We start from the raw sequence: 115,343 nt of genomic DNA, 5'->3' as shown, positions 1-115,343 counted from the left end.
AGTTACTCGAGAGCTTTGGAGGTCTAGAATGGGTGGAGGAACGTGATTCTAAAGCTCGTGCTAAGCTTTGGGAAGCTCGACACCACTTAGCTTATGCGTTTAAACATGGCTATCCTGGTAGATCGATGATGTTCACAGATGTTTGTCTTCCACTCTCTGAATTGTCCGGAGCCATCGTACACGCGAGAGAAACGATGGATGAAGTCGGTGTACCAGGTGCAGTGCTCGGGCATGTGGGTGACGGTAACTTTCATGCCATCTTGATGTACGATGGCTCGATTTTGGAAGAGCGTGAAAAAGCAGATATGGTCAACGCTCGTATCGTGGATCATGCTCTTCAAAAAGGCGGCACGTGTACAGGAGAGCATGGTGTAGGAATCGGTAAAGCAAAATATTTAGCTAAGGAACATGCTGATACTCTTCCCATCATGTTGACTATAAAAAAACAATTGGATCCAAACGACATTTTAAACCCTGGTAAGATCATATTATAGAAATGAAACGAAGAGCTTGTATGATTCGTATATAGCGTTATCACAAACCAAGGAGGCGTTATTTCATGATTGTCGTTACGACAGAGAACATTAAAGGCTATGATGTGAAGGAAGTAAAAGGTTCTGCTTTTGGAGTCGTTGTACGTGCTCGTGGAATCGGCGGCGACATCATGGCAGGATTGAGAGGCATCCTGGGTGGAGAGATCAAAGAGTATACGAGCATGCTTGAAGATGCCCGAAAGCAAGCCGTTGATCGAATGGTTAAAAATGCGACGGAGATGGGCGGGAATGCAATCATCATGATGCGCTTTGATTCTGGAGAGATGGGCAATAACATGAGCGAGATCGTTGCTTATGGAACGGTTGTCGTCATTGAAAAACAATGAACATCATAAATATTCTTATCGGCTGGCAGGTTTTGTCTGTCCTCTTACTGGTTATCTTAGGCATCATCTCCTGGATGTATTTTGATAAGCGATACAAAAAAAGTGAGACAAAAGTGCCTTCAGGCTATATTTGGACAGATGAGATATCAATCGATCCAACCTCTGGAAAAAGAGAGCGCGTTTATTATAATCCGGATACTGGCGAACGGTTTTATAAAGAAGAATAAAGATAAGCTTGTCTTTTGAGGAATCCCCCTTGGAAGACAAGCTTTTTTGTAGCTCGTTATGTTTTATTGATATTTTTTGGTGCGGTTGCAAGGTTTTATGCACGGCCCCCGCGTTTTATGCTCGGTCCCCAAGTTTTATGCTCGGTCACTGAGTTTTATGCTCGATCCCTGAGTCTTATGCTCGGTATCAGGTTTTATTTTTGCACTACTATCTAGATTCCGTATCAAACTAACAAATAAGCCGCCCATTCAAGCTGGGCGGCTTTCACTAAACTGCTTTTCATTTCTACACTTTAAATTTATTTATCGCTTCATTCATTTCTTCAGCTAATTGAGATAATGCGATCGAGGAAGATGAGATCTCCTCCATGCTTGCTAACTGTTCTTCCGCAGAAGCAGAAACTTCTTGGGTGGACGAAGCGGCTGTTTCTGCCATCGATGAGATCACATCGATCGAGCCAACAACATGCTCGGTACTCGCTGTCATCTGTTCTGTTGCTGCTGAGATATCGCTCACTTGACCAGATACTTCTGCAACTGTATCGTACAGACTTTTAAACGCTTCTCCTGATTGATAGACAAGTTCTCTACCGCCATTCACCTCTATTGCACCATTTTTCATTGCAGCAACGGCTTTTTCAGTTAGTTCCTGTATGCTAGTGATCAGTTGACCGATCTGTGATGCAGATGCTGATGATTGCTCTGCTAATTTCCGTACTTCATCAGCAACTACTGCAAAGCCTCTGCCTTGTTCTCCTGCACGTGCAGCTTCGATCGCTGCATTCAGTGCTAGCAAGTTTGTTTGACCGGCAATATCCGTTATCACATCAACAATATTCGTAATTTCTTGAGACTGCTCACCAAGATTCTTCACAACTTGAGAGGTGTTGTCCATAGAAGTGTGGATCGCATCCATTTGGCCGATCGTCTTTTGTATCGTTTCATTTCCGCCTTCTGCTACCTGCATCGAACGGGCTGAAGCTTCAGACATGTTCTGCATGCTAACTGCGATCTGTTGAATCCCTGCAGAAAGCTGGTTCATCGCTTCTACGATATCGTCTACTGTGCGAACTTGTTCTTGAGAACCTCCAGCTACCTCACCTATCGTTGTTGCGATCTGTTCTGTTGCCATACTCGTTTGCTCAGCTGAAGCGGTTAATTCTTCAGAAGATGCTGCCACTTGTTCAGCTGTGGCTCTTACTTGTCTGATTAAGCCGGCAAGGTTCGTACCCATATGGTTGATGCCATCTGCGAGCATACCAATCTCATCTTTGTTTTTAATAGAGATCGGATCCATCGTCAGATCACCGTCCGCTATATCATTTAGCATGTTGGACATTCTTACAACAGGTCTTGAGATCATGCGGGAAATCGTGTAACCGATTGCAAGTGCAGCCACAACAATAACGATTCCTAGTATCGTGATAAGAGAGACAACAAACTTCTCTTCGTCATGAATGACTACTTTACCCTCATCCAATAGGTTTGCTTGTCGCTTGCCCATCTCTTCTGTTACGGCTCTCATATCTCTGCCTAATGGAAAAAGAGTGCTTTTCGCATATTCATTTGCAGCTTCCATGTTACTCATTGAGTTTTGGAGCACGCGGTCTGATTCCGTTCTGTAATCATTGTTTAAATAATAGATCTTCTCTAGTCTATCTTTATCGGCCTTAGCTTTAACGAGTTTCATCGTTTTAGTAATAAGTGTATTAATTCTTTCATTTGCGTCAGTCAGCTTTTGCTTGCTTTCGGTCGATTGCTCAAGCAAGTATTCCCGAACACTACTGTTTTGAACGGTCGCTTGGAGTTCGATCTCTTTCGCATTGTTATAGATCACTGTTCTTCTGTCTAACAGTTCACTGTATGTTTGTTGCATGTCTTTTATAAAGTAGAAGAAGACCCCGCAAGTTGCCGCAAAAAGAACAGCAATCGTTAAAAAAGATCCTACTAGCTTTTTTCTCAACGTCAATTTCATACTGCACCTCTTATAAATTTCTGTTGCTAAAAATGACAGGACAATTTAGTACAATGACTAGATGAAGATCCTGCTTAGAGACACCTTTTATTAACGAATCTTCTCTTGAACGAAAACTTCCTGGTGATTGTATGGAATCTGCTTCAATATCAATAACATCGGTTGCAGCTTCAGTTAGTAGCCCTAAAAAGTTTGCTTCATTCTGCAAAATAACAATTCTAGTCTGATCGGTGAGCTCTGTTTTCCCTTTACCGATCAGCTGTCCAAAATCTATGATCGGAATAACGTTTCCTCTTAAATGAATGATTCCTAATACATCTGAAGGCATCTCTGGCATCGGTGTTATGTCCAGAACACGCTCGATTGAAGCGACATGTTCGATCGGCAGGCCATATTGTTCAACACCAGCTGTTATTACAACAATCTTTAAACTTTGAGTGCTAAGTGACATCTCACTTGCTCCTTTTCTAGGTATTTCTTCATTAAACGAAAGTCATAAGTTTTCCCTCTTTTTATCGGTTTAGAGTTTCAAATGTTTTAGTCTTAAAATGATATTAAAACGATTAGTCTTTTTTAGAGTTTTTTAGCTTATTTATCATCAATAAAAAAACACCTGAGCAATTTCTGCTCAGGCGTTCTTCTTACTTATCTTTTTAATTCTACATTCTCTACCGTATTCGGTGGAATGGTTACTTGCACCTCTACAAACTGTTTCGAACCATATAATTGTGTTTCAACTACTTTACCGACAGAAGGCGTGTAGCTGCCTTGTTTCATATAGAATGGGATATTTACAGTCAAAGATTTATTTAAACGATTCGTAACTGTAGCTGTTTGGGTAACTTGAGATCCATCGTTCGGCAGTTGAAACTTATTTTCAAATGAAACAACTCCAGCTGACGTGTTCCCATCTTGATATACTGGCATGGATCTATCTGGACCTTCATATACGTATGAATTGAATTTATTATCAGCAGCATTCTTCTCAAACAAACGATAGCCTACCCATGGTTTAGCTGATAATTCAATCGAAGCAGTCGTGGAATACAAAATACCGTCTTGCTCTGTAATGTTATCGATGTGCGTATGTCCATGCAAAGATATATTAACGTTGTTCTGCTTCATTATATCAATAAGTTCATGAGACCCTTCACCATGCCATTGCTGATCGTATTTAATACCGAGCGCCTCACCTTTTATGAGCGTTGTTAAATGCTGAGGATCATGCTTAGCATCGTATTCTTTCCAATACTCGTTTACATGTGGATCTGTTGACGGCCATATGTCACGATCACGCCATAACGGATTGTGGTGAGAAAATAATCCCCTTACTTGTTCAGGTTGTGCACTGGATCTGTTATCTGCTAAATCTTTTTTAATCCACTCCATCTGCTCATCACGTATCTGTCCACCCCAAGTAGGAACAGATACGGATCCGTGGCCTTGTCTATCAAACTTGTGCCAATCAAAAGAGTTGTATCCGATCATGTGAGCATATGGTCCATAATCAAATGAGAAATATTGAGGACCGAAATATTGTTCCCAATACTTAGCACCATCAGTTAGTGTAGCATCTTGTGCATAATAATCATGGTTCCCTGGGACGATATACACAGGAACATCAAACTGCTTCAGCATGCGGTATGTTTCTTCATATTCATAAATATATTCTTTCGGATTCATCTGACCATACATTAAATCACCAGTCATCACCACAAAATCTGGTTTTAACAAATTCACTTGTTTAATCGTTTTTTGGAGATATAACCAACGTTTCGTTCGATCTGGATGCCACAATCCTGCTTCAGTAATATTAGCAGGGTCTGCAATATTCCGTGGAGAGCCAACATGAATATCCGTTAGATGCATAAACTTAAATTCTTTCTTGAACTCTTTAACTACCTTTACCGAGTTTGGTTCATCATCTGTAATACGCGTTCCATTCCCGGTATAAGAAACTTGCAGATCAAATAACTCTTCTGGAACCTCATCAGGAATTTGTACCGTAACTTCATAAATAGAAGAGCTGTCCTTCCAATAAGAAGATCCTTTTTGCACATTTTTTACAGGAAGAGTAAATGTTCCATCAATATTCGCTGCTTCAGTTGGATTTAAAGAAACTTCCCATCCTGCAGGTTCTTTATCTTTTGTATCCACCTTAATCGTCAGATCAGATCCGTTCTTTTTTATTGCCGGAGTTGACATAAGTGGATAAATAATATTATCTACTTTTGGATCAAGTGCCAAATTAGGTACATTATCTAAATAGTTTTCAGTGTTTCCAATTCCACCATCTTGTTTGTCTATACCAGACAAGAAGGCATGTGCTTGGCCGGCAGGTATCGTTAAAGCGCCCGAAATAACAAGTGCTGTTAGCTTCGTTCTCCAATTCATGTGTAACTCTCCCTTCAAAATAACTTGCATCTTGAAAGTAACAGCACAACGTAAATTTCATGTAACAGCACATTAAACATTTTATGAATAAATTATTTTACTATATCTCTTTCAATCTCTTTCTTGCTTCTTTTTCTTCAAAAGAACTATATACCCGATAATCATTTTGATCAAGAATTCGGAAATGCTGACTGATTACATTCTGCTGAAGCCGGTAGCCTTTAAGTGAATCTATCTCTTTCCACCAGACATGTCCACCCCATGTTTTTTCTTTCGGTCTCGCTACATATTCATGAACGACAAGTTCCATGACATCCAAAGGGTTTCCACCAAGCGCATGATTAAGAATGTCAGAATTCCGAAATAATGCACACATAGCAACGATTACAGTCCAGCTCGCTTTGATTCTTTCTTTTTCGATCTGTACTAGCGTTTTCTTAGAAATACCTAATATATCGGCCATCTTGTCTTGTGTATATCCAAGTTCCGTTCGAACCAGTTTAATCTTGCCTGTCAACAAGTCCACAATTTCTTCTTGTGTCATAATAAAGAAATTCTCCTTTTATCCTTTTAGGAACATTTTACACAAAAAAACTCCTTTCAACAAAAATGAAAGGAGCTTCAGCTATACGTATATGGTTCCCAATGAGCGAGATCATAGTGGCCAGAATTAATTCGTGTACTCTCTGCTTCCAACAATGACAACAGTTCATTAGGAAGTTCCCTGTGATGATCCACTAGGTTCATCTCATCGTTCGGAGATGAGATGAGAACGGTGAACAACTTCTTATTTTCCATGTTCATCCCATGCACATGAATATAATTTAAATCTTTCACTCTATACACAAAAAAGATACGGTAATTATTCATCTCTCCCACACTCCCTTATGAACAGTGTGGTCGGATTTTTCATACATTAAACCTTATTTTGATGAAGACGGTGCAGTTGGAAGTTCGATCTCTACTTTCGTCCCTTCGTTCTCAACAGAAGAGAATTGAATAGCACCACCGTGCTCTTCAATGATCTTAAAACACACCATCAATCCTAAGCCCGTTCCCTTTTCCTTTGTGGTATAAAAGGGTTCTCCAAGGGTTTTCAAACGTTCTGCTGGAATACCACAGCCTTGATCTTTCAACTCAAGAAGGACAGAATCGTTTCGTGTTCCGATCTTAATATGAATTTCTCCGTCTTTATCCATACTTTCGATCGCGTTCTTTAATAGATTGATGAAAAGCTGTTTAAGCTGATTCTCGACACCATATACAAGCGGTATGTTATCTGAAATGTTTACCCAGATCTGTATGTTTCTCATGATGGCTTGCGTTTCAAGTAACCTTACAACACTATAGATCAATTCTTGCATATTCGTATATTCAAAGCTAACTGCCTGTGGTTTGGCTACGAGCATAAGCTCTCCAACGATGTCGTTGATCCGGTTCAACTCTGACTCCATGATCCTTAAGTATTCCAATCGAATCACATCGTCTGCATCTGTTAAAAGTTTCGTAAATCCTTTAAGTGAAGTTAATGGATTTCGAATTTCGTGTGCGACTCCTGCAGCAAGCTCACCTAGAACAGAAAGCTTCTCTGATTTTAACATAAGCTCTTCTGTCTGCTTAGCTTTCGTTACATCTCTAGCAAAGGTAACTAAGCTCTCCACATGACCGTCTTTCGTCATAACTGGAACACCGCGTGCTTCTAATAAAATCCAATCACCGTTCTTATGGACCAACCTGAATTCAGTCTGAAACGGCTCTTTTTTCACAAGAGCTCTCATAAAAAGTTCAGAAAGGCTCTGTAAATCATCAGGATGGACCATTTCTAGGATAGCACCTTTAATCTCACCATCTTCATAGCCGAGTACAGGTAGATGTGAAGGAGATACATATTGAATAATGCCAGTCGGATCAATCACAGTAATAAGATCTGTAGAATGTTCTGCGATCAAACGATATTTCGCCTCACTTTCCCGTAGAGCACGCTCTACTTTTTTCTGAGAAGTAATATCACGGTATACGATTACAAACCCCATAATCTTACCGTCCATGTCACATATGTTTGAAAAAGATGCTGATACGTCAAAAACCGTTCCGTCTTTGTGTATACGTTGTGTTTCATGAAGCGGAACGGATTGTCCCTGTTTTAAAAGGTTGATTATTTCCTTCGATTCACCTTGCAAGTGAGCGGGTGTAATAACAGGATAGTCGTCATTATTCTCTGCGAAATCCTCTTCAGCCCAGCCAAACATCTGAATAAAGGCATCGTTCACCTTAATGACTTCTTGTCTTGTATTGATAATGAGAATGGCATCTGTCGTTCCTTTTAGAACCGACTCTAATAAATCTAGAGCTACACTCAGCTCTTCTTCCTTCTGTTTATGAGGTGTTATATCCCTTCCTGTGATAACCAACACTTGCGGTTTACCATCACTCGTAAAGGTCGGTTGCTTGATGAGCTCCAGCATCACTTTACGCCCGCTTTTCATCATAATCTTTTCAGTTGTTTTTATTGGTTTTCTTGTTTCCCATGCTCTCTTATCGGAAAGGCTGCATCTTTCAATTGCTTCATATGAAAGTCTTGTTTCTAGTTCCTCAAGACTTTTCCCTTTATATTCATCGTGGTTGATACCATAAATATTAAGAGCGAACCGGTTCGCTTCTGCCCAAGTTCCATCCGGATACCTTAAACAAACAAATTCGGGCAGGACATCAATCATTTCTTTTAAAGTGGCAACAGCAGGTAATTCGTCCTGACTTAATACTTTCATTCTATCCACCCTTTTTTACTAAAACTTTCTTAACGTCTATAAATTAAATAAAAGGGTCTATTTTCCTTTATTTTTTTCAGAGATTCGCACGTCAAATTCGTTTATTATTCGCCTAAATATGACAAAAAGACGCTTCCCTCGAGGAAAGCGTCTTTCGTATCTGCTGACGATTAAACGGCTTTTACCGCTTCTTTTAGCGATTTACCTGGCTTGAAAGCTGGCACGTTGCTCGCTTGGATCATGATCTCTTCACCAGTAAGAGGATTACGTCCTTTTCTTGCGTTACGGTTTCTTGTTTCAAATGTTCCGAAACCGATAAGTTGAACGCTCTCACCGTTTTTCAAAGCATCTGTAATTGCATCTAGCACTGCATCAACGGCTAGCGCTGATTCTTTTTTGTTCATACTTGTTGCATTTCGAACGGCATCTACTAAATCCATCTTTTTCATTATAAGTTGCTCCCTTCAAACATTGAATGAACTGCTTGTGTAGCAACATTATTAACGAAAAAAAAAGGTTTCATACAGAAAGATACAAAATTCCGAAAAATATTTATATAGTTTAATAATTATTTTTCAAATCAGAACCCTTGGATGGTCATTCCACCATCAACAAATAGAGTTTGTCCGTTCACATAATCAGCGGCTTCACTTGCTAAAAACACCGCTGGTCCTACAAGGTCAGGTAATTCTCCTACTCTTTTTTGCGGAGTTACATCAAGTATATCTTGAAGATATTCTTTGTCGGCTAGTAGTTTCTCTGTTAGAGGTGTCTTAAAATACCACGGTCCGATGCTGTTCACATTTATTCCGTATTGCCCCCACTCAAGTGCTAAGTTCTTCGTCATCTGTATGATCGCCGCTTTAGTAGAAGCATAGACTACGCCGGTACGAAGAGCGACATGTCCAGCAACAGAAGAAATGGTGATGATCTTTCCTCCCCCAGATTGCTTCATTCGTTGACCTGCTTGCTGTGAGAACCAAAAAGCTGAACGAAGGTTCGTGTGCATGATGGTATCCCACTCCTCATCAGAGACATCTAAAGCTTTTGAACGAATATTCATCCCAGCATTGTTCACAAGTATATCGACGCTGAGCTGCTCTGAATCTAGTGTTTCGAAGATCCCTCTCACTTGATCTTTGTTCGTAACATCAGCCTCAAAAAGATAAGCTCTTGCTCCAACACTTTCGATCACCTGTGCTGTCTTTTCCAGATCCGATTGTGTTCTAGACACAATTACCACATCCGCTCCAGCTTCTGCATAACCAATCGCGATCGCCTGTCCGATCCCTCTTCCAGCACCCGTTACGAGTGCTGTTTTTCCTTTAAGTGAAAATGACGGTAAATACACGTATACGACCTCCTCTATTTAGTTAAAAAGTTCAGGGGAAATGATGAAATAACGTTCTTGGTTTGATTCATAAGCATTCATTGTATGAATGCTAATTTGATAGGTAGGTATATCCATGTCCTCTTCTATGTCAGAACCGTCCTCAGGCACAACTACGTCGGTCATTGTTGTAACACCTGATTTCTCTATGTTCCACAAAGAGCTATCTACGCTATCAACCTGTACTTGTTCAGAGTTTGTGAAGCTCAAATAATAGGAATCACCTTTTGGTACCATATTTTTTAAGCCGTGCAGATCGAGGGCTTTAAAATAAATGGTAGGCACAGAAATAAAGTTTTCCTGATTCATATTTTCAAGATCTTCATCCCCAATTTGTGTACTTATTTGATAATTCCCATCATGAAAAGAGATCCATGCATTCATATCTCGATCGTTTCTATAATAAGAGATTTCATAGTTAAACTGCCGAACCTCTCCATCGCTAGTAAAGTTGAGCTCCACGTTGTTGATAGCAAGCTCTCCTTCTGCGTGTAGCGCTTTCTTTACCTTCTCATATTCACTATAGAAATTCATCTCATACACATTCGTTGCTGTTTTAACATGAAGAACTTCTTCATAGAAAGCTGTTACTGAGTGGTTCACAATGATGCTTGATATAAAAGATAACACCCCAAGAGAAGCAGCCCACTTTTTTGCATCTTTATTAACCATAAGCTTAGGAAGAAAAAAGAGTAAAAAAATCGCAATGCCTACAGGCAATACAAGTGATTCAATACGAAACGTAAACGTGCCTAACAAAAAGTAGCCGATCAGTTTCCACCCAATGTTAGATTCTTCACGATTTGCTTTTTTCGTGTAGATAAGGAGTAATAATACAAGAAAAATAGCTGACGTTCCCCAAATTAGAAACGATTCCAGTCGCATCGCTCTCCCCCTATTTTTTGGATAATACTTTAAGTTTATCAAAAATTCGTGAAAAAGACGCTTCATTTGAATAGAAATTGAAACGAACGAGAAGCATATCTCACAAGTTATACCATTCAACGCCGCTATCCACACACTCTGGTAAAGGTCACAAAAAAAACACAGCGCATTCGCTGTGTTTTTTAAGATTCTACCCACTCTTTTCTTAGCGTAAATAGGTCTTTTAATTCGTCTGTTGAAAGTTCCGTAATCCAATTCTCACTCTGAATCACTTTTTCTGAGAGTTCTTTTTTGCTCTCGAGCATCATGTCAATCTTCTCTTCTAATGTACCAAGCGTGATCATCTTGTGCACCGTCACAAATTTTTTCTGTCCGATACGATGGGCACGATCCGTTGCTTGATTTTCAACAGCTGGGTTCCACCATCGATCGTAATGAATAACGTGATTGGCTTCAGTCAAGTTGAGTCCGGTTCCGCCAGCTTTTAAAGATAAGATAAAGATCGGATGTTCTCCGTCTTGAAAACTTTCAATCATCTGGTCACGTTTTTGTTTGCTTAGGCTGCCATGTAAAAAGAGTACGGACCGGCCGAACTTTTTCTCCACATACTTCTTGATTAATTCACCCATAAAGATAAATTGAGTAAAGATCAGACACTTTTCGTCTTTTTCAAGAATGGCATCGATCAATTCTATCGTTTTTGCAAATTTTACAGATTGATCTTCGAGTTTTCCTAGCTTGTCATTCTTCGTATAAAGAGCTGGATGATCGCATATTTGCTTTAATTTACCCAACATCGCGAGTAATAACCCACGTCTTTGCATACCTGTTACCTTTTCTAACTGCTCAAACGTATCTTGAACAAGTCTTTCATACAGAGAAGCTTGTTCTTTTGATAACGGACAATATTCTTTGATCTCTTGTTTCTCGGGTAAATTGAGCTGTACGGCAGGATCCATCTTCGTCCGACGCAGCAAGAATGGTTGAACAAGCTGTTTTAACTGCTGTAAACGCAACGTATCATTATCTTTCTCAACTGGCACCACAAACTTTTTCTGAAACGAAGGTTCGCTCCCTAAATATCCTGGGTTTAAAAAGTCGAAGATTGCCCAAAGTTCAAGAAGTCTGTTTTCAACAGGAGTTCCTGTTAACGCGATCTTATGGCGTCCGTTAAGTCTGCGGATACTTCTTGATTGTTTTGTATAACTGTTCTTAATGTTCTGTGCTTCATCGAGTACGATCGCTTCCCAATACGTTTCACTCATCTCATTAAAATCTAACTGACAAGTTGTATAAGAAGTGATCACGACATCGAATTTTTTGTACCACTCCGTAAATTGATGTCCTTTTTTCCGGTTTCCTCCGTAATGAAGGCCTACGGATAAAGTCGGTGAAAAGTTTTGAAGTTCCTTTTGCCAGTTTCCGATTACAGAAGTAGGACATACAAGCAAAAAAGTACCTTCGTGCTTTTCTTTTTCTTTTACTTTTAAGAAATAGTCAATAGTCTGAACGGTTTTCCCTAATCCCATATCATCTGCTAAGCAACCACCGAGGCCGAATTCCCGGAGAAAATACATCCAAGAACTTCCTGTCTTTTGATAGTCTCTTAACGTTCCCATCAAGTTTTCAGCTTTTGGCTCGATTGGCAGTGTTTTGATCTCAGTAAGCTGATCCATCCACGCGTTCAGTGGTTCATCCCACTCTATGTCGAGCATCGGCCCTTCAGACTCTATTCCCTCAAGACCCTCTTCAGCAGGATTGGTCTCCATGTTTAATAGATGTTGTTCTAATACATCTTTTAATTGAATACCTGTACGATCCACGTTCTTAATCAAGTGACGTACTTGTTTCATCCACTCAGGATCTACTCTATACCATTGACCGTTTCTTCGTACGAGTCTCCTGCTTCCATCAACGAGCTTTCGAAACTCTTCTTCCGTTAGCTCTTCGTCCCCCGTTGACATTCTCCAATCAAATTGCATGATTGCATTCAATCCTAGAAACGATGGAGTTCCACCAGAATGTTGAGATTTTGTTTTGATCTTGGCTTTTACTTTCGGTTGAAGTTCTTGAACGGTCTGCCACCAAACTGGAAGGACAACGTTAAGTCCGATCTGTCTTAACAGATCGCTTTTTTGTGTTAAGAAATCCCATGCCTCTTTTTCGGTGATCTCATTTCGAATTTCTTTACGCGCATTTGGTTTTAACCAAGAAATCAATTTAGTTACAAGCTCTATATCAGATTCTAACATCTCCTTGAAAGGTTTCCACTCTTCTGGAAGAAGTGTACTCTTTCCAAGGTAAGGTACAGCTATCCCATCTTCTTTTTCTTGAAGAATGACATGTAACTTCCAAATATCTTCATTACCTTCACCATCATTTGCAGGTTCAGACAGTTCAAAAATGATATCAAAGGGCTTTGGATCTTTTCTCCAGCCGATTTTAATTAGCCATTCCTCTTCATTTAAATGATTTAAAGCGGATATGATCTGTCGAGGTATCCCCTTCATGCGATCTCTGTTAAAGTTTGGAGGCATGTAAGTACTTCCGTCATGAGGCAATGTAGAGAGTGCTTCATTCAACCAAGCTGATTCTATTCGCTCTCCATCTCTTCTCCATGACCATAAACCCGTTTTCCATGCTTCATAATCAGGAGTAACCTTATCTTGTTTCATCAAACGAAAGACATCGTTCGCCTCGTTTACAAAAGCCCAAGAATCATCTTCCCAGTTTTCTTTCGTCAGAAAAAAATCGGGATAACGATTAAATAGATCAAATGCTTCCCCTGCATCTAAATAGACATTCTGATCATCATCAACATCTAGCATCGTCCCATAGAATGAAGGCTTATGCCATGTAAATAAAAGAGGTTTCCAGTCGTTTACATGCACTCTTTTTGAATGTTTAGTGGCCCATAAAACCATGTTTCCATGTAGCCATTTCGCGTGTAGCAAAAGATTGCTTGTATCGATCATGAAATAAACTTTCCTTTCCTCAGCTCTTCCTGAAAGGCTCTAAGCCGCCCATAAACAGTAACAATCTGATTGATGTACTGTGAAAAACGGTCTTCTTCTCCAAGTTCAAAATATAAAGAGCGAAGCGTTTTTAGATGTTTGATGGCGGATTGATACGATTTTCTAGTCCTCTCATTAATCAGCCTATCAATCGCTTGGTGATAGATCGGTAGTGCGGATTCTTTTTGAAAGGATACGACCTCTTTCAGATCCTTTCTTTGAATCAACTCGGGTGAATATCCCATGATCACTTGAAGTTCTACCCATCTTTCATGCTCGCCGATCACCATCAAATATTCACCATACTCATAGAACGTGATGGGTAAAAATTCAATCAGCATCTCTTCGTATTGATCCTCGTCCCCCGTGTGTTGAGCGTACTTCCAAAAATAACTTAAGTACTCATGAAAAAACTCTCGAGAATCTGAATGGTAATAGTACGTGCCAACACCTTCTAAGAAATAAGGCTTAAGATCGAGTAGCCATAACAGGAGACGTTCCCATTCTTGCTTGTCTACCAATAACTTCATCCAAACAAGATAATGAACCATGTCCACTTTCTTATCACACTGTGCGAGTCGTTTAAAAGCAAGTTCTTCATTTCCACTCGCAAAGGCAAAATGAACGAGGGCTAGTTCAAGCATTTGAGATGTTTTGCCACTCTCTTTTTCTTCTAAAAGCTGCTTTTCATATTTAGATACCCAAGCTTGTTCCATATAAAGTAACGACCAGCTAATCTGAAACAGATAAAATAATAGATGCCCCCACTTAGGAGGGATCTCATAAAGACTCTGAAAGTTTCTTAAACTTTCTTCCACAAGTTTTTTATTTCCATCTAGTAACTTTTCACTGTTGATCTGTTTTAAGGTTATATACATTTGGTCACATAATTTCTCAACCGTAGCATCAAAGTTCGACTGCATATAGGTAGCTACACCATATTGAGCTTCAAACGAAAACAGGCGGAGTAGTGTTTCGATCTGTACGTGATATTTGTATAATAACGCAATATCTTCGTCAAAGAATTGCCCCGCATTTAAGAGCGCAGGGTAATAATCTCTATAAATATGAACAAATGTATAACTCGTATCTTTTCCGTCTACGAGATCTCGAAAGGAGACGGTTTGCAGTTTACGTCTCTCGAATGTTTCAAACCGTTCTGAAAAATACTCTCGCCATAGTTGAACAGAATGTGTATTTTGTACTTTTTGCTCAGGTGTTTCATAATGAACTTGAGTTTCGCTCTTATCATTATGTTCTTCAGTTGGTTTCATTCCGTCTCCCCCCTTTCTTTTTATTACCAATTATAGCAAAATACATCTAGGCTCATTCATGTATATCATATCTATTTTAAAGGAAACCGGTGAAATTGACCAAAGATACACATTAACTTCTTAAACTATTCCATTTTTTACCGATAATATGAATGGAAGAGTCTGATATATAAATTTTAAAAAGCAAGATATAAAAACTTGTACAGAAAGCTATGGATAAGGCTATCTCTCATGATATGCCACTTAGCCGCCATAGAGTCTCCTTCTTTGTTAAAACCCGAAAGGAAGAACTTTTTATGAAAGAAATAAGTATTCAAGAACGAATTCGTATATTAAGAGAAGAATTGTATCGAATTTCATATCAACTAAACTATGAACTAACACACCCTAAATTGGTCACAATAAGTCAACAACTCGACCATCTATTAAACCAGTACTCTAAAATTCAACAAAAAGTGTAGGAAGCGACCTCAATTAGGTCGTTTTTTATTTGAATAGTATTTCTCCTTTTAGCAATTCATCCTTTAAACCTCTTTCGACATTCAACTCCTTCCTTTTGTAGTTTTTTGTAACTTTATCACTTTTTTAGGCGAAACCCTTTTTCTTTTTGTAAAATTATTGCATATTAAGTGAAGACAAAATCTCTCATGAAAGTTGTGAATGAAACATGTTATTACAATTAATTGAGGAAAAACGTGAAGTATTGTTATGTCTTGGCAAAACATATGGGTTAACGGCAAAAGAAACAGTCCTCTGCAGTCAGGAGTTAGATCAATTGTTAAATCGCTTAGGGGATTATAGCAGTGAACCTAGCGACAACTGATAATTTTGTCTATTTCCTGGGGAATTTGTCGTTTAAGAGGCTGATATTCCTCTTCATCCTCTCGCACATCTTGGGTATCTATTAATTTCCATAATTACCTATTATTATATGAAAATAGTATTGTAATCTCTTTGTTACCTTCTCCTAACGAGTTTGTTACATTTGATTAGTATAATTGGCAACCGAGGCGTATTTAACCAATTATACATATTAGGAGGAGTTATCATGATAAAAAAATGGGTAATTACAGGGGCACTAGCATTCGGATTGCTCGTTTCTGCTCCCGTTAGTGGATTTGCAGCAATGGGGGATCACACTCTCCGACCGGGTACTTGGGACAATGACGTATATGAACTTCAAGGAAAATTAAAAGCGTTAGGATTCTACGATTTTGCTGTAACAACAGGGTATTATGGCCCCGTTACTAAACAAGCCGTAACAGACTACCAAAGAGCTAAGAGTTTATCAGTAGACGGTATTGCTGGACCTCAAACGTTCAACAGCATTCAAAATAATATTACAAAAAAGAGTATGACTGTTGCTGCAACTGCCTATACAGCAAGCTGTGAAGGGTGCAGTGGTACTACCTTTAATGGTACAAATTTAAAAGAAATTCCTTATGCGAAAGTAGTCGCTGTTGATCCGAATGTAATTCCGATCGGATCGGTCGTCTATGTTCCAGGTTACGGCTATGCTGTAGCTGACGATACTGGTGGTGGAATTAATGGTAATGAGATTGATATCTTTATGAAGAACTATTCTGATGCCGTTAATTGGGGTAGAAAGAGCGTAAATATTACAATTATTAACTAAAATAAGATGATGTCTTGTACCTCTCTTCATTTCGCTCACAGCAAAAAAATTGCTGTGAGTTTTTTTGTTTACAATAATTTCAAAAATATTACATTTTTTATTTTCTAAATATTATAATAATGATAAAGTTAAATTAATATTTTTGAGAGGATGTACATAGATGAACATAAAGGATCAGATGACGATTATTAAAAATGCTATAGCTGAAGTATTAACAGGAAAAGAAGAGCTTGTTGAATTAACGATGATATCGATCGTCAATAAAGGTCATTTATTATTAGAAGATGTTCCCGGAACAGGAAAAACAGTACTTGCTAAAAGCCTCGCACGATTAATAGGGGGCGAATTTAAGAGAATTCAATTTACACCAGATATCCTTCCTGCTGACATAACAGGTATACAGTTCTTTCATCCTAAACATCAAGAGTTTGAACTGCGACCCGGTCCGGTTATGACTAACATCTTATTAGCGGATGAAATCAACCGAGCAACACCACGAGCACAATCCAGTCTATTAGAAGTGATGGAAGAAAGACAAGTTACGATCGACGGTGAAACTCTCCCCCTTCCATCTCCTTTCTTAGTTTTAGCTACACAGAATCCTATTGAATCTCACGGAACATTTCCGCTTCCTGAGGCTCAGCTTGATCGTTTTTTTATGAAATTACCGTCTGGTTTTCCGAATTACGATCAAGAAAAAGAAATGCTTCATATGTATCGCAAAAATAACCCTCAAGATTCTTTAGAACCTGTCTTCACTTTAGAAGATCTATTAGTCATGCAAGAAGAAGTAAAGCACATTCATGTTAGTGATAGTGTTGAGAATTATTTACTATCCATTGTTCATGCAACCCGCAGTCATGAATTTATTGAGAACGGCGTGTCTCCTCGTGGCACCCTTGCTTTCATGAGAGCTGCTCAAGGTGCTGCTTATGTTCAAGGAAGAACGTTCGTTACTCCAGACGATGTTCAATTCGTAGCACCTTATGTATTAACTCACCGACTCGTATTGACGATGGAAGGAACGATGAGAAAGACGAAAGATCAAGTGTTAAATGAAATTCTTGAAGCTATTATTGTCCCTGTAGAGTCTGAGGCAGGTAGATAACATGCAATGGAACAGCGAGGTATGGATTAAATCCATCTTTCGGGCTTTAGTTATTTTCAGCCCCTTAATCCTTTTGATTGGTTTTTATCGAAATATATCATTCTTATTTTTATTAGGGCTTGCCATCATTTTTTTATATGGAACGGTATTACTGCAATCCCGTTCAGCACTCAACGATATTGTGTTAGATACTACTAAACAAGTTCATCGGTTGTTTCCAGGTGATACAGATCAATTTCACGTAAAACTTCTTCATAATGGTAGGTGGCCTTCTTATAGAGGAGAACTCATCTTTACACACCGAGCACCGATAGAGGTCATTGGAAATGGTGAATCTAACCATACTGCAAAAGGAAGAATTGAAGTTAAACGTCATTTTGCGCTCTACCGTCAAACAGCTTTTACACAAACAGTGCCTTTTACTGCTACAAGAAGAGGAACAACAAGAATTTCTAACCTGACTCTCCAGGTACAAGATCCTCTCTCTCTGAGTGGTCAAGCCTTGGCTTATACGGGTATCTTCCCGACTGAAATTGTTGTTTACCCAAGACCACTCCCTGTTCAACGCATTGAGCATCTGTTTTCTCAAGGCAGCGGTGAAGCTGTAAGACCTTTTGCTTTATTCGAGAATGTATCTCTTCCTGCAGGTAACCGAGATTATTCTCCTGGAGATCCTTTTCATAAAATACATTGGAAAGCTACAGCACGATCAGGCTCGCTTCAAACGAAGGTTTTTGAAAAAACAGTCGTCTTTCATTGGACATTTGTTTATACGATACTTCCTGACCATAAAGAGATGAGATCATCCGAGGATATGGAGAACGAGATCAGTCACTTGGCATTCATGTGTCAGTTTGCAGCTGAAAAAGGTATACCTTTTGAAGTATTCATTAATTTTAAAGTTCCTGGCCCAATGGGAATGTACCATGTGCCAACTGGAAGCGGACCCATCCACCTGAGCAGCATCCTTGAAGGTTTGGCAAGGATAGATCGTTCTAACGTAATCGTAAAACCTCAGATCATGTGGAATAAGATGGACCGCAATTTTGTAGGTACGAGTCCCTTCGTTATCTTTTTAGGCCATATCCCTACCGATCCGAATTCTCAGATCTTAATTAAGAAATGGTCTAAGTCAGGTGGAAGAACCTATTATGTAGAGCATAACGAAGAGCATGCCATTTTGATGCCATATCTTTCATCGGAGGTCGCTTCATGCTAAAGAAAAATCACCAGTTTTCTCTTTATGGATTGAACCTAACCTTTGATGCTATGCTAGTTTTTATAATCATGACCATTTTTACAGCGGGGGCAACTTGGCTAGAATTCGTATGGTTCGTTGTAAATCTAATACCCCTGATCGCAATTAGCGGGTCTCTGTTTATATTCAAACCTAGGCTATTTAAGATAACACTTGTTGGTTTTTTGATTCTTTCTTCAATCCTGTTTTGGTACATGACGTCTTCAATCCTATTATCCATTCTTGTCTCAATCGTACTTATGTGGAGAAGTGCAGAAAATTGGAATGATCCCTTTAAGACAGATCTTGAATTAATTTTTGGTCTTGGGGTAGTTTTAACATTCATCCTCTCGCTCTTTTTTAAAGATGGTTACACCGTCATATATGGAGCTATCTGGACACAATTCCTGCTCTTGTTGCTCATTAAAATGACTCTACATTATTTTAGAAATATTTCTATGCGTATCGTTATGAAGGATTTTGCTGTTCCTTTAACCTTAGTTGGATTAAGCGGAGTGATCCTTGCTATATTAGGACCCTTAAAGCTTCTACTTTATTGGATTTTAGACGGTGTATTCTTTATCCTGTATTATATTTTGGCGGTTCCTCTTTGGAAGTTAGTTTCCCTTCTGCCGCCGTTGATCCAATCGCTTAAACAATTGTTCAACATAGAAGATGGCGGAAAGGTGAAGTTGGATAATAAGACAGAGGATATATTAGAACAACGTCCTGAAACAATGGCGGAATCTCCGATGTTTTTTTATGCAACAATCGCAATTCTTATCATCATTATTCTGTTCTTTCTTTGGAAAAAGAAGAATGTATTCAACAATCAGTCGAGCTTATTGCTTAACGGAAACATTTCAGTTCTCGACGATTCTTTTACAAACCAACAATGGCTCGGAAAAAAAAGATGGCTTCAATCAAAAGACAGAACGAGAAAGAAATTTTTACAATTTGAAAAAGCAATGGATAAAAAGGGATTTGGAAGAGAACCCGGTGAATCCGCTTCGAATTGGTTTATTAGACTTGATCTATCCGGAAAAGAGGCAGATTCTGTTTTAGACGCTTATGAAAAAGTGCGTTACGGTGAAGAGAGTATTTCTGATCCTGAGTACAAACAGTATGTAGATGCATTAAAAAAATTCGAGAAGTCAGACCACTTCAAGAAGCCAAAGTAAAACGGCTTCTTTTTTCTGTTCAGAACTCTCAATTTAATATAGACTAAGAATATATAATTAGTCGGAATTTTTGCATACAAGGAGGATATTATGACAAAGAAAATATATGTGATTCACGAAAATAGCGAATGGACTGCCCCGTTATTCAAACGTTTTGAAGAGCTTGGTCTCCCTTATGAAGATTGGCACATGAAAAAAGGACATATTGACCTGACTGAGGCTCCACCACAAGGTATCTTCTATAACAGAATGAGTGCCTCTTCTCATACAAGAGGACACAGATATGCGCCTGAATATACGTCAGCAGTACTGTCCTGGCTTGAGAGTTATGATCGTAAAGTATTTAACGACTCAAGAGCCCTTCAGCTCGAGATCAGTAAAGTGAAACAATACAGCGCATTAAAAGCATTTCATATACCTGTTCCCCGAACGATTGCCGCTTACGGAAAAGATGAATTGCTACACGCTGCAACGAAATTCAACGGCCCTTTCATCACGAAACACAACCGTGCTGGTAAAGGTCTTGGGGTTCAATTGTTTCAAACTCAGACTGCACTAGAATCTTATGTACATTCGGAGAATTTTGATGAATCCATTGACGGAATCACGCTTCTACAAGATTATATCGAAGCTCCAGAACCTTATATCGTGCGTTGCGAATTTATTGGTGGCAAGTTTCTATATGCCGTTCAAGTGAATACTTCTGATGGATTTGAACTTTGTCCGGCTGATGCTTGTCAGATTGGTGATCAGTTCTGTCCGATTACAGATCAACCAGAGACTCAGACTCAAACACCAAAGTTTAAGATTCTTAAAGACTTTATTCTCCCTCACCAAGAAAGTTATGAAGCATTCTTAGACGCAAACGGGATTACGTTTGCCGGCATTGAGATCATTACGGATAAGAGCGGAAACGTATATGCCTATGATGTAAATACGAATACGAACTACAACCGTGATGCTGAAGCAGAAGCCAATATATATGGCATGAAGGCGATCGCAGAGTTTCTTGGTAAAGAACTATAAATAAAAAAGGTGAGGGTCACTTTCAAAGTGCCCCTCACCTTTTTATTAAGTATGATCCACGACAGCGGGAGTCTGATTTAAACTCTCCCATAGATAATACGTGATATATGTACGCCATGGTGTCCAATCCATAGCAAGCAACCTTACTTCTTCTTCTGATGGTTGATCAGCTAACTTCCATACTTGACGGATGGCATTTCTTAATCCAATATCTGCAGCAGGGAGTACATCTGTTCTTCCCATACCAAAGATTAAGAGGCATTCAATCGTCCATTTCCCTATTCCTCTTATTGGTAACAGCGTTTGCATCACTTCTTCATCTGACATCTCCCATAAGCTTTCAAAATCAATGGTTCCTTCTGAGATCAGCCTTGCAAGATCGATGATATATTCTGCTTTTCTCTGACTGAATTGAAGCTCGCGAAGGTCTTCGTATTTAAGCTTTGCAACAGCTGCTGGAGTTGGAAAAACTTGAAATGCACTTCCCTCTACTTCCACTTTATCGCCAGCAAGCTCAATTAGGCGTTCGGTCAAAGTTCCAGCAAAAGTGAGATTTACTTGTTGGCCAATTATAATTTTTACAATAGATTCAAACAGGTCCGTGTCTGTCAGAAGCTTTAATCCTTCAAATCGTTGTAGGACGTGAACCAATTTGTCGTGTTCTTCAAAGTGGTGATAAAGAGGTGACAGATCGACTTCTGTCGAGAACAATTGTTGTATTTTTTTCTTAACGGCATCTTCAGATACTTGCCCATTTAAAGGTATAGCCTGACAGTTTAGAATAGGGGCTGTAACCGTTCCACTCGATACTACTTTTACAAAGCAAGAAACTCCTTCTATCCTAATAATTTTTTCATATTCTGTGAATTGTTCATTGAGTTTCAAGACATGCGTTTTTCCTGTGACTGTGAGTCGTTGCATCATCTTTTGAAAATCGAACGGTGGTTTCGGTTTTATATCAAACTTCATCCTGACACATCCCTTTCTATGACGGCTCCTTACCTTCTGCTCGTTCTTCATCTTTGTCTTCATTTTTTAAGTATGGATTGTCGTCCAACTGATCGATTGTATGTTTATAAGAATACCCTTTTGTAATGGCGGCGGCGAATATAATTACGACAAAGAGAATGATGACGAGTGTAATTAAAATGGAAATGGTTAATGTGCTCATACTGACTCCTGACCAAAACTAATTTTACTTGTATGATAGCACATTTTTCCATGAAGCAAACTTAGTACTCTTCGTGTTAGTAAGATGAAAAATGCAGCTATGCCGATAGTAGGCATAACTGCTTAAAAAGTAATATCTATTTTTCTTCAAATTTTTCATGCATGACAATGCGATTAACATCAAAACGTTCAGTAGGCTTTGCAGGTCCATCTGCATACCCCAATGTAATCATCATAACAGGAATGAATCGTTCTGGAATTCCCAGAGCAGGCACAATGGCTGCATGATCGAATCCAGTCATAGGGCATGAATCAATTCCGACAGCTTTAGCAGCAAGCATGAGCTGCATCGCACCGAGTGACGCATTCCTAAGCGCTTCTCTCTCACCCATCGCACGACCTTGTGAATAAGCAGAGTTAATATTTTTTAATAACGTATTTCTTGCTTCTTCTGGCGCTTTTTCAAATACTTCTGCAGCTACTTTATCTGCTTCGGTATCTCCTAAGACTACAACAACAGCAGATGCATCTAGCACATGCTTTTGATTATAAGCAATCGGGAAAAGTTTTTCTTTTTGTTCTTGAGAAGTTACTACGATAAAACGCCAGTGCTGCAGATTCCAAGCTGATGGAGCTTTCCCTGCCATCTCAAAAATTTGGTGAAGTGTTTCGGTTGGAATTTCTTTATCTTTCTGATACAAACGGACAGAAGATCGTTCTTCCATGACTTTAAATGTTTCGTTCATTCTCTTCCACTCCCTATTCCGCAATCTTATGATTTCTCTATAAATAACGAGGTGCCATTTTTGGTTGACACCTCGTTACTATGCCACCAATTATAGTGGGTTATCAGTTGAAGTCAAAAATTATGCATTGCGCTTCGCTGATACTATTTCTTTAGCTAATTCTGTCGCTCTTTCTCTTGCATCAGCCAAAATTTCTTCTGCGCGGTCTGGAGCTGCTGCCATTCCTTCTGTAAATACATGATGGTAATCAGTAATTCCGATGAATGCCATCACACCTTGAAGGTATCCGTTCGTGAATTCAAAAGCTTGAGCAGGACCTTCAGAATATACACCACCACGAGATTGAACGTGTACAGCAGTCTTACCGCCGAGTAATCCAGCTGGACCGTTTTCTGTGTATTTAAACGTCTTACCAGCCATCACGACATTATCGATATACGCTTTGAGCATTGGAGGGTAGCTCAAGTTCCACATTGGTGTGTTAAAGACATACATATCTGCTGAAAGAAATTGTTCTAAAATTTCGCCCATACGGCTCGTTTTTTCAACTTGCGATGGGGAAAGCTCTTGTCCTGCAGCTAATTTGCCCCAAGCATCTAGAACATCTGCATCAATGAACGGAATGTTTTCTTCATAAAGATTTACCGTTTCGATTTCTACGTTCTCGTTTTGATTAGAAAGTTCGTTTAAAAAGTGACGTCCTAGGCGAAGTCCGAACGATTGATCCATTGGTTTTGGGTTAGAGTTAATGTAAAGTACTTTCATTTTTGTTTCTCTCCTTTAAATGTCTGTTGTAATTAGTGATTAACTTCTCTTTAGTAAGTTGATTCCTTTACATCATAATTCCATAACTTACTTTTGTCAAGCACTAAACTTTTAATAATTATCATGATTTACTTTAGTGTTTTTTTTCATTAAAAAACGCTTTCTAGCTAATAGCTAGAAAGCGATAAGGGGGAGTAAAATCAGTGTTCCGTTAAAAGGAACTTGTACCTTTATAGAAATTATATTCTTCAAGGCCGTCAAAACATTGCAAACGGTCCCCGATTGTTAAACCAAAATCAATATAGGCATGGCTTTTTGCTGTTAACAGGTTCTTATCTTCGACGATCTGTTTTGATTGATACGTTCCGTTCAACCAACTGTTTGTTTTAGCAAACTCATCTTCACGCAAAGAAACAGTATATGATCTACCATTCAATATTCCCGCTCGTCCTAATATAACGGCTCCGTTTCCAATAGCTGCAATCTTAATATTCTCTCTGTTGAACACTTGCAACAGATGCAGAAGCCTCGGATTTCCTTGTGTAAAAGCTTGTTTTCCACCAGGAATAATGAGCATCTCGTAATCAATAGGACTAATATTCTTCATCTTGATCGTAGGCTGCATCAATAAGCCACATTCACTAGTAACAGTTCCTGGCAACAGCGAGAAAGGCAGCACTTCATACTTTTTACCGATAATAGATAAAGTTGTCATTACTTCAACTTCTCTAAATTGTGGATACAAATAGACAAGTACTTTCTTTTTCAATGGTATTCACCCGTTCCTGTTACTTTTCTACCCATCTTGCAGGGAAGAGGGTGTATAATTATTGTAACAGGATGACGACTTGCTTTGTATTGGGAAAATTGAAGGAGAACATGTGCTTTCTTTTTAGTAAAATACAAGCAGTTTTCCCAACTTATTAGATAGAAATGATAGGTTATCTATACAAGATCTTGTTCTAAAGAGACTCTTGTCTGGTCAGAATGTAGGACTTTACGATTCATAAAGGCGATAGAAAAAGAAACCAGAAATAAAAAACTCACTAAAACATACGTCTCCCTGACTCCGAATTCTTCTGCGAACCAACCAAGTAATAATGTCGCTATTCCAAAGGTCCCATACACGAGTGTTCCATGAGATGCATACACTTTAGCCAGCTGTTTATCTCTATAGGATTCTTGAATCAACGTATTTTGGGAAACATCTCTCGCCATCTGTGGAAACCCAAAGGTGAATGACACAAATAAGGCTATCCAGGCTGATGAAGTCAAACCGAACCAAATGTTAAGCAACATCAAACAGACGGTCGATGCCATAATGACAAAGCCCAGATGAGATTCCATTTTTTTAGAAAACCGATATACTACGAGGCCAGCTATCATCATTCCTGCAAAGAAAGACGCATTGATGTAACCCCACCAAGCTTCTCCTTTTCCTATCGCCGTTTCAACATAGACGTAAAGGATTGCTGCAATCCAAACCCCATGACCGAAGTTTTCAAGCACATCCATAACCGTTAAAGTGGTTAGTTTTTTCGATGAAAAGATCAGTTGCCATCCTTCTTTCATCGCTTTCCATTTTGAGTCTTGCGGTTGAACTTTCTCAGTTTCGTTAACCTTTATTTGTGCTGTAAGAATTGTTGCAACGACAAATAAGCCAAATGTAACCCATAGCATGTTTTGTTCACCCCATAATACTAAAAACACACTACCAAGCGGCCAGGATAAGAGCATAGAAGTCTGGTTGGCAATACTAATGAAACTGTTTGCTTTTACAAGCTCAGAGCTTTCTACAAGATCAGGAACCATTGATCTTCTTGCAGGGTTTCCGAGACCTTCAAGAAGAGAAATGATTACGACCAAAATATATAATAGAGTAAATGTTGTAGGCGTATGTATACCAAATAAACCGAGTAAACATAAACAGAATAACAATGCTGTTTTAAGAATAAGTGTGTGGATCAATAAACTCGTTCGTTTGTACGTTTCAATGAATAGAGGAGCTAGAAAACCTGAAACAAGCAAGGACATCGTCTTCGCAAATGGAATAAGAGCCATATGCAGGACAGATCCCGTTTCATTGTAAACAAGTGTAATCAAACAAATGATATAGAGAATATCTCCTAAGTTTGCGAGCGTCTGTCCGCTCCATAAAAAATGAAAATAACGATTTGCTTTGATCATAAAAATGTTTCATCCTTTTTATGGTAATATAAGCCAAACAAAGTGTACCACATGACAGGTGATTACGTCTTTGACGGTGTTTGAGTGGATAATGAGGTTATTGATTTAGGGTTTTTGGGATGGGTGAAATTTTCGGGAAACGATCATAAATTCCGAGAATCGATCATAAATCTCGAGAATCGATCATAAATCCCGTGAATCGATCATAAATCTCGAGAATCGATCATAATTCCCGAGAATCGATCATAAATTCCGAGAATCGATCATAAATCTCGAGAATCGATCATAAATCTCGAGAATCGATCATAAATCCCGAGAATCGATCATAAATCTCGAGAATCGATAATAAATCCCGTGAATCGATCATAAATTCCGAGAATCGATCATAATTCCCTAAATCATAGAGATTTCTCATTGCCGTAGCTAGAAATTTTCTTTAAAGCCCTCTCTTCACTTCTCTACCTATAAAAAAGCTGGCCTAGAAATAGGCCAGCGAACACGATCACATTATTTATGCCCTCTTCCTTTTGTAAGATGGCATGGTACTCCTTTACCCATAGCTCCTGGCTGTGACATTCGCTCCATGTAAGCCAATCCCCTTACGCATTGGGTTTTACAGGCGATGCAAGTTTCACTCGTAACCATCTTTTGTGTATGCTGATATTTATTAACCTGACTGTCATATTTATTTTTTGTTGTTTTCTTTGCATTTTTTTTAGCCATGTATGTGCCCTCCCCCTGAATCCTAAACCCAGTGTATGTAGGAAGAGCGGCTTTTGACATACATAAAAATAAAAAAACTACCCAATGTACAGGTAGTCTTCATCATGTTCAATTTCATATTGAATGCTTTGCCCTTTAGCAAGTGACATAATGTAGTCACTGTCTGATTTGTCATACGCTAATAAAAATTCCTGCAATGGCATGTTGTATTTGTTCCAGACCACTTCCATCAGCCACTTTTGGCTGATCATAAAATACTCACCATTATAGCGATCAACTTTTATGGTATTGCCTACATACATCCATAACACTCCCTTTCAAAGAGGTTAATTATGCATTAGGTCTTACGGTTGTACCTCCATTATATTCCTTTTATCAGAAAAGTCAAAAAAAGAATAGTCTGCATATATCATTTACGGGTACATTTACTACTTGACGCAAATAGTGGCAAAGAAATTGTAACCGCTCTTGGGAAGACTAGACATAACCATAAATTAAGATAAAATTTAGAGTAGAATACGCCTCATGACCTATGACAAATAAACCATAATATGGTAACCTCAATAAGGTGTATTTAAAACGTGTAAAACCATTAAAATCGGGAATATGTTATAAAGCTGATGATATAGATAAAGGAGTAGTTCATATTGCGTATAATAAAAGAGAATATTCTAGCTTTATGTCTTCTCCTCTCTATCCCTTTACTGAATATTATTTATCAAGTATTAAATCATGGGGAACGCGGGGCGAGGCAACTTATTACAGCAGTGGATCACCAAATCCCATTTGCGGAGATTTTCATTGTACCTTATATCCTTTGGTATGCTTTTATTTTTCTAATGTTCGTTTACTTTTGTGTTTATGACAGAGCCATTTATTATCGGACCTTATTAAGTTTTTGTGTCGGAATGCTGGTGTGTTACGTGATTTATTTCTTCTTTCAAACAACTGTTCCTCGTCCAGAACTAGTTGAAGGCGGTATACTCACTAAGATGGTTCAGTATGTTTATGGGGCTGACCAACCTTTCAACTGTTTTCCAAGTATTCATGTTTTGAGTAGTTATCTAATGATATTAGGAATTCGTCATAGTAAGATGTGGACGATAAAAAAAGATATTATTGTATCAACGATCGCTTACAGTATTATCTTGTCGACACTTTTCGTTAAGCAACATGTTGTATTAGATGTAGTTGCTGGAATTTTATTAAGCAGTCTGCTTTTCAAATTGTTTTATTATCTTGAGGCGGAAACGGTATTTGGATTGTTCAAACGAATGTTCAAGACAAAACTTCAAAGCACAGAAAAAAGTTAAAGAGAAAGAGCTGCTTTTATAAGCGGTTCTTTTTTTGTCCCCTAAAACGAATGGAAAAATTTTTATATGTACAGACATAACTTCGATTAGATTGAAATATGAATATCATGGGAAGGAGTGAAAATATGAGCGACGACCAATTGAATGCGAAGAACCAGATTCGTGCTGATAATATGCATCAGATGTGCAAGCAACACATGTATTATCATGTAACGATCAAAACCCGAGACGGGCAAGAAGTTGAAGGAATTATTACGGATCTAGACAAGAAAAATGTCTATATGATGGTTCCGCAGAACATGATGCCTGTAGAAGAAGAACAAGAAAGTCCACAATCTCCACAACAATCTGCAAATCCTCAACAACAGTCTCAGCAAGTTCAACAAAGTTCTCAAAGAAATCAGCGACAATGGTATGGTAACCCTTATTATCGAAGGTTTTATCGTCAAATCTTCCCGTTAGCATCCTTTGGGTAAAAACGGGAAGTGTACATAAGTCATATCAATTAAGGAGGTAGTTAAATGGCTAACATTTTGGTTGTTTATTATAGTTCTTATGGGCATATCCATGAGATGGCACTAGCAGCTGCAGAAGGTGTAAAGCAAGTGGATGGTACAGAAGTTAAAGTGGTTAAGGTTCCAGAATTTGAAGTCACAAAAAAATATATGTCTCAACAAGATGCCTATGTAAAAGCTCAAGAGGCCCAGGCTGATATTCCTGAAGTTACACTTGATGATTTAAAATGGGCAGATGGTATCCTCTGGGGGATTCCAACTCGATATGGGATGATGCCAGCACAAATCAAACAATTGCTTGATTCCGCCGGCAGTCTTTGGGCGAATGGTGATCTAGAAGGTAAACCAACGGCGGTAATCACAAGTTCAAATACAATTCATGGTGGACAAGAATCTACTGCGATCACTTCTTTCGTTCCACTCATGCACTTCGGGATGATCTATGTAGGTCTTCCATATGGAGAAAATCCAGAACAGATGACATCAGAAGGTATCGGTGGTTCACCGTACGCGGCGTCGACCGTTGCAGGAGCAGATGGTAGTCAACAGCCTCAGGATGCAGAAAAAACAATGGCTACTCGTTTAGGAAAACGCGTGGCAAAAGTGGCAAAAGCACTTAAAGGGAATTTATAGTACCTATTTAAAAAGCTCCTCCACCAAGGAGATGTTACTGTAAAACTGGTTGATCTTTACCGGTTTATCCTTTTTCTCAATAAAAAAACATGGGCTTGCATAAATCACATGCGAAACTCATGTTTTTTTACATTGACTTATTTTTTTAATTAATTTCTTCATGGTTCTCTTTAAATTTACCGGTATCATGTAACTGTATTTTTCATTTTCATGCTAACCAGTCCTACAAAAAGTCATTGTCTGAAGAAAAACCATAAAGTGCCCTACATAGACTCTACAAACATGTAGTGATTGGAGCGGAAGGGTACTGACTCCTGCGGGACGAGTGGGACAGTCCGAAATGCGAAAGTGGTTCGCTCAGCCCCGACAAGCAAAAGGTGAATGGGCGAGGAAGGCTCTCTTTGCCTTCTGACCATTTAACTTTTGACCTCGAGGGGCTAACCACTGTAGCCAGACAGGTGAGACCACTAAAGGCGCAAAGCGGCAGGGGGGTCACCGCCCGCCCCGCGGAAAGCATGTACCGTGGAGCGGAGATCACCGCCCAGAATCTAAGAGGCTTTTACATTACTTCACGTCATATCCTTGCTCTTCAATCGCTTCACGCATGTCTGCATCTGTAACTTTCGAGGAATCCACTTCAACTTCCACTTTTCCTGTTTCTAAGTGAACCACAACGTTTTTCACTCCATCTAGTTCATTCAGTGCATTCGTTACTGCTGCTTTACAATGTCCACATGTCATACCTTCTACATTTAGTGTTTTTGTTTCCATCATCTTTTCCTCCTACATTTTATTTAAGTTTAAACGTTTTAAACGAAGTGCGTTCGTTACAACCGATACCGAGCTAAAAGCCATAGCCGCTCCAGCAACCCAAGGTTCAAGAAGGCCGAATGCAGCGATCGGAATACCGGCTGTATTGTAAAACAATGCCCAAAATAAGTTTTGTCTAATATTCCGCATTGTCTTTCGGCTTAACTCGATCGCTTTTGGAATATGATTAAGATCCCCACCAACAAGCGTAACATCAGCAGCTTCAATCGCTATATCAGTACCTGTTCCGATCGCCATCCCAATATTCGCAGTCGCTAGTGCTGGGGCATCATTTATTCCGTCACCCACCATCGCAACTGTTTTTCCCTTATCTTGAAGCTCTTTCACGATTCGTGCTTTATCTTCTGGCAATACCTCAGCAAATACCTCTTTAATACCTACTTCGTGTGCGATTGCAAGGGCTGTTCTTTTGTTATCACCTGTGATCATATACACATCAATACCCTGATCGGTTAACGAGTTAATCGCATTTTTTGATGTTTCTTTTACCGTATCAGCTACAGCTACAAGCAGAACAAGCTCTCCATCTACCGCTCCAAGCATGGCTGTTTTTCCTTCGTTCTCATATGCTTCAAGTTGTGATTCGTGCTCTGTGTATTCTACTGCTTTTTCTTTCATGAGCTTTCTTGTTCCGACGAGTACAGTTTTTCCACTCACAACAGCTTCAATTCCATGACCCGGAATAGCATGAAAGGACTCCGGTTCATTGAGTGGTATATTCTGCTTTTTACCGTACTCAACTATCGCTTCCGCTAATGGGTGTTCAGAGCTTTTTTCTGCGGAAATCACATGAGATAAGAAACCCTCTTGTAACTCTGTGAGATCTGTCACTTCTGGTTTTCCTTTTGTAACCGTTCCTGTTTTATCAAGAAGTACCGCATCAATTCTTTGTGCGCCTTCTAGATACTCTCCACCTTTAAACAAGATTCCCTGCTCTGCTCCTTTACCCGTTCCAACCATAATGGATGTCGGTGTTGCAAGACCCAGTGCGCACGGGCAGGCAATCACTAAAATGGCTATACTGACTTCAAGAGCTTGAGGCAGGTTTCCTGAATCAATAAGGAAATACCAAGCCATAAAGGCAAGTAGTGCAATCCCTACTACAATCGGCACGAAAATCCCAGAGATATAATCAGCCATTCGTTGTATGGGTGCTTTTGATCCTTGAGCGTCTTCCACAATCTTTATGATTCCTGCAAGAGCCGTTTCTTTCCCTACTTTTTTTGCTTCCATCCGAAGAGTACCATTCTTGTTGAGTGTAGCTCCAATAACCAAATCACCTTCTGCTTTTTCAACAGGAATCGCTTCGCCTGTGATCATACTTTCATCGATAGACGAATTTCCAGAGAGCACGGTACCATCGACCGGTATTTTTTCACCCGGTTTAATAAGAAGGGTATCTCCCACCTTCACTTCATCGATGGAAATCTTCTCTTCCTGTCCTTCTCGAATGACAGTAGCTTCCTTCGCTTGCAGATTTAATAGTTTAGAAATAGCTTCTGTTGTTCTACCTTTTGCAAGCGTCTCAAAATATTTTCCCACTAAGATCAGTGTAATGAGTACAGCACTCGTCTCGAAATAAAGTTGTGGCATATATGCTGGATTGCTGATCGTTTTTATGGTTTCAAACACGCTGTAAAAGAAGGCAGCAGAGGTTCCTAGTGCAACAAGAACATCCATGTTCGCACTCTTATTTCGAAGAGCTCGATATGCCCCTACATAAAACGGACCTCCAATATAAAATTGAACAACTGAAGCGAAAAGAAGTTGAAACCAAGGGTTCATGAACAATGATGGCATCGGCAAACCAAAATCCCAAGGCATATGAGCAAGCATGGTATATAACAGTGGAAGAGACAGGACGATAGAAAGAACTAACTTTCTCTTCTTAGCAGTAATCACTTCTTCCTTTTTCGTCTTTTTCGTTTCACGATCTTGTTGAGTAGACGCATGATACCCGAGTTTTTGTATCTTGTTTAAAACATCGTCTACAGAAACAATAGACGGATTATATTCTATGGACCCCGTTTCGCCCGTTAAGTTAACGGTAGCACTAGAGATTCCTTCCATACGGTTTAAACTTTTTTCGATGCGTGTAGAACATGCTGCACACGTCATACCTGAAATATCAAGATCTACCTTTTCTTTAGCGACTCCGTATCCTAGCTTTTCGATTCTTTGTTCAATCTCTTGAAGGCTGATCGTCTCAGGATCAAACGTTACAGAAGCTTTTTCCATGGCTAAGTTGACGTTAACATCGACATGTTCGATTTTGTTCAACACTTTTTCAATGCGTGTTGCACAAGCGGAGCATGTCATGCCCGTGATTCCAAGGTTCACTTTCTTTTGGCTCATGGTCTTCACCTTCTTTTAAGATTTAGAGAACTGTTTAATGACTCGCATCAACTCTTCTATAGAGTCTTCCCCATCACCCGATTTAATCGCATCAGCAACACAATGCTGAGTGTGGCTTTCCATCAATTGAAAACCTACTCTTTTTAAACCGGCTGTTACCGCTGAAATCTGAACAAGAACATCTATGCAATAACGATCATCTTCAATCATTTTTTGAAGGCCGCGTACTTGACCCTCGATCTTTTTTAATCGGTTGTTTAAATCTTGTTTATCACTCTCACAGCGATGTGTTTTTTGTTCCATCTTATTTCACCCCTTCTTTTTGGATGTTATAAAACGATTATATACTATACCCCCCTATAGTATCAAATGTTATGTTCATTTTTTTCGCTTTGATACAAAAATGTAGAGCCCTACTACCGCAGCAATTCCTAAGATAACTTTCCCTTCTGTATTCCATTCCGTTACGTTATAAACAGAATAAGCCTCTAAAACCAATGCTGGTAATTTTCCGATAGAGCTCGCTATAATAAACGTTCCCGCAGAGACAGCCCCGATCGCACTAGCAAACGTCACAAATCCTGACGGTACAAATGGTAGCAATCGAAGTGACAAGATGAGGAGAAACGCTTCTTTCCCTCTTGCTTCTAACAACCTTACCACCCTGGGGTAACCTTTAAGCTTATCTCTAGAAATTTGTTTAAATCCTCTTCTATATAAAAGAAAAGCAGCTATCGCTCCAAGTGCCTCTCCGATAAATGAAAGAATGGTTCCATTCCAGAATCCAAAGAACATGATATTTGCAGCTGTTATAAAAACCGTAGGAACAACTCCTAAAATACCAACCACGATATTGAGAACGAGTGAAATGATAATCGCCCATTCCCTATACTCTTTAAAAAAGTGAATAACTGTTTCTGACATGAGGTGACTTCCTCCTTAATCCTCCTACATTCTTCCCTTTCCATCGTACTAAAAAAGCCATGCAGCTGCATGGCTTTTTACGTTCATTATTTTCTATTATGAAGCAATACCGTTAGACTGATCAATGTGACAAGTATGGTAGCACCCATGTCAGAAAGAATGGCAATCCATAGTGTGAGCCATCCAGGAATCGTAAGGAGAAGGGCTAAAAGCTTCAATCCAAGAGATAATCCGATGTTCCATTTGATGATTCTATTTACTTTTCTAGAAACTTGCACAGCATCCGGAAGTTTCCCTAAGTGATCTTGCATGAGTACAATATCTGCTGTTTCGATGGCACTATCCGTTCCTTTTCCCATTGCAATACCGAGATCCGCCGTAGCCAGTGCAGGAGCGTCATTGATTCCGTCGCCAATCATAGCCACTTTCCCATGCCTCTTCAGGGATTTAACTTGATTTACTTTATCCTCAGGCAACAAGCCACCGAAGAATGATGAAACTCCCGTCATCTTAGCCACTTTCTCTGCAACCGTTGGGTGATCTCCAGTCAGCATGACGGTTTCTCTTATTCCTTTTTTATGAAGCATAGAGATGATATCAGTGCTTTCTTTTCTAATTTCATCAGCAATTGCAAACACACCGAGAATTTCTGTTTCACTTGCAACGAGAACGATCGTATTGCCTTCTTCTTTAAAACGATCGATAACCCCTTTTACATCCTCACTTATATGTGTGTTCCCAATGATCTTCTCGTTTCCTAGTCTAAACACTTTCTGATCGACTGCAGCTGTAATACCTTGACCACTAACGGTAGTGATTTCATCCGCTTCAATTTCTTCCGTTCCCATCTCGCGGCATCTTGCGACTACTGCTTTTGCTAGTGGATGAGATGATGACTTCTCGATTGCATAAGCTATCCTGTAAAAGTCAGGATGAAACGCTTGATCTGCCACAACATGCGGTTCTCCGAGTGTTAGTGTGCCTGTTTTATCAAACGCGATAACTTCAATCTTGCCGAGTTGTTCAAGATACGCTCCACCTTTAATCAGAATTCCGTTTCTTGCGTTGACTGTAATACCAGATAGGATTGCAATCGGTGAAGATAGAATTAGAGCACAAGGACAACCTACGATCAACACCGCAAGTCCTTGGTAGAACCATTCACCCCACGGACCATTGAACAAAAGTGGTGGTACGAACATAACAAGTGCAGATACAATCATGATAATTGGAGTGTAATAGTTTGCAAAACGATTAATGAAAAGCTCGGTTGGCGTTTTGGATTCTTGGGCTTCCTGTACGAGAGCCAAAATCTTAGAAAGTGCTGATTGGTTATAGGTCTTCGTTATTTTCACATGAAGTACACCTTCATTGTTGATGCTTCCACCAAATACGGTCTCTCCATCCTCTTTTTCCACAGGAAGTGATTCACCCGTGATCGCTGCTTCGTTCACAGAACTCTTTCCATAAACGACGACACCGTCTGATGGAATCTTTTGACCTGTTTTAACGAGTACGACATCATCTTCTGCAAGTTCTTCGATCGAGATGACTTCTGTTGTCCCGTCTCTTAACAGAAGCGCTTCTTTCGGTGCTACCTTTAAAAGAGATTCCATCGAACGACGTGCTTTTTCCATTCCGTAAGATTCAAGCAGTTCATTAATACCAAAAAGAATTGCTACCAGTGCAGCTTCTTTCCATTCTCCGATGGCTACTGCACCGACTAAGGCAACTGTCATTAAAGTGTTTATATCAAATTTCAACTTCGTTAGATTTCGGAGACCTTTTAAAAACGTTGAGTACCCAGAAGCAATCGTCGCAACCGCATAGAATGCTATGGAGACATACGTTGAGTTCAGCATACGTTCTGTAAACAGCGCGGCAATAAAGGATGCAACTGATACGTATAAACCGATCATAAGCCAATTTGGTCCTGTAGGCTCTCCATCTGATTCAAGTCGCACATTTTCCGTTGAAAGAATAGAACGTACGCTGTCCATATCCATTTGTTCATCTAATACAATTTTACTTGAGTTAAACTGTACTTTCGCTCGCTCTCCACCTGGAAGCTGTTGAATCTGTTCTTCCAGCTTTAATGCACAATGGCCACACGATAATCCGGTGATCTTATGCTCTTTCATTTGCTCCCTCCTTTCTAGTCGTGTCTCGCATGATGGATGGATTGATGCAGAAGGGTCATCACATGCTCGTCGTCTATAGAGTAGAATAGTGTTGTTCCTGCGCGTCTAAATTTAACAAGTCTTAAATTTTTTAAAAAGCGTAACTGATGGGATACCGTTGATTGCATGAGTGATAGTTCTTCAGCAATTTCAGAAACATTGCATTCTCTCTCACCTAATAGATGCAGAATTCGAATTCGAGTCGGATCGGAAAGTGCTTTAAATGTTTGAGATACGATAAATAGTGTTTCCTCATCGAGGTGTTCATATTTGTTTTGTTGATCAGACATGAATAACAGCTCCCCAGGCTTTGGCTTTATTTATTATATGAACATATGCTCATATATGTTACTTAGAGTGTACCTAATAATAAAAAAATGTGCAAAACAAAAAGAAGCGAGAATTCTCAGCTTCTTTAACCATTGCTTATTTCGTTTCTCTTAAATCGCTGTTTTCGGCCATATGTTAGTGAGCGCCACACCCACTCAAGTGGCCCCATGTAATATCTTTCCATCCACCACTTTGAAAAAATAACTTGGATAGAAAAAATAAGGCACGCCAAGATCACACCAACGAGTGGACCAAATTCACCATATAGACCCCCTCCATAACTGTAGAAGATTGTTGTCGCAATGATCGATTGAGATAAGTAATTCGTAAAGGCCATGCGACCTGTAAATTGGAAGTAGTTAAACAAACGTTTACATACTCCACTTCGATATAAAAGAACGATACTGCAGATGTAGAAGATGCTCATCATTGCGCCACCAAATTCGTATCCCCATGACATCGCAGTTTCATAACGCCAATCTTCTCCTTTAAAAGGAAAGAAAATAACAGCGAATATTTTACTGCCAGGCCCTAGGATCAATGTTAACCACCATAGTTTCCATAAGCCTCGGTTCGTGAGCGTTCTTTTTTTAGCAGCATAGGCACCGAATAAAAACATCGGCAAAAGTCCGGCTATAAAAAAGAGAAAGTAACGGTTCAGATCTGCCCATTCGTGAATTCTTTCCTTCATGATTTCTACGTAAGTACCCTTGCTGTATATTTGTATGGATCGAGCGATCTCTTGTTCATAAAGCTTATCTTGAGTGCTCTGATAGGTTATCGCAGCGCCACTACTCCAATAATCGTACGTTAATGTTGTCATAAATAAACTGTAGACCGTTATTAACAGAAATCCCGTTATGATTAACACTTTCTTATCTAAACGATAAAAGATCAACATGAACAGACCTACGATCGCGTACATGATCAAAATATCACCGTACCAAAAAAACAGAACATGAAGGATTCCAAAGAATAGCAGAACAAACTGACGTCTTAGAAATACAGGAACAAACCTCGTATTTTTGCTTTTTGCTCTTTCTGCCATCAACACGATACCAAACCCAAATAAAAAGGAAAACATCGTTATAAAGTTACCTTGAACAAAAAACTCTAATAGCACGTTTGTCCAAACGTTATACGGCTCATCAAAATATTCGTAACTTAACGCACGAATTGGTGAATCAGGTCCTGAAAACGACTTCATATTTACAAGTAATATGCCAAAGATGGCTATGCCGCGCATAATATCTAACGATTGAATCCGCTCTTGATCTCCTACTGGCTTCAATTTCATGACAAACCCCACTTAACATTTTTTTGCATGATTCCACTCCCTTTGGTTTATTTTACCGCAAATAGGCAAAAAAGTTAGAATATGAATCATTATTTGCTATTCTATAAAGAACAGATCAAGGAATTGGGAAGGATGAAAGCGGTTTTGAAAAAATATACCTTAACGGTCGTTTCAATTGTATCTATCGCAGCTACATGTTTATGGCTCTTTGGTCTTGGCTGGACGTTACAAGACCAATTTTCCGCTAACGAAAAAGTTTCACAGCTCAAAGAAAAAACCGAATCAACTTCAACAAAAAAGCAAGATGACACCCTTACGATTTTTGCATTGGGGGATTCCCTTACTCGCGGAACAGGTGACGCTGACGGAAAGGGTTATACGGGCTACCTAACAGAGCGCTTAAAAGAAAAAACAGATCAAGATATAAGCCTCTTTAATACGGCTATTAAAGGAGAAACATCCAGAGGTCTTCTAAAGCAGCTTCAACAAAGTGAGATCCAGCGTCAAGCCAAACAAGCAGATGTGATCGTCATGACGATTGGCGGCAATGATCTTTTTCAACAAGGAGCAGCACTTGAGAATCTAGATACTAATGCGATTAACGGTAAAAAGCAGATCTATTTGAGTAATGTTAAAAAAATCTATACCCAACTCAGAGAACTGAATCCAGAGGCAGTCATCTATCATGTCGGATTATACAACCCTTTTAGCAATATGCCTGATTCAAAAACGACTTCTTCCATCGTTAGAGACTGGAACTTTCAGTCTGCTGAAACAGCAGCTGGGTTTGATAACATCGTATATGTACCTACCTTTGATCTCTTTCAGCTTCAAGTAGAAAACTATCTATATACCGATCAATTTCATCCTAACACGGAAGGTTACAAGCTGATTGCAGAACGTGTAGCCTCACTGATCAACTTTGAACAGGAGGAGAAGGAATCATGAGTCAAACACCTGCATTAGAAGTAGAAAATTTAACAAAGAAAATTAAAGGCAAGCAGATCATCAAGGGTGTATCTTTTACACTTGTTCCAGGAGAAGTCTTTGGTTTTCTTGGGCCAAACGGTGCTGGGAAAACGACAACGATTCGAATGATCGTTGGTTTGATCTCTCCCACTTCTGGAACGATAAAAATCGGCGGTAAGAATGTAAGAACGGAATTTACAGAAGCGATGAAACATCTCGGCTGTATCGTTGAAAACCCTGAATTATATCCGTACTTAACAGGATGGGAAAATCTTGTACACTTTCAAAAAATGGATTCTTCCATTCCTAAGACGAGATTGAATGAAGTAATTGAACTCGTCGGATTACAAAATCGGATTCACGATCGTGTAAGTACCTATTCACTCGGCATGAGACAGCGTTTAGGAATTGCTCAAGCTTTATTAGGAAAACCAAAAGTACTCATTTTGGACGAACCGACAAACGGACTAGATCCTGCAGGTATTCGCGAGATGCGTGAATTCATAAGACAATTAGCAAGAGAAGAGAATTTAAGTGTTCTTGTATCTTCACACTTGTTGAGTGAAATTCAACTGATGTGTGATCGTGTGGCGATCATATCAAAAGGAACCGTATTACGCACAGATTCTGTTGATAACCTATTGGCTGAGCAGGAACGTGTAATCTGGCGTGCTGAACCTATCCCACTCGCAAAAGAGATTCTTTCTATGGAAACAGAAGTTACAGAAGGTCCAGACGGTACGTTAATCACGTTGTATAATGAACCTCTGCTGCCAGATTGGAACGAAAAACTCGTAAAAGCTGGCGTGAAGGTAAAAGAAATGAGAACTCAGCTTCCTTCTTTAGAAGATCTGTTCTTAGAAGTAACAGGAGGCGAAAGCATTGATTAATCTTGTCCGGAATGAAATGTTAAAGCTTCTAAGAAAAAAACGTTTGTATGTCATCATCTTGATCATCGCGTTCTTGGTCCCTCTCTTTACATATGCTCAGTTTAAAGAGATTCAAGATCAACGTGAAAAGCTGGGTAACCAAGATTGGCGAACGACATTGCAGCAAGAGATCACTGACACACAAAACCGATTAAGCTCAAGCCGCATTCAAGATGAATGGCGGAAATTTCTAAAGATCAGACTTTCACAACAACAATATTATTTAGAGAACGATATTGATCCGCGCGCTCCAGGTGCACCGACGTTCATGCGTATTTTCGTCGAGAATTCGATCGATCTACTTCTTCCGTTGCTCGTCATGGTAATCGTGGCAGACCTTGTTTCTTCTGAATCAAGCGGAGGAACGATCAAACTCTTACTTACCCGGCCTGTTAAACGATGGCGCATCCTTCTCAGCAAATATTTAGCGATGTTGCTCTCGATTTCCTTTATCGTTTTATCAGTAGCCGTTCTATCATATGGAATATCTGGCGTAGTCTTCGGATATGGTGGATGGAACATGCCTCTATTAACAGGCTTTACAGTCTCTGGAGAAGAACTTTTAACTGAAAATGTTCATATCGTTCCACAGTGGCAATACATCCTGATGGAGTTTGGACTCGTATGGTATGTTTGTATGATCGTAGGAACACTCACCTTCATGCTATCCGTACTGTTAAGAAGTACGGCCGCTGTAATGGGAATCATGCTCGCATCACTCATTGCAGGAGCCATTCTAGCAAACATGGTATCTTCTTGGGAAAGCGCGAAGTATTTCTTTATGGTAAACCTAAACCTTACGAATTATGTGAGTGGAATGGCAACCCCGATAGAAGGAATGTCATTAGGCTTTTCGATGAGCGTACTAGCCGTCTGGGGAATTGCTGGATTCATCATCGCTTTCGTTACGTTTTCTAAGCGAGATATCTATTAAAATAGAAAAAGAGAAAGGAAACCGAAGTCGGTTTCCTTTTTTATGTGACTAAGTTTCTAGTTTTTTAAGGTAATCTGTCCGTTCTCGCAGTTAATCTGTCGAATTCGGAAGATAATCTGTCCAGTTGAGCCGATAATTTAGCCATTCGACAACATTATCTGTCCAATTGCAACCTCTACTAGATTTTAAAGTGTTTAATCATTTCAGTAAGTGCTTCAGAAGCACTGTTCAATTCTTCGGCAGACTGAGAAACCGTAGATAGTGCACGCACTTGCTCTTCAGAAGACGCGCTTACTTCTTCACTTGCCGCTGCCGATTGTTCGGCTACTGCTGCGATACTTTGGATGGAAGCTACTACTTCCTCTTTGTAGTTATTGATCATCTCTACTTCACTCGTAATCTTTTCAATAGACCTCACCATATCAGCCATAGTTCCTGAGATATCATTAAATGCTGATTCGGTATCCGTTACGGTCACATTTTGATCGTGAGCGATTTTTTTTGTGTATGCCATCTCTTTTACAGCACGCTCGGACTCTTCACCAATTCCGGAAATCGTCTTACGCACTTTATCTGCAGCAACAGCTGATTGTTCCGCTAACTTTCGAACTTCATCGGCAACGACGGCAAAGCCACGACCGCTCTCACCTGCTCTAGCCGCTTCAATGCTTGCGTTCAGTGCGAGTAGATTCGTCTGATTTGAGATCTCTGTAATAGATTGAATCACTTGTTCGATCTCTTCTACTTTAACAGCAAGTCCTGAAATAACAGATTCTATGTTTTTTAGAACTTGGTTACTTTCTCCCGTTTTTTCACGCAAAACATCCATTTGCGAGATCCCTTTTTTATTTGCAGCTTCAGCTAATAAAGACAATCGGGTCATCTCTTCTGCTTGTTCAGTTACTTTTTCAATCTGAAGTGATAAGTCCATCGTTCGACGGTTTGTTTCATCGGCATCTTCCGCTTGTGTGGTCGCTCCAGATGCAATCTCTCTGACAGCTCTAGAAACTTCTTCACTTGCAGCGATCGTTTCTTCTGACACGGCACTCAAGTTAGAGGTAGATTCATTAACTGTTACCACAGAATGACTGACAGATGTTATTAATCCCCGCATATTTTCCACCATAGCGTTAAAATGATGAGTGAGCGTTCCCACTTCGTCTTTGAATTTTGCTTCAACTGATACGGTAAGGTCGCCATCTGCTACTTTTTGTACTTGTGCTTGTAATCTAGTAATCGGATTGGAAATACTCTTCGCCAATAAGTAGGTTACACCTAGAGCAACGATAACTGCGACCGACGTAAAGATGAGTATCATGTTTAAGAGCTCTTCTGCATCTTTTAGCAACTCTTTCTGATCATAGACAAACCCAAGCTTCCAGTTCGTGCCGGCAATCGTCGTATAATAAAGCTGACGGTCTTTATTCTGTTCGGTGTAGGAAACATTTCCTTTTTCATTTTTGTACATCTCTTTAATAAACGTCTCTTTACTTAGATCTTTTCCTTGTTGTTTCGGATGAACGAGCGCCATTCCTTTCGGGTCGAGAAGCACTGGATATCCTTTGTACCCAACTTTCGTTTTGTTGATCATGCTCGTTAGTCCAGCTAGATTTAAGTCAAGACCCACTACTCCAAGTACTTCGTCTGTTGCAGGATCTAAGACCGGTTTTGTAACCGTTACAACATATTCACCAGAACTCGCATCTTCGTAAGGTTCTGTCCATATGATTTTTTCTGGTGTTTGTTTAGCCGTTTGATACCAAGGGCGTTCAGTTGGATCAAATCCATCTGGAAGATCTAGTTTTGGAGTCGTTTTAAACTGTTTGGACTCTGCACCTATGTAAACGACCGCAACGTTTTTATTAAGACCCAAAAAGTGCTTGAAGTCTTGATCAACAACTGGCCAAATTTCATTCAAACCTTTTGCTTCTTCTGTTTTTACTGTTTTTAAATAATTGATTAGCCTGCTGTCCTGGCTGTATCGATCGATCGTATCTCCATATGATTTAAGATACAATTCTGTTGAGGCTTTCACCTCGCTCGAAAGACTCGTTGCTTGTTCATTGCTGTTACTTTCAAGTTGCTGTTTAGTTAGAAAATAAGAAAATAGCGATACTGATAAAAGTGTAATGGCAACTAGAATACTTACTGAAAGCATGATTTTTGTTTGAATTCTTTTGAACATCTGTTTAACCCCCATTTATTATCTAAAACCCCTTATCTACATATCGACATTTAGTTATAAATGATTTATGAAATAGGTCTAAACAGGTACAAAAGATTCATTTCCATATTAACACCATTCAATACAAGTACTTTATACCTAATCCGAGTTATGACATTGCAAATGGAACCACACAAAAAAACCGCACGAGGCGGTTTTTTAAGCTTTTTTTCTGGCAAGCACCTTTTCTGATGCTCTCTCTTGAGCGATTTTTCTTTTCTTCCATGTACCTAAGCCTAGAACAAGAAGAACCACGAGACCTTCAAATCCATACTTCACAAATCCATTCTCAAAATAAGGAGCCATGAATTTTTCTCCGACGATCATCTTAGAAGCCGTCCAAGCCAGAACACCTGCTCCAATTGTGATGATGAACGGGTATTTATCAATAACCTTTAAGAACAATGTACTTCCCCAAACAACAATCGGCACTGAGATTAATAAACCGATTACTACCAGTAAGAAATCACCATGTGCAGCACCTGCAACAGCAAGAACGTTATCAAGCCCCATTACCGCGTCCGCAATAATAATCGTTCTAATGGCTGCCCACACACTATTCTGAGCTTCAATATCATGATCTTTTTCTTCGATCATCAGCTTATAAGCGATAACGACAAGAATTAATCCACCTGCAAGTAGTAAGCCTGGAATCTTTAGTAACCAGACAACCGCAAGCGTAGCTGCTGCTCGAATCACGATCGCTCCTACTGTTCCCCAGATGATTACTTTCTTCTGATTCTCTTTCGGCAAGTTTCTAGCTGCCAAGCCGATTACAATTGCGTTATCACCAGCTAATACTAAGTCGATAACAACGATCGCCAATAAGGCCGACCAAAAATCTGGTGTTAAAAAATCCATTCAAAAAATCCTCCCTGTTAAACATCTGTTGTTTTTGAAAGCAGTTGATTTTCCGTTTCAGATAATCGCTTTCAGCGGGGCAGGCGGTGAGCCACATTCGCACGTTTCACTCTTAAGTCTTACCTGTCTAGTTCCAATGGCTAGCCCCTCAAGGTCAAAACTAAATGAACCGGAAGGCAAAGAGCGCCTTCATTGCTCATTCACCTTTTGCTTGTCGGTGCTGGACGAGCCACTTCCACTTTTGGGACTGCCCACCTGTCCTAGCCAAGAGTCTCGCATCTTCCACTCCAATCAACTACCAAATAGACCAAGTGCACGAAAGAACAATCCTTTAAAAAAGAATGATAAAAATAAAAATTTGAGTAATTACGCACACTTTATGCCCTGCCAGGCTTATCCATTTCTACATATAATAAGAGCAAAGGGGGTGTTTTTTATGCGTTCATGTTCATGCGGAAGTATAGTTAGATGTCAATCCTGTGTAAATTTTTGTGGTGTTCCTTTATTTTGTCGAGACATTCATCCCTGCTGTTTTCCTTTTATCCAGCCTCAACCTACACCAGTAACCTCTCCTTTAATTGTTGTTTGTAGATGCCCTCGTTGCTCAACAAGACATCGGTAACTAGCTTTAAACGTCATTACCTTGTAACTTCACATCACTGATACGATTGAGTGAACGTTTTGTTTCAGAAAAAGCGTTCTTTTTTTTTATTAAGGGAATAATGCAGGATAGAATGACTATGATCCATTTTGGGGGTGTCCTCGTGCGTTGGTTTATGAAACAGTGGTTTCACCGTTTCTTTCAAGATAAAGTGTTTGACCTTTCTGCACAACTTGCTTATTACTTCCTAGTTTCTCTGTTTCCTTTTATTTTTCTCATCTTTACGATCCTAAGCTTTTTGCCTATTTCTTCTGCTTATGTACTGTCACTTTTTCAGTCTATTGCACCAGAAGAAGCATATGCTTTACTAGAGTATAATCTAGTGGCTGTTCTGGACGAGCATAGAGGAGATGTATTATCTGTTTCATTGATTATCATGATTTGGTTAGCGACCATCGGAACGCATGCGATCATTCGCGTTTTCAACCAAGCTTATCAAGTGGAAGAGAGCCGCCCCTTTATAAAAGAGCTCATCTTAGGTATGTTCCTTACGTTCGGCCTTGTGATCGCAGTGATCACTGCTCTTCTTCTGCCGGTATTTGGCAGAAACATCGGAAGCTACATATTTGAACGAACTGGATACTCTCACCCTGTTTGGCACATTTGGGAAACAGCACGCTATCTTATAGGGTTCTCTGTGCTTCTCTCCATTTTCTCGGCTCTTTATCGTTTTGCTCCAAATGTTAGATTAACGTTCAGAAACGTGTGGCCAGGGGCCATTTTCTCGACTGCAGGCTGGCATCTTTTCTCTTATTTATTTTCTTCATACGTTCTTATTTTTGACTACGGACAGATATATGGAAATTTGGGCGCAATATTAACATTGATGGTGTGGTTCTATCTTTCTGCCATGATCTTAATCGCTGGTGGACAGCTGAATGCGATACTCGCATTAAAGAGGGAATTAAGAAAATAAGAAGATTTTTGAAAACTTCCGTTTCTGTGATTGACTTTTTCACATTATCGTAACATCATTGTGTATATATGAAGAATTAACATCTTTTTTCCGGTCATAATGGATAGTAACGAAAAATTTGCTGACCGGCTAAAATTACGGAGATCGGGGCTGGAAAATGACTGTAAAAAACTTAATCTTATTACTCATTTTGCTTGCCGGAATCGTCATCTTTGTCTTTTACAGTATACCTCTCCTTCTCGCATTGCTAACTGCTATAATGCTAGAACCAGTAGTGAAATTGTTTATTAGACTATTTAAGGGTAGACGATTATTGGCCGTCACTGCTACTTTCATTCTTTATCTTGCGGGACTTGGTATCTTCTCTTACTGGCTTACAACAACACTTGTTATTCAAGTCATCGAGTTTATTACTGTTCTCCCATCCTATTCGGTTCATCTATTCGAAGTAGCAGAGAATACGTTTTATGAAATGGAAAACTTTTATGCTAGCTTACCTCCTGAAGTAGTAAGGACGCTTGAAGAGGGATTAGTAGGTTTAAAAGATTATGGCGTTGAAACAGCAAAGAACTTAACATCCGGTATATTAGGACTGATCACAGCGATACCAGGATTGTTGATCTACTTTATTATCTATGTAGTAGCCGTTTTCTTATTTTCACTGGATCTTCCGCGTTTATACGCTGAGTTTCTTAACCTGTTTACGACAGCAGCCCGCGAAAAGGTTGAATTGGTTTTTAATCAACTGTCTAGAGCAACAGTAGGGTTCTTTAGAGCTCAGATCATCTTAAGCGTTATTACATATGCATTGGCTTTAATCGGACTCATGATTTTAGATGTTGAGTACGCCGTAATTCTCGCTCTGTTAATCGTCATTGTTGATATCCTTCCAATTCTCGGAACTGGATCATTCCTTGTTCCATGGGCCGCTTATTCTTTCTTTATCAACAACAATGATCATCTCGCATTCGGACTTCTAATCATGTTCGGAGTCATCACGATTGTTCGTAGAATCATAGAACCTAAAATACTTGGGTCAAGTCTTGGCATTTCTGCACTAGCAGCTCTTGTATCACTATATATTGGGTTCCAGCTATTAGGGTTTATCGGACTGATCGTCGGTCCTGCGATCGTCATCATCTATGAAGCATTAAGAAGCGCAGGGTTTATTAAAATTAAGATTGATTTCTAGTGAAAACGTGTTTCCTGTAATAGGAAGCACGTTTTTTTCTATTTATAGGTTAGAAACACCTGCAATGTTGGGAATTATAGAGTATAAGTAAAAAAAATGAGAAAATCATCCGAATACTTTATAAGGTGAATAATTATTGGAGGAATATCGATGAGTACTGCAACAAAAGAACGCGATTATTATTTCGACAACGCCAAGTTTATTTTAATCTTCCTCGTCGTGTTCGGGCACTTTATTTCCCCGATAAAAAGTCAAAACGAGTGGCTTTACACGATTTATAACTTTATATATACCTTTCATATGCCTGCATTTATCTTAATAGCAGGATTCTTTACAAAAGGGGTCTGGCGTGATGGGTATCTTCCAAAAATCTTTAAAAAAGTGCTGATTCCCTATTTGGTTTTTCAATTAATCTACAGTTTTTTCTATTATGATTTGTACGGTAAGAGTGAAGTGAAACTAGATTTCTTTTCACCGCACTGGACACTTTGGTTCTTATTAAGTTTAGTTTTCTGGAATATTCTTTTAAAAGTCTTTGTGAAAATGAAGTATCCCCTCGTTCTCGCCATTGGTATAGGAGTGGCAGTGGGCTACATTCATGATATTGGTACATTTTTGAGTCTTCTTCGAACGTTTGTCTTCTTCCCTGTATTCTTGCTAGGACATCTGCTTGAAAAGAGAGACTTCAAAAAGATTTTACGTCCGAGAGCTAAGGCCGTCTCTTCAGCCTTCTTAATCGTACTATTTGTGACCTACCATTTCGTATTTCCAAACGGTACAAAAGAGTGGCTATTATCGTCATCTTCTTACTCAGAAATTCTAGGATACAACGATTGGTATGGAGGTCTTGTGCGACTTGCCATGTACGGTGTTATGTTTGCGGCAACCTTCAGCTTTTTAGCACTTCTTCCACGCAGAAAAATGTTCTTCACTGAATTTGGAGAACGCACCTTATATATTTATCTGCTGCATGGATTCGTGCTGAAATACTTGTTTACCACAGATCTATTTGCATCTATTGAGGAAAACGGCGCGTACTTTATGCTCCTCTTCCTAGCTGTTATCGTAACGCTATTTCTAGCAAGCAAGCCCGTTATCGCACTAGCACAGCCATTTATTGAATTGCGCTGGTCTAAACTTAAAAAAATGTTAAAACCAAAGTCCTCTCAGCCTAGAGAAAGCTGATGTTCATAATAAGAAACACCGCTAAGCCAAAAATGGCTCGCGGTGTTTTTTTTGTGTCGAGAAGAATGTAATAAATAGTAAGAGTGCGTATTAAAATAAAATTCTAGGAACCTTGTTTATAATAATGTTGTTTTGCCTCTGCTAATACTCGTAACGGAAGTTTGTCAGCTAATTTAAATGCTTCTTTTTCGTTTAACTCTAATGTCTTTACTAATTTTTCGATCTTTTCTTCAGATGGAATCATTCTACCTTTTTCAATATCTGCCATGTATTGAGGAGTGATGCTTAATCGTCGTGCAAGCTCTGATTTGCTTAAGCCTTTTTGATTTCTGGACAATTCAATAAACTTTCCGAACTCACTCATTGCTAAAACCTCCCTTTCTTCCTGAATAAAACAGTGTGAATTGTATGATGATGTACGCTGCTAATCGGCTCGTCATGTTACGAAAATCTAACGTTGGATCAATCTCTACGATGTCCATGCCTTTAACAGATGGCTCTTGTGCGAGATATTGTATTCCCTCAATTAATGAGTCACTGTCTAATCCACCCGGACCGATCGCAGGACAACCTGGTGCAAATGCCTGATCCAAGACATCCATGTCGAGAGAAATATATATGTTTTCTGTTGTCTGTTTTAACTGGTCAACTGATTTTTGTAACAAAGAAAGCAATCCGTTTCTTTTCACATCACCCATCGTGTGAACGGTCACTCCGTGGTCCTTGGCATAATCATGATAAAGTTTCCCATTTGAGAAATCTCGAATACCGATCTGGACGAGTTGGTCGCCTGTAATCACTCCCTTTTCTATAAGCTGGCGAAACGGCGTACCGTTTGATGGTCCTCCGTCCTCCGTATTACGAAGATCAAAATGTGCATCAAACTGGATGATGCCTACCCGTCCCTTCGTTTCTTGAAAAGCTTTAATCGCTCCAGCAGAAACAGAATGATCTCCACCAAGCGTAATCAAACATGCTTCACTATGATGAGATCCAATGTCTTTTAAGACCTCATAAATACGGGATTGTGAAGTAAAGAGATCTGTAACATGCATCTCAATATCTCCAAAATCGGTAATGCAGTAATCCCACAGATCCTTTTGTTCTTCGATGCTATACGTGGAAAATGAATGCATCATCGCACGGATGGTCTGCGGTGTGAGATGTGCACCTGAATGTGAAATAGAAGTCTTAGAGAGAGGAGCACCCGCTATGGCTACACCTCTCACTTCATCTCCTGACCAAGGTTTTAACAGTTGTCCTGCCTTCTTGATCCCTCTGTCAGTAAACGGCGCAGCGCCCGATTTACTTAGAAAGGGTATAGTTTGCATGAATATCTCCCTTTCCAACCACTAACTTACCGTTCTTCCAAACTTTATTAACGTGGTTCACACCATAGTGATACGAAATATACTTGTAGTTTGGTACATCCCACAGAACAAGATCTGCTTTTCTTCCTATTTCTAAACTACCTGCAACATCACCGCGTCCAATCGCGAAAGCGGCGTTGACCGTTACGGCATTCCAAATTTCTTCTGGCGTCATCTTCAGCTTTAATGCAGCGAGTGTCATAATAAACTGCAGATTTTCCGTAGGTGAACTTCCAGGGTTAAAATCAGTCGAAAGGGCAACTGCTGCACCGCTTGAGATCATTTCTCGTGCTGGAGCAAAGTGATCTTTTCCTAAATAAAACGTTGTTCCTGGAAGAAGGACTGCGATCGTATCTGATTCTCCTAGCATACGAACGCCTTCTTTACTCGCTCCAACTAAGTGATCAGCAGAAACCGCACCGATCTCACAAGCCATCTCCGTTCCACCGAGAGGATCGATTTCATCCGCATGAATCTTCATACCAAATCCTGCTGTTTTTGCTTTTTGAAGAAAGACTTTAGACTGTTCTACCGTAAACACACCAGTTTCACAGAAAATATCTACAAACTCTGCCAGACCCTCTTTTGAGATTATGCTTAACAAGGAAAGCATCTCTTCTAAAAAGGCATCTGGTCTTCCTTTATAATTTTCAGGAATAGCATGAGCTCCTAAAAAAGTTGAAACAAGATCGATCGGGTGGGTTTCATTCAGCTGTTTTGCTACTCTCAGCTGTTTTAATTCAGTCTCTTTATCCAAACCGTATCCACTCTTTGCTTCCATAGTCGTAACACCATACGTTAAACATCTGTTTAAATGAAACATTCCCTTTTCATAGAGGTCATCTTCAGATGTTTCACGTGTTGCTTTGACCGTTGAATGAATTCCTCCGCCTTGAGCTAAAATTTCTAAATAAGGAACGCCTTGTTGCTTTAAAGCGAGTTCATGCTCTCGTGACCCCCCGAACACAAGATGTGTATGAGGGTCCACTAAGCCTGGTGATAGCAGTTTTCCTTCTGCTTCAATCGTTTCTTTTGCTTGTAACTGAGCGGCTTCTTCCGCTGTTCCAATAAAAGTGACCACACCATCCTTTATACCAACCGCTCCGTTATCGATGATGGAGAGTTCATTCATCTGTGTTCCTCGAAGCGCTTCTCCATTACTTTTTGGAACGACCACCTGTCCTGCTAAAATCAATGTATCTAGCATTCGTCACACTCCTTTTTATTTCTCGATCATCGGTAGATCTATGCCTTTTTCTTTTGCCGTTTCAATCGCAAGGTCATAACCTGCATCAGCATGCCTTACAATCCCCATTCCAGGATCACTCGTTAATACACGCTCTAACCGACGAGCTGCTTCTTCTGTTCCATCTGCTACAACGACCATTCCAGCATGAAGAGAATACCCCATCCCAACACCGCCGCCATGGTGCACAGATACCCAGCTTGCACCATTTACTGCATTGATCATCGCGTTTAGAATCGGCCAGTCAGCAACCGCATCACTGCCATCAAGCATTCCTTCTGTTTCGCGATTAGGCGAAGCCACTGAACCACAATCTAAGTGATCACGCCCGATCACGATTGGTGCTGACAATTCGCCGCTAGCTACCATTTCATTAATAATTTTTCCAAACTTCGCACGTTCCCCGTAGCCTAACCAACAGATACGGGAAGGCAGACCTTGAAACTGTACTTTTTCCTGAGCCATCTTGATCCATTTGCAGAGGTGCTCGTTATCACTAAACTCTCGTAAAATTACTTCATCCGTTTTTCTGATATCTTCAGGATCGCCCGATAACGCTACCCATCTAAAAGGTCCTTTCCCTTCACAGAACAATGGGCGGATAAAAGCTGGTACGAATCCAGGGAAATCGAAAGCGTTTTTTATTCCTTCATCGAAAGCGACTTGTCTGATGTTGTTCCCATAATCAAAAACAACAGCACCCTTTTTTTGCATCTCTAGCATAGCCTGAACGTGAACCGCCATAGATTTCTTTGATTTTTCAATGTATTGCTCTGGATGGCGTTTACGAAGTTCTGCTCCTTCTTCCATAGAGAAACCTACTGGTAAATAGCCATGCAACGGGTCATGGGCAGATGTCTGATCCGTAACAAGATCCGGAATCTCTCCCATTTCAATCATCTTCGGTAAAAGTTCAGCAGCATTTCCTAAGAGACCGATGGATAAAGGCTCACCTTTTGCCGCATATTCTTTAGCCATGCTTAAAGCTTCGTCTAAACTCTTTGTCATCTTATCTAAGTATCTTGTGTCTAAGCGGCGTTGAATTCTTGTTTCGTCTACATCAATGGCGATCACAACCCCATCATTCATCGTTACGGCTAGAGATTGCGCTCCGCCCATACCTCCAAGACCTGCAGTGAGTGTAATCGTGCCTTTCAAAGATCCGTTAAAATGTTTGCGTGCAGCCTCCGCAAACGTCTCATACGTACCTTGAAGAATGCCTTGAGTCCCGATGTAGATCCAGCTTCCTGCAGTCATCTGCCCATACATCATCAGCCCTCTTTTTTCGAGATCACGGAATGTCTCCCAGTTTGCCCATGCAGGAACAAGATTGGAGTTCGCAAGTAGAACACGTGGAGCATCCGTATGCGATTTAAATACAGCGACCGGTTTTCCAGATTGTACGAGAAGCGTTTCGTCATTCTCTAAACGTTCTAACGTCTCTATGATCTTATGATAAGAGTCCCAGTTGCGGGCAGCTTTACCAATACCACCATAAACGACTAATTCATCGGGATTCTCGGCTACTTCCCCATCTAGGTTGTTCATCAGCATACGGATAGCCGCTTCTTGAACCCATCCTTTAGCGGATAATTTTGTACCTCTTGCAGCTGATATAGAATGTTTTACGTTTGACATGTAAAAATACCTCCTTTTAATGTGCTAACTTTTGAATTTTTGACCCGATTAGGATGTCATTCCATGATGTATCGAGGATCCATGAAGCAACAGCTTCCATATCCCGGTGGAACATGCGGTCACATTGTATCGTTGGACAAACGATTCTTCCCTGCTCGTATACTTTCTTTGTTTTAGGTGCTAATTTTTCTGGACCTCTAAAATCTGCTGCTTGCATCGCACAGATTAACTCGACTGCAAGTACACGCCTTGCATTCGCAATAATTTGAGCCGCATGCCTAGAAGCGATCGTTCCCATACTCACATGATCTTCTTGATTCGCTGATGAAGGAATTGAATCAACACTTGCAGGATGTGCCAATGTTTTATTTTCTGAAACGAGTGATGCTGCTGCATACTGCATGATCATCGCACCAGACTCTAGCCCTGGATTTGGACTTAAGAAACCAGGTAAATCACTCAACTGAGGATTGACCATCCGTTCGATGCGTCGCTCTGAAATATTTGCCCATTCTGCAGCAGCGAGCTTTAAGAAGTCCATGGCAAAAGCGATCGGCTGACCATGAAAGTTCCCACCTGATATGATCTTGTTTCCTCCTTCAAAAATCAGTGGGTTATCCGTTGCAGCATTCATCTCAATCTCAAGCTTTTCTTTTACATAACCAAGAACTTGCCATGAGGCACCATGAACTTGAGGGATACACCTTAAGGAGTAAGCATCCTGGACCCGAATCTCTCCTTGTTTCGTTGTAAGCTGGCTGCCTTCTAAATATTCTCTCAATCGACGAGCGACATCTACCTGCTCTTGGTAACCTCTAGCAAGATGTACATCTTCGTCAAACGCATCTGTTATCCCCCGTAAACTTTCTGTTGTGAGTGCTGCAATCGCATCTGCCATGAGTCCGATTCGTTCGGCTTCTATATAGGCAGCAATTCCTTGTGCCGTCATGGCTTGTGTTCCATTAATTAAAGCTAGACCCTCTTTTGCCGTTAACACAACGGGTTCAATGCCCGCTCTCTTTAAAGCTTCTTGACCCGGCATACGTTCCCCTTTGTAAAAAGCCTCTCCCTCACCTACTAATACAAGTGCTAAGTGAGAGAGCGGTGCAAGGTCTCCGCTTGCCCCAAGGGATCCTTGTTGAGGAACAACAGGATGGACACTTTTTTCGACCAACTCTAGTAGCCTTTCGATTACGACTGGACGGATACCCGATAACCCTTTTAGAAGTGCATTGGCACGCAAGATCAGCATCAAGCGGGAGATCGTCTCTGGGAAAGGATCTCCTATGCCGCACGCATGACTGCGGATCAGATTGATCTGAAGCGTTTCTACATCGTCTCTAGAAATAAAAACATCGCTAAATTTTCCGAAGCCGGTAGTAATTCCGTATACGACTTTACCTGCAGCTACGATCTCCTCAACCGCTTTCCGACTATCTGCTACTTTCTTCATGCTAAGCGGGCAAGCTTCTACGGGTTCGTTATGATGCAGAATCCGCTTGATCTCTTCCATGGAAAGCGTATTACCTGTTAATGTAATCATCTTCATCCCTCTTTTATTAACGTTCTTTTTATTAAGGCGTTCTACATATAAGTGGTGACTTTGGGTTATTTTTTTATCTTCTTTGACAAGTTGATTGGAGTGCAAGGTGTGAGACTCCTGGGGATCAGCGGGACAGGTGAGACTCTTAACAGCGCAGAGCGCTAAGAGGCTCACCGCACGCCCCCCGGAAAGCGAGCATCCTGGAACGGAAATCAACTACTTTCAAAGACAACTAGTCTCACTAAAAAATGCATTTTTCACATACAAAAAGAGCGCACCCGAAAGAAAACTCTTTCGAATACGCCCCCTCATCACTAGTTACTATGGGCATTATTTAAATATGATTGATTCCTAGACCGATCGCCTCATGCTCTAATCCTTTTACAGGAGCACCTATCGTTCCATAGAGAGCGACTGCGATCCAGTCACCTTCTTCTTTCTTCTCATACGGATTACCGCGGACAACGATGAAACGTAACCCTACAGTCCTAAGAACAGTGCCAAGCTGAACCTGCCCTCTTGTCACCCCATGAAAAGCTTCCATGATTGCATGATATAACGAATGTGTTTCACGATAAATTCCGGTTTGAATGATATTTTCACTTTTGGCCGCTGTTTCAATGGCAGCTACTACCTTTTGTGAATCCATGGAACCAGCTTTGCCTACGCAATACTTCCAGCCCAATTTCTCAATTTCAGGCAGATAACTTTCATCTAATACCCCTAACATGGCCATCTTTCCGATCAAACGTTCAATTGATAATGCCATTGCATGAATCACTCTTTCTCTAACGGCTAATAACTACTTCTAGTGTATGCGTTTACAATTTGTCCGTCAATTCCCTTTCAACAACTTATCACAGCAGTTTAGTAAAGAAAATGACACGTATAATCTAGCAAACTAGCGGTAAGAATGATAGTAAGAAATATAACGGAATGAGGGTTGTTACATGTTAAACGTACAAAAAGAAATTGCACTAGCTTCAATGTCACGCACACCACAGTTTGAGGAAGATGTGAATGACTTTTTTATCGCTTATGACAAAGGACATAATCCGTTACTGCTCTTACCTACTACGAAAGGTTTTCTTCCAGAAGGACAGGTATACGCGATCGCATTCATTAAAAAAGAAAACAATTCTTATCAATTTACCCTTTCAGATAAAATCATGCCCTTCTCGATGGATGAGGCTACACTCATTCATGATCAGCTCGGTTTCTTCTTCGGGCCTGATAATAATATGCTCTCTTCCTTTTTCAAAGGGGATACGTATGGCGCTTATGTAGTTTGGACAAAGCATATGGTCACCCAATTAATCAACGAGACTCTGCAGAATTGGCACAATACATCAGATGATTCTCAGCGTGAAAAACATAAAACGCGCCTTACTATGCTTCTTCAAGCTTAATAAAAAACTGACTGTTAATTCCTTTATCTCTTGAACAGATGAAGGAAGTTAACGGTCAGTTTTTTCTTGTGTCATGTAGTGGGTGATGCCTGTTCTTTTTTATTTTTCTTAAAGTGTTTTTTTATAAAAGTCATTATAAAAAGAAGTGGAATATAACTGATAGCTAAGTAAAAACCAACCTTGTTTGTGTAATTGTTTAGCATATTAATTTTAAGCCGCGTGTCCAAATAGTAACAAGCTGCTAATACTAAGACTAGCATCACAATGAGTGTGATGTGGTGACGAATGTTCAACATCAATTTGGCTACTCGGCTCGAACACCAAATCGCCAATGCAATATTAGGGAGAATCACTAAACACCACATGGAGACGAATACGAAATCAAAGCGTTCTACAAATGAAACTTGAACGATTTTTACCATAGATAATGTTGCCCAAATATTTCTAGACAATTGTTCCTCGCTAAAAAAGGCAAATGAAAACAAAGTGACTAGCAAGTACATCATAAATGTAAAAAGATTGGCATGATGAGCAAATTTCTGCGATCGCTTAGCATTTTTGATAAACGGATAAAAGACAAGTAGCGTTTCAAAACCAAGATAACTCAGCATCATATTTTTTGTTGCTGACAAGTAATCCTTCATACTTTCATCGAATACAGGCAAAAGGTTAGAAAAATGAGTGAATTCCAGTGGATACACCAGCAAAACGATCAGACCTAATGGAATAACCACTCCTAGAAAACAAATACCTGCCACCGTTCGAAAACCAGAAGAAACAACATAGTACGTTAATAAAAGGAATACAGCTGCAATTTTCCAAGTACTTAAAGTCGGAAACATCCATACTTGTATAACTTCAATATAAGTTCTTAGTACAGTAATCGACCAGAGCAGAAAATAGAGAAGTAAAGAGAGGTTAAATAGATTTCCTATAAAACCGCCAAACAACGTTTTATGTGTGGTCACAATATCTCCATCACCATTATCAAGCACGTAATAGATCATCCAGATTAGAAGATGTACCAAAACAGCTGCTATGATAACCGATATCCAAGAATCATACCCTGCGTATTTAGCGATGATTCGCTGATACCCTAAAACCCCTACCCCTACTTGTTCAGAATGGACGAGAAAAAAGACAAGAAAGGGAGAAACGAGAAAAGCTTCTTTAATTTTTTGCATGATAATCTCTCTTCCTCTCTTTAAAATCTTGTTTTAGCTTTCCCAAGAGGAAGTCAATTAACCCATAAAGAACCAAAAAAGCTAACGCAGTATGAAGGAGCTTTCCCTCAGTGCATTAGCTTTTTTTATCCCGTTATCCCGTGAACACTTCACCGTCTGGATATCTAATATTATCTTTTGTTTGTTTAGCCAGACTAAATGCCAACGTTAAAGGTCCTAATTTACCGAAAACCATTACTATACAGATCACAATCTTTCCGATGATTGTGAGATCTGGCGTTAGCCCCATACTTAATCCAACTGTCCCGAATGCTGAAACCACTTCAAAAACGATAACCATAAACGAGGTATCCTTTTGAACATATGTGATTACAAATAGCGCTGCAAATATAAATAGAATTGAAATGGTTGTAATAGCAAGAGCTCTGTAAACCACCGCGTTTCTAATCGTTCTTCTCATCACGACTGTATCTTCATTACCTTTCAAGAAGGCTGCAACAGTAAATATAATAACGACAAACGTTGTCAGCTTGATCCCTCCACCTGTTGAAGTACTTCCTGCTCCAACAAACATCAAAAGGACCATTAATAGAGATGTATCAGGGTTGATTGCTGTCATATCAATCGAGTTAAAACCTGCTGTTCTTGGTGAAATACCTTGAAAATAGGAAGCCCAAAATTGTTCAGCGCCTGTTAGCATCCCGATCGTCTTAGGGTTGTTGAACTCAAAAAGATAAAAAAACAAGATTGCTACAACATTTAATATCAAAGTGGACAACAACATTACTTTAGAATGTAGTGAGAGTGTTTTCCAGCGGCGGCTTACCCAAATATCAACTAAAACGGTAAATCCAATTCCACCCGTTATAATTAAGAATGATATGACAAGATTCATCATTGGATCTCCTACATAACCCATCAAACCATCAGACCAGAGTGAAAAACCAGCATTATTGTATGCGGATATGACGTGAAATATGCTGTAGTATATCCCTTTGCGCACACCTAAATCTGGCACAAGTCTCAATGATAATAAGAAGGTAGCAATGATTTGAATTCCGATTGAAAACACAAATAAATTTCGAACTAAACGGATCACACCGCCGATAGAAGGCTGGTTGAGTGCTTCTTGCATCAATACACGTTGTTTGATGGAAATTTTTCTTCCCATCATAATAACAACGAGTGATGCAAAGGACATGACCCCGAGTCCTCCGACTTGGATTAAAAATAAAATGACGATCTCCCCAAACAAGGTAAACGTTGAACCTGGATCAACGGTAGCTAAGCCTGTTACGGTTGCTGCTGAAGTGGCAATAAAAAAAGCATCTACCCAAGATAACGTTTCTTCATGAGCGACAGGTAGCTTTAACAAACACATGCCAACAAAAATAAGAAATAAAAATAGCAACGCTAAAAATTGAGGAGGATTCAATTTAATTGGGTTATGCAAAAAACGTTTATGCTTTCTGACATGTAGTGCCAATGTTTACACTTCCTCATCCTCAAATCGATTTAGATCTTCGTTTCGACCGATTACGACGAGTATATCTCCATATTGAAGAGATACGTCAGCAATAGGAGATACGAGAATCTCGTCTCCACGTTTGATTGCTACAATATTACAGCCATAACGTGCTCGAACATCAAGATCTGTTAACGTTTTGTTAACAAGTTTATCCGTTACACCTATCTCTACAATACTGTGTTCATGCGATAGCTCGATAAAATCAATAATTTTTTCAGAAGAAATGAGTTGAGCAACCCGAAGCGCCATATCGCGCTCTGGGTGGATAATACGGTCTGCTCCTAGCTTCTCCAACACTTTGTGATGATAGTCATTCTGTGCTTTAACCCATACCTTTTGAACTCCTGATTCCTTTAGGAGTAGAGTGGTTAAGATACTTGATTGAATGTCTTCTCCGATTGATACGATGACGTGGTTAAAATTTCGAATTCCTAAAGACTTCATCACGTTCTCATCCGTAGAGTTTGCTTGAACAGCTTGAGTAGCTATTGTTGCAAACTCATTTACTCTTTCCATATCTTTATCTATAGCTAGAACATCATAGCCCATCGTCGCAAATTCTCGACAGATGCTTCCTCCAAAACGTCCTAATCCAATTACTGCAAACTGTTTTTTCATTATGGTCTCCCCTTAAAATCCATGAAGTTTTTGCTTTGTTATTTCTCTAGTTTTGCTGGTTAAGAGGTATACAAATTTAAGTAAAAAAACGCAAAAAAAAGACCACACAAAAAAGCGGGTCCGGTTTTCCACCAAATTGACCTCTCCAGTGACATGACGCTTACGGGGTTAGCTGTCGGATTAGGGATTGGAGTATCCCTTTTTGCTAATAGAGCAAAATTCACCCCAAAAGATTGGTTCCCCCGTTTTACAGTAGTTTCACCATAAAATAACTGTAAATTCAGCGATCTAAAGCCTGCTAAATTTTGAATTACATATACTGTAATCCTCTATCTTTTAAATGTCAATCCATTTTTGTAGGGTTAACAAATACTTTACATTTTACCTGAAAATTGAAGAATCAATACAACGATTCCAATCAACCAAACATAAATAGCAAACCCTTTTAACGTACCGGTTTGAAGAAGTTTAATCATCCACTTTACCGCCACATATCCAAAAAGAGCCGACGCTAGAGTACCGACCAATAATGCTGAATAAGAGATAGGAGGATGTGCTCCTACAAATAGATCCTTAGACTGCAATACTACTCCCCCAGCAATAGATGGGATAGATAGTAAAAACGAAAAATAAGCAGCTGCTTTTTTGTCGATCTTACAGAAGAGCGCGGCTGCGATTGTCAGTCCAGAACGTGAAATAGCAGGAAGAATCGCTGCACCTTGAAACGTGCCGATCACAAGTGCATCACGTATAGAAATATCATCAATTCCTTTGTATCCATTCCGTTTATAAGAGTCAGCCCACCAAAGCAAGAAACCTGTAATCAGAAACTCCCAACCTACAGTAATTCCAGTTTTTGAGATCTCCTCAAAAAAATCTTTAAATGCCAGTCCTATTATAGCGGTCGGTATCGTACCAGCTATCAGCAGAATGCCCGTTTTGCTGAAGGGGCTTTTTATCACTTTTAGAATTTCTCTCCAATACACCGTCATCACGGCAATAAGTGTTCCGACATGAAGCATGCTATCCAAAAATAAACCCGCTTCCTCTAGCTGAAACATTTGCCTGCCAAGAAGCAGGTGTCCTGTCGAACTTACGGGTAAAAATTCAGTCACACCTTGTACAATGCCCAATATTAAGGCCTCGAGCCAATCCATAAAAAATCCCCCTCAAGTTACACGGTCTCGTACAACCTATTCCTGAGGAGGATTTTCTATTCTTGTTTTTTTGTGTCACAGTAGGAGCTTTACAGAACCCCTGAGAATAAACGAGCAAATGATTCTTTTGTACGTTCCCATAAACCTCTTTTGTAAAACTCAACGGGCTTAACTCTAACAGATTCGACCATGTCTTCTTCGTATTGTTCTACGAGATCACGGACAGATCCTGTATTTAGCAAGAACACGTTCACTTCAAAATTAAGATGAAAACTTCGCATATCCATATTAGCAGTACCGATCGAAGCTGTATCACCATCGATAATGATAACCTTTTGATGAAGAAATCCTTTTTTGTAGGAATAGATTTCTATTCCCGAACGCAGAAGTTCTGGGAAATAGGAACGCGTTGCATATTGTGTTAAAAAGCCATCATTGATTTCAGGAACTAATAATCGAACCTGAACTCCTTTTTTAGCAGCCACTCTTAAAGCTGTTCGAATCGCTTCATTAGGTACGAAGTATGGCGTTGCAATCCAGATTGATTTCTCTGCACATGAGATCAGTGAATAGAAAAGATCACTCATGATTCCTAGCTGGGTGTCTGGACCACTAGCAACAACATGAACGGTTCCGTCTCCTTCAGCAGGGTATGAGGTAGTAAGGTGATTATCTTCTAACAGATCTTCTCCACAAACATATTCCCAATCCATTAAAAAAATCGCATGAAGAACTTGAACACCTTCTCCTTCCATTACCATGTGAGTATCGCGCCAGAAACCAATTTCAGGATCCTCTCCTAAATATTCGACACCTACATTCAATCCTCCAACAAATCCAACCTTACCATCGATAATGATAATCTTACGATGGTTTCTGAAATTGAGTTTTTGATTAAAGAAGCCATATCGTACTGGTAAGAAAGCTTCAACTAAGATTCCTGCTTTTTTCATTCTGTCAATGTCATATTGCTGAAGAGAAAGACTTCCTATTCCATCATATAGAAACCTAACTTTTACACCTTCATTGGCTTTTCTAATTAACAAATCAATAATATCTTTACCAAGTCGATCTGAGCGGAAAATATAATACTGAATATGTATATACTCCTTGGCTTCTTCCAACCTTGCAAAAATTTCTGGAAATGTCTCTTTGCCATTTTTTAATATTTTTGAACTTGTTTTTCTGTTCAAACGCGTAAGGGTAATATGATGAGCGTGGGTTGCAAAGCACTGTTGATGCCTTTTTAAATCACTAAAATCAGGCTTTTCTTCCTGTTTAGATACTCTGATCCATTCGTCCCTGTCTTTTTTTCTTTTAGATTTAAAAAGATGACCTTTCAAATAAAGTTGGCCAGAATAAAGATAGAACATATATCCGATAAATGGAAACAATATCAATACATAAATCCATAGAAGTGTATGTTGAGCTGTTCTGTTCTCGAGCATTAACGAATAGATCGTATACAGAATCACTGCGATGTAAAGGAGCCCAAATACTGTTTTGATGATTACATATCCTTCTGCAAAGAAAACGATGTATAAACAGACGAGTAACAATAGTGTGAGAAAAAATTCCCATATTCGTTTCATGCACGTGCTCCTTTTTACCAATCTTCTCTTTCTCTCTTTTATTCCCTTCCCTTTGTAATTAAAACAAGTGACTTCTCTCTTTTTATACCATTTTTTTATAGGATTTGCAGATATGACGACTGTTATGAAATTAGGAATTGTTTCAATCATTCGAAACGGTTTTTTTGTGTACGCAGACGCTTCGGAATTTGCAGGGTTTGAATTGGACAGATGATGTGACCAATCCGACAGATTAATCTTCAAATCGGACAGATTCACTAGTCAATTGGACAAATTACCGCCAATAACAAAAAAAGGCGCCCATACACAGACTCCTCTATAGCGCTTACTGTCGACTTTTAAGAAAATACTGTCCACTTTTTGAGTTTTACTGTCCACTTTCGCTAATTTACTGTCCACTTTTGTAAATTTACTGTCCACTTTAATTTCCGCAAAATAGAAACACATAAAAAAGCTCCAGAGGTTATCACCACCTCTAGAGCCTTTCAACATTATTCTTTTTTCGCTCCATTTTCTTTCCAATAGTACTCTGCAACTGCTTCAGCCACTGCTTCTGCACTTCTGTACAGCTCATCCATGTTGTTATCCACACCGCCAAACTCGATAAGGAGAGCGTGGTCAGAAAGGTCTTGATTATAAACACCATTTCCCTGTGTTTTGTTTTTTCCGATAACCCCACGACTTAAGCCAGGGTATTTTTTATCTAAGATCGCATTGATCTCTTGCGCTGCTTTTTGGTTGTTTTCAAAATTAGGGTTCGCTTTACCGATAACGAACAAAGTACGTGCGTAAGACTTCCCATTAATTTCTGTAGTTGTAGACTTCCCTCTCATCGAGTCTCGATGCAGGTCAAAAATTAAATCAATATCTTGGTTGCTCGACATCGCACTTTGGACGAGTGTACGTGACATCGGGTAACTCTTACGGTAATCCGTGTTATTCTTTCTTAAAAGCTCCGTCATGTTAGTCATGTCAACGGTTGTACCAATTCCTCTCGCCTCTAATTCCTCTCCAAGCTTTTTCCCTACCATCGTGATGTTTACCTTAGAATGGATGGCATGGTCAGGGTTTGTTACACCTTTTAAATGCGGTAAGAATGATTCCCAACTGTGCGAATGATAGATATAAGCGATCTTCTTTCCGCTTGTTGTTTGACCTGGTGGTTTTTCTGAATCAGAAGGATCTGGATCTTCCAATCGCTCAATATCTTGAACTTCTGCTTCTTCACCACTTAGAAGGAGCTCCATAGGCGGCGGCGACTCGTACGCTAGGTTTGTGTAATCCGTTCCTTCCCCAGCAACAATGATCGTTGAATCATAGAGCGCAAATCCAGGAAGTTCGTTTCCTAATAGACTTCGGATATCTCCTGGCTTAATGCTTGTCGTTAATTCAAACAGAACACTTGATAACGCTGGCGGCTTACTTGCTTTTGGAAGCTCTTGCGTAAAATATCGATTTTCCCACCCTATAAAATAAACAAGTGCTTCACCAGAAAATTCCGTTAACCACTTATGCATGGTTGATGAACTCAATCGATATTTGTGCTCAAAGGATGTGATAAAACTAGTGGCAACGACGATAAATAGCATGGCTCCGGCAAGTAATAAAGGTAAACGCTTCATATTCAATTGCGGGGTGAACATGTATAGCCCTCCACTTCTGTTAACGTTTCTATCACATCCTATGCAGTGAAGAAATTAAATAGAATCGAATCTATGAAAAAATAATAGAGAGACTTCTATTCGCTTGCTCCCTGATCTTTTCGTTTGGTTAGATAATGAGTGAAGTCTTTTGAAAGAAAACAGAGTTATATGCACAAAAAAAACCAGTTCCTCAACTGGTTTGTGATGTAAGGACGATCTCGTCTGAGTTTGAATGATTTCCGCTAGCAAGCTTTTCATAAATATCAATAAAAATACCTAATTCCTCTTGAGACAAATGATTAAGATAACTACTTATAGAATTAACTCTCTCATTTTCAGCTTCTCGTAAGATTTCGTGTCCTTCGTCAGTAATCTCCAAATAGACAATACGACGGTCTAAATCACTACGGTAACGACTCACAAATCCACGCTTGTACAAACGATCCGCACCAACAGTTATCGCACTTGGTTTTACACCCATATAGTCAGCCAATTTTGAAACGGTCCATTTATTTCTAATACACAACGTCTTCAAAAGTACAAACTGTGTTTTCGTTAACTCCTTTTCTATAGCAATTTCCGGGTGTAAACGCTTTGACACAATGTAATGCACTTTCTCCAATCTCTCCACATAGGACTTCAAATCCTTATTCCCCATACTATGAACCTCCAGCCTCTAAGTTGTAATGCGAGTATTATACTAACATTATACAAGAATTTTCATAACATTTGAACTATTATTTACAAATAATGTGTAAAAGAGTTGACGACTAGCATATATTTAAGATATATTACATTCAAATATATTTGAACGTTTTAGGAGTGTTGAACATGAAGGAGATTTATAACATACGAGAAGTTGAGCAGTTAAAGGTTATCTCTGACCCACTTCGCATCAAAATCCTATGGGAGATATTAGAGGAAGCTAAGACAGGAAAGATCTTATCAGACCTATTAGAAGTTCCAGCACCAAAGATTCATTACCACCTTAAGGAACTTGAACGTGTAGGATTAATTAACGTCGAGAGAACAGAAGAAAAGAATGGCATTATACAAAAGTTCTACAGACCTGTGGCTCACTCATTTTCGATTGCCGATATATTGCCTGATCAACGGCATGCAGTGAAAGATGAACTCTCTGATGCACTAAAGGAGAATATATTGGTTTCACTCGAAAAAACAAAGTCTATGGTTCGTAAATTAGATCCTGAAATACTAGCTTATTCAGATTCTCCTCTTAAATTTGGTTATAGACATGTAAAACTTTCTTCTGAACAAGTAAAACTGTTACATGACAAAGCAAAAGAAATATCAGAATTGATCTCAGAATTTAAAAAGAATGAGACTGACGATGGTGAGATCTATCACTACTTTATGCTCTCATTTCCATTGAAAGAGACACCTTATCCGGAAGAGGAGCTAGAGTAAGATGACCGAAACGATAGCTGTACACCAAAAAAGTGAAACAGAGTCCCTGTTCAGAAAGCGTTCTTTTTTATTCATATGGGCGATCACGATTTGTTCTTCTTTTTCAATCGCGATTTTTCAATTCTCACAGAGTTGGTACGTCGTAAAAACTTTAGACAAAGAGGCTTCGCTAGGCATTGTATTTATTGCAGCAAACGTTCCTCGTATTTTATTCATGGCCATCGGTGGTGTTCTAGCTGATCGAGTCAGTCGGACGAAAATATTGTTTTTCGCTAACTTCTTAAGAACTTTTTTGTTAGTTGGATTGTTGATCATGCTTGCAACAGGACATCTCTCCCTCCTATCTTTTATCATTTTTGGCTTGTTTTTTGGAGCACTTGATGCTTTCGTATGGCCAGCAAACGGATCGCTTCTGCCTAATGTTGTCGACCAATCTCAATTAACACGTGCAAATTCAGTCATTCAGACCACCCAACAAAGCTCGTTAATACTTGGACCGATGATTGGAGGTCTTCTTGTTGCAAGTAGCGGAGGATACATGCTCTCGTTTGGTGTACCCGCTGTGATGCTGCTGCTCTCTGCCATTCTTGCTTATATGTTAAATATCCCAGCTACCATGAGTTCAAGCACAGCAAAGCCTGGCATGTGGCTATCTATAAAAGAGGGCATTGATGTAGTAAGACAATCCGCTTTTTTAAAAGCACTCTTTCTTAGTACGATCTTCCTTAATGTTTTCGTAATCGGACCGTTGATGATGGGCTTACCAATCTTCGTAAAAAACGTGCTTAATGGAAGCGCACTTGATTTTAGTTTTATTGAAGGTGCTATGGCTATAGGCATGCTGATCAGCTCCGTTATCATAGGGATTTTAAATATTAAGAAAAGACGTGGACTGATGGTAACCGTTTCTTTATTCGCCATGAACATATTCTTTTTCTTATTTAGTCAAAGTTCCACCCTTTATGCTTGTATGTTGACGATTTTCTTTATTGGCATTACGTTTCCCGCAACCAATATTCCGCTTATCTCAGCGGTACAATCTTCCGTTGATAAGAAACTTCTAGGAAGGTTGATGGGTTTGCTAACTATGGCAAGCATGGGACTCGCACCTTTATCACTTGCAGCAACGTCCATGTTAATCTCTTATGGCTTTTCTATTGAAAACATCATGTCTGGAGGTGCACTCTCTTTAATTGTTGTTAATCTTTTGATCATGTGGAAACTTCCTGCTTTAAGAAAAATGGAATAGGTGGTGTAGATGATGAAGGTACTTCTTATTGGCGGCACTCGTTTTTTAGGTAAACACGTAGCAGATTCTTTTAACAACAATCATCATGAAGTGACTTTGTTTCATAGAGGGAAAACATCAAAGAAAGGGTTAACAGAAAACGTTCATGAGATTATTGGTGACAGAGATCTTGATCTGTCTTCAATTAAGAGTGAATCTTGGGACGTTGTAGTGGATACGTGTGGCTATTTTCCTAAGCAAGTCCGAAAATCGGCTGAAGCACTCCAGAAAGAAGGAACTTTCTATATCTTTATTTCTTCCGTATCTGTTTATGAAGATCAGTCCGTTCGAAACATTACGGAGGAAGCGCAAACCGCTGACCTTATCGATCCTACCATTACTGAAATCGGTGAACATTACGGTGCCCTTAAAGCCGCTTGTGAACAAGAGGTCTTAGAGATATTCGGTGACAATGCTTTAATCGTGCGTCCAGGTTTGATTGTTGGTCCACATGATTACACCGATCGTTTTACTTATTGGCCAGACAGAGGTACTCGAGGCGGAGAAATTTTAATTCCTGACATGAAGGATCCGACTGTGCGCTTCATTGATGTTCGTGATCTTGCAAATTGGATCGTACGGATGGCTGAAAATAGGGAGAACGGAGTCTATCAAGCTGTTGGTGGCGTGTATGACTTCAACGAGGTTGTTCAAAAATGTATGCGGAGTCAAGAACATTCAACAATCGTACCTGTTGCCGAATCTTTCTTATTAAAAGAAAACGTCGGCGAATGGGTAGAGTTGCCACTCTGGATCTCCAGTGAAGATTATCGTGGTCTTGATTATGCGGATGATACAAAAGCGATAAATAAAGGTTTGAAATTCCGGCCGATAGAAGAAACGATAAGTGATACTGCAGATTGGTCTCTAAGTCGAAACTTAAAACCAGATGATTGGAAAGCAGGCTTACATCCTGATAAAGAAAGGACGCTTCTAAAAAAATGGAACGAAATTGTAAAGTTGGGGTAAAAAAAGAAAAATTTCTTCTGTAAAAATCAAAAATACATGAATGCCCATGGCACTTGTCCATACCAACTGTCTTCTTAGGACATATAGTATGATTGTGAGATACAAAATCTCTCCTGTTGGCAAGAGGCCGGCAGAGCAATTCCCTACCCCCCATTTCTTCATCATGCGTTCGGTTTTCTTTACCATAATCCTTTCTTAAGGATTATGGCTTTTTTTATGAATAAAAGGGAGTATCCTTTACTCACTCCCTTTTTAAAACGTGGATTTTTTATCTTGGAAACCGTTTCGGGTAATCATTGAAATGGATATATTTTTTTAAATGATCAGGCAGTTCACCTTTTTGAAAAACATATTGAATGTCAGATAGCGGAATCTCTAAACGGGCCAATGAAGGATACAACGGTAGAATTTCTTTAGGTTCATACGATTGTTGATAACTCGTGATCGCTTCATTCGTTTCTTTTTCAACAGATTGACGATAAGCATGAATCTCTTGAATCTGTTTGACCATCATCAAATACTCGGCTTTTAAACGTTCAAGTTGATGTATCTTCTTCTCCATACTATTCTTAGCCGTTTCTAACTCTCTGTCACGTGAAGAATATACAGTTTTTAAATACTCGGATAATCGATCATCACGGTTTTCTTTTAATTCATCCAACTGTTCCATAGCGTTACGTTCTTTTTCCATCGCTAGCAAGTATTTATTCTTTATCTCGGTTAGATCTTCCATCGTGATTTTTGAGTTTCTACCTCCGTAAGCATTAAGTAGCTCTTCATATTCATTTGAAGACCATTCTTTTTGTTTATGTAGTTGCTGCCACTTTTCATGTGCGGAAGCAATATTTTTATCGTATTCTTTTTTCATTTGCTTAAAATGGTTTAATTCAGGATACATAACAATCTCCCTTCGTTTTTCAACAATCATAGTATTCGGGAGGGTTTTGGGTTTAACGTCTCGAAAGTTTAAACAACTGTTTAAATCGGATGCTTGTTTAGGCGGTCTGTGGGTTCTTGACAGTGGTTGATTTCCGTTCCAGGTAGCTCGCTTTCCGGGGGCGGGCGGTGAGCCACTCGCCGCTACGCGCCATGGAGGGTCTCACCTGTCCCACTCGTCCCGCAGGAGTCTCGCACCTTACACTCCAATAAACTTATCAATGAAGCCTAAGAGACTTAACATCAACACCTTTTTTAGTATTACCTAATAGAAAGAAGGATGAATTCATGAAGATTACGGCGATTAGGCATTGTAAAGCGGAAGGTCAAGAAAGTATTGCCCCTTTAACTATTGAAGGAGAACAGCAAGCCATAGAACTGGCTGCCTATTTAGAGGGGCAGCATTTTGATTGTGTGATCTCGAGCCCATTCAAAAGAGCCATCGACACCCATTAAACCTTTTGCAGAATTAAATAATTGTTCCATATTGGTAGATGATCGATTAGCTGAACGAATTCTTTCTGCTGAAGACGACCCGAATTGGAGAGATAATCTAGAACGTACATATATAGAAGAACATTTAAAGTTTCCTGGTGGCGAGTCTACATTTGAAGCAAAGCAAAGAATCATTTCCTTCATTAATGACCTGCATACTGAATCCTATAAATCCGTTTTGATTGTTACGCATGGAAATCTGCTTAGCTTGATGATCAATTTGTACGATCCCTCATTTGGCTTCAAGGAATGGGAGGTTCTCTCTAATCCTGATGTCTTTCTAATTGATGTTTCTTTAAAAGATGTTTCCAAGCTGTGGGTGTCTTAAACTGGTACATAATGCCAGACCCCCAACCCTCCTCATAAAAACCCGAAACCTGTACACGTAAGATAAATTATTAGGAGGGAAACATCTTATGAAAAAATTAGTAGTAGCATCAGTATTAGGCGCTTCCCTATTCGGCGCAAACGCAGGAATCTCAGAAGCAGCATCTTCATGCCCGTTCGCTTCTTTAAATAATAATCAAACTCAACAAGCTCAGGCAGCGCCTCAACAGCAACAACAAGCTGCTCCAGCACCAGCTCCTCAACAAGAGCAAGCAAAAGCTCCAGCTGAAGCCGCACCAAAAGCTGAAGCAGGTGCAGAACTAACTGCACAAGAGCAACAAATGTTAAACCTTGTGAACCAAGAGCGTGAAAAACAAGGATTACCAGCACTAAAAGCTGATCCTGAGCTGACAAAAGTGGCTCGCGTTAAAGCAAAAGATATGATCGACAACAACTATTTTGACCACAATTCACCAACTTATGGTTCACCATTTGATATGATGAAGAAATTTGGTGTTGATTATAATACAGCTGGTGAAAACCTTGCAGGTAACTCTTCTGTAGAAGGTGCTCACACTAGCCTTATGAACTCTCAAGGTCACCGTGAAAACATCCTTAAGTCTGAATACACTAGCGTTGGTATCGGTGTAGTAGACGGTGGACAATATGGTAAAATGTTCGTTCAAATGTTTAAAGGATAATGAAACATCAAAAAGCTTTCCCGCTCTGGGAAAGCTTTTTTCGTTCCACATTTTATTGTATAGGAATCGTGATGGTAAACATAGTGCCTTTCCCTTTTTTACTTTTCACATCTAACCTTCCATTATGTTGTTTAATGATGTTTGTACTTACCATCAATCCTAAGCCAGTACCTTCATCTTTTGTGGTAAAAAAGGGTTTGCCGATCTTCTTCATAACTGTCTCATCCATACCGCATCCATAATCTCGAATCTGAACGTGAAGAAAATCCTTTTTCCTGGATAACTTCATGTTAATTTCTACACAATCACCTACAGCAGAAGCTTCGATCGCGTTCTTCAAAAAGTTGATAAACACTTGTTTAAGTTGCAACGGATCACAAAAGATTAGGGGTATGTGATCATCTAAGTCTTTTTTGATCTCGATATTTTTCATAATCGCTTGTGTGTTTAATAAGTCTACTGTGTCGTTAATAATGTCGGTCACACAAGACATCATAAAATTTTGCGAGCTGCTTTTTGATAGAACCAAAAATTCTTTGATGATATGTTCGATTCGATCTACTTCAGTAAGAATAATCGTAAGATATTGGTCAAATTCATCGGTTTGATTCTGAATCAGTTGAACAAATCCTTTTAATGATGTTAATGGATTGCGTATTTCATGGGCTACACCTGCTGCAAGTTCTCCTACCACGTTTAACGCTTCTGCTTTTAACAATTTTTGTTCGGTAAGCTTTTGATCCGTTACATCTCTCAAAACCGTAACATGTAAATCATCTACAATATCTTTTTCACACGAGTATTGAATCTCTTTCACTAGTCCATCTGGAGTCTTGTAGCGAAACTCTCCTTCGATCTTTTTTCCATTTAAGACTTCTTGCCACTTCTTAAGGATTCGTTCTTTCCCGTTCCCCACAAAAAATTGGTCTGCACTGATTCCTATTAGCGCGTCTCTACGTAGGTCTAATAATTCGCACGCACGGTCGTTCACTTCAGCAATCTCCATATTTGAACGGCATAGAACAATAGCCTCAAGTGCATGGTTAAACAACTGTTTAAATTTATTCAGGTTTTTGATGTTTGTTTGTTCTTCGTCTCTATTGGATGTAATATAAGAGGCACCCACAACTTCTAAAACACCTTGATGGTTTCTAGTTACCGGATACAAGGTGGTACGGATCCGTCTAACACCTAAATGAATATCTACGGTTTGAATCAAACCCGAAAATGCTCTTTCTAATGGTTTGCTCCATTCTGCGATTAACTCTTTGTTATAAAGGTCATGAAGGTTGGTTCCTGAAGAAGGTTTTATAGATACTCCTAGTTCATCTAGCATAGAACCTACAGAATAGGTAAACTTATATTCACCCTCAGCATCTCTTCGTAAACCGAAAAGATGAATAGGACAATGGTTAAGAGAATGGTGAAAATCGGCAATACGTTTAATTTCGACTTCTTCATATTGCTTGTTCATTAATTAGTCCCCTTCTTATTTACAGAATTTCCAGATCTGTTGCTCGGGCTATTATGAGATTTAACCACTTCATCTTACTTTCACTAAATTTTTTAATTCGACAAATTTATCATTTTCCCTATTGGACAACTTTCCCATTTTTTACAATCGGTTATACAGGTCTTTAGAAGTGTTTTCACAAATAAATGATTTCAATCTAAAAGAAAAATAACAAAAAAGCCCTTGATCAAATCGATCAAAGGCTTTAATTCATTACTTACCTATTCATCTTGTCAATTTCACTCTTCATAAAATCATAATCCATTGGACCTATATGCGAATTATTAATTATCCCTTTTTCATCTATAAAATAGCTAGTAGGAATCGATACGGCTCTAAACTGTTTTCCGATCGTGTTCTTTTCATCAAGAGGAATGGGAAAAGACAGCTTGTATTCTTGAACAAACTTGCTTACTTTCTCTGTATTTGCTTCAGAGTATTCAAGGTTTACTGCTAATATTTCTATATCTTTGTTTTTATAATCATCATAGAACCTCTCCATCTCGGGCATCTCCTCCCTACATGGAGGACACCATGTAGCCCAAAAGTTTATAATTACTTTTTTTCCACGAAAGTCTTTTAAGTCAACTTGCTTTCCATCTAACGTTCGTAATGAAAAGGTGGGTGCTTTACTTCCACGTTTCAATCCCGTATTCTCTTCTTCCTTAACTTCCGTTTGTTGCTCTTCCTTCTCATCCATAGCTGTATAAAATGCTAGACCGATCAAGCCAGCAAATAGTAGAAGGATAACGATTGGTTTTATTCTCATTACCATTCCTCTTTTCAAGTTGTTTCACTGCATTCATTATAGAGGATTTCGTCTTGAAACTGCAAAGTTCCGCCTATTCGTCTTACCAGTAAAGAATGGTGTATGTTAGGAATAGATCTAATGTCCTAAAAAATAGAAAAGACAACAACTAATGTTTAAGCTGTTGTCTCCCGGGTACCTATAGATTAGAGGCCATAACAATCGTGCCAACTGGCTTTTTACTGTTTGGTGTAGGTTCATGCGAGATCGCAACAGCATCCCATTCGTGATCCCCTTCAAATTTAACGGGGAAAACCACTGCACCATTTCCATTTTCGTCTGGAGTAAATGTGCCCGCTCGGTAAGGTTTGTCTCCTTCGATCAACCAAACCTGGTAAGTCTCTGTTCCTTTAACCTGAGTTAAATTATTCGTTTGAACAACAAGGTTCATCGTATCATTTTCTTGTACCATTGATGCTACACCTGTTGATTCTGTCTCTTCTGAAGCAAGTTGGACCGTCTTGAACGTTTTGTTGATCTGTTCTTGGATCACCTGTTCATTTTTGTTGTTTTCATTAAATAGGTATGCGTTCGTAACTAGAGATAACAACAGGCCAGCTGCAAGTAATCCTTGCACCCATGACTTTGATTTACGTTGCGAGATAGGAGAAACGTTTGTCGTGATTTCGTCTGTTTTATTAACAGGCTGTGTTTTGTGATGCGCAACACTTGAATCAGAAGCCGTTACATTCGTTAAGATACGTTCTTTCATTCCAACCGGAGGTTCTGCCTCTTCTGATAAATATGGAAGATCAGCTGTAAGGTCTTGCCATTCTGCCCATTCTTCTTGGCAGGCGTCGCATTGCTTTAAATGTTTTTCGAAAGCATCTTTTTCTTTGCCCTCTAGCAAGCCATTATAATATTCAAGCAAATTATCGCAAGTTTTCGGCTCCATACTTATCCCCCCTCTCTCGATAGATCTTTTTTAAATGTTTCAGAGCTAGACGTATCCTTCCTTTTACCGTACCGAGAGGAATTTTCTTTCGCTCTGCGATGTCTGATTGGGAGTAGCCTTTAAAATAAAACATCTCTACGATATCCTGCTGTTCTTCTGTTAGAGAAGAAACAGCCTCCTTCAGACTCTCTCTTTCCTCGTTCCACGTAACTGTCTCTTCAACACTTTCAGTTCGTTCATAATCTATATCTTTTTCAAGAATCTCAACTTCATTCTTTTGTTGCTTTCGTATTAAATCAATACACGCATTTCGTGTAACGGTTAAAAGCCATGAAGAAAATTTCCCTTTATCCTCTGAATAGAGTCCCTTTTTTCGCCACAGTTTCATAAAAACGTCTTGAACTGCCTCTTCAGCCAACTCTTTTTGCCTCAACATTTTAAATGAAAAAGAAAACAATAGCTTCTCATAACGATCATACAGCATTTCAAGGGCTTCTTTATTTTCTTCTTGAACTTTTTGATAAAGTTCGTAATCAGAAGTTCTACCCATCTTTTGTCTCCTTTACTGCACACAGAATAAATCTATCATATCAAAATGAGGCAGTATTTGTCTTTTTTTACGATGGATGTATAAAGATAACGTTAAATAAAGCATTTTGGATCACATTTTTTCCAACTTTTATCATTAAGTTTCCTTTTATCTTTCCGATATAAAAGAAAATATAGCTCATGAAATAGATACAGAATTTAAAGATAAAGTGAGGAACATCATTATGGATCGCACAACATTAATTGGAGTCATTCTCGGCATACTGGCTGTTGGTGTCGGAATGTTTTTAAAAGGCGCAAGTCCAACTGCCTTATTGAACCCAGCAGCATTGCTTATTATATTTGCCGGAACGGGTGCAGCTATCCTTATCGCCTTTCCACTGAACGAAATTAAAAAGATCCCTGCTCTTTTCAAAATCTTATTTAAAGAACAAAAACTCATTGATATGAAAGAGCTTGTGACGATTTTTATTGACTGGGCAACGGTCGCTCGTAAAGAAGGATTGCTTGCGCTAGAACCCAAAGCAGAAGAAGTAGACGATCCCTTCCTTCAACAAGGGATCAAGATGATCGTAGACGGTCAGCCTCCTGAATTTATTAAAGATGTCTTATTGAAAGATTTAGAAACGATGGAAGAACGTCATGCAAGCAACGCTACGATCTTTACTCAAGCTGGTACATATGCGCCGACTCTTGGTGTTTTAGGCGCAGTAGTAGGATTAGTCGCAGCACTAGGAAATATGGCAGATATCACCGCTTTAGGGAAAGCGATATCTGCAGCCTTTATTGCTACGTTGTTTGGTATTTTTTCTGGTTATGTATTGTGGCATCCTTTCGCTAACAAGTTAAAGCGTAAATCAAAAAAAGAAATCATGATCAAAGAGATCATGATCGAAGGACTTTTATCTATTCAAGACGGAACTTCACCAAAAATATTAGAAGAAAAACTGTTAACGTATATTCCAACTAGCGAACGCGATCAATACAAAGCAGGTGGTTCTGTTGGCTAAAAAGAAAAAGCATCATGACGAACATGTGGATGAATCCTGGCTCATTCCTTATGCAGACATGCTCACGCTTTTGTTAGCTTTGTTCATCGTCTTATTTGCTATGAGTGAGATCGATGCTCAAAAATTCAAACAGATGGCCAGTGCCTTTCGAAACGAATTCACAGGCGGAACAGGTGTCATGGAAGAACAGGTTCCTATTCCTTCTCCCGACTCCACTCCAATTCCTGATGCGCAAAAAGAAGTCATCTCTAAGGAAGAGAAAGAACAGCTAGAAGCAGCAAAGAAAGAACTTGAACAATTAGAAGAGATGGAAAAAAAGATCAATGCCTATATCCAAACCAACAAACTTGATTCTAGTCTGCAAACAAAGCTGACAGAGAACGGCTTATTGATCACGATCTTAGATAATGCTTTATTCGACTCTGGAAGTGCTACCGTTAAACCAGGTTCTGTGGAGATCGGCAAAAAACTATCTGACCTACTTGTTACTACGCCACCACGAAATATTGTCATCGCCGGTCATACGGATAACGTACCAATCAGCACGGCAAACTTTCAATCAAACTGGGAACTGAGCGCGTTAAGAGGCATTAACTTTATGCGTGTTCTGCTTGAGAACCCAGAATTGAAACCGAATCAGGTCAGCGCAAGCGGCTATGGAGAGTACCGTCCTAAATCAGATAATAAAACACCGGAAGGACGCGCCAAAAACCGTCGGGTTGAAGTACTCGTTCTGCCGAATGTGAGTTTGAAAGCTGTGCAGTGATGGGTTAAGTCTGAAGGTGGTGTAAGCTGGAGTGATGAATGGTGAATCAAGGGGATCGATCATAAATCTCGAGAATCGATCATAAGTCTCAAGAATCGATCATAAATTTCGATTCTCGATCATAAATCTCGAGAATCGATCATAAATCTCAAGAATCGATCATAAATCTCGAGAATCGATCATAAGTCTCGAGAATCGATCATAAATCTCGAGAATCGCTCACAAACCTTGAGAATCGCTCACAAACCTTGAGAATCGCTCACAAATCTCGAGAATCGCTCATAAGTCCCGAAAATCGCTCATAAATCCCGAGAATAGCTCACATACACAACTCACACAACACTTTCTTCACACCTCATCTAATACTTCCACAAAAAACTGGCTCTTGAAGTGGTATTTCCACGATCAATGAGCCAGTTTTTATTATTATTCCATCTTTTTACTCGTTTTATAGCTATCTAAGAAATGAATGCGCTCAAGCATGGTCGGATGTCCGTATAAAAACCATTTTACAAGCTTTGGCGGGTTCACTTCACTTAAAGAGACGGTCGCGAGTTCTTGGAATGCTCCTACTGCAGCTTTTGGGTTGTTTGTCATTTGAATCGCATACAGATCAGCGTCACGTTCTGCTTTTCTCGAAACTGCATTTTCGACTGGAGATACAGCGAAACTTAATAGAGAAAAGATCAATAGCAGTGCGGGAAGTGCTGCTAAGTCTCCTATTCCCTTTATACCCCATGACTTTCCGTACTTCTCGACCCATTTTCGATAGATGATATTTCCGAGCCATAATCCTAAGAACGATAGGACAACAGATGAAATCAAGTTCCAATATAGATGGTTCATCACATAATGACCAATCTCATGAGCCATTACGAACAAGACCTGATTATCACTCAATTTATTTAATGTGGTATCCCATAAAACGATTCGTAGGTTCGAACCGATCCCGTTTACATAAGCATTTAATGCATTTGTTTTTTTAGACATGTTCACTTCATACACATTTTCAGCCGGAATGTCCGCTCTTTCTGCTATATCTAAAATCTTGCCCTTAAGCACCTCATCCTGCAGCGGATAAAACTTGTTATACAATGGATCGATCACAACGGGCTGAATAAAGTATAAAAACAATGTAAATGGTACGGAAAGCAGCCACGCGTAGAGCCACCATCTTTTTTCGTATTTCTTGATCAACCAATACATAACAGCGACCATCACTGTTGTTAACAGCCAATTGATCCAGAAATCCACTAGTCCATCTCTCATCCAGCTGTGGAAGGTTTGAACTGAGATATTGTAACTTTTCGATACGGTAAAGCTGTAGTAGCGGAGTGGAAATGTTAACACCCAGCTAGCAAAGGAAAGCAATAGTACGTATAGTCCGGTGTGTACAATAGAGAACTTTGTTAAGCCACTAGATGCTCTTCGAAACCATTTAGATAGCCCGAATCCTAGAACAAACAGGTAGATCAACCATTCGAGCGGCACAGAAATGAAGTAGATAAAATCTTTAATCCTTGAAAAATCAGTGCTAAGTTCTAGTTCACGGTCAGTCATAAAGACTTTGGGATCCGCAGCTGAGCCTTTTAGATCAACAGGCAAGTTTGCGTCCGCTCCCTGAAACAAATAAAACCACATCAAACCCGCGTATATCGCAAAACCGATAACAAACCATAACGATTTTTTCAAAAGCTTTGCCCCCCTTTATTACCTACTATAAAGTGTAAGGCGATTTGTCCAAATTAGAACAAGCTTTCATAAAATACTTTGTAAAATCCTAAAGTGCATTTGCAAGTGTGGAAACGACATGAAGGTTTTCATGCTCTACTTCTACAGAATTAGGTTGGATGTATACAGCTCTTAATCCCATAAGAAGTGCCGGTGCGATTTCATTTATAAAATTATCACCAATCGAAACTGCTTCATGAGGCTTGATTCTATATTCATTCAATATTGTTTGTAGTTTTTCTTTTGTTTTTAACGGCTTTTCACTCTCGGTATAAAGAGAGTCAAACAGATCACGGAGCTCCAACTCATGTAATAATCGTTTTACGTCTTCTCTTTCACTGTTCGTTAAAAGGACCACCTTTTTCTTCTCCTTAAAACGTTGTAAAGCCTGTTTAAGACCTGGTGTTTTTGTTAGCTGAAACTGATCGGTAACCATATACTCTTTTGTAGCGTTGTAGCATTCCCACGTATCCGCTTGCTTCACACCGAAATGCATAGCTGTAGCATATGGTAGCCACCATCCATCACCGATTGCGATCAATCGTTCAAAATCATAAACAAGTTCACCCGAGAATTCTGCTCTTACTCTATCTTGTGACCACTCTTCTCCATCAAAGTCTATTACTTTTGTTACTTGCAGGGACATCGGATCAACTGTAACACTTGCATCATTCTTAATGTCGTACACTTTACCGATAGCCACGGGATGTGTTCCTTTCTTCATACTTTCATATGTATTCCAAAAAGCTTGCTGTTTCTCATCAGACACTCTTTTTTGTAACAAGCGGCAGTAATAATCAAAGTGGTCAGTATCTTCATATAGCGTTCCGTCCAAATCAAAAATAAGTAACTTCGCATCATCAATAATCGATTTCACGTTTCATCCCTCCTACTTTTATTGTAGTTATCCTACTCAAACAAAGTAAAGAAAAGTACATTGACATAAATTTACTAATCTTGTATGTTATAAGTGTACTATACATAGTAATACACACATATAGTATATAAAGGTGGGATAACATGATATTGAATTTAGATCCCCGAAGCAATACACCGATATGGGAACAAGTTGTTCATCAGATCAAGGAACTGATCTTGAAGGAAATTCTGTTGCCAGAGGACAAATTGCCTTCGGTACGTGAGCTATCAGCGACCTTGCTGATCAATCCAAATACAGTGAGTAAAGCCTATCAAGAATTAGAGCGGCAAGGAATCATCGAAACCCTAAGAGGAAAAGGAACGTTCGTGTCCGCTTCTATCATTCCAAAAGCAGATGATCAGAAGATTACGGAACTTAAACAACAGCTGAAAAAGCTTATTATTGAAGCTTCCTATCTTGGTATCGATCACCAAACCATATCAATATGGTTGAATAACTATTCAGAAGAGCTTGGGGGTAAGAACAGTCATGCTGAGAGTGAATAATATCAGTAAAACAATTGAAGGATCTCAAGTATTAGACCATGTGAACATCACACTGGAACCAGGTATGATTGCGGGTTTGGTCGGAAGAAACGGTGTCGGAAAGTCCACGTTGCTCCGCGTAATCGCTGGTATTTTAGACCCTGATGAAGGCCAAGTGTTATTTAATGATACAGATATTCATCAAGATCCTTTGGTTAAGCAAAAAATTACGTATGTGCCTGACTCGACTGAGATGTTAAAGAGCTATAGCGTTAAAGAGATCGTAAAGCTTTATGATGCGATCTATGAAGATTTTGATGTTGTGTACTTCTACTCTCTTCTGGATCGGTTTAAACTTCCTAAGAATAAAAAGATCAGAACATACTCTAAAGGAATGAAGGCTCTTTTCTTAATGATTCTTTCTTTTTCAACGAAATCGGATCTCATTATTTTAGATGAACCTACAAACGGACTTGATCCGATCGTGAAGAGAAATATTTTACAATTTATCATTGAGGAAGTGAGCGAACGACAGTTATGTGTTCTCATCTCTACTCATCATCTAGAGGAAGTCGAGAAGATGGCAGACGTGCTCATCATGATCAAAGAAGGACGAATTGACTCTACAACCTCTATCGAGGATGCCAAATCATCGTTCCGTAAAGTACAGGTTGTATACAAACATTCGCTGCCTGAGAAGATCGCGCAACTAAGTAATGTGAACATTTTAAATCAGACCGGACGGGTCTATACATTGATCATTAAAGGAAACATTGGTGTGACACTTGAGAAGCTGAATCAGGAGAACCCATTATTACTAGAAGAGCTACCTATGACACTCGAAGATATTTTCATTTCATCACTTGGAGGTGAATCCCATGTTTCATAAAGCATTGTGGATGAGAAACCAAAAACTTGGAAGCCCTGCCGTGTGGGGAATCTATATCGCCTTATTCTTGTTTTTACCTTACTCATTCTTTGGAAAAGCCCAAAGTATGTTAACAGAAAAAAATAATCCATATACCGATGCACCTGAAAACTATTACTTGAACTTTCATTTTTCTGGTGCAGATATCGTATTTTTCTTATTTTTGATCGTTGGGTTGGCTGCCTTATTAGTAGGAAGTGAACGAACGGCTCATGCGACTGATTTAACTTTCTCACTTCCTTTTAAACGGAAGGATATCTTTCTCTCAAAATGGATCTTTGGCGTTAGTCATATTACAACGGGTCTTCTATTAAACTTGCTTTTATGCATGTTGATTGTAAAGTTTACGATTCTTTCAGAAGTAACAGATGCCACATTTCTTTTTGATTTCATGATCATTGTTATTCCGTTCTCTATCGCTATTTTTTCTTTTAGTTTATTTATTGGTACGATTGCAGGAAGTTTAATTTCTCAATTGGTTTTGAGTGGTATCTTTCTACTTTTCCCGCTTGGTTTTTTATCTCTAATAGTGTCATTTTTAGAGTACCATGGAATTTCTATTAATCGTGGTGTGCATGCCACTCAAGTATTTAGCGATCTAATCAATAGTTTCACACTGCCTATACCTATTATTGATTTTCAATATTATGTAGATCTTTCGGAAAATTCTATTACTGATATCTCACATATACCATATGTCATGTTACTCATTCCACTTGCTTATACGATACTATCCGTAGTTTTTGGAACCCTACTCTTTCACAGAACAAAGAACGAGAATAATGGTAGGTTACTTGTTTTTGAAAAAGGAAGAGGATTCTTTACCTTTGGCGTTATATTGTGCTTTGCTCTAACGTTCGGAATGTTAGGTGGAGGTATATTTGGTGACTATGATTCTAGATCGCTTATCGGCTATTACCTATCTGCAACAATAGGTGGCGTATTAGCATTCTTCATGTTAAAAAAATTGATTCATCTCCGTATGCAGTTCGGAAAATAAAGAGAAGAGCGGACAACAGGTTCGCTCTTTTTTGTTTGCCTTATTTTTGTTTGGGCATCCTGATAACAGCAAATGTAAATGAGGGATGACGATGGATGGAATCTTAATCACGATCTATAGAACGGTTCTAGGCTTTGCCTTTTTGTTGTTGCTCATGAGGTTGCTCGGAAAAAAACAACTTGGTGAACTGACTTTTTTTAATTATGCAACAGGTATCGCAATGGGTAATATCATCGGAGACATGGTCGTTCATAAAGAGATAACGGTTTGGGAGAGCTTGGCTTCTCTGACCTTCTGGGCACTGGCCGTGTTTGGCATAGAATTTCTTAATCGCCACTCTCCCCTGCTCACAAAACTAACGAAGAGCCAACCGACGATCGTTATAAAAAAGGGACAGATCATGCAAAAAGAGCTTAAGCGGATGCAGATGTCGATGGATGACCTTTTAATGCTGCTCAGGATCGGTGCTGTATTTGATATTACAGAAGTAGAATATGCGGTCATGGAGCCGAATGGACAACTCAGTGTATTAAAGAAACCACTCAAAGATTCTGTCACAAAAGAAGATTTAAACCTTCCCCCAGAAGCACCTCAATATTTACCAACCATGTTGATCTCGAACGGAGAAAAAATGGATCAGCCATTTAAGGAGTATAACTTGTCAGACGAATGGTTGGATCAGCAATTAAGGAGTGCAGGCTATCAAGATGTTAAAGAAGTCTTTTTTGCACAGCTGCAAGATGATGGCGAAGTATTTTTTGTAAAAAAAGAAAAAAGCAGCTGAGACTCATGTCAGCTGCTTTTCTTACTTATTTCCCTTTTTTTACTTCATGAAGCAGATCTGGGAAGTTGGTGAAAATACCTGTAACACCCCAGTCGATCAGTTTCTGCATCTCTTCTTTTTCGTTTACCGTATACGGATGGATTTCAAGACCGTTCTGCACCGCTTTTTGTACATACTCGCGGTCGATCATATCGCTGTTCGGCCCGATTCCCATCGCATATTCTTTGATGGTTTGCACTTCTCTATCCGTTAACTCAGCAGGAGTTGTATACTCTAAAAGCTGAACAAGTTTCACGGACGGATCGAGCTCATTCATCTTTAAAAGACTTTCAGAGCTGAACGATTGAACCAACAGCTTATCTTTATTAATTCCATATTCATTTACTTCATCAAGAAGCTTTTGTTCCATTCCCGGATAAACTTCAGGTGATTTTGTTTCAATATAATAGTTCGCATTCTTACCAAATGTCTCGAATACTTCTTTCAATGTTGGTACTTGAAGACCTTCATAATCAGCTTGTGCACGTTCTGGATATTTCTCATTAAACCAGCTTCCTGCATCAAGCTGTTTGATCTCTTCCAGTGTATAATCTTTTACTTGCCCTGTTCCATTCGTTGTACGGTCTAGGGTCTCGTCGTGCATAGCGATCAACTCGCCATCTTTTGTCATCTGAAGATCGACTTCAATGTAATCTCCATGCATTTTTTCACCCATCTTATAAGAAGTGATCGTGTGTTCTGGCGCATAACCAGAAGCTCCTCGATGCGCAACATTTAAGATGTCTTTATGTTTTTCTTTTGCATCAACCACTGAACTATCAGCCCCCATCAATGTAAGACTTAGTGCTAAAGCTCCTATACCCGTTTTTAATAATTTCTTCATCCTGTTGCACTCTCCCTTTGTTGTAAGTGAACTACTTTGTCACTGTAACAAGGGAATGTGAACCTGCTTTTGCATTTATGTAAATCACATGTGAAGTTTATGTATACAAAAAAAGCTAGTCCGAAATGTTCGAACCAGCTTTTGTAAGTGCTTATTTTTGTTCTAAGAATTTTTTGATCGCAAACGAGACACCGCTCTCGTCGTTCTCTTTTGTAACAAATGCGGCCATCTCTTTTACCTCATCCACTGCATTTCCCATCGCTACAGGAAAACCAGCCACTTCTAACATGGAAATATCGTTGTAGTTATCACCAATTGCCATCGTATCTTGTAAAGAGATTCCTTTCAGTTCAGCATATCGCTGAACCGCTACCCCTTTTTGTGCTTCACTGTTCGTGATCTCTAAGTTGTTATCAGCAGAAGCACTGACCGCTAGAGATTCAACACCTTTTAAATGTTGAAAGGCACGTTTGAGCTTTTCAGTATCACTAGAAAAAGCAAGAAATTTATAAACTTCGATTCCTTTCTCACTTAGAAGTTTGTCAAAATCGCCTACAACGCTTACTAATCCTAGGCGAAAACGACGAAGAGCCGCTTTTTGTACATCGTCATCTGTTGCTTCTGGATTGGAAGTTAATACGATATCTTTCATTACTTCGTATGCTTTTTCACGATTGTCTGTAAACGTTCCTTTGCTCGTGTAGAGCTCATAATAAATATCTTCTTCGTCCAGTATTTTTTTAATATCTTCGTATTGCTGAAACGTTAAAGGTGTTGAAGAAAGAATCTCCCATCCTTCTGATCTTATCTCTGCACCATTCACGCAAATAAGCGGAAGATGAAGGTCAGCATCTTCTAGCGTATGTTTGGCTTCATCATAAGATCGACCTGTAGCGATGACAACATGATGGCCATCGTTTACAGCATCTTTGATGGTCTCACTATTTTCTTTTGTGACTTTTAACTGTCGATTAACTAAAGTCCCATCCATATCAATTGCGATTAATTTCATCTAAATCATCCTTTATTGCTTAGTCCATTAGTAAGTGTACCCATAATTGAAAGCTTGTTAATCATTATTTGAAGCTTATCAGGTAACAAAAAAAAGAGCTATAGATAGCTCTCCGATTTTACAAATTATTAATCTTTATAGATAAAAGATTGAACAACGTCAGTTACAGCATGAAAAATCTCAACGGCTTGAAAAGAGAGTACAGATAAAGCTGAAACGGAAAACAAACCAATTAGTACAAAACGAACTAAATGAGGCATCTTGTATCTCCTCCTTTTAATTGTGATTATACGCCCACCTTTTCAACAAATCAATTCATAAGGTGTATTATTTACAAAGTAAATTATGACAATATCCTACAGAAGCGTATAACCATACAAAACAAAGATAGAAGATAGCACCACTACAATCACATTTAAGTTCAACCAAGCTGCGATGAATGCTGCTGCTGCACCAATTCCCCCATATAGATAATTTTCCGGATTAATGGTTAACACACCCGGAAAGATGAGTGCTCCTAATATAGCAAAAGGAACGTTCTTCAAGATCCCTTGTATCCTTGGATGGAGATGATTCGTATGAAAGAGAACGAGCGGCAACATCCTAGGAATATAGGTTACGATTCCCATCCCAACAATGACCCATATTAAATGATCACTCATCTCTCTCATCCCCCCTCATAAAAAACTCGATCGTAACTGCCGCGATTAAAGTGGATAGAATGATTCCCCAGCCGCCTTTTAAGGTTGGGACCAAAGAGAATATTGAATTTAATACTCCTGCACTTGTGGCAAGAGCGATTACCTTCTTGCTTTTTTTTGCAGCAGGGACGAGCAGTGCAATAAACATCGCATATAGCGCGATTCCCATACTATCTTGAAGTGATTGCGGAAGTCCTGCTCCCATCAGATAACCCACGCCTGAAAAGATCACCCAGCAGCTGTATGCAACAACTCCTAAACCAAGCAAGTAGCTTCCCGTGATCTTTTTTTCGGGTGAGGTCGCAGCCACAGAAAAAGTCTCATCCGTAATGAAAAAAGCGTAGATCGCTCGTAACCACTTAGGATCATCTTCTGCACGTTCTTTGAGAGAAGCACTCATGAGAAGATGCCTAATGTTCATGATAAAAGTAGTCAGAATCAATTCTGCGGCACCACTCATTGCCACAATCATCGATAAGGCGATATATTGTGAGGCACCTGCAAACACGATAACACTCATCCCAATCGCTTCAAAAAGACTTAACTCTGCCGCTTTAGCTAGCAGACCAAATGTAAATGCAACAGGCATATAGCCAATCGCGATCGGCAGTCCAGCTTGAACACCTTTCTTCCAGTCTGCAGGAGTTTCTTCTCTATGTAAGGCAGGGCTTGGCATCATCTCTTTTTCATCTCCGTTTTTGTAAGATGTGATGTTGATTAAATGGTAAGGGGTCTGTCCCCGGGACAGACCCCTTATCATTACTTCTGTCCTGTGATCGTGCGCAGAATAAGGTCTACACTATCAGAAGCTTTAAATGTGTCCATGTTTTTCTTCATCTGGTCTTGATCTGCTTTCAGATCTTTTAGAGAAGTAATCAACGTTACTTTTGTTAGTTCTTCTTCATATAGAACGTGGCAATAACCTTGTTTTTCAAAGGATTGCGCATTAAGGATCTGATCCCCCCTGCTCGCGGCTCTTGAAAGCGGGATAAGCAGCATCGGAATCTTAAGCGTCAGCCACTCAAAGATACTATTCGATCCAGCACGAGAAATGACAAAGTCCGTTGCTGCAACCACATCTGGAAGTTCACTTTGAATATACTCGAACTGTCTGTAGCCTTCTGTATTTATTAAACTTTCGTCTAAATTGCCTTTTCCACAGATGTGAACGATCTGATAAGAACGTAACAATTCAGGCAGTGCTTCACGAAGCGCTTCATTGATTTTACGCGCACCTAAGCTACCGCCCATGATCGTGAGTACCGGTAGATGGCTTCGAAAACCTAAGAAGGACAAACCCTTTTCTCTTGTCCCCTGAAGCAGTTCATCTCGAATCGGTGAACCCGTTACGATCGCTTGCCCTGCAGCAAAATGTTTCTTCGCTTCATCAAACGTAACAAAGATTTTAGAAGCAAATTTAGATGAAATCTTATTAGCCAAACCTGGCGTAATATCTGATTCATGGATGTAAACAGGAATCTTACGCATCCATGCAGCGATAACCACAGGTACAGCCACGAAACCTCCTTTTGAGAAAACAGCATCTGGCTTTATTTTCCCGAGCTTAAAATAAGCTTGTGCAACACCAGCTGCCACTTTAAAAGGATCTTTTATATTTTTCAAGTCAAAATAACGACGAAGTTTCCCACTCGAAATTCCATGATAAGGGACGTTCGTTCCATCTTGTATCAAACTTTTTTCTATACCATCAACAGAACCGATGTAATTCAAGTCCCATCCCATCTTCTCCAATTTAGGTATTAACGCCAGATGCGGTGTTACGTGTCCAGCTGAACCACCGCCAGTTAAAACTAACTTCTTCAAACAGCATTCCTCACTTCTTTTATATCCGTTATAAGTGCTAAAAACGAATGTTATCTTATCGCCATTTTAATATATGTAGCCCGAAAAAGAAAATGGCATGTGAGTGATAATTGTTTGTTAATTCTGATTGATTTTCACGTTTCATAAGGTTTTGAGTGAAAGTTTTAGAAATTTTGGTCGCTGTGATTCCTTTTGTAGCCTAAATAAACGTCTTTAGGTCATCGAAAGAAGTTCCCACTGATACCAATGGGGGTATAAGCACACCTAATGCTAGAAATTCAGCCATTAATCCTAGAAATTTTGGACTTTTTCCAGCGAGTTTTAGCAATAATCCGGCGAGTTTTGATCATATATCGGCGAGATGACATAACTCGACAGATTCTAAGTGCCATATACCCTCAACCCCAACAAAAAAACGGCCGATAAGACCGTTTTTTAACATCATCATTACTCATACAGAACTTTTCTCTTTTTTACGAGCTGGTGGTACATGAATCGCTTTTCCGCTCGTGCTCTCGATCGCTTCAAGCCATGCTTCGTTCAAAGCTGGATGCGCGTAAACGGGGTAGGACAAGTCTTCTTCGCGTGCAACCATCTCAAGTGCAAATGTCCCTGCTTGAATCATCTCAACAGCGCCTGCTCCCATCATGTGAATGCCAAGCACCACATCACTCTTTGAGTTCATCACCATCTTAGACAGACCTTCTTTTTGGCCAAGAATAGAAGCAAACCCATTGCCACTCATGGAAAACTGTCCCGTCTTTACTTCGTAGCCTTCAGCTAAAGCTTGTTCTTCAGTCAAGCCTACAGAAGCAATAGGTGGATTGGTATGAATGACATACGGAACAAGACTTAGATTGAACGCGGACTGCATTCCTGCCATATGTTCAGCAGCCGTCTTTCCTTGCTTGATCGCTTTTGAAGCTAACTTCATCCCGATCGTACAGTCACCCGCTGCATAAATGTTAGAAACAGAACTTTGGCTATGTTCATTTACAATAATAAAACCACTCTCATCTCGTTCTAACGAAATGACATCAAGACCAAGTCCATCTACATTCGGTAAATACCCAGCTGCATACAGTACGTGGGAAACTTCAACAGATACTTTTTCAGAACCATCTTTGTTCAGCGTAACGGTGATGGTATCATCCGTTTCCTCAGCGCTATCCCATGTATGATTCTTGAAAACTCTTATCTTATTTTTCTTTAAAACACGCTGTAATTCTTTTTCAATACTAGCGTCTAAACCAAAGCCTTCAGCCGGAACGACTATATTCACTTCACTACCGAGCTGTCTGAATGCCATTGCTGCCTCTAGAGCGAAATAGTCTTCACCATAGATTAACAAAGATTTCGGAACCTCGTTCAACTCCCACAACGTATGTGGTGTCATCACTCGCTTTGATAGAGTTGCCTGTTTCGGCAATAATGGTGAACTTCCTGTAGCGATAAGAGCGTGCTCAAATTCGTACATCTCAAAATGATGGCCAGAGTCGATCCCTATTCTCTCACTGGACATGAAAGAGGCTGTACCCTTTAGATGCTCAATCTTATTCGCTTTTATCAGGGCTTCTACTCCCTTTTGCAGTCCATCTACAACCGAAGAATAGTAGTTTGTGAACGTGTCATACTCAAAACTCGCCCCTGAAACCGAGATCCCCATGTTCTTAAAATGAGAAAGGCTGGCAAAGTTAGCCGCAGACTGCGTTAGACTCTTTGAAGGAATACACCCTTTATGAAGGCAAACGCCGCCCAGCTTTTCTTTTTCGATCAGCGTAACTTCTATTCCAAGCTGAGCGGCACGGATTGCAGCATGATATCCTCCTGGTCCGCCTCCGATAATAACGAGTTGTCGTTTTGTTGCAAAATCACCTACAACCATCTATATCAGCTCCAGTGTCATGAAGTAAGGTTTCTCGATGAGTTCTTTTACCCGGTTCGTAAACATGACAGCCGTTGCACCATCTGCAACGCGGTGGTCAAACGACATCGATACGTTCATCATAGAACGAATCACGATCTCATCTCCAAGCACAACAGGCGTTTTCTTTGTTTTATGAAAAGCCATAAGCGCAACTTCAGGATGATTGATGATCGGAGTGGCCGCGATCGAGCCGAGCGGACCAACATTTGAAATGGTAAACGTACTTCCAGTTAAGTCAGGACCTTTCAGTTTGTTCGTCTTAGCACGTGTGATCTTGTCTTTCATGTCAACCGCGATGTCTCGTATTGTTCTCTGTTCGACATTTTGGATTACCGGTACGATCAAGCCTTCATCCGAGTCTGTGGCGATTCCGATATTCACGTTCTTCTCGAGGCGAATGACTTCTTTTTCTTCATCCAACTTCGCGTTGAAGATCGGAAAATCTTTCAGTGCGATCTGAATCGCTTTTACAAAAAACGCTGCAACGGACACGTTCATGCCGCGTTTATTTTCAGGATCCATGGCTTTCAGCTGTTTCTTCAGATCCATAACAGCTGTCACATCGATCTCTTCAAAATGGGTAACGTGCGGAATCGTCGCAAGAGATTGAACCATTTTCTTCGCGATCTGCTTTCTGCGTCCTTTAAAAGGAATCTCTTCGGATTCACTTGTTGAATACACTTGAGTCGAAGTAGTCGCTTTTTCTTGCACAGAACGATCTGAAGTTACCTCTGTAACTGATTCTGATGGCTGTTCAATAAAGTTATAAACGTCTTGATCTGTCACTCGTCCCCCTGGGCCTGTGCCTAAGATCTGTTCAATATCTACACCGTTGTCACGGGCAATTTTTCTCGTGTAAGGAGCAGCTAAGACACGTTTGTTCAATGTTGCGATGCCGCCCGATGAGGCAGTGTGACTTGGTGCTTTAACGATTTTTTCAACGACAGGCTGATCTTTATTTTCTGGAGCTTCTTCTCCTTTTTGAGCAGACGGCGCAGATGCAGCATCAATCGTTAAGATAACAGATCCGACAGTTACGACATCCCCCTCTTTTACCTTGATGTCTTTAATCGTTCCGGCTGCTGGGGAAGGAAGTTCGGCCGTTACTTTGTCCGTTTGAACCTCTACTAATGGTTGATCGACTTTAACAGAGTCACCAGCTTTTACAAAAAAGTGTATGACTTCTCCTTCGTGCATTCCTTCACCGATATCATGTAATTTAACTTCTACCACTCACACTCACCTCCTAGAATTGCGTTACTTTCTCGATTGCTTGAACAACACGGTCTGCGCTTGGCAAGTAATGATCTTCTAGAGCAAACATTGGAACCGGAGTATCAAAACCTGTTACGCGTTCGATCGGAGCTTTCATATAAAGGAAAGATGTATCATTGATCAACGACATAATCGTTTCTCCAAGACCACCTGTTCCCGGTGCTTCGTGAACAATGACGGCACGACCCGTTTTTTGTACACTTTCAGCGATCATTTCCTTATCTAGTGGATATAGAGTACGAAGGTCGATCACATCACACTTGATCCCTTTTTCTTCTGCAGTCTTTGCAGCTTTCATAACCACTTCGATCATCGCGCCATAAGCAAAAATCGTTACGTCGCTTCCTTCTTGAAGTCGAGCGGCTTTACCTAGTGGAACATTGTACTTTCCTTCAGGTACATCCATCTTTGTACTTCTATAACAGCGCATCGGCTCTAGGAATAAAACCGGATCAGGATCTTCAATCGCTGAAACAAGCATTCCCTTTGCGTCATACGGATTAGATGGAACGACAACTTTCATTCCTGGCATCCCTGTAAATAATGCCTCAACAGAATCAGAATGGATCTCAGGTGCTCGCACGCCTGCTCCAAACGGGGCACGAATGACCATCGGTACTGTAAAATGTCCTAGTGTTCTCGCACGTATTCGAGAAGCATGAGTCATGATTTGATTGAAGGCGGGATAGATGAATCCAAGGAATTGCATCTCTGCGATCGGTTTGAAGCCGTTCATCGCAAGTCCGATCGACGTTCCGATGATGCCAGACTCTGCAAGTGGTGTATCAATTACTCGGTTCTCTCCGAACTCAGTAACAAGCCCATCTGTTGCACGGAACACTCCACCATTCTGCCCGACATCTTCACCAAGAACGATTACGTTTTCGTGCTCTTTCATCATCACTCTCATACCGTCTGTTACAGCTTGAACCATCGTTAGTTTTTTCGTATCTACTAGCGTTGTCATTAGCGATCACCTCTTGAATGAGCGTATGCTTCTTTTTGGCTTTCAATCGGCCACGGATTTTCTGCAAACACATGATCGAACATGTCGTTATAATGCGGCGCTTGTATTTCTTCCATCTCTTTAACTGCTGCTTCGATCTCAAGCGTTAGTGATTCTTGAAGGTCAGCTGCCCATTTTTCATCCCACATGTTTTCGTTCTTCATGAATCGCTCAAGTCTAAGAATTGGATCTGTCGTTTCACGACGATTCACAGATTCTTCTTGGTTTCTATATTTCGAAGGATCATCTGCTGTTGTATGAGCTCCATAACGCCACGTTACTGCTTCAATCAACGTTGGTCCTTCCCCTTTTCTTGCACGCTCGACTGCTGTACGTGTGTGGAAATAGACGGCAAATACATCATTACCATCTAATCGAACGCCTTCCATTTCATACGCTACTGCTTTTTGAGCGATCGTTTTACTTTTCATCTGTTTTTCAATCGGTACAGAAATCGCGAATCCGTTATTTTGATTAAAGAAAACAACAGGAGCATTAAACACGCTCGCGAAGTTTAATCCTTCGTGAAAATCACCTTCTGATGTTGCCCCGTCTCCAAAGTAAACGATCGAAGCACGATCTGTGCCTTTTAACTTTTCAGCCCAAGCTGCCCCAGTCGCATGAAGAAGTTGTGATGCGATCGGAACGGCTGGAGGAAAGATGTTCTTCCCTTCTGGAGGGATACATCCTTCTTGGCGACCTTTCCAATAAAGAAAAAGTGTTTTTAGCGAATGCCCAAATGTCATCGTTGCCGCATGATCACGATAGGTCGGGAACATCCAATCGCCTTCACCCATCGCCATTGCGCTTCCGATTTGTGACGCTTCTTGCCCTTCAAAAGGGACGTACGTACCGATCCGTCCTTGACGCTGAAGGTTTACCCCTTTACGATCAAAAAGTCTAGAACGAAGCATCTTCGTGTAAAGCTCTTTCGTTAATTCCTCTGTGATCTCACCGCGGTATGTTTCGTCTTTCCACTCACCGTTCTCGTTAATGATCTGCATCTTTGGAAATAACTTTTCCATGGATAGAATCCCTCCTTAGTTTCGAACTTGCCATTTTGGTCTTCGGTTGTGAGCGAAAAAGCTGTTTCGTTTCGAACGAGCTGCAAGTTTTTCCTCGCAGAAAAGATTTGCTGCTTCCATCGTAGATATCTGGTTCTTCGTGCTCTCACTATAGATCTGCATCAGGCTGTCATAGATCGCTCTTGTTTTTGTTAATACACGAGCTTTGTTCGGTCCGTAAAGCTCATCAGCTACTTGGATGAGCCCGCCAGCGTTTACAATATAATCAGGGCCGTATAGAATTCCTTTTTGTTGCAGATAAAGCCCATGTTTATCTTCTAAAAGCTGATTGTTGGCACTTCCTACTATCGCTTTTACTTTCAATTGTTCGATCGTCTCGTCGTGAATGATTCCTCCTAGTGCACAAGGTATGAAGATGTCAGCATCCACCCCGTAGATGTCACTTCCTTCCACAACTTCCACATTTCCAGGTAGCAATTCTGCTCGTTCTTGAATCATCTTTAACGCTTTTTCGTTAATATCCGTAACATAGATCTGTGCACCGGCAGCGAGCAGTTGCTCTGCGACCTTAAAACCTACTTTTCCTAACCCTTGTATCGAGTAGGACTTCCCTGCTAGATCATCTGTCCCTTCAAGCGTTTGAATGGTAGCTTGAAGGCCGTATATAACTCCTTGTGCAGTTGGAACAGAAGAATCGCCGCTACCGCCATATTCCTCAGGTACACCGACGATACAATTCGTTTCCTTTAACGCGTGCACAAAATCATCAGGCGTCGTACCCATATCCGTTCCTGTATAAAAGCGACCGTTTAAAGAATCTACAAACTGTCCGAACGCTCGAAACAACTCTGGTGTACGATCCGTCGTGGGGTCTCCGATAATGACCGATTTACCCCCACCGAAGTCAACATCGGCACCTGCACATTTGTATGTCATACCTTTTGACAGTCTCAGAACGTCTTCAAGTGCTTCATCAACCGATCCATACGGTCTCATTCTGCATCCGCCGAGTGCTGGGCCTAATGTTGTGTTATGTATAGCGATAATCGCCTTGAGACCTGTTGATGGATCGTTACAAAAAACAACTTGCTCATGCTGTGATATTTTTTCAAACATGTGTAAATCCCCCTAGTATGTCTCTTGTTACTCTATTTCTTCTTCACTTTGCTGCTTTAAAGTGTAAGCGCTTTCATAATTAGGTAAAAAAATTTAAATCTTCATTTCTTTAATTTTTTGCGAGATTGCTTCTCTTGGCAGGATATACTGTGTAACTTCTCCTTCACCTGCAATTGCTTTCCCGTTATAGACGGTCACATCACATATGACTGCTTTCCCTTTTACTTCTCTTAAGGTTGCCGTTACAGTAAGCTCAGCGCCTTCTGGTGTCGGAGCCATATGTTTGGCTGCAACTCCACCGCCGATTCCTTCTTCATGCTCTTCAAGATATGGCAATATGATCTGTCTCGCTGCCCATTCCATATGATAGACCATGCTAACCGTTGAATAGGCTGGATGGACAAGCTTTCCTTCAAATTGAGCAAACATATCGGGTGTAACGGTAGCTTTGATGGTCGCACTATGGCCGACCTTCATGCCTGATTTCATGCACACACCTCATATCTTTCATCTAATTTATATAACGTTTTCTTAACGTAATCATAACATTTTGTGTGATATCTGGTCAATGAATCCCCAGAATTGTTTGATTTGTGGGAAATATGAAAAATGTGTAAAAATAGGATTGGAGGTGTTCACACTGATGGATACATGTTTATTTTGTAACCCAATGAGTTTTCCTAACCAAAAAATAGTGTTAGAGAATGAAAGTTGTTACTTTCTGCAAAGTCCGAGTGCTCAGGACATTTTAGAAGGTGCAGGATTGATCATTCCTAAAGCTCATAAAGAAACTGTTTTTGATTTAAGTCAAAAAGAGTGGAGCGATACATATGAGTTGATGCAAAAAGCAAAAAGTTTGCTAGACTCGGAGTTTACACCTGATGGCTACACGACGGGATGGAACGTAAATCAAGTAGGTGGACAGAGCATTCCACACGCTCATTTTCATATCATTCCTCGCTTTAATGACGAGCCTTATGCAGGCAGAGGCATTCGTTCGTGGATCAAGTCTGAGGATAACCGCAGACCTAACAGGGTAAGTAAGGTTTAATTTAAAGGCCATCTACAAAAAAAGCAGATACAGCACATGCTGGATCTGCTTTATCCTTATCATTTCCGCAACTGCTTCAATACTTCGTCAACTGTCGCATGATCTTCAGGAGTGTCATCCACATGTTTCCATAAAACATCTTCATCCTGATCGAACAGCCATGAACTTCCTTGAATGTTCACATCTTGATTTTTCACTGCGCTTAAAAAATGCTTTCTTTCCTTCTTATCTTTAGGCACAATGTCGCTGATCTTAACTTCACCTTTTAAGAGATCCGCACCTACAGATAACATGCTTTTCACAGTCGTCATATGATGGTTCCCCATCTCCTCGTATAGGTCTAGCTTCGGATCACCATAGATTTCAAACGGAAATGGACCATGTACGTTCATAAATTCTCTAATCTGCTCACGATTTGCTGGAGCTACGACAACAACTTTAACATCTAAACGTTCAAACTCCTCAAATGACTTACGCAACTGCGCAAGGAACTCTTGATAATATGGTCAGCCAAGATGTCTGACTAACACGACGAATGTTTTGTCTTCACCGAACAACTCATCTAACTTTATAGATTTTGAACTTTCAATGGATAGCACTTCCTGATCTAGCTTCATCGTGATCGCCTCCTCGTATTATACGTTCGGATATTCCTGAGAAAGAGGGTGAAGCATGATTTCATCAACCACCATGTGTTTTGGTGCGCTTGCCATATATGCTACAGCTTCTGCGATATCTTCTACTTTTAGCCAGTCTTCTTTAAAATCAAGACCTTGTTCAGAATCAGCAAAGTACGTATCGATCGCTCCAGGATTAACTGTACCTACACGAACGCCAAATTCTCTAAGTTCTTGTGCAAGAGAACCAGAAAATCCTTGAACCGCATACTTTGAAGCTGTATAAACAGAGCCGTTAGCAATCGTTCTGCGCCCTACATCTGATGAGATCGTGATAATCGTTCCCTCTTTTCGCTCTTTCATATGTGGAACAACCGCTGTACTACATAAGAATACACCTTGTACGTTGACTTCAAACATTTTTTGAAAGTCTACTAATGAATGCTCTTCAGCCAATTTAAACTGACCGATACCCGCATTGTTTACTAGAATATCAATGTTTCCAAACGCTTCAAACGTTTGTTTAAACAGATCTGCTACGTCCGCTTCATTCGTCACATCTGCTTTTATGGCAAGAACAGCGAATCCTTTAGCTTTTAACTCTTCTCCCGTTTTGAAGATACCATCAGACGAGCCAACGATCGCTAATTTTGCTCCTAATGTTCCTAGCTTTTCTGCTATAGCTTTACCGCACCCGCGAGTTGCTCCTGTCACTACTGCTGTTTTATCTTTTAGCATTTATAAAACTTCCCTTCACTTCTGTATTTCACAAATTCTATTATTAACACAAAAAAGGCGCTAAACCAATTCTGGTAAGCGCCTTTCTTTCTAAAAAAGTCCAAGCATGTTAATAAATACGATAATGATTACGACAGGAACGACGTAACGGATCAGCATAAGCCATAGCGCAAAGCCTTTTACCGAAACAGAAGAACCTGCTCTAAACTCTTGAAGAAGCATCTCTCTAGGATAACGATAGCCTACAAACAACGCGATGAATAACGCACCCAAAGGAAGCAGGATGTTACTTACTAAGTAGTCGAGCTGATCAAAGATAATCTTGTCAAACAACGTGAAATCTGACCATACGCCATAAGACAAAGTAGAAGGTACTCCGAATGCAAAGATAAGAATACCGATGATCCATGACCATTTAGCACGGTTCTCTAGTTCACCCTTCGTGATGGAAGCGACGATGATCTCTAACATCGAGAAAGCTGATGTAAGGGTCGCAAACAAGAACAGCGCTAAAAACACGATAAAGAATAACTGTCCAAAAACGATTTGATCAAACACAGCAGGAAGTACAACGAACAACAATCCAGGTCCTTCTGTTGGTTCTAGACCTAAAGAAAATACACCTGGGAAGATGGCTAATCCTGCTAATAAGGAAATCAGTACGTTCAGTAATACGATCGTAGTTGCTGATTTTGTAAGACTTTCTTTTTTACTCAAATAAGAGCTGTACGTTACCATTACAGAGATACCAACACTCAACGAGAAGAAAGACTGACCTAATGCAAATAGGATATCGTCTCCACCGATCTTAGAAAAGTCAGGAAACAAGAAGAACTTTACGCCTTCCATCGCGTTATCAAGTGTAAGTGAACGAATGATCAATACAGCAAACAAAACAAAAAGAGCTGGCATCATAATTTGGTTTGCTTTTTCAATTCCATTCTTAATACCGCGACTTACAACAAAAATCGTGATCATCATAAAGATGAACTGAGAGATCAAAACCGGCCATGTACTAGAGATCGACTGGCCAAACATCTGACTGAAGTCATGGTTAAAGAAATCCCCGGAAAAACTTTTTCCTAGGTAGAGAACAATCCATCCTCCGATTACACTGTAAAATGATAATAAGATAAATGCTGTCGCTACACCCATTCTACCTAGCCATGGCCACGCAGAACCTGGCGCTATCTTTCGATAAGCGGAAACCGCCTCTTTTTGTGCACCTCGACCGATAACAAACTCAGCCATCAATAGTGGAAAACCGATTAGAAACGTAAACAATAAAAAGAGGATAAAAAAGGCTCCTCCGCCACTAGTACCAGCGACATAAGGGAATTTCCAAATGGCACCGAGTCCGATTGCTGATCCTGCTGCAGCTAGAATAAAGGCTAACTTTGACGTCCACTGGTCTTGCTGATTCATAATTACATACGACCTCCTGTTACTGTTACAACTAAATTATATTAAACGGTTGTTTAACATACTTACTGCTTCTCTTGCTTCTTTCATCATGGTCTCTAGCAGATTTTTTACGCTCGGTACATCTGAAATCAAACCAGCGATCTGTCCGCTATTGATAAAACCGTTTTCCAAGTCCCCTTTTACAGCTCCTAAAATATGATGATCTTCTGAGGTGTGTCTTAAAAACGCTTCAGATGAGACGCCATTTTTTTCAAGTTGAATCAACTTTTGAGCATAAGGTGTATCGTAAATTCTTCTGATCTTTCCTGATGAGCGGCCAACGATTAACGTTTTTGTATCATCTGCCTCTACTAAGGAAGTTTTGTATCTCTCATGAAAAGGGGCTTCCTTTGTTGCGATGAATCGAGTTCCCATTTGAACCCCTTGTGCACCTAGTGCAAAGGCTGCTGCCATACCGCTACCATCAGCAATACCTCCAGCGGCAATGACCGGGATCTGTACGCTTTTGGATACCTGGGGCAACAGAACCATGGTCGTTGTTTCGTAGGGTGAGTTAAGTCCCGCAGCTTCATAGCCCTCAGCTACTAACAGATCTGCACCTGCTGCTTCTGCCTTTTTTGCATGATAGACAGAAGCCACTACACAAATAACCTTTAAGCCGTGTTCCTTTAGTTTTGGTATGTATGGAGCTGGATTGCCTGCAGATAAGGAAACAACTTCCACTTTATACTTGATCAGAAGTCGAAGAATCTCTTTTACATTTGATGCAACGGTTAAAGGTACATTAACAGCAAATGGCTTGTCTGTCATCCCCTTTGTTGCAATTATTAAATTTTCTACCTCTTCAGGTGACATCGTACCAACACCGATCGTACCTAATCCACCTGCATTCGATATCGCCGAAGCTAATTCTGCATTACTAACATTTCCCATCCCGCCTTGAAGGATCGGATACTGAATGTTTAACATTTCACAGATGAGATTCAATTTCTCCACTTCCTATTCTAACCTTTGTTATACTGAACCTATAACCTGTTTCAAGGGAGGCTCATTATGAAATACACGTTCAATGGCAAAACACCAGATGTTCATGAAAGCGCTTTTATAGCACCTGGGGTTCACTTAATTGGTGATGTAACAATAGATGAAGGAGCAAGTGTCTGGTTTAACTCCGTTCTTCGGGGTGATGAAGGGCCAATCTCTATCGGTAAAAAGACAAACGTTCAAGACAACTGCACCCTTCATTTGTATGAAGGATACCCGCTGATCTTAGAAGATGAGGTATCAATCGGGCACAACGTCATCCTGCACGGATGTACGGTAAAAAAAGGTGCACTCGTTGGCATGGGTTCTACCATATTAGATGGTGTAGAAATTGGTGAACAAGCCTTCATCGGCGCAAATACACTAATTCCTCCCGGCAAAAAAATACCGCCGCGTGTTATGGTCATGGGTTCACCCGGTAAGATCATACGCGAACTGAACGACGATGATCTAAAGCTGATTCAGCTTACGATTGACACATATTATGAAAAAGGGAAACAGTTCCGTGATGAATTAAAAGAATAGTAGAAAAGCACTTTCGTACAATAGCTTGCGAAAGTGCTTTTTAATTTTTAGATTTTCAGATTTGTTTTATCACCGGTTCTCTTGAATAAGAGGATGATCAAGAGCATCAAACTCTGAATCTTTCTTTAGATCGTTTCCATAAGAATAGATGCTTTCAAAGAAACGACTTGCAGGTCCTGCTAGTGCACGATAATAATCACTAAAGAGCGAAGCTGCATGATCACCTAGCCATTCTGCATGAAGAAGCTCCTTCGGAAGACCTGGATCGATGAACAGAAACTTACGGTATTCATGAACAAGCTTTGTACGCTCTACAAAGCACTCTCCGTCAGTCATCTCGCCTTTTTCAATCTTATTCTTATCGATCACATACTTTTGAGAATACGTTACGATAAACTGATTGTATTTTTCGTTGATATCATTCAGATCCCAACACTCAGAAACGAGCTTTTCATTCTCATTTGGCCCATTGTATACGGCTGTAAAAGAATGAACATAGTCTTTGATCTCGTATTTATCGATCATCGATTGAATCTGATCAGAGTATGCGTGCGGGGAGATCCAAAAGCTGTTTGCCAGCAGACCGAACCCACTCCATACCAGTTCTTTTCGAAGCTCATCTCGAATGCTTCTTTTGTCTTCAGGAATCGTATAAGTGAACATCATCCATTCGCCGTTCCACGGTTCTTGTTGTGCATTAAATATTCTCTTTGCGGCTTCATCCATACGCTTCTTTCCGCGTTCGGTCAAGAAATAATAACTTTTATTCCCTTGTTTTCTTGCTGCGATCCAGCCTTGCTTATTCATTCTGGAAATCGCTGCTCTTACGGCCTGTTCGTTGTGACCAAACTCTTCTAACAATCGAATCAAGCTGCCGATCCATATTTCACTGCCATAATGCCGGATATAGTCTCCGTATAAAGTAAATATCATCGAGCGTGTGTTTAAACTATTCTGCATGTTCATACCCTCATTTGTACCTGTTATTGTCTGTACAATCGTATCATAAAGAAAAATTCGCTGGCGTCAAGTTTTCTTTATGATAGAGACAGAAACAAGTTACTCTCCCTTAAATACAGGGGGTCTTTTTTCTCCGAATGCAACAAGTGCTTCCATTCGATCTTTTGTAGGAATCGTCACTTCATACGCTTTCGCTTCAATCGCAAGTCCTGTTTGAAGATCCACTTCCGTTCCATGCTTAATCGCATACTTGGCTTGCTGAACAGCTACTGGTCCGTTCTTCATGATAAGTCCAGCATAGTTTTCACAAACAGCCATCAATTCTTCTCTCGATGTCACTTGGTTTAAGATGCCATACGAAAAAGCTTCTTCAGCCATCATCTTTTTTGCTGTTAAAATAAGTTCCATCGCTTTCGCTTGACCGATCAGTCTAGGAAGACGCTGAGTTCCTCCTGCACCTGGGATGATCGCCCAACTAAGTTCTGTCAGACCCATCGACGCTTCTCTTACAGAAACCCGAAGATCACAAGCTAGAGCCAACTCGAAGCCTCCTCCGAAAGCATGACCATTGATCGCACAGATCGTAGGCTGCGGCAACGCTTCAACAGCAGAGAACACATCGCGGATCTTGCGCACATTTCTTCTTACTTCTGGTTCACTAAGCGTACGACGCTCTTTTAGATCAGCTCCAGCACTGAACGCTTTTTCCCCTGCTCCTGTAAAGATCACAACACGAACGTCATTGTTGTGATGAATGTCTTCTACTACTTCTTCAAGCTCTTTTAACGTTGAAAAATTAAAACAGTTCAAAACTTCGGGACGGTTTAAGGTTACATAAGCAACATAATCTTTTACTTCGTATAAAATAGCACTCACTTTAGATGACCCTCCTATTCATTGATCGCTTCAACGATGGAAGCAATACCTTGACCAACACCGATACACATTGTTGCTAGACCGTAGCGCGATCCTTGCTTTTTCATTTCATGAATAAGCGTTGTTAAAATACGCGCGCCACTTGCTCCGAGCGGATGGCCGAACGCTATCGCACCGCCGTTTACGTTGACTTTGCCAGAATCTAGTCCCAGCTCTCTCATACAGGCAATTGATTGTGAGGCAAAAGCTTCATTCAACTCCACCAAATCTAGATCTGCTATAGAGAGACCTGCCCGCTTCAGTGCTTTTTTGGAAGCTTCGATCGGGCCTACACCCATTATAGCGGGTTCAAGACCTGCCACACCGGATGATACATATCGAGCCAAAGGTTTTAATCCTAACTGATCCGCTTTTTCACGGCTCATCAAAAGTAAAGCAGAAGCGCCATCGTTGACCCCTGACGCATTTCCCGCTGTGACGCTTCCGTTTTTAAACAGCGGTTTAAGTGTACCAAGCTTTTCAAGAGACGTTTCAGGACGAGGGTGTTCATCTTCTGTAACCCACGTTTCGTTTCCTTTTCGGTCTACTATTCTTACAGGAACAATCTCCTCTTTAAATCGGTTCTTGAGGATAGCTTCTTTTGCTTTCTGCTGAGAATCAAAAGCGAACTGATCTTGTTCTTCTCTTGTAATTCCATATTTTTTTGCTACGTTCTCTGCGGTTTCCGGCATAGAATCTGTACCGAATTTTTCATGCAGAAGCGGATTAATAAAGCGCCATCCGATCGTCGTATCAAACATTTTCATATCCCCACGAGGGTAGTCGACTTCAGGCTTCCCCATCACGAGCGGTGCGCGTGTCATGCTCTCCGTTCCACCCGCGATGAAGATATCTCCTTCACCTGCCAAGATTGCTCTTGCGCCGTAGATGACCGCATCCATACCAGATCCGCATAAACGGTTGATCGTCGTTCCACCTACTTCAACAGGAAGTCCAGCGAGTAAAGCAGACATTCTTGCCACGTTACGATTATCTTCTCCTGCTCCGTTTGCGTTTCCGAATATCACTTCTTCGATCTCGTGAACGGGAAGTTTAGGGTTTCTTTCAACAAGCGCTTTGATCACCACTGCACCAAGATCATCCGGACGAACCGTTTTTAGTCCACCTTTATATCGTCCTATAGGCGTACGAACAGCATCAACGATGACGACCTCTCTCATCACTTTTTCACCCCGTTATCTTCCGTGGTATAGTCGTATACCCCTTTACCTGACTTTCGGCCAAGTCTTCCCGCTTTTACATACTTCACCAAAAGTGGTGCCGGACGATACTTTTCACCTAACGTTTTATGAAGGTAGTTCAAATTGTTCAATCTTGTATCAAGACCTACTAAATCGCCAAGTTCAAAAGGTCCCATCGGAAAGTTCAAACCAAGTTTAATCGCTTTGTCGATGTCTTCTGGCGTTCCTACGCCTTCTTGCAGCATATAGAATGCTTCATTTCCAATCATGGCTGAAATCCGGCTTGTAACGAATCCTGGGAACTCGTTAACGGTTACGGTTTCTTTCCCCATCTTCACAGCTGCTTCCTTGGCGAGTTCAACCGTTTCATCATTTGTCTCATGACCGCGAACGATCTCAACAAGCGGCATCCTATGGACCGGGTTAAAGAAATGCATCGCGATTACTTTTTCCGGACGTTTCGTAAAAGATCCTATCTCAGTTGGACTCATCGTAGAAGTGTTTGTCGCAAGCACACAATGTTCAGGTGCAGAACGGTCTAGTTCTTCAAAAACAGCACGCTTGATCTCTATGTTTTCTGGAACAGCTTCAATCACTAGGTCTGCACCGCTAACGGCTGCTGAGAGATTCGTAGCATACGAAAGCCTCGCTTGCGCTTCTTCAGCCACACTTTGTGATAACTTTCCGCGAGATACTGCTTTTGAAAAAATAGAATCGATCTCTTTTTTTGCATTTTCGAGTTGTTCTTCTTTTACATCAACGAGCTGAACATCAAAACCGCCGACTGCGCTCACATAGGCGATTCCTCTTCCCATAACACCAGATCCGATGACTACAGCATTTTGTAACAATAGTCTCTCCTGCCTTTCTTTTAAACAAGTGTTTAACGTTTTGTATGCGTAGATGCTTTTGTAAGTAGTTGGTTTCCGTTCCAGGATGCTCGCTTTCCGCGGGGCAGGCGGTGAGCCCCTTGCCACTTCGCGCCCTTAAGGGTCTCACCTGACCGCCAGTCCCGCAGGAGTCTCGCACCTTGCACTCCAACCAACATTGAAGCTAAAGATAAAACCTTTTCAAATAAAACATTGTATAAAAAGCGAGCACGATGGCCCGCTTTTTCAAGTTTGTTACTAGATCTCTCAACGCAAGTTAACAGAGCTAGACACAAACTAAATTACAGATTAAAAGGATTCAACGGACGTGATCCTGTGTAGGACACGACGCTCTTTGTTTCTGAATAAAGATCAAGTGTCTCGATGCATAGCTCGCGGCCAAAACCTGATTGCTTGTAGCCACCGAACGGTGTTCCTGGGAATGCTGAGAACGGTGAGTTAATCATGATTGTTCCCGCTTGAATCATGCCCGCAACGCGTGTTGCTTTTGCATGGTCTTTCGTCCAGATCGCTGCTGCTAAACCAAAGTCTGTGTTGTTTGCTAGTTTCACAGCTTCTTTTTCGTCCTTAAACGTCGATACAACGACAACCGGTCCGAAGATTTCTTCTTTAACCACTTTCATGTCTTCGTTTACATCCGTAATGATCGTCGGAAGATACCAATGACCGCTTTCATAACCGTCCACTTTTGCACGTCCTCCGCCTAGAAGGATTGTTGCTCCTTCTTCTTCAGCAGATTTCACGTAGCCGTCGATTACTTCAAGCTGGCGCTCTGAAATGATCGCACCAACATGTGTACCTTGATCAAGCGGATTACCTAGTACAAGCTTCTTCGCTTTTTCAACGAACTTTTCCATGAACGCGTCATATATACTTTCCTCGATGTAAAGACGAGAACGCGCTTCACAAGATTGCCCCGTGTTATAGAAAATACCGAATAGTGAACCGTCGACTGCTGCATCAAGATCTGTATCGGCAAAAACTAAGTTAGGAGATTTCCCACCAAGTTCAAGTGTTACACGTTTTAACGTTTGAGAGGCTTTTGCCATGATGTCTTTTCCTGTTCCTGTTTCACCCGTAAACGCGACTTTATCTACACCTTCATGTTCAGCGAGGTAAGAGCCTACTGTAGCTCCGTCACCTGTAATGATGTTTACAACACCTTCAGGAACACCCGCTTCGTGGCAGATCTCCGTCATTACGATTGCGGTTAAAGGCGTTAAACTAGCAGGCTTTAAGATTACAGAACAACCTGTTGCGATAGCTGGTGCGATCTTCCACGCCGCCATCATCATCGGGTAATTCCAAGGAATGATCTGTGCGCACACGCCTAGAGGCTCTTTTAGCGTGTAGTTCATGAATGGTCCTGGCATAGGGTTCACAGCACCGCGGTGGCTAACAATCGCACCTGCGTAGAACTCAAAGTCTTCAATCGCTTGCATGACTTGCCCTTGTGCAGCGCTTAATGATTTTCCGCTGTTCAAAATTTCTAGCTCAACAAGTTCGTTGAAGCGAGAACGCATGATGCTAGCAATCTTGTTCATCGTGCGAGAACGCTTATTTACAGGAGAGCGCTTCCATTTTCCCGTTTCAAAAGCTGTTCTTGCAGCCTTTACTGCAGAATCCACATCAGCTTTTGTTGCTTTTGCAACTTTCGCTAACGGTTCGCCTGTTGCTGGGTTATATGTAACAAAGTATTCTCCCTCAGATCCACCAACACTTTGTCCGCCAATCACCATTTCATATACGTCACGTTTTACCGCTTTAACTTCTGTCTTTGTACTCATGTTCTCCACTCCTTTTGATCTAGATGCCTATTTTCCTGTGAAAGCTGGTTTTCTCTTTTCTATAAATGCATGCAGGCCTTCTTGATGATCCGCTGACTCTCCAGCAATTTTTTGCGCTTGTGCTTCATATTCCAGCACTTCGTTCAGATCGCTTTCCCAGCTTTTATTCATATAGCGTTTGATGAGTCCGATTGCTTTTGTTGGCATGTTTGCTAGTTTCTCAGCGAACGTTTCCACTTCAAGCATGAACGCTTCTTCACTTACCGTTTTCGTTACAAGACCAAACTCTTTCGCTTGTTGAGCTGTGATTTTCTCACCTAGTACCGCAAGCTCCATCGCTTTTGCGTGGCCCACTAGACGCGGCAAGAAGTACAGATTTCCAGAGTCCGGTACGAGTCCAACATGAATGAACGCTTCTATAAAACTCGCTTTCTCACTTGCGATACGGAAGTCACATGCTAGAGCAAGACTCATTCCTGCACCAGCTGCAACACCGTTCACGGCTGCGATTACTGGCTTCTCCATGGCAACTAATGCTTGCACCATCGGATTGTATCCTTTTCGCAGAACATCGCCATAATCAGCGCCCTCTGGAGAACCTGTTAGATCTTGACCGGAACAGAACGCACGTCCAGCACCTGTAATAACAACCGCTCTCACATTGCTGTCTTTGTTGGCTTCTTTTATCGCTGAAACCATTTCTTTATGCATGAGTGAAGTAAAAGCATTCAGTTTATCCGGACGATTTAATGTAATCCAAGCTGTTTTTCCTCTTGTTTCGTAGCTGATCGTTTCAAACATGTTCATATCCCTCTACTTCCCTTTAAATTCGGCTGGACGCTTTTCAACGAAAGCTTTCATGCCTTCTTTTTGATCTTGAGACGAGAATAATAGATAAAAGTTTTTACGTTCAAACTGCATGCCTTCGTATGTTGAATAGTCGATTGATTTGTAGACGGTCTCTTTTATTAATCGGGTCGATAAAGGTGCTCTAGAAGCTACGATTTTGGCATATTTCTTTGCCTCGTCTACTACAAGTTCTGGTGCGATGACACGGTTGATCACTCCGTATTGAAGTGCTTCATCCGCTGTCATCGGGTCACCGAGCCATAGCCACTCAAGCGCTTTTTTTTGACCCATCAGCTTTGTAAGTTTCACCGTGCCACCAGCACCTGGCATCACGCCAAGCTTGATTTCAGGAAATCCAAACTGTGCGTTTTCTGCAGCAAAAAGAATATCTGCGCATAACGCCAGTTCAAAGCCTCCCCCAAAGCAATAGCCGTTGACGGCACCGATGATTGGCTTTTTAATCGTTGCGAGGCGGTCCCACTCTTTAAACTGGTTTAATAGTTCAAGAGAGACCGCTGTATCTTCTTTCATCTCATCAATGTCGGCACCGGCTGCAAAAGCACGCTCACTGCCTGTTAAAACAATTGCTTTTACCTCGTCATTACGGTCGAAGCTTTCAAAAGCATCTAATAGTTCCGTAACCATCGGCCGATTGATCGCGTTTAACACGCGCGGCCTGTTTAATTGAATGGAGGCGATCCCTTCTTCAATAGAGGTTAGAATTGTTTCGTAATTACTCATTGATTTCCTCACCGATCATAAGCGTTACGAGTTCAGCCGCAAAGCTCATCAAGTCTTTTCCAGAAGCTTTACCTTCATCAGACTTCATCGCCGCTTTCAACGCATCATGATCGTCATAGTACATTTCACAAAGAATGTGGTAGTCGCTTTTCCCCATCGGAGAACCTACGATCTTCGTTACTTCCATTTTGCGAAGTCCAGGAATCTTCTTCGTGATCTCCGTATGATGTCCAAAATAGTGATCGTCGAACTGCTCCAAGTTTTCAGGTGTTTTGTAAAGTGCGATTAGTTTTACCATGTGTGTTTCCTCCCTATTTTTAAACTCATCATTTGTCTTATCCCATATCAGCAACAGGTTTCATCGCTTCAAACGGGTTCTTGCACGACTTGCAATATAGGATACTTCTGCAGGCTGTTGGTCCAAAGATGTTTTCCATCGTTACATATGTTGATCCACAATACGGACAATCGATCTCCCATGGCTCACCCATCACATGGTTCGCTGGTGGAGGTGAGATACCGAACTCTTTTAATCTCTCTCGTCCCTCGGGTGTAATGCGGTCTGTTGTCCACGATGGTGTAAATACAAATTTCACTTCTGCTGAAGTAATTCCTTCTACATTTTCAACCGCTTTTTTAATATCTCGTTCGATGATGTGCAGCGCTGGGCAGCCAGAGAACGTAGGTAGAACAGAAATCCTTACCTTATCATCTGTCACGTCAACTTCGTGCACCATCCCGAGATCCAATATACTGACAGAGGCGATTTCAGGATCTTTTACATCCCCAAGCGCGTCCATCACACTTTCAGTCATGCTGCTTTTCAATTCGGACACGTGGTTCATCTCCTTTCTAAATCGTCTTACCAGCCAGTTGCAGGATTTGTTGCATAAACTTCAGACAGTGTTGAAGTGGCTTGTTTCAAGTCTTCGGTGTGGACACCGTTTCGACCGTTGCCTCTTTCCATGCGAGGTTCACCCGGATAAGATGCACCTACTTCTTTTAAGACAGCCTCAATCTTGTTGTTCCATCTCTTTTTCATAACATTTTCGTCATCAATAAAGTTCGCTTTTACGATGTCTTCATAATACGGTCCGAGCGTAAGAACGCCGCCAAAGTCTTTCCAAACCTTTTGGATGGCTGCTGTCATTCGCAGGGTTGCTTCATCTGTACTCGTCATAAGCTGCTTGAACCAGATCTCCCAATGCATCAGATGGTAATACTGCTCTGTCATGATTTTACGGGCCGCTTCTGCCAATGGTTCATAAGAAGAATGTCGTAGTGAATCTAGACGTATATGTTTGTGTACAGCGTAAAAGTAGTTGCGTACGACAGTGAATGCCCAGTCATAATCTGGTTCTTTTAAATACGTTCCAGGTCCGTTCACTTCTTCTAGAATGATGGCATTTCGAAACTGATTAGGCGAACGAAGGTGAGCAATTCTGTCAGCTTCTCCTTCTCCAAGGATCTCAAGCAAGTTATAGTACAAATTCGCGTGCCCCATCATGTCTTGTGAGATCGATGAGAACGCTACATCCTCTTCAATATGCGGTGCCAGACCAAGCCATTCCGAACCGCGAAACGCAAGAAGAAAATCATCGTCTGCAAGCTGATAGAGAAGCTCGATCAACGCTTTCTTTTCTTGTGGTTTTAACGTTTCTTGTGTCATGAGTTGTCTCCCCTTCCGCCAAGGATGTGCTGTTCAGTAAATTGCTCTTGATTGTAGTCACGCCACTTCTTCTTTAGGTAGCCGTATCCTTTTGTTTCTCTATATTGTTTATCGAGGCGTTTTAGCATCTCTCTTTCGTCCTGGTTAAGACCCCTGATGTTCTCTCTTTTTACAACCCAGATGTCAGCAACCGTTTCTCTTCTGAAGAAATTCTCTTTTGCCATGATGAGCGCCATATCTGCGTTTGGTGCTAAAAGGCTAAAGCTATGCTGAAACGGAGATTTATCTGTTTTTTTGCTAAAAACTTCATACACGTTGTAGAACTCATTTGTTGATTCGTTCACCTTTGTTTCTCTCCCTTCCGCTGTTAGATCGCCTTTTTAGCAGCGAGCGCCGCGCGCACCCACTCATTATTTTTATAGGAACGACGTCGTAGATCTAAACGGTTCTGTGATTGTGGCCCGTTACCAGAAACAATCTGTTTGAACTTGCTCCAGTCAGCATCCTTATAGATCCACATCTGGCTGTCTTCATCAAATCGGATCGTATCATCTGGAATCGTAAGCCCAAGCGACCAAATACGCGGAATGTATTTCGTGAAGAACTCTTGGCGGAGATCCTCGTTTGTTTTTGTACGGATTTTGTACATGATGTTCTTATCAGCGTTTGAATTTCCGGTTTCTTTTGCTGACTTTGGTCCAAAGAACATGATGAGTGATTCCCACCAGCGGTTTAACGAATCCTGCAGCATTTCACGCTGTTCAGGTGTTCCTTCTGCCATCGCTAAAATGATGCTCTCACCGTGTTGCGCGTGGAAAACTTCTTCTGCACAAATACGCTTTAACGCCCTAGCGTATGGACCGTAAGAAGAATCAAGCATCATACTTTGAGAGATGATTGCCGCTCCGTCTACAAGCCAAGCGATGATTCCCGCATCTCCCCAAGTAGGAGCATCCATATGAAACACATTATGAAACTTTAATTTACCTGAAAAAAGATCTTCCATGATGTCGTGGCGATTCTTACCTAGAGGAGCCATCAAATCTTCTGCCACACGAAGCAAAAGCTGTCCATGCCCCATCTCATCCTGAACTTTAGCCATAATCGCGAGTTTGCGGTGTAGAGAAGGTGCTTTAGGTACCCACTCTTTCTCTGGAAGCGCTCCCATAATTTCCGAAATGCCATGCATTGAAATCAAACGAATCAGCTGCAGCCGGTAATCTTCCGGCATCCAATCGTCCGGTTCGATCTTCTCACCGGCATTGATCCGATCAAGAAAATGAGTCATCTTCTCGTCTTCACTAAGCTGATTAAAACTCATTCCAACTGTCATGTTGTTTCCCTCCTGTTATATTACGTTTATTTACCGTAATTATAAAATAACGTCATATGATTGAAAAGTATTTATACGCCCATTTTTTTCTGTGTTTTCCTGACGACTCGAATCGCCTTACCTTCAGAACGTGGAATACCTTTTGGTGGATACACTTTAATATTCATCGATACGAGGCATGTGTCTTTAATTTTTTTTGTGATCGTCTTCTTTAACAGGTGCGTCGCCTCATGATCTTCGTCACCGTTTGTTACAGCATAAAGTTGTTCTGTCATCTCAACATGAAGTTCGATATGCTCTTTTAAGCCTTCTGTTAAAATATGAACTTGATAGTGTGGAACGATGTCCTCTATCGAAAGAAGACAATTCTCAATTTCAGACGGAAACACGTTAACTCCACGAACGATGATCATGTCATCGATTCGCCCTTTCACACGACTCATACGTATAGATGTCCTTCCGCAGCTGCAAGGGATTCTATTGAGGGATGCGATATCTCCCGTACGATATCGGATGATCGGAAAAGCTTCCTTGGTTAAACTCGTAAACACGAGTTCGCCATAATGACCGTCAGGCATAGGTTCGAGCGTATCAGGGTTAATGATCTCAGCTAAAAAATGATCATCCATAATATGAAGGCCATCCTGCGCTTCATGGCATTCCATCGCAACGCCTGGACCCATCACTTCGCTCAATCCATAGATATCCATCGCTTTGATACTAAGCTTCTCTTCAAGCGTTGCACGCATCTCTTCCGACCACGGCTCGGCTCCAAATATTCCAAATTCAATGGAAGTGGCTTTAGGATCTTTTCCCATCTCCTCCATCTTTTCAGCGATAGTCAAGATATAGGAAGGAGTTCCACAGATCACCTGTGGTTTAAAGTCTTCGATTAAAAGGATCTGCCGCTCTGTGTTTCCTCCCGAAACAGGAACGGTAATCATGCCAAGTCTCTCTGATCCGTTATGAAGCCCGAGTCCCCCTGTAAAAAGCCCGTAGCCATAAGCATTATGAAGCACATGACCAGGCTCACCCCCGGCAATCGCAATAGACCGCGCAACCATGTTACTCCACCTGTCGATGTCTCCTTCTGTATAGCCCACCACTGTTGGTTTACCGCTCGTTCCAGAAGAGGCATGCAGTCGGACGAGATGATCTTGCGGAACTGCAAAAAGTCCAAAAGGATAATGATCTCGAAGATCTTTTTTTACGGTAAAAGGAAGTCTTTGAAGATCTTCTAATGTCTTGATCGATGAGGGAAGGATTCCTTTTTCATCAAATGCAAGTTTATAAAAAGGAACATTCTCATAAACACTCTGTACCGTCTGCTTTAGCCGATGAAGCTGCAACTCTTCTTTTTCGTCACGACTCATACATTCCACTTGTGGATGGAGGATCATTCTTTCATCTCCCTTTATAATATGTAAGCGATTACAATTGAGATTAAAAAAATATGACGTTTTTGTACCGTTATCTAATTATTGTGTGATGTATTTGGTTTCAGCTTATCATTTATAATAATTTTCTGTCAAATGATTTTGAGTGCTGAAACAGTCGTTTAGACACACAACTTTGGATGAAATGGTGAAGACTTATAAATTTTTTTGAGGACTTATAAAAAAAATTGAAGACTTATAAATTTTTTTGAAGACTTATAAATGAAACTGAGGACTTATAAACGATCTAAACAAACAAAAACCGCCCATGAAAAGGCGGTTTTCTTCCTAATATAATAGATCCAGAAACTCTTGGCGTGATACGTTGCCAAAATAATGGCTCAAATCAATATCTTCTAACACACTTTCAATCGCTTCACGGTCGTAACGTACTCCGTTCAGCTTGTTTTCGATATCTGATACGTCACCTACACCAAAGAAATCTCCAAAGATCTTACTTTCCTGAATAATTCCTTTAACGATGTGCAGACGGATGTCAACAGAGCCTGCAGCAAAACGGTTTGAGAGTTCTACGTTAAACTTCGGTGATTTTCCGTAGTTCCAATCCCAGTTTGCATAACGTTCTCTTGAGATTTTGCGAATTTCTTCCCAATCGCTTTCCGTCAGTTCATACTTTGGAATAGAATCGAACTCTTCAAACAGATACGTTAATAGCGTCTGTTTGAATTCTTCCATCGTCATATCTTCATCCAAGTGCTCGCGGATATTGGTTACTCGGCTGCGGATGGACTTGATACCTTTTGACTCGATCTTATCCATTCGTACGTTTAGGGCAGAAACTACATTTTCGATCTCGGAATCAAAAAGTAATGTTCCATGGCTAAACATACGGCCTTTTGTAGAAAACTGTGCGTTTCCGGAAATTTTCTTTCCGTCAGCCAAAATATCATTTCGTCCGCTTAATTCAGCGTTCACACCGAGTTTTTTCAGTGCTTTTACAACAGGATCGGTAAACTTCTTGAAATCATGAAACGAATTACCGTCATCTTTCGTGATGAAACTGAAGTTTAAGTTTCCGAGGTCATGATATACAGCACCGCCACCAGATAAACGACGAACCACATGAATTCCTTCATCACGAACATAGTCCGCGTTGATCTCTTCGACGGTATTCTGGTTCTTACCGATGATGATCGATGGTTCATTTATATAAAAAAGCAAATACGTTTCATTGATGTCTAAATGTTTTAAAGCGAACTCTTCTATAGCTAGATTCACTCTTGGGTCTGTAATATTTTCATTATCAATAAAAAGCATATTTCTCTCCTCTTTCAGTCCCTATCTTTAAGCTCCCCACGTCCAACCGGAAGAGGCAAGCTCCACTTTATTGTTATACACCTCTTTTGCCTCTGTGACAAGCTGTGATAACTGACCAAAATGAGGAAGGTGTGTGAGAAGCAGTTCACGAGCTTCAGACTCATGTGCTAGCTTGCCACAATCCTCTGATGTCATGTGGCCTGGGCCGCTTCCATCCATGCCTTTGTAAAAGTTACATTCTGCGATTAACAAGTCTGCATATCGACTGAACGGAACGAGTTCAGGGATGAGCGCGGTATCTGCGGTATATACGATCGTATGCTTTCCATCTGTAATCCGCATCGCATAGCAAACCGCAGCATGCTTCGTCAGTTGAAACGTAATCGTAAATGGCCCGACCTTCAACACCTCATCAGGCTGATATGAAATTCCCTTTGTGCTAGTGCCGTGCGTGAGTGAACGAAAACCATCTTGATCCTTATCATGGCCATAGATCGGAAGTGTCTGTATTCCTTTTTGTAAAAACGACTGAATGAGACGACTGTATTGAAGAACTCCGACATCAGCCACATGATCTGCGTGATAATGTGATAAAACAACTGCATCTAGTTTTTCTGGCTGAATATACTTTTGCAATTGTGAGAGCACTCCGCTTCCACAATCGATAAGTAGATTGAATCCTCCACTCTGAAGAAGGTATCCCGATGTGGCTTCTCCCGCTCCTGGATAACCACCCCAATATCCGATGACCGTTAGTTTCATAACCTTAGCCCTCCGCCTTTTTATTTACTAGTTTACACAATAGCCTACTCTTTACACTAGCTTTTGCGATTGAGAGCCTCAAGTACTTTTACTAAAACGGGGTTGTTTTTATGTTCTACTTTATATGCCACATAGATGGTGTTTTCTGTGGTTAACTCAGGAAACAGTACCTTCACACGATTTTCATGCAATGATTTTTCAACTAGATAAGTGGGAAGTATGCTCATACCCAACCCATTTTCAATGCCCTCTAACACAGATCTTAGATCAGGTATCACGTGACAAGGTTGAAAGTCTGGCCGCTTTTTAAAATGGTCACGCCAATACCTTCTTATGATAGGAAGTTCCAATCCATAGCTCAGCCAGTTCTGTTTGTTCAGCCATCGTTCAATTTCAACAGCATCATTCCCGGCACTCGTTTCATAGGTTGGTGGTACCACAGCAACAAACACTTCATCTTCGAGTTTTTGAAACTCAATTCCTTGCTGTTGCATTTTTTGAGTCGTCAGAATAAGATCTACTTCATCCTTCTCTAGCTTTTCGAGTAATGTACCCGCCACTCCAAACTGAGATAAAAAACGAATATTCAAATCTCGTATTTTAGGAAGAGTTCGTATCGTAAAATATTCTACAGGCGAACCGATTCGGATAACTGGTGCACGTCCATTGCCAGATGAACTATGAAGCATTTGAAGTGTCGTATTTTCCAAGTTCTCTATCAGTGGAACGATCTTTGTATACAGCTCTTTTCCTTTGTCAGTAGGTATCATCTTCCGGGGAGCGCGAATAAATAGAGGCTCTCCTATTTCTGCTTCTAATGCTGCTAGATGCTGGCTCATGGCAGGCTGTGTCAAGATTCTAGCTTTTGCAGCAGCAGAAACTGAACGGTGTTTGTAGATACTGATAAAACTTCGGTACCATTCAAAATCGATCAAAAAATTTCCTCCCTTCTAAAAAGCATCAAAAAAACTGCATCGATCTGGATGAGAAACGATGCAGCGTTTGTTCTAAAGATCAATAATGTTTAAGCGGTATACTTCTCTTGTATGAACAAGCAACTCTATGTTTTTCCGATACCTTTTATAATGATCGGATTCCATATGCCTGTTTAGAGCATCTTCATCAAGCCAGTTTTCATAAAACACAAAAGTCTCAGGATTCTCAGTAGATTCGTGCAGTGTATAGCTGATACATCCTTCTTCTTTCCTTGATGCCTGTACAACCTGAATCAATTCTTCGCGCAAACTTTCCTCTTTACCTGGTTTTGCTTTTAGTATTGCGTTAATGGTAATTGACAAAAAATCATCTCCTTAAACAATCTTACAAACAATCTTGCCTTTAACATGTCTTTCTGAAAGTTTCTCTAGAGTCTTAGGAACTTCTTCAAGGGAGATAACTTGTTCAATAAGTGGAGAAACCTTCTTTTCTGCAACCAGTGCCAATAATTCATCACCCATTTTGGCTAAGTCGCGTTCTGCCACTTCGTCTTGGTTATGATGAATGGCGTTTAATGCTACCTCATGAAATGAGATTACACGTGTGAATGGTTTTACCTTTGTATAATCAGGTGCACCGGCAATATGTGCGATGTGCCCGTTGTATGCGATCAAGTCGAGTGATGCAGTTGCATTGTCTCTAGAAACTGTATCTAGAACTGCATCAACACCTCTACCGTTAGTAAAAGCCATCACTTTTTCCTTAACGTCGTCTTCTTTATAGTCGATCACAAGATCTGCTCCTAACGAACGAACATACTCATGGTTGTGTTTGGATGCTGTGGAGATAACTGTTTTCCCTGCATTTTTAGCAAGTTGTACCGCAAATCCACCTACACCACCCGCACCTGCATGGATTAAAATCGTATCGATTGAAGACATAGGTAATTTTCTAAACAAAGCCTGATAAGCAGTATAGCCAGCTGTTGGAAGAGCAGCTGCTTCTTCAAATGATAGAGAATCTGGAATACGTGAGATGGTATGTGCTGTTGTTACTCCATATTCAGCGTATGCCCCTTTTTTGTTAAAATCTCCGTGATACACTACACGATCACCGATCTTCCAATCCGTTACACCTTCTCCAACTTCATGTATGGTACCTGCAGCATCGAGTCCTAAAATGTGAGGATACGTCCAGTTCGGATTTCCTCCAGTTGCCGTTTTATAATCTACAGGATTTAGGCCAGCCGCATGAATTTTTACTACAACCTCTCCATTTCCTGCAATTGGCATGTCTATTTCTTCTACCTTCATTTCTTTCCATTGATTGAGATCTTTCAAAAGTAATGCTTTCATCCTATATTCTCCTCTCCATTATTCCTTTTCAATGTTCACAAAAAATAAAGCCTGCAAACCTTTTATTATAAAGGTCTGCAGGTTCACCTATTATTATGCTAACTTTTTTAGAACTTCTTTAGCTACCGAAATTGTAGATTGTGGATTTTGACCGGTAATGAGTTGTCCATCTGTTTGTACATGATCTGACCAATTTTCAGCAGCAACAAATTGTGCGCCTAGTTCACGCATGCGTGTTTCTAACAAGAACGGCATATATTGATCAAGCGTTGTTGCTACCTCTTCAGCATCGGTGAAAGCAGTCACTTTTTTCCCAGCTACTAACGGTGTACCGTCAGAAAGTTTCACACCTACTAGACCCGCAGGTCCATGACATACCGCTGCAATTACTTTATTTTGCTCATATAGGTCGCGAATGACCTCTTGCAGTTTTGTGTTTTCTGGAAGGTCAAACATAGTTCCGTGGCCTCCTGGCAAGAAGATCGCATCAAAACCATCAAGCTCATTGATCTCTTCCAATCTTAATGTGTTCTCAAGATATTTAGCTGTGTCTAGAATCTCTTGAGGCACTTCACCTTCTAAGCTGCGGTCATCTACAGGCGCTTTTCCACCTTTAGGACTTGCAACAGTAATAGTATGCCCTGCTTTGGCGAACTCGACATACGCTTCACCAAATTCAGAAAGCCATAATCCTGTTGAATGTTCATTATTCATGTGATCAGCCGTAGTTACGACCATTAATATATGTTTAGACATCGTCTAATTCCTCCTAATAAAAAGTAAGTTGTTTACCTAACAAAATTTATTGTAGACCCTATCCACCTATAATACAAATTAGAAATTAACTCACTTGGTATAAATATATTTATGTATATACACCCTAATAAAAACGTTCATCCAAGAACGAAAATCAATGACTTTCTAAAAGCCATATAGATAGAGAAATGCAAAAACCCCCGCTTTTTAGCGAGGGTTTACATTACAAACTATTCTTTTACTGCACCTGAAGTTAGTCCTGATACGATTCGGCGTTGGAAAAGCAGAACCATAATTACAAGCGGCACCGTTACGATAACCGTTGCGGCTGTTACTTCTCCCCAAGGAATCGTGAACTGTCCTTCAAACATTGCGATTCCGACCGGAACGGTTTTGAACTCATCATCTGTATTGATCGTTAACGCGAACAGAAACTCGTTCCACGCCGATATGAATACAAGAATCGCGGTTGTGAAAATTCCTGGTATCGCTAGCGGCAAGATCACACGCCAGTACGTTTGCATAGGTGATGCCCCGTCCATTTTTGCTGCCTCTTCAAGATCGAACGGGATCTTTCGGAAGAACGTGACGAGAAGCCAGATGGATAATGGCAACGTAAATGTTGTATAAGGAATGATCAAACCTAGATAGCTATTCGTTAATCCAAGGTTTTTCAATACGATATAAATCGGTGAAATGGTTGCGATCTGCGGAAACATGGAAACCGATAACACCAATCCAAGGATGACTGTCTTCCCTTTAAAGTTTAATCGCGCGATCGCGTAAGCCGCAAAGCTCGCTACAAGAACTGCATAGACAGTAGTGATCGTTGAAACGACTAGGCTGTTCCATAAATATTTTAAAAATGGATAGTTAACAAATACAGATTCATAGTTCTCACCTGTCATGTTGTTTGTAAACGGTATGAACGCACGGTCGCCAAACAGTTCTGCAACCGGTTTGACCGAGCTTGCCAGTACCCATAAAAACGGAAACATGACAAGGAAGACAAACACTATTAAGAATACATAAAACATTGGGCCTGCTTTTTTGTTCATTTCCTATTCACTCCTTTATCTGTTCCGTTTTTATCTATCATTTAAAAGGTCTCGTCCAAGGAATTTAATGTAGATCATAGATATAATTGCTACACAAATAAAGACGATAACCGACAGCGCCGAGCCTTCACCAAAATTGGTCTGTGCAAACATGACTTTGTAAGCTAGGATGGATATCGTTTCTGTAGAGTTTGCTGGACCTCCACCTGTGAGTACATAAATTAAATCGAACACACGGAAAGCATCTAATGTACGGAACAACAAGGCAACGAGGATGCTAGATTTTAACAAGGGTAGTGTGATCTTTAAGAACTGCTTCCACTTGCTTGCTCCGTCAATCGCTGCTGCTTCATACAGTGAGCTCGGAATCGTTTGAAGTCCCGCTAATAATAACAGTGCCATATAAGGCGTCGTTTTCCATACGTCTGCGAAAATGACAGCAAACATAGCGCCCGTGCTTGTTGTCAGCATATCCGTCATCTGATCAAACAATCCGATCTCTGCAAAGGCTTTGGCTACGATTCCGTTTTGACCATCATAGAGATACTTCCACATGAATGCTGAAACAGCGGTTGGGATCGCCCATGGGATGAGGATGGTTGCTCTGACGAGTCCTCTACCAAAGAAAGCTTTGTTGATAAGGAGTGCGATCGCGAGTCCGATGACGAGCTCTGCAAAAACAGAGATTACCGTAAAGACAGTCGTATTCTGAATCGCCTTCCACATGCGGCTATCTGTTAGATTTTCTTTATAGTGCTTCAATCCAATAAAGTTTGGTGTGATGACGGAATCTTTTAATGATGATGAAAGTCCGATCACGTCTTCTGGATTTTTCAGTTCACTCTTTAACTCTCTTATTCGTTCAGAGGAGTTTATAACAGCTTTCTCTAGATCAAGCGCAACCTCTTTGTCCAAATCAGAAACAGCAAGCTCTTCACTAATCGGCTCCATCACCGTTAGCTTCTCATCTACTTCATCATACTTGCTACGAAGTTCTTTATCAGACTTCAATTCTGCATCTACTTTTTCTAGGTTTGTTTTAATGGCTTCAAGCTCTGATTTTGTTTTTCCTGTTGCTTGATCGACTTCATCTTCTAGTGAACTGATCAAGAACGGATAGTTATCTAGATAGGTTTGCAGATTCACTTTATATGACACATACGCTTCTGATTTCGAAGGATTGTTTAGTCTTAGATCAAACATGCTGTAATAGAAAGATTGAAAAACGGGCCATATGGCAATGATTAAGATCAATATCATCGACGGGGCGATCAGCATGTAACCTAGCGAACGATCAGAGCGCTTTTTCTTCGCCTGTTGTTTCATTTTTGGTGCAATTTGCTTTTGGTTGTTAGGCATTAGATTAGGTTTCAAAACGTGTCAGCTCCTTACTATTCGAATGCAATCGACGGACGGGCGCTGTTACGTCCATCCATTTCACTCTTTGTGTGTGGAATCGATACCAATTATAAAAGTAAGGGGAGCCTTTCTGAGAGAAAGGCACACCCCTTATCCATTTACGCTGCTTACTTTACTAGTTTTTCAGAGATTTCTTTTTGCATGTTCTTAGCTGCTTGTTCTGGTGTGATCTTTTTCGCTACAGCTTGAGATACTTGTACTTGAATGATGTCAGAGATCTCAGGGTAGTTCGGTGCTACCGGACGAGATACCGCTGCTTCAAGTGCGTTTACAAATCCTTCTTCTTTAAAGTAAGGGTTCGCATCTAAAATTTCTTGATCATCATAAAGGGATAGAATCGTTGGCGCATGTCCACCTTTGATCGCGTCAATCTTTTGTCCTTCTTTACCTGCCATAAAGCTTAAGAATTTCCATGCTTCTTCAGGATGCTTCGTGTTTTTGTTGATACCAGCCATCCAGCCTCCAAGTGCTGCAGCAGATCCTTTATCACCAGCAGGAAGTGGAGCTACCCCTACTTTTCCTGCGATCTTAGA

120 protein-coding genes and 1 riboswitch (2 of these 121 only partly in view) are annotated in these 115,343 nt (G+C 40.3%); of the genes, 34 read left to right on the top strand and 86 right to left on the bottom strand.

The window, feature by feature from the left end; all coding sequences use genetic code 11:
- From ACFS5O_RS01900 to ACFS5O_RS01890, 3 genes are all read left to right on the top strand, one after another.
- On the top strand, nucleotides 1-494 hold the 3' end of the coding sequence (locus ACFS5O_RS01900; RefSeq protein WP_205724769.1) for an FAD-binding oxidoreductase. It extends 877 nt beyond the left edge of the window; the window shows 494 of its 1,371 coding nt (coding positions 878-1,371); its start codon lies beyond the left edge, outside the window; its stop codon occupies nucleotides 492-494.
- A gap of 65 nt (nucleotides 495-559) precedes the next feature.
- Nucleotides 560-880 carry a YbjQ family protein gene (locus tag ACFS5O_RS01895; protein ID WP_205724734.1) on the top strand — a complete coding sequence of 107 codons (321 nt, stop codon included), beginning with the start codon at nucleotides 560-562 and terminating at the stop codon, nucleotides 878-880.
- The gene (locus ACFS5O_RS01890; protein WP_318300086.1) at nucleotides 877-1,107 is read left to right on the top strand and encodes a hypothetical protein; all 231 of its coding nucleotides are present in this window, start codon (nucleotides 877-879) and stop codon (nucleotides 1,105-1,107) included. The genes ACFS5O_RS01895 and ACFS5O_RS01890 overlap by 4 nt, the downstream gene beginning before the upstream one ends.
- A gap of 286 nt (nucleotides 1,108-1,393) precedes the next feature.
- On the opposite strand, the gene ACFS5O_RS01885 is transcribed toward ACFS5O_RS01890, so the two are convergent.
- From ACFS5O_RS01885 to ACFS5O_RS01835, 11 genes are all read right to left on the bottom strand, one after another.
- Complete coding sequence (locus ACFS5O_RS01885; RefSeq protein WP_205724733.1) at nucleotides 1,394-3,082, bottom strand: methyl-accepting chemotaxis protein; 1,689 nt, start codon at nucleotides 3,080-3,082, stop codon at nucleotides 1,394-1,396.
- Nucleotides 3,083-3,092: 10 nt separating this feature from the next.
- Complete coding sequence (locus ACFS5O_RS01880; protein WP_205724732.1) at nucleotides 3,093-3,533, bottom strand: chemotaxis protein CheW; 441 nt, start codon at nucleotides 3,531-3,533, stop codon at nucleotides 3,093-3,095.
- 194 nt (nucleotides 3,534-3,727) lie between these two features.
- Entirely contained in the window at nucleotides 3,728-5,476 is a 1,749-nt protein-coding gene (locus tag ACFS5O_RS01875; RefSeq protein ID WP_205724731.1) for a metallophosphoesterase family protein, read from the bottom strand.
- A gap of 100 nt (nucleotides 5,477-5,576) precedes the next feature.
- A complete protein-coding gene (locus ACFS5O_RS01870; RefSeq protein ID WP_205724730.1) occupies nucleotides 5,577-6,020 on the bottom strand; it encodes a helix-turn-helix transcriptional regulator in 444 nt (147 codons plus the stop codon).
- A 77-nt stretch (nucleotides 6,021-6,097) separates the two neighbouring features.
- Complete coding sequence (locus ACFS5O_RS01865; RefSeq protein WP_205724729.1) at nucleotides 6,098-6,346, bottom strand: hypothetical protein; 249 nt, start codon at nucleotides 6,344-6,346, stop codon at nucleotides 6,098-6,100.
- Nucleotides 6,347-6,399: 53 nt separating this feature from the next.
- Complete coding sequence (locus ACFS5O_RS01860; RefSeq protein WP_205724728.1) at nucleotides 6,400-8,244, bottom strand: PAS domain S-box protein; 1,845 nt, start codon at nucleotides 8,242-8,244, stop codon at nucleotides 6,400-6,402.
- Between the two features lie 170 nt (nucleotides 8,245-8,414).
- A complete protein-coding gene (locus ACFS5O_RS01855) occupies nucleotides 8,415-8,693 on the bottom strand; it encodes an HU family DNA-binding protein (RefSeq protein ID WP_066236049.1) in 279 nt (92 codons plus the stop codon).
- 131 nt (nucleotides 8,694-8,824) lie between these two features.
- A complete protein-coding gene (locus ACFS5O_RS01850; RefSeq protein ID WP_205724727.1) occupies nucleotides 8,825-9,595 on the bottom strand; it encodes an SDR family NAD(P)-dependent oxidoreductase in 771 nt (256 codons plus the stop codon).
- An 18-nt stretch (nucleotides 9,596-9,613) separates the two neighbouring features.
- Nucleotides 9,614-10,519 carry a hypothetical protein gene (locus ACFS5O_RS01845; RefSeq protein ID WP_205724726.1) on the bottom strand — a complete coding sequence of 302 codons (906 nt, stop codon included), beginning with the start codon at nucleotides 10,517-10,519 and terminating at the stop codon, nucleotides 9,614-9,616.
- 182 nt (nucleotides 10,520-10,701) lie between these two features.
- Nucleotides 10,702-13,494: a DEAD/DEAH box helicase gene (locus ACFS5O_RS01840; RefSeq protein WP_205724725.1), complete on the bottom strand. Its 2,793-nt coding sequence runs from the start codon at nucleotides 13,492-13,494 to the stop codon at nucleotides 10,702-10,704.
- Nucleotides 13,491-14,807: a hypothetical protein gene (locus ACFS5O_RS01835; RefSeq protein WP_205724724.1), complete on the bottom strand. Its 1,317-nt coding sequence runs from the start codon at nucleotides 14,805-14,807 to the stop codon at nucleotides 13,491-13,493. The genes ACFS5O_RS01840 and ACFS5O_RS01835 overlap by 4 nt, the downstream gene beginning before the upstream one ends.
- Before the next feature lie 296 nt (nucleotides 14,808-15,103).
- Here ACFS5O_RS01835 and ACFS5O_RS01830 point away from each other — a divergent pair, with 296 nt between their 5' ends.
- From ACFS5O_RS01830 to ACFS5O_RS01800, 7 genes are all read left to right on the top strand, one after another.
- Complete coding sequence (locus ACFS5O_RS01830) at nucleotides 15,104-15,268, top strand: Spo0E family sporulation regulatory protein-aspartic acid phosphatase (RefSeq protein ID WP_205724723.1); 165 nt, start codon at nucleotides 15,104-15,106, stop codon at nucleotides 15,266-15,268.
- Between the two features lie 206 nt (nucleotides 15,269-15,474).
- On the top strand, nucleotides 15,475-15,630 hold the full coding sequence (locus ACFS5O_RS01825; RefSeq protein WP_205724722.1) for a Spo0E family sporulation regulatory protein-aspartic acid phosphatase: 156 nt from the start codon (nucleotides 15,475-15,477) through the stop codon (nucleotides 15,628-15,630).
- Between the two features lie 225 nt (nucleotides 15,631-15,855).
- Nucleotides 15,856-16,443 (top strand): 3D domain-containing protein, encoded by a 588-nt coding sequence (locus ACFS5O_RS01820; protein WP_205724721.1) that lies wholly within the window; start codon nucleotides 15,856-15,858, stop codon nucleotides 16,441-16,443.
- Between the two features lie 160 nt (nucleotides 16,444-16,603).
- Nucleotides 16,604-17,551: an AAA family ATPase gene (locus tag ACFS5O_RS01815; protein WP_205724720.1), complete on the top strand. Its 948-nt coding sequence runs from the start codon at nucleotides 16,604-16,606 to the stop codon at nucleotides 17,549-17,551.
- 1 nt (nucleotide 17,552) lies between these two features.
- Nucleotides 17,553-18,770 (top strand): DUF58 domain-containing protein, encoded by a 1,218-nt coding sequence (locus ACFS5O_RS01810; RefSeq protein WP_205724719.1) that lies wholly within the window; start codon nucleotides 17,553-17,555, stop codon nucleotides 18,768-18,770.
- Nucleotides 18,764-19,969 (top strand): DUF4129 domain-containing protein, encoded by a 1,206-nt coding sequence (locus tag ACFS5O_RS01805; protein WP_205724718.1) that lies wholly within the window; start codon nucleotides 18,764-18,766, stop codon nucleotides 19,967-19,969. The genes ACFS5O_RS01810 and ACFS5O_RS01805 overlap by 7 nt, the downstream gene beginning before the upstream one ends.
- Nucleotides 19,970-20,059: 90 nt before the next feature.
- Entirely contained in the window at nucleotides 20,060-20,995 is a 936-nt protein-coding gene (locus ACFS5O_RS01800; protein ID WP_205724717.1) for an ATP-grasp domain-containing protein, read from the top strand.
- 45 nt (nucleotides 20,996-21,040) lie between these two features.
- Here ACFS5O_RS01800 and ACFS5O_RS01795 read toward each other — a convergent pair whose 3' ends face one another.
- The 8 genes from ACFS5O_RS01795 to ACFS5O_RS01760 all read right to left on the bottom strand — a co-directional run bounded on the left by ACFS5O_RS01795 (nucleotide 21,041) and on the right by ACFS5O_RS01760 (nucleotide 26,888).
- Entirely contained in the window at nucleotides 21,041-21,964 is a 924-nt protein-coding gene (locus ACFS5O_RS01795) for a DNA-3-methyladenine glycosylase family protein (protein WP_205724716.1), read from the bottom strand.
- A 16-nt stretch (nucleotides 21,965-21,980) separates the two neighbouring features.
- Nucleotides 21,981-22,166, bottom strand: a complete 186-nt coding sequence (ytzI, locus tag ACFS5O_RS01790; RefSeq protein WP_205724715.1) for a YtzI protein — start codon at nucleotides 22,164-22,166, stop codon at nucleotides 21,981-21,983.
- A 136-nt stretch (nucleotides 22,167-22,302) separates the two neighbouring features.
- On the bottom strand, nucleotides 22,303-22,911 hold the full coding sequence (locus ACFS5O_RS01785) for a nitroreductase family protein (protein WP_205724714.1): 609 nt from the start codon (nucleotides 22,909-22,911) through the stop codon (nucleotides 22,303-22,305).
- 120 nt (nucleotides 22,912-23,031) lie between these two features.
- Nucleotides 23,032-23,676, bottom strand: a complete 645-nt coding sequence (locus tag ACFS5O_RS01780; RefSeq protein WP_205724713.1) for an FMN-dependent NADH-azoreductase — start codon at nucleotides 23,674-23,676, stop codon at nucleotides 23,032-23,034.
- Between the two features lie 211 nt (nucleotides 23,677-23,887).
- Nucleotides 23,888-24,445: a DJ-1/PfpI family protein gene (locus ACFS5O_RS01775; RefSeq protein WP_066391610.1), complete on the bottom strand. Its 558-nt coding sequence runs from the start codon at nucleotides 24,443-24,445 to the stop codon at nucleotides 23,888-23,890.
- 176 nt (nucleotides 24,446-24,621) lie between these two features.
- Entirely contained in the window at nucleotides 24,622-25,863 is a 1,242-nt protein-coding gene (locus tag ACFS5O_RS01770; RefSeq protein ID WP_205724712.1) for an MFS transporter, read from the bottom strand.
- Between the two features lie 507 nt (nucleotides 25,864-26,370).
- Nucleotides 26,371-26,586: a hypothetical protein gene (locus ACFS5O_RS01765; protein WP_191753158.1), complete on the bottom strand. Its 216-nt coding sequence runs from the start codon at nucleotides 26,584-26,586 to the stop codon at nucleotides 26,371-26,373.
- A gap of 77 nt (nucleotides 26,587-26,663) precedes the next feature.
- Nucleotides 26,664-26,888, bottom strand: coding sequence for a hypothetical protein (locus ACFS5O_RS01760; RefSeq protein WP_205724711.1), 225 nt, complete (start codon nucleotides 26,886-26,888; stop codon nucleotides 26,664-26,666).
- Nucleotides 26,889-27,353: 465 nt separating this feature from the next.
- On the opposite strand from ACFS5O_RS01760, the gene ACFS5O_RS01755 reads away from it, so the two are divergent.
- From ACFS5O_RS01755 to wrbA, 3 genes are all read left to right on the top strand, one after another.
- Complete coding sequence (locus ACFS5O_RS01755; RefSeq protein ID WP_318300091.1) at nucleotides 27,354-27,899, top strand: phosphatase PAP2 family protein; 546 nt, start codon at nucleotides 27,354-27,356, stop codon at nucleotides 27,897-27,899.
- 125 nt (nucleotides 27,900-28,024) lie between these two features.
- On the top strand, nucleotides 28,025-28,375 hold the full coding sequence (locus ACFS5O_RS01750) for a hypothetical protein (protein WP_205724709.1): 351 nt from the start codon (nucleotides 28,025-28,027) through the stop codon (nucleotides 28,373-28,375).
- Nucleotides 28,376-28,420: 45 nt separating this feature from the next.
- Nucleotides 28,421-29,047, top strand: a complete 627-nt coding sequence (wrbA, locus tag ACFS5O_RS01745) for an NAD(P)H:quinone oxidoreductase (protein ID WP_205724708.1) — start codon at nucleotides 28,421-28,423, stop codon at nucleotides 29,045-29,047.
- A gap of 564 nt (nucleotides 29,048-29,611) precedes the next feature.
- On the opposite strand, the gene copZ is transcribed toward wrbA, so the two are convergent.
- From copZ to ACFS5O_RS01710, 7 genes are all read right to left on the bottom strand, one after another.
- On the bottom strand, nucleotides 29,612-29,818 hold the full coding sequence (gene copZ / locus ACFS5O_RS01740; protein ID WP_205724707.1) for a copper chaperone CopZ: 207 nt from the start codon (nucleotides 29,816-29,818) through the stop codon (nucleotides 29,612-29,614).
- Nucleotides 29,819-29,830: 12 nt separating this feature from the next.
- Entirely contained in the window at nucleotides 29,831-32,233 is a 2,403-nt protein-coding gene (locus ACFS5O_RS01735; protein ID WP_205724706.1) for a heavy metal translocating P-type ATPase, read from the bottom strand.
- A gap of 15 nt (nucleotides 32,234-32,248) precedes the next feature.
- Nucleotides 32,249-32,536, bottom strand: a complete 288-nt coding sequence (locus ACFS5O_RS01730) for a metal-sensing transcriptional repressor (RefSeq protein ID WP_066391586.1) — start codon at nucleotides 32,534-32,536, stop codon at nucleotides 32,249-32,251.
- 75 nt (nucleotides 32,537-32,611) lie between these two features.
- Nucleotides 32,612-33,157, bottom strand: coding sequence for a TVP38/TMEM64 family protein (locus ACFS5O_RS01725; protein ID WP_205724705.1), 546 nt, complete (start codon nucleotides 33,155-33,157; stop codon nucleotides 32,612-32,614).
- A gap of 86 nt (nucleotides 33,158-33,243) precedes the next feature.
- Nucleotides 33,244-35,298, bottom strand: a complete 2,055-nt coding sequence (locus tag ACFS5O_RS01720) for a heavy metal translocating P-type ATPase (protein ID WP_205724704.1) — start codon at nucleotides 35,296-35,298, stop codon at nucleotides 33,244-33,246.
- A 14-nt stretch (nucleotides 35,299-35,312) separates the two neighbouring features.
- Nucleotides 35,313-35,627 carry an ArsR/SmtB family transcription factor gene (locus ACFS5O_RS01715; protein ID WP_066391583.1) on the bottom strand — a complete coding sequence of 105 codons (315 nt, stop codon included), beginning with the start codon at nucleotides 35,625-35,627 and terminating at the stop codon, nucleotides 35,313-35,315.
- A 125-nt stretch (nucleotides 35,628-35,752) separates the two neighbouring features.
- The gene (locus tag ACFS5O_RS01710) at nucleotides 35,753-36,964 is read right to left on the bottom strand and encodes a DUF418 domain-containing protein (RefSeq protein WP_205724703.1); all 1,212 of its coding nucleotides are present in this window, start codon (nucleotides 36,962-36,964) and stop codon (nucleotides 35,753-35,755) included.
- A gap of 144 nt (nucleotides 36,965-37,108) precedes the next feature.
- On the opposite strand from ACFS5O_RS01710, the gene ACFS5O_RS01705 reads away from it, so the two are divergent.
- Genes ACFS5O_RS01705 through ACFS5O_RS01695 form a run of 3 tightly spaced genes read left to right on the top strand, consistent with a single transcriptional unit; the run spans nucleotide 37,109 to nucleotide 39,796 of the window.
- Entirely contained in the window at nucleotides 37,109-37,912 is an 804-nt protein-coding gene (locus ACFS5O_RS01705) for an SGNH/GDSL hydrolase family protein (protein WP_205724702.1), read from the top strand.
- A complete protein-coding gene (locus ACFS5O_RS01700) occupies nucleotides 37,909-38,823 on the top strand; it encodes an ABC transporter ATP-binding protein (RefSeq protein WP_205724701.1) in 915 nt (304 codons plus the stop codon). Before ACFS5O_RS01705 ends, ACFS5O_RS01700 begins: the two co-directional genes overlap by 4 nt.
- Nucleotides 38,816-39,796 carry an ABC transporter permease gene (locus ACFS5O_RS01695; RefSeq protein ID WP_205724700.1) on the top strand — a complete coding sequence of 327 codons (981 nt, stop codon included), beginning with the start codon at nucleotides 38,816-38,818 and terminating at the stop codon, nucleotides 39,794-39,796. The genes ACFS5O_RS01700 and ACFS5O_RS01695 overlap by 8 nt, the downstream gene beginning before the upstream one ends.
- Before the next feature lie 178 nt (nucleotides 39,797-39,974).
- Here ACFS5O_RS01695 and ACFS5O_RS01690 read toward each other — a convergent pair whose 3' ends face one another.
- On the bottom strand, nucleotides 39,975-41,981 hold the full coding sequence (locus ACFS5O_RS01690; RefSeq protein ID WP_205724699.1) for a methyl-accepting chemotaxis protein: 2,007 nt from the start codon (nucleotides 41,979-41,981) through the stop codon (nucleotides 39,975-39,977).
- Nucleotides 41,982-42,179: 198 nt separating this feature from the next.
- Nucleotides 42,180-42,881, bottom strand: coding sequence for a TerC family protein (locus tag ACFS5O_RS01685; protein WP_205724698.1), 702 nt, complete (start codon nucleotides 42,879-42,881; stop codon nucleotides 42,180-42,182).
- Between the two features lie 764 nt (nucleotides 42,882-43,645).
- Between ACFS5O_RS01685 and ACFS5O_RS01680 the strand changes: the two genes are divergently transcribed.
- From ACFS5O_RS01680 to ACFS5O_RS01670, 3 genes are all read left to right on the top strand, one after another.
- The gene (locus ACFS5O_RS01680; protein ID WP_205724697.1) at nucleotides 43,646-44,458 is read left to right on the top strand and encodes a YihY/virulence factor BrkB family protein; all 813 of its coding nucleotides are present in this window, start codon (nucleotides 43,646-43,648) and stop codon (nucleotides 44,456-44,458) included.
- A gap of 157 nt (nucleotides 44,459-44,615) precedes the next feature.
- Nucleotides 44,616-45,650 carry a sporulation integral membrane protein YtvI gene (gene ytvI / locus ACFS5O_RS01675; protein ID WP_205724696.1) on the top strand — a complete coding sequence of 345 codons (1,035 nt, stop codon included), beginning with the start codon at nucleotides 44,616-44,618 and terminating at the stop codon, nucleotides 45,648-45,650.
- A 150-nt stretch (nucleotides 45,651-45,800) separates the two neighbouring features.
- Nucleotides 45,801-46,835, top strand: coding sequence for an acyltransferase family protein (locus tag ACFS5O_RS01670; protein ID WP_205724695.1), 1,035 nt, complete (start codon nucleotides 45,801-45,803; stop codon nucleotides 46,833-46,835).
- 103 nt (nucleotides 46,836-46,938) lie between these two features.
- Here ACFS5O_RS01670 and ACFS5O_RS01665 read toward each other — a convergent pair whose 3' ends face one another.
- From ACFS5O_RS01665 to hutP, 6 genes are all read right to left on the bottom strand, one after another.
- Nucleotides 46,939-47,199: a helix-turn-helix domain-containing protein gene (locus ACFS5O_RS01665; RefSeq protein WP_066391554.1), complete on the bottom strand. Its 261-nt coding sequence runs from the start codon at nucleotides 47,197-47,199 to the stop codon at nucleotides 46,939-46,941.
- On the bottom strand, nucleotides 47,192-48,166 hold the full coding sequence (gene hutG / locus ACFS5O_RS01660) for a formimidoylglutamase (RefSeq protein ID WP_205724694.1): 975 nt from the start codon (nucleotides 48,164-48,166) through the stop codon (nucleotides 47,192-47,194). The genes ACFS5O_RS01665 and hutG overlap by 8 nt, the downstream gene beginning before the upstream one ends.
- Nucleotides 48,141-49,412, bottom strand: coding sequence for an imidazolonepropionase (gene hutI / locus ACFS5O_RS01655; protein WP_205724693.1), 1,272 nt, complete (start codon nucleotides 49,410-49,412; stop codon nucleotides 48,141-48,143). Before hutI ends, hutG begins: the two co-directional genes overlap by 26 nt.
- A 15-nt stretch (nucleotides 49,413-49,427) precedes the next feature.
- Nucleotides 49,428-51,089, bottom strand: coding sequence for a urocanate hydratase (hutU, locus tag ACFS5O_RS01650; RefSeq protein WP_205724692.1), 1,662 nt, complete (start codon nucleotides 51,087-51,089; stop codon nucleotides 49,428-49,430).
- A 16-nt stretch (nucleotides 51,090-51,105) separates the two neighbouring features.
- Nucleotides 51,106-52,632, bottom strand: coding sequence for a histidine ammonia-lyase (gene hutH, locus ACFS5O_RS01645; protein ID WP_205724691.1), 1,527 nt, complete (start codon nucleotides 52,630-52,632; stop codon nucleotides 51,106-51,108).
- Between the two features lie 334 nt (nucleotides 52,633-52,966).
- Entirely contained in the window at nucleotides 52,967-53,401 is a 435-nt protein-coding gene (gene hutP / locus ACFS5O_RS01640) for a histidine utilization transcription antiterminator HutP (protein ID WP_205724690.1), read from the bottom strand.
- Nucleotides 53,402-53,582: 181 nt separating this feature from the next.
- On the opposite strand from hutP, the gene ACFS5O_RS01635 reads away from it, so the two are divergent.
- Nucleotides 53,583-54,041 (top strand): hypothetical protein, encoded by a 459-nt coding sequence (locus tag ACFS5O_RS01635; protein ID WP_144702689.1) that lies wholly within the window; start codon nucleotides 53,583-53,585, stop codon nucleotides 54,039-54,041.
- Nucleotides 54,042-54,112: 71 nt separating this feature from the next.
- Here the strand turns inward: ACFS5O_RS01635 and ACFS5O_RS01630 are convergent, their stop codons facing one another.
- The 7 genes from ACFS5O_RS01630 to ACFS5O_RS01600 all read right to left on the bottom strand — a co-directional run bounded on the left by ACFS5O_RS01630 (nucleotide 54,113) and on the right by ACFS5O_RS01600 (nucleotide 62,421).
- Entirely contained in the window at nucleotides 54,113-55,225 is a 1,113-nt protein-coding gene (locus ACFS5O_RS01630) for a GerAB/ArcD/ProY family transporter (RefSeq protein ID WP_205724689.1), read from the bottom strand.
- A 133-nt stretch (nucleotides 55,226-55,358) separates the two neighbouring features.
- On the bottom strand, nucleotides 55,359-56,711 hold the full coding sequence (locus ACFS5O_RS01625) for a TrkH family potassium uptake protein (RefSeq protein ID WP_318300085.1): 1,353 nt from the start codon (nucleotides 56,709-56,711) through the stop codon (nucleotides 55,359-55,361).
- 3 nt (nucleotides 56,712-56,714) lie between these two features.
- A complete protein-coding gene (locus ACFS5O_RS01620; RefSeq protein ID WP_205724688.1) occupies nucleotides 56,715-57,371 on the bottom strand; it encodes a potassium channel family protein in 657 nt (218 codons plus the stop codon).
- 141 nt (nucleotides 57,372-57,512) lie between these two features.
- Nucleotides 57,513-57,667: riboswitch (cyclic di-AMP (ydaO/yuaA leader) on the bottom strand.
- A 78-nt stretch (nucleotides 57,668-57,745) separates the two neighbouring features.
- Nucleotides 57,746-58,528 carry an undecaprenyl-diphosphate phosphatase gene (locus ACFS5O_RS01615; protein WP_205724687.1) on the bottom strand — a complete coding sequence of 261 codons (783 nt, stop codon included), beginning with the start codon at nucleotides 58,526-58,528 and terminating at the stop codon, nucleotides 57,746-57,748.
- An 89-nt stretch (nucleotides 58,529-58,617) separates the two neighbouring features.
- Complete coding sequence (gene cls, locus ACFS5O_RS01610; RefSeq protein WP_205724686.1) at nucleotides 58,618-60,120, bottom strand: cardiolipin synthase; 1,503 nt, start codon at nucleotides 60,118-60,120, stop codon at nucleotides 58,618-58,620.
- Between the two features lie 491 nt (nucleotides 60,121-60,611).
- Entirely contained in the window at nucleotides 60,612-61,763 is a 1,152-nt protein-coding gene (gene spoIIP / locus ACFS5O_RS01605; protein ID WP_205724685.1) for a stage II sporulation protein P, read from the bottom strand.
- 190 nt (nucleotides 61,764-61,953) lie between these two features.
- Nucleotides 61,954-62,421 carry a MarR family winged helix-turn-helix transcriptional regulator gene (locus ACFS5O_RS01600; RefSeq protein WP_205724684.1) on the bottom strand — a complete coding sequence of 156 codons (468 nt, stop codon included), beginning with the start codon at nucleotides 62,419-62,421 and terminating at the stop codon, nucleotides 61,954-61,956.
- 173 nt (nucleotides 62,422-62,594) lie between these two features.
- Here ACFS5O_RS01600 and ACFS5O_RS01595 point away from each other — a divergent pair, with 173 nt between their 5' ends.
- From ACFS5O_RS01595 to ACFS5O_RS01585, 3 genes are read left to right on the top strand one after another with little or no spacing between them, the layout of a single operon-like run.
- Nucleotides 62,595-63,191: an ArsR/SmtB family transcription factor gene (locus ACFS5O_RS01595; RefSeq protein ID WP_205724683.1), complete on the top strand. Its 597-nt coding sequence runs from the start codon at nucleotides 62,595-62,597 to the stop codon at nucleotides 63,189-63,191.
- Between the two features lies 1 nt (nucleotide 63,192).
- Nucleotides 63,193-64,440: an MFS transporter gene (locus ACFS5O_RS01590; RefSeq protein WP_205724682.1), complete on the top strand. Its 1,248-nt coding sequence runs from the start codon at nucleotides 63,193-63,195 to the stop codon at nucleotides 64,438-64,440.
- 9 nt (nucleotides 64,441-64,449) lie between these two features.
- Complete coding sequence (locus ACFS5O_RS01585; protein ID WP_205724681.1) at nucleotides 64,450-65,448, top strand: NAD-dependent epimerase/dehydratase family protein; 999 nt, start codon at nucleotides 64,450-64,452, stop codon at nucleotides 65,446-65,448.
- Between the two features lie 268 nt (nucleotides 65,449-65,716).
- Here ACFS5O_RS01585 and ACFS5O_RS01580 read toward each other — a convergent pair whose 3' ends face one another.
- Entirely contained in the window at nucleotides 65,717-66,346 is a 630-nt protein-coding gene (locus ACFS5O_RS01580; protein ID WP_205724680.1) for a hypothetical protein, read from the bottom strand.
- 326 nt (nucleotides 66,347-66,672) lie between these two features.
- On the opposite strand from ACFS5O_RS01580, the gene ACFS5O_RS01575 reads away from it, so the two are divergent.
- From ACFS5O_RS01575 to ACFS5O_RS01565, 3 genes are all read left to right on the top strand, one after another.
- Nucleotides 66,673-66,840, top strand: a complete 168-nt coding sequence (locus ACFS5O_RS01575) for a histidine phosphatase family protein (RefSeq protein ID WP_318300084.1) — start codon at nucleotides 66,673-66,675, stop codon at nucleotides 66,838-66,840.
- A gap of 31 nt (nucleotides 66,841-66,871) precedes the next feature.
- Nucleotides 66,872-67,207, top strand: a complete 336-nt coding sequence (locus ACFS5O_RS01570; protein WP_318300083.1) for a histidine phosphatase family protein — start codon at nucleotides 66,872-66,874, stop codon at nucleotides 67,205-67,207.
- A gap of 88 nt (nucleotides 67,208-67,295) precedes the next feature.
- Nucleotides 67,296-67,907: a CAP domain-containing protein gene (locus tag ACFS5O_RS01565; protein WP_205724679.1), complete on the top strand. Its 612-nt coding sequence runs from the start codon at nucleotides 67,296-67,298 to the stop codon at nucleotides 67,905-67,907.
- Between the two features lie 52 nt (nucleotides 67,908-67,959).
- Here ACFS5O_RS01565 and ACFS5O_RS01560 read toward each other — a convergent pair whose 3' ends face one another.
- The 4 genes from ACFS5O_RS01560 to ACFS5O_RS01545 all read right to left on the bottom strand — a co-directional run bounded on the left by ACFS5O_RS01560 (nucleotide 67,960) and on the right by ACFS5O_RS01545 (nucleotide 71,673).
- Complete coding sequence (locus ACFS5O_RS01560; protein WP_205724678.1) at nucleotides 67,960-69,381, bottom strand: ATP-binding protein; 1,422 nt, start codon at nucleotides 69,379-69,381, stop codon at nucleotides 67,960-67,962.
- Nucleotides 69,382-69,637: 256 nt separating this feature from the next.
- Entirely contained in the window at nucleotides 69,638-70,189 is a 552-nt protein-coding gene (locus tag ACFS5O_RS01555; RefSeq protein WP_205724677.1) for a TlpA disulfide reductase family protein, read from the bottom strand.
- A 178-nt stretch (nucleotides 70,190-70,367) separates the two neighbouring features.
- Nucleotides 70,368-71,123, bottom strand: a complete 756-nt coding sequence (locus ACFS5O_RS01550; RefSeq protein ID WP_205724676.1) for an anti-sigma factor — start codon at nucleotides 71,121-71,123, stop codon at nucleotides 70,368-70,370.
- Nucleotides 71,101-71,673, bottom strand: coding sequence for an RNA polymerase sigma factor (locus tag ACFS5O_RS01545; protein ID WP_205724675.1), 573 nt, complete (start codon nucleotides 71,671-71,673; stop codon nucleotides 71,101-71,103). Before ACFS5O_RS01545 ends, ACFS5O_RS01550 begins: the two co-directional genes overlap by 23 nt.
- A gap of 223 nt (nucleotides 71,674-71,896) precedes the next feature.
- Between ACFS5O_RS01545 and motA the strand changes: the two genes are divergently transcribed.
- On the top strand, nucleotides 71,897-72,682 hold the full coding sequence (gene motA, locus ACFS5O_RS01540; protein WP_205724674.1) for a flagellar motor stator protein MotA: 786 nt from the start codon (nucleotides 71,897-71,899) through the stop codon (nucleotides 72,680-72,682).
- Nucleotides 72,672-73,448: a flagellar motor protein MotB gene (motB, locus tag ACFS5O_RS01535; RefSeq protein WP_379838573.1), complete on the top strand. Its 777-nt coding sequence runs from the start codon at nucleotides 72,672-72,674 to the stop codon at nucleotides 73,446-73,448. Before motA ends, motB begins: the two co-directional genes overlap by 11 nt.
- 426 nt (nucleotides 73,449-73,874) lie before the next feature.
- On the opposite strand, the gene ACFS5O_RS01530 is transcribed toward motB, so the two are convergent.
- On the bottom strand, nucleotides 73,875-75,140 hold the full coding sequence (locus tag ACFS5O_RS01530) for a M48 family metallopeptidase (protein ID WP_318300082.1): 1,266 nt from the start codon (nucleotides 75,138-75,140) through the stop codon (nucleotides 73,875-73,877).
- Nucleotides 75,141-75,228: 88 nt separating this feature from the next.
- Nucleotides 75,229-76,056, bottom strand: coding sequence for an HAD family hydrolase (locus tag ACFS5O_RS01525; protein ID WP_205724672.1), 828 nt, complete (start codon nucleotides 76,054-76,056; stop codon nucleotides 75,229-75,231).
- 143 nt (nucleotides 76,057-76,199) lie between these two features.
- Here ACFS5O_RS01525 and ACFS5O_RS01520 point away from each other — a divergent pair, with 143 nt between their 5' ends.
- The 4 genes from ACFS5O_RS01520 (at nucleotide 76,200) to ACFS5O_RS01505 (ending at nucleotide 79,295) form a co-directional block, all read left to right on the top strand.
- Nucleotides 76,200-76,604: a GntR family transcriptional regulator gene (locus tag ACFS5O_RS01520; RefSeq protein ID WP_205724671.1), complete on the top strand. Its 405-nt coding sequence runs from the start codon at nucleotides 76,200-76,202 to the stop codon at nucleotides 76,602-76,604.
- Complete coding sequence (locus tag ACFS5O_RS01515) at nucleotides 76,588-77,472, top strand: ABC transporter ATP-binding protein (RefSeq protein ID WP_205724670.1); 885 nt, start codon at nucleotides 76,588-76,590, stop codon at nucleotides 77,470-77,472. The genes ACFS5O_RS01520 and ACFS5O_RS01515 overlap by 17 nt, the downstream gene beginning before the upstream one ends.
- The gene (locus tag ACFS5O_RS01510) at nucleotides 77,462-78,511 is read left to right on the top strand and encodes a hypothetical protein (RefSeq protein ID WP_205724669.1); all 1,050 of its coding nucleotides are present in this window, start codon (nucleotides 77,462-77,464) and stop codon (nucleotides 78,509-78,511) included. The genes ACFS5O_RS01515 and ACFS5O_RS01510 overlap by 11 nt, the downstream gene beginning before the upstream one ends.
- 91 nt (nucleotides 78,512-78,602) lie before the next feature.
- Nucleotides 78,603-79,295, top strand: a complete 693-nt coding sequence (locus ACFS5O_RS01505) for a YetF domain-containing protein (protein WP_205724668.1) — start codon at nucleotides 78,603-78,605, stop codon at nucleotides 79,293-79,295.
- 25 nt (nucleotides 79,296-79,320) lie between these two features.
- On the opposite strand, the gene ACFS5O_RS01500 is transcribed toward ACFS5O_RS01505, so the two are convergent.
- The 12 genes from ACFS5O_RS01500 to ACFS5O_RS01445 all read right to left on the bottom strand — a co-directional run bounded on the left by ACFS5O_RS01500 (nucleotide 79,321) and on the right by ACFS5O_RS01445 (nucleotide 90,553).
- Complete coding sequence (locus ACFS5O_RS01500) at nucleotides 79,321-80,124, bottom strand: glycerophosphodiester phosphodiesterase (protein ID WP_318300090.1); 804 nt, start codon at nucleotides 80,122-80,124, stop codon at nucleotides 79,321-79,323.
- Between the two features lie 205 nt (nucleotides 80,125-80,329).
- The gene (locus ACFS5O_RS01495; RefSeq protein ID WP_205724666.1) at nucleotides 80,330-81,190 is read right to left on the bottom strand and encodes a Cof-type HAD-IIB family hydrolase; all 861 of its coding nucleotides are present in this window, start codon (nucleotides 81,188-81,190) and stop codon (nucleotides 80,330-80,332) included.
- A gap of 128 nt (nucleotides 81,191-81,318) precedes the next feature.
- Nucleotides 81,319-81,450, bottom strand: coding sequence for a hypothetical protein (locus ACFS5O_RS01490; RefSeq protein ID WP_255520061.1), 132 nt, complete (start codon nucleotides 81,448-81,450; stop codon nucleotides 81,319-81,321).
- 96 nt (nucleotides 81,451-81,546) lie between these two features.
- The gene (locus ACFS5O_RS01485) at nucleotides 81,547-81,852 is read right to left on the bottom strand and encodes an AzlD domain-containing protein (protein WP_205724665.1); all 306 of its coding nucleotides are present in this window, start codon (nucleotides 81,850-81,852) and stop codon (nucleotides 81,547-81,549) included.
- On the bottom strand, nucleotides 81,845-82,567 hold the full coding sequence (locus ACFS5O_RS01480; protein WP_205724765.1) for an AzlC family ABC transporter permease: 723 nt from the start codon (nucleotides 82,565-82,567) through the stop codon (nucleotides 81,845-81,847). The genes ACFS5O_RS01485 and ACFS5O_RS01480 overlap by 8 nt, the downstream gene beginning before the upstream one ends.
- A gap of 83 nt (nucleotides 82,568-82,650) precedes the next feature.
- Nucleotides 82,651-83,715, bottom strand: a complete 1,065-nt coding sequence (locus tag ACFS5O_RS01475) for an undecaprenyldiphospho-muramoylpentapeptide beta-N-acetylglucosaminyltransferase (RefSeq protein WP_205724664.1) — start codon at nucleotides 83,713-83,715, stop codon at nucleotides 82,651-82,653.
- Between the two features lie 451 nt (nucleotides 83,716-84,166).
- A complete protein-coding gene (lpdA, locus tag ACFS5O_RS01470) occupies nucleotides 84,167-85,600 on the bottom strand; it encodes a dihydrolipoyl dehydrogenase (protein WP_205724663.1) in 1,434 nt (477 codons plus the stop codon).
- The gene (locus ACFS5O_RS01465) at nucleotides 85,601-86,875 is read right to left on the bottom strand and encodes a dihydrolipoamide acetyltransferase family protein (protein ID WP_205724662.1); all 1,275 of its coding nucleotides are present in this window, start codon (nucleotides 86,873-86,875) and stop codon (nucleotides 85,601-85,603) included.
- Between the two features lie 13 nt (nucleotides 86,876-86,888).
- Nucleotides 86,889-87,884, bottom strand: a complete 996-nt coding sequence (locus ACFS5O_RS01460) for an alpha-ketoacid dehydrogenase subunit beta (RefSeq protein ID WP_205724661.1) — start codon at nucleotides 87,882-87,884, stop codon at nucleotides 86,889-86,891.
- Nucleotides 87,884-88,948 carry a pyruvate dehydrogenase (acetyl-transferring) E1 component subunit alpha gene (pdhA, locus tag ACFS5O_RS01455; protein ID WP_205724660.1) on the bottom strand — a complete coding sequence of 355 codons (1,065 nt, stop codon included), beginning with the start codon at nucleotides 88,946-88,948 and terminating at the stop codon, nucleotides 87,884-87,886. Before pdhA ends, ACFS5O_RS01460 begins: the two co-directional genes overlap by 1 nt.
- A gap of 15 nt (nucleotides 88,949-88,963) precedes the next feature.
- On the bottom strand, nucleotides 88,964-90,064 hold the full coding sequence (locus ACFS5O_RS01450; protein ID WP_205724659.1) for a Leu/Phe/Val dehydrogenase: 1,101 nt from the start codon (nucleotides 90,062-90,064) through the stop codon (nucleotides 88,964-88,966).
- Nucleotides 90,065-90,157: 93 nt separating this feature from the next.
- The gene (locus tag ACFS5O_RS01445; protein ID WP_205724658.1) at nucleotides 90,158-90,553 is read right to left on the bottom strand and encodes a thioesterase family protein; all 396 of its coding nucleotides are present in this window, start codon (nucleotides 90,551-90,553) and stop codon (nucleotides 90,158-90,160) included.
- A 154-nt stretch (nucleotides 90,554-90,707) separates the two neighbouring features.
- Here ACFS5O_RS01445 and ACFS5O_RS01440 point away from each other — a divergent pair, with 154 nt between their 5' ends.
- Entirely contained in the window at nucleotides 90,708-91,115 is a 408-nt protein-coding gene (locus ACFS5O_RS01440; RefSeq protein WP_205724657.1) for an HIT family protein, read from the top strand.
- A 59-nt stretch (nucleotides 91,116-91,174) separates the two neighbouring features.
- On the opposite strand, the gene ACFS5O_RS01435 is transcribed toward ACFS5O_RS01440, so the two are convergent.
- The 4 genes from ACFS5O_RS01435 to ACFS5O_RS01420 form a co-directional block, all read right to left on the bottom strand.
- A complete protein-coding gene (locus tag ACFS5O_RS01435) occupies nucleotides 91,175-91,594 on the bottom strand; it encodes an AhpC/TSA family protein (protein WP_205724656.1) in 420 nt (139 codons plus the stop codon).
- A 156-nt stretch (nucleotides 91,595-91,750) separates the two neighbouring features.
- Complete coding sequence (locus tag ACFS5O_RS01430; RefSeq protein WP_205724655.1) at nucleotides 91,751-92,470, bottom strand: SDR family oxidoreductase; 720 nt, start codon at nucleotides 92,468-92,470, stop codon at nucleotides 91,751-91,753.
- A gap of 90 nt (nucleotides 92,471-92,560) precedes the next feature.
- Nucleotides 92,561-93,895 carry a sodium-dependent transporter gene (locus ACFS5O_RS01425; protein WP_205724654.1) on the bottom strand — a complete coding sequence of 445 codons (1,335 nt, stop codon included), beginning with the start codon at nucleotides 93,893-93,895 and terminating at the stop codon, nucleotides 92,561-92,563.
- 36 nt (nucleotides 93,896-93,931) lie between these two features.
- Nucleotides 93,932-94,882, bottom strand: coding sequence for an NAD(P)H-dependent flavin oxidoreductase (locus ACFS5O_RS01420; protein ID WP_205724653.1), 951 nt, complete (start codon nucleotides 94,880-94,882; stop codon nucleotides 93,932-93,934).
- A gap of 66 nt (nucleotides 94,883-94,948) precedes the next feature.
- Here ACFS5O_RS01420 and ACFS5O_RS01415 point away from each other — a divergent pair, with 66 nt between their 5' ends.
- Nucleotides 94,949-95,464: a gamma carbonic anhydrase family protein gene (locus tag ACFS5O_RS01415; RefSeq protein ID WP_205724652.1), complete on the top strand. Its 516-nt coding sequence runs from the start codon at nucleotides 94,949-94,951 to the stop codon at nucleotides 95,462-95,464.
- Between the two features lie 69 nt (nucleotides 95,465-95,533).
- On the opposite strand, the gene paaX is transcribed toward ACFS5O_RS01415, so the two are convergent.
- The 22 genes from paaX to ACFS5O_RS01305 all read right to left on the bottom strand — a co-directional run.
- Nucleotides 95,534-96,424 (bottom strand): phenylacetic acid degradation operon negative regulatory protein PaaX, encoded by an 891-nt coding sequence (gene paaX / locus ACFS5O_RS01410; protein WP_205724651.1) that lies wholly within the window; start codon nucleotides 96,422-96,424, stop codon nucleotides 95,534-95,536.
- A 99-nt stretch (nucleotides 96,425-96,523) separates the two neighbouring features.
- Nucleotides 96,524-97,300: an enoyl-CoA hydratase-related protein gene (locus ACFS5O_RS01405; protein WP_205724650.1), complete on the bottom strand. Its 777-nt coding sequence runs from the start codon at nucleotides 97,298-97,300 to the stop codon at nucleotides 96,524-96,526.
- A gap of 14 nt (nucleotides 97,301-97,314) precedes the next feature.
- Complete coding sequence (locus ACFS5O_RS01400; RefSeq protein ID WP_205724649.1) at nucleotides 97,315-98,520, bottom strand: acetyl-CoA C-acyltransferase; 1,206 nt, start codon at nucleotides 98,518-98,520, stop codon at nucleotides 97,315-97,317.
- Nucleotides 98,520-99,392: a 3-hydroxyacyl-CoA dehydrogenase gene (locus ACFS5O_RS01395; protein ID WP_066391452.1), complete on the bottom strand. Its 873-nt coding sequence runs from the start codon at nucleotides 99,390-99,392 to the stop codon at nucleotides 98,520-98,522. Before ACFS5O_RS01395 ends, ACFS5O_RS01400 begins: the two co-directional genes overlap by 1 nt.
- A 320-nt stretch (nucleotides 99,393-99,712) precedes the next feature.
- Nucleotides 99,713-101,218 (bottom strand): aldehyde dehydrogenase family protein, encoded by a 1,506-nt coding sequence (locus ACFS5O_RS01390; protein ID WP_066391450.1) that lies wholly within the window; start codon nucleotides 101,216-101,218, stop codon nucleotides 99,713-99,715.
- A gap of 27 nt (nucleotides 101,219-101,245) precedes the next feature.
- Entirely contained in the window at nucleotides 101,246-102,019 is a 774-nt protein-coding gene (locus tag ACFS5O_RS01385) for an enoyl-CoA hydratase-related protein (protein WP_205724764.1), read from the bottom strand.
- A 12-nt stretch (nucleotides 102,020-102,031) separates the two neighbouring features.
- Nucleotides 102,032-102,808, bottom strand: a complete 777-nt coding sequence (locus ACFS5O_RS01380) for an enoyl-CoA hydratase/isomerase family protein (protein WP_205724648.1) — start codon at nucleotides 102,806-102,808, stop codon at nucleotides 102,032-102,034.
- Nucleotides 102,801-103,106, bottom strand: a complete 306-nt coding sequence (locus ACFS5O_RS01375; RefSeq protein WP_137790505.1) for an EthD family reductase — start codon at nucleotides 103,104-103,106, stop codon at nucleotides 102,801-102,803. Before ACFS5O_RS01375 ends, ACFS5O_RS01380 begins: the two co-directional genes overlap by 8 nt.
- Nucleotides 103,107-103,143: 37 nt before the next feature.
- On the bottom strand, nucleotides 103,144-103,644 hold the full coding sequence (gene paaD, locus ACFS5O_RS01370; RefSeq protein WP_379838525.1) for a 1,2-phenylacetyl-CoA epoxidase subunit PaaD: 501 nt from the start codon (nucleotides 103,642-103,644) through the stop codon (nucleotides 103,144-103,146).
- Between the two features lie 26 nt (nucleotides 103,645-103,670).
- Complete coding sequence (gene paaC / locus ACFS5O_RS01365; protein WP_205724647.1) at nucleotides 103,671-104,477, bottom strand: 1,2-phenylacetyl-CoA epoxidase subunit PaaC; 807 nt, start codon at nucleotides 104,475-104,477, stop codon at nucleotides 103,671-103,673.
- Nucleotides 104,474-104,821: a 1,2-phenylacetyl-CoA epoxidase subunit PaaB gene (gene paaB / locus ACFS5O_RS01360; protein ID WP_066391438.1), complete on the bottom strand. Its 348-nt coding sequence runs from the start codon at nucleotides 104,819-104,821 to the stop codon at nucleotides 104,474-104,476. Before paaB ends, paaC begins: the two co-directional genes overlap by 4 nt.
- 23 nt (nucleotides 104,822-104,844) lie before the next feature.
- Nucleotides 104,845-105,810, bottom strand: coding sequence for a 1,2-phenylacetyl-CoA epoxidase subunit PaaA (gene paaA / locus ACFS5O_RS01355; protein ID WP_205724646.1), 966 nt, complete (start codon nucleotides 105,808-105,810; stop codon nucleotides 104,845-104,847).
- A 71-nt stretch (nucleotides 105,811-105,881) separates the two neighbouring features.
- Entirely contained in the window at nucleotides 105,882-107,210 is a 1,329-nt protein-coding gene (locus ACFS5O_RS01350; RefSeq protein ID WP_205724645.1) for a phenylacetate--CoA ligase family protein, read from the bottom strand.
- A 324-nt stretch (nucleotides 107,211-107,534) separates the two neighbouring features.
- On the bottom strand, nucleotides 107,535-108,524 hold the full coding sequence (gene lplA, locus ACFS5O_RS01345) for a lipoate--protein ligase (RefSeq protein ID WP_205724644.1): 990 nt from the start codon (nucleotides 108,522-108,524) through the stop codon (nucleotides 107,535-107,537).
- A 27-nt stretch (nucleotides 108,525-108,551) separates the two neighbouring features.
- Nucleotides 108,552-109,286 carry an MBL fold metallo-hydrolase gene (locus ACFS5O_RS01340; RefSeq protein ID WP_205724643.1) on the bottom strand — a complete coding sequence of 245 codons (735 nt, stop codon included), beginning with the start codon at nucleotides 109,284-109,286 and terminating at the stop codon, nucleotides 108,552-108,554.
- Between the two features lie 56 nt (nucleotides 109,287-109,342).
- The gene (locus ACFS5O_RS01335; protein ID WP_205724642.1) at nucleotides 109,343-110,221 is read right to left on the bottom strand and encodes a LysR family transcriptional regulator; all 879 of its coding nucleotides are present in this window, start codon (nucleotides 110,219-110,221) and stop codon (nucleotides 109,343-109,345) included.
- 72 nt (nucleotides 110,222-110,293) lie between these two features.
- A complete protein-coding gene (locus ACFS5O_RS01330) occupies nucleotides 110,294-110,584 on the bottom strand; it encodes a putative quinol monooxygenase (protein WP_205724641.1) in 291 nt (96 codons plus the stop codon).
- A 12-nt stretch (nucleotides 110,585-110,596) separates the two neighbouring features.
- The gene (locus ACFS5O_RS01325) at nucleotides 110,597-111,577 is read right to left on the bottom strand and encodes a zinc-binding dehydrogenase (protein WP_205724640.1); all 981 of its coding nucleotides are present in this window, start codon (nucleotides 111,575-111,577) and stop codon (nucleotides 110,597-110,599) included.
- A 93-nt stretch (nucleotides 111,578-111,670) separates the two neighbouring features.
- Entirely contained in the window at nucleotides 111,671-112,333 is a 663-nt protein-coding gene (locus ACFS5O_RS01320; protein WP_205724639.1) for a type 1 glutamine amidotransferase domain-containing protein, read from the bottom strand.
- 230 nt (nucleotides 112,334-112,563) lie between these two features.
- On the bottom strand, nucleotides 112,564-113,391 hold the full coding sequence (locus ACFS5O_RS01315) for a carbohydrate ABC transporter permease (RefSeq protein WP_205724638.1): 828 nt from the start codon (nucleotides 113,389-113,391) through the stop codon (nucleotides 112,564-112,566).
- Nucleotides 113,392-113,421: 30 nt separating this feature from the next.
- The gene (locus ACFS5O_RS01310; protein ID WP_205724763.1) at nucleotides 113,422-114,717 is read right to left on the bottom strand and encodes an ABC transporter permease subunit; all 1,296 of its coding nucleotides are present in this window, start codon (nucleotides 114,715-114,717) and stop codon (nucleotides 113,422-113,424) included.
- 200 nt (nucleotides 114,718-114,917) lie between these two features.
- On the bottom strand, nucleotides 114,918-115,343 hold the 3' portion of the coding sequence (locus ACFS5O_RS01305; RefSeq protein WP_205724637.1) for an ABC transporter substrate-binding protein. Its footprint extends 882 nt past the window's final position; 426 of the gene's 1,308 nt are visible here — the last part of the coding sequence; its start codon lies beyond the right edge, outside the window; its stop codon occupies nucleotides 114,918-114,920.

Origin of the sequence: Fictibacillus nanhaiensis (assembly GCF_042686385.1) — a bacterium.
Classification (GTDB): domain Bacteria; phylum Bacillota; class Bacilli; order Bacillales; family Fictibacillaceae; genus Fictibacillus; species Fictibacillus nanhaiensis.
Note: the sequence above shows the minus strand (reverse complement) of the source record. Positions and strands in the feature narration are given on the sequence as shown.

Bases quoted from the DNA above. Each gene is read 5' to 3' on its own strand.
- ytvI (WP_205724696.1), top strand. From the start codon at position 44,616: ATGACTGTAAAAAACTTAATCTTATTACTCATTTTGCTTGCCGGAATC.
- ACFS5O_RS01510 (WP_205724669.1), top strand. From the start codon at position 77,462: ATGTTTCATAAAGCATTGTGGATGAGAAACCAAAAACTTGGAAGCCCT.
- ACFS5O_RS01630 (WP_205724689.1), bottom strand. From the start codon at position 55,225: ATGCAAAAAATTAAAGAAGCTTTTCTCGTTTCTCCCTTTCTTGTCTTT.
- ACFS5O_RS01885 (WP_205724733.1), bottom strand. From the start codon at position 3,082: ATGAAATTGACGTTGAGAAAAAAGCTAGTAGGATCTTTTTTAACGATT.
- hutI (WP_205724693.1), bottom strand. From the start codon at position 49,412: ATGCTAGATACATTGATTTTAGCAGGACAGGTGGTCGTTCCAAAAAGT.
- hutP (WP_205724690.1), bottom strand. From the start codon at position 53,401: ATGGCATTATCAATTGAACGTTTGATCGGAAAGATGGCCATGTTAGGG.
- ACFS5O_RS01600 (WP_205724684.1), bottom strand. From the start codon at position 62,421: ATGGGGAATAAGGATTTGAAGTCCTATGTGGAGAGATTGGAGAAAGTG.
- ACFS5O_RS01375 (WP_137790505.1), bottom strand. From the start codon at position 103,106: ATGGTAAAACTAATCGCACTTTACAAAACACCTGAAAACTTGGAGCAG.
- ACFS5O_RS01830 (WP_205724723.1), top strand. From the start codon at position 15,104: ATGAAAGAAATAAGTATTCAAGAACGAATTCGTATATTAAGAGAAGAA.
- ACFS5O_RS01320 (WP_205724639.1), bottom strand. From the start codon at position 112,333: ATGTCTAAACATATATTAATGGTCGTAACTACGGCTGATCACATGAAT.
- lpdA (WP_205724663.1), bottom strand. From the start codon at position 85,600: ATGGTTGTAGGTGATTTTGCAACAAAACGACAACTCGTTATTATCGGA.
- hutU (WP_205724692.1), bottom strand. From the start codon at position 51,089: ATGTCAAACGTAAAACATTCTATATCAGCTGCAAGAGGTACAAAATTA.
- ACFS5O_RS01780 (WP_205724713.1), bottom strand. From the start codon at position 23,676: ATGAAAGTACTTTACATTAACTCTAACCCAAAACCAATGGATCAATCG.
- ACFS5O_RS01855 (WP_066236049.1), bottom strand. From the start codon at position 8,693: ATGAAAAAGATGGATTTAGTAGATGCCGTTCGAAATGCAACAAGTATG.
- ACFS5O_RS01485 (WP_205724665.1), bottom strand. From the start codon at position 81,852: ATGAGTGATCATTTAATATGGGTCATTGTTGGGATGGGAATCGTAACC.
- ACFS5O_RS01505 (WP_205724668.1), top strand. From the start codon at position 78,603: ATGGATGGAATCTTAATCACGATCTATAGAACGGTTCTAGGCTTTGCC.
- ACFS5O_RS01700 (WP_205724701.1), top strand. From the start codon at position 37,909: ATGAGTCAAACACCTGCATTAGAAGTAGAAAATTTAACAAAGAAAATT.
- spoIIP (WP_205724685.1), bottom strand. From the start codon at position 61,763: ATGTTCACCCCGCAATTGAATATGAAGCGTTTACCTTTATTACTTGCC.
- ACFS5O_RS01545 (WP_205724675.1), bottom strand. From the start codon at position 71,673: ATGGGTAGAACTTCTGATTACGAACTTTATCAAAAAGTTCAAGAAGAA.
- ACFS5O_RS01880 (WP_205724732.1), bottom strand. From the start codon at position 3,533: ATGTCACTTAGCACTCAAAGTTTAAAGATTGTTGTAATAACAGCTGGT.
- ytzI (WP_205724715.1), bottom strand. From the start codon at position 22,166: ATGAGCACATTAACCATTTCCATTTTAATTACACTCGTCATCATTCTC.
- ACFS5O_RS01340 (WP_205724643.1), bottom strand. From the start codon at position 109,286: ATGAAACTAACGGTCATCGGATATTGGGGTGGTTATCCAGGAGCGGGA.
- ACFS5O_RS01565 (WP_205724679.1), top strand. From the start codon at position 67,296: ATGAAAAAATTAGTAGTAGCATCAGTATTAGGCGCTTCCCTATTCGGC.
- ACFS5O_RS01415 (WP_205724652.1), top strand. From the start codon at position 94,949: ATGAAATACACGTTCAATGGCAAAACACCAGATGTTCATGAAAGCGCT.
- ACFS5O_RS01665 (WP_066391554.1), bottom strand. From the start codon at position 47,199: ATGAGTGAGTTCGGAAAGTTTATTGAATTGTCCAGAAATCAAAAAGGC.
- ACFS5O_RS01840 (WP_205724725.1), bottom strand. From the start codon at position 13,494: ATGATCGATACAAGCAATCTTTTGCTACACGCGAAATGGCTACATGGA.
- ACFS5O_RS01810 (WP_205724719.1), top strand. From the start codon at position 17,553: ATGCAATGGAACAGCGAGGTATGGATTAAATCCATCTTTCGGGCTTTA.
- ACFS5O_RS01825 (WP_205724722.1), top strand. From the start codon at position 15,475: ATGTTATTACAATTAATTGAGGAAAAACGTGAAGTATTGTTATGTCTT.
- ACFS5O_RS01875 (WP_205724731.1), bottom strand. From the start codon at position 5,476: ATGAATTGGAGAACGAAGCTAACAGCACTTGTTATTTCGGGCGCTTTA.
- wrbA (WP_205724708.1), top strand. From the start codon at position 28,421: ATGGCTAACATTTTGGTTGTTTATTATAGTTCTTATGGGCATATCCAT.
- ACFS5O_RS01725 (WP_205724705.1), bottom strand. From the start codon at position 33,157: ATGTCAGAAACAGTTATTCACTTTTTTAAAGAGTATAGGGAATGGGCG.
- ACFS5O_RS01585 (WP_205724681.1), top strand. From the start codon at position 64,450: ATGATGAAGGTACTTCTTATTGGCGGCACTCGTTTTTTAGGTAAACAC.
- ACFS5O_RS01390 (WP_066391450.1), bottom strand. From the start codon at position 101,218: ATGAGTACAAAGACAGAAGTTAAAGCGGTAAAACGTGACGTATATGAA.
- ACFS5O_RS01480 (WP_205724765.1), bottom strand. From the start codon at position 82,567: ATGCCAAGCCCTGCCTTACATAGAGAAGAAACTCCTGCAGACTGGAAG.
- ACFS5O_RS01580 (WP_205724680.1), bottom strand. From the start codon at position 66,346: ATGTATCCTGAATTAAACCATTTTAAGCAAATGAAAAAAGAATACGAT.
- ACFS5O_RS01870 (WP_205724730.1), bottom strand. From the start codon at position 6,020: ATGACACAAGAAGAAATTGTGGACTTGTTGACAGGCAAGATTAAACTG.
- ACFS5O_RS01890 (WP_318300086.1), top strand. From the start codon at position 877: ATGAACATCATAAATATTCTTATCGGCTGGCAGGTTTTGTCTGTCCTC.
- paaA (WP_205724646.1), bottom strand. From the start codon at position 105,810: ATGACAGTTGGAATGAGTTTTAATCAGCTTAGTGAAGACGAGAAGATG.
- ACFS5O_RS01770 (WP_205724712.1), bottom strand. From the start codon at position 25,863: ATGATCAAAGCAAATCGTTATTTTCATTTTTTATGGAGCGGACAGACG.
- ACFS5O_RS01460 (WP_205724661.1), bottom strand. From the start codon at position 87,884: ATGACAACGCTAGTAGATACGAAAAAACTAACGATGGTTCAAGCTGTA.
- ACFS5O_RS01425 (WP_205724654.1), bottom strand. From the start codon at position 93,895: ATGAATCAGCAAGACCAGTGGACGTCAAAGTTAGCCTTTATTCTAGCT.
- hutH (WP_205724691.1), bottom strand. From the start codon at position 52,632: ATGATTACATTAACAGGTAATACGCTTTCCATGGAAGAGATCAAGCGG.
- copZ (WP_205724707.1), bottom strand. From the start codon at position 29,818: ATGGAAACAAAAACACTAAATGTAGAAGGTATGACATGTGGACATTGT.
- ACFS5O_RS01895 (WP_205724734.1), top strand. From the start codon at position 560: ATGATTGTCGTTACGACAGAGAACATTAAAGGCTATGATGTGAAGGAA.
- ACFS5O_RS01590 (WP_205724682.1), top strand. From the start codon at position 63,193: ATGACCGAAACGATAGCTGTACACCAAAAAAGTGAAACAGAGTCCCTG.
- ACFS5O_RS01835 (WP_205724724.1), bottom strand. From the start codon at position 14,807: ATGAAACCAACTGAAGAACATAATGATAAGAGCGAAACTCAAGTTCAT.
- pdhA (WP_205724660.1), bottom strand. From the start codon at position 88,948: ATGGAAAAGTTATTTCCAAAGATGCAGATCATTAACGAGAACGGTGAG.
- ACFS5O_RS01815 (WP_205724720.1), top strand. From the start codon at position 16,604: ATGAACATAAAGGATCAGATGACGATTATTAAAAATGCTATAGCTGAA.
- ACFS5O_RS01595 (WP_205724683.1), top strand. From the start codon at position 62,595: ATGAAGGAGATTTATAACATACGAGAAGTTGAGCAGTTAAAGGTTATC.
- ACFS5O_RS01845 (WP_205724726.1), bottom strand. From the start codon at position 10,519: ATGCGACTGGAATCGTTTCTAATTTGGGGAACGTCAGCTATTTTTCTT.
- ACFS5O_RS01490 (WP_255520061.1), bottom strand. From the start codon at position 81,450: ATGCCTCATTTAGTTCGTTTTGTACTAATTGGTTTGTTTTCCGTTTCA.
- motA (WP_205724674.1), top strand. From the start codon at position 71,897: ATGGATCGCACAACATTAATTGGAGTCATTCTCGGCATACTGGCTGTT.
- paaX (WP_205724651.1), bottom strand. From the start codon at position 96,424: ATGCAGAATAGTTTAAACACACGCTCGATGATATTTACTTTATACGGA.
- cls (WP_205724686.1), bottom strand. From the start codon at position 60,120: ATGAAACGAATATGGGAATTTTTTCTCACACTATTGTTACTCGTCTGT.
- ACFS5O_RS01400 (WP_205724649.1), bottom strand. From the start codon at position 98,520: ATGAGAGAGGTCGTCATCGTTGATGCTGTTCGTACGCCTATAGGACGA.
- ACFS5O_RS01820 (WP_205724721.1), top strand. From the start codon at position 15,856: ATGATAAAAAAATGGGTAATTACAGGGGCACTAGCATTCGGATTGCTC.
- ACFS5O_RS01685 (WP_205724698.1), bottom strand. From the start codon at position 42,881: ATGGATTTTTTAACACCAGATTTTTGGTCGGCCTTATTGGCGATCGTT.
- ACFS5O_RS01615 (WP_205724687.1), bottom strand. From the start codon at position 58,528: ATGGATTGGCTCGAGGCCTTAATATTGGGCATTGTACAAGGTGTGACT.
- ACFS5O_RS01715 (WP_066391583.1), bottom strand. From the start codon at position 35,627: ATGTCTGATCAACAAAACAAATATGAACACCTCGATGAGGAAACACTA.
- hutG (WP_205724694.1), bottom strand. From the start codon at position 48,166: ATGCAAACTATACCCTTTCTAAGTAAATCGGGCGCTGCGCCGTTTACT.
- lplA (WP_205724644.1), bottom strand. From the start codon at position 108,524: ATGCTTTTTATTGATAATGAAAATATTACAGACCCAAGAGTGAATCTA.
- ACFS5O_RS01385 (WP_205724764.1), bottom strand. From the start codon at position 102,019: ATGTTTGAAACGATCAGCTACGAAACAAGAGGAAAAACAGCTTGGATT.
- ACFS5O_RS01860 (WP_205724728.1), bottom strand. From the start codon at position 8,244: ATGAAAGTATTAAGTCAGGACGAATTACCTGCTGTTGCCACTTTAAAA.
- ACFS5O_RS01555 (WP_205724677.1), bottom strand. From the start codon at position 70,189: ATGAGAATAAAACCAATCGTTATCCTTCTACTATTTGCTGGCTTGATC.
- ACFS5O_RS01690 (WP_205724699.1), bottom strand. From the start codon at position 41,981: ATGTTCAAAAGAATTCAAACAAAAATCATGCTTTCAGTAAGTATTCTA.
- ACFS5O_RS01500 (WP_318300090.1), bottom strand. From the start codon at position 80,124: ATGGGGGCTGATAGTTCAGTGGTTGATGCAAAAGAAAAACATAAAGAC.
- ACFS5O_RS01450 (WP_205724659.1), bottom strand. From the start codon at position 90,064: ATGTTTGAAAAAATATCACAGCATGAGCAAGTTGTTTTTTGTAACGAT.
- ACFS5O_RS01760 (WP_205724711.1), bottom strand. From the start codon at position 26,888: ATGTATGTAGGCAATACCATAAAAGTTGATCGCTATAATGGTGAGTAT.
- ACFS5O_RS01575 (WP_318300084.1), top strand. From the start codon at position 66,673: ATGAAGATTACGGCGATTAGGCATTGTAAAGCGGAAGGTCAAGAAAGT.
- ACFS5O_RS01785 (WP_205724714.1), bottom strand. From the start codon at position 22,911: ATGAACGAAACATTTAAAGTCATGGAAGAACGATCTTCTGTCCGTTTG.
- ACFS5O_RS01635 (WP_144702689.1), top strand. From the start codon at position 53,583: ATGTTAAACGTACAAAAAGAAATTGCACTAGCTTCAATGTCACGCACA.
- ACFS5O_RS01730 (WP_066391586.1), bottom strand. From the start codon at position 32,536: ATGGAACAAAAAACACATCGCTGTGAGAGTGATAAACAAGATTTAAAC.
- ACFS5O_RS01445 (WP_205724658.1), bottom strand. From the start codon at position 90,553: ATGAAATCAGGCATGAAGGTCGGCCATAGTGCGACCATCAAAGCTACC.
- ACFS5O_RS01795 (WP_205724716.1), bottom strand. From the start codon at position 21,964: ATGAAGTTTGATATAAAACCGAAACCACCGTTCGATTTTCAAAAGATG.
- ACFS5O_RS01865 (WP_205724729.1), bottom strand. From the start codon at position 6,346: ATGAATAATTACCGTATCTTTTTTGTGTATAGAGTGAAAGATTTAAAT.
- ACFS5O_RS01515 (WP_205724670.1), top strand. From the start codon at position 76,588: ATGCTGAGAGTGAATAATATCAGTAAAACAATTGAAGGATCTCAAGTA.
- ACFS5O_RS01670 (WP_205724695.1), top strand. From the start codon at position 45,801: ATGAGTACTGCAACAAAAGAACGCGATTATTATTTCGACAACGCCAAG.
- ACFS5O_RS01380 (WP_205724648.1), bottom strand. From the start codon at position 102,808: ATGAGTAATTACGAAACAATTCTAACCTCTATTGAAGAAGGGATCGCC.
- ACFS5O_RS01315 (WP_205724638.1), bottom strand. From the start codon at position 113,391: ATGAACAAAAAAGCAGGCCCAATGTTTTATGTATTCTTAATAGTGTTT.
- ACFS5O_RS01710 (WP_205724703.1), bottom strand. From the start codon at position 36,964: ATGAAATTGAAGCCAGTAGGAGATCAAGAGCGGATTCAATCGTTAGAT.
- paaC (WP_205724647.1), bottom strand. From the start codon at position 104,477: ATGACACAAGAAACGTTAAAACCACAAGAAAAGAAAGCGTTGATCGAG.
- ACFS5O_RS01805 (WP_205724718.1), top strand. From the start codon at position 18,764: ATGCTAAAGAAAAATCACCAGTTTTCTCTTTATGGATTGAACCTAACC.
- ACFS5O_RS01720 (WP_205724704.1), bottom strand. From the start codon at position 35,298: ATGAAAGAGCATAAGATCACCGGATTATCGTGTGGCCATTGTGCATTA.
- ACFS5O_RS01430 (WP_205724655.1), bottom strand. From the start codon at position 92,470: ATGCTAAAAGATAAAACAGCAGTAGTGACAGGAGCAACTCGCGGGTGC.
- ACFS5O_RS01310 (WP_205724763.1), bottom strand. From the start codon at position 114,717: ATGAAACAACAGGCGAAGAAAAAGCGCTCTGATCGTTCGCTAGGTTAC.
- ACFS5O_RS01495 (WP_205724666.1), bottom strand. From the start codon at position 81,190: ATGAAATTAATCGCAATTGATATGGATGGGACTTTAGTTAATCGACAG.
- ACFS5O_RS01440 (WP_205724657.1), top strand. From the start codon at position 90,708: ATGGATACATGTTTATTTTGTAACCCAATGAGTTTTCCTAACCAAAAA.
- ACFS5O_RS01765 (WP_191753158.1), bottom strand. From the start codon at position 26,586: ATGGCTAAAAAAAATGCAAAGAAAACAACAAAAAATAAATATGACAGT.
- ACFS5O_RS01325 (WP_205724640.1), bottom strand. From the start codon at position 111,577: ATGAAAGCATTACTTTTGAAAGATCTCAATCAATGGAAAGAAATGAAG.
- ACFS5O_RS01735 (WP_205724706.1), bottom strand. From the start codon at position 32,233: ATGAGCCAAAAGAAAGTGAACCTTGGAATCACGGGCATGACATGCTCC.
- ACFS5O_RS01750 (WP_205724709.1), top strand. From the start codon at position 28,025: ATGAGCGACGACCAATTGAATGCGAAGAACCAGATTCGTGCTGATAAT.
- ACFS5O_RS01620 (WP_205724688.1), bottom strand. From the start codon at position 57,371: ATGAAAAAACAGTTTGCAGTAATTGGATTAGGACGTTTTGGAGGAAGC.
- ACFS5O_RS01550 (WP_205724676.1), bottom strand. From the start codon at position 71,123: ATGGAGCCGAAAACTTGCGATAATTTGCTTGAATATTATAATGGCTTG.
- ACFS5O_RS01350 (WP_205724645.1), bottom strand. From the start codon at position 107,210: ATGATCCTCCATCCACAAGTGGAATGTATGAGTCGTGACGAAAAAGAA.
- ACFS5O_RS01800 (WP_205724717.1), top strand. From the start codon at position 20,060: ATGACAAAGAAAATATATGTGATTCACGAAAATAGCGAATGGACTGCC.
- ACFS5O_RS01560 (WP_205724678.1), bottom strand. From the start codon at position 69,381: ATGAACAAGCAATATGAAGAAGTCGAAATTAAACGTATTGCCGATTTT.
- ACFS5O_RS01520 (WP_205724671.1), top strand. From the start codon at position 76,200: ATGATATTGAATTTAGATCCCCGAAGCAATACACCGATATGGGAACAA.